82 protein-coding genes and 2 riboswitches (1 of these 84 only partly in view) are annotated in these 107,459 nt (G+C 38.7%); of the genes, 26 read left to right on the top strand and 56 right to left on the bottom strand.

What is annotated here, in order from left to right; translation table 11 throughout:
• Positions 1-503: 503 nt before the first annotated feature.
• Both ACFOUV_RS06630 and ACFOUV_RS06625 read right to left on the bottom strand, forming a co-directional pair.
• The gene (locus ACFOUV_RS06630; protein ID WP_379496003.1) at positions 504-818 is read right to left on the bottom strand and encodes a phasin family protein; all 315 of its coding nucleotides are present in this window, start codon (positions 816-818) and stop codon (positions 504-506) included.
• Between the two features lie 13 nt (positions 819-831).
• Complete coding sequence (locus ACFOUV_RS06625; protein ID WP_379496002.1) at positions 832-2,478, bottom strand: ABC1 kinase family protein; 1,647 nt, start codon at positions 2,476-2,478, stop codon at positions 832-834.
• Between the two features lie 226 nt (positions 2,479-2,704).
• On the opposite strand from ACFOUV_RS06625, the gene ACFOUV_RS06620 reads away from it, so the two are divergent.
• The gene (locus tag ACFOUV_RS06620; protein ID WP_379496001.1) at positions 2,705-4,048 is read left to right on the top strand and encodes a YjiH family protein; all 1,344 of its coding nucleotides are present in this window, start codon (positions 2,705-2,707) and stop codon (positions 4,046-4,048) included.
• Between the two features lie 135 nt (positions 4,049-4,183).
• On the opposite strand, the gene ACFOUV_RS06615 is transcribed toward ACFOUV_RS06620, so the two are convergent.
• Positions 4,184-5,191, bottom strand: coding sequence for an acyltransferase family protein (locus ACFOUV_RS06615; protein WP_379496000.1), 1,008 nt, complete (start codon positions 5,189-5,191; stop codon positions 4,184-4,186).
• 639 nt (positions 5,192-5,830) lie between these two features.
• The gene (ku, locus tag ACFOUV_RS06610) at positions 5,831-6,685 is read right to left on the bottom strand and encodes a non-homologous end joining protein Ku (protein WP_379495999.1); all 855 of its coding nucleotides are present in this window, start codon (positions 6,683-6,685) and stop codon (positions 5,831-5,833) included.
• Positions 6,686-6,797: 112 nt separating this feature from the next.
• Here ku and ACFOUV_RS06605 point away from each other — a divergent pair, with 112 nt between their 5' ends.
• Complete coding sequence (locus ACFOUV_RS06605) at positions 6,798-8,591, top strand: DNA ligase D (protein WP_379496008.1); 1,794 nt, start codon at positions 6,798-6,800, stop codon at positions 8,589-8,591.
• 230 nt (positions 8,592-8,821) lie between these two features.
• Here the strand turns inward: ACFOUV_RS06605 and ACFOUV_RS06600 are convergent, their stop codons facing one another.
• Positions 8,822-9,262, bottom strand: a complete 441-nt coding sequence (locus tag ACFOUV_RS06600) for an OsmC family protein (RefSeq protein ID WP_379495998.1) — start codon at positions 9,260-9,262, stop codon at positions 8,822-8,824.
• Positions 9,263-9,301: 39 nt separating this feature from the next.
• Positions 9,302-10,483: a chromate efflux transporter gene (gene chrA / locus ACFOUV_RS06595; RefSeq protein WP_379495997.1), complete on the bottom strand. Its 1,182-nt coding sequence runs from the start codon at positions 10,481-10,483 to the stop codon at positions 9,302-9,304.
• Between the two features lie 143 nt (positions 10,484-10,626).
• Between chrA and ACFOUV_RS06590 the strand changes: the two genes are divergently transcribed.
• Complete coding sequence (locus ACFOUV_RS06590; RefSeq protein ID WP_379495996.1) at positions 10,627-11,604, top strand: DUF4003 family protein; 978 nt, start codon at positions 10,627-10,629, stop codon at positions 11,602-11,604.
• A gap of 632 nt (positions 11,605-12,236) precedes the next feature.
• On the opposite strand, the gene ACFOUV_RS06585 is transcribed toward ACFOUV_RS06590, so the two are convergent.
• Positions 12,237-13,034, bottom strand: a complete 798-nt coding sequence (locus ACFOUV_RS06585; protein WP_379495995.1) for a TerC family protein — start codon at positions 13,032-13,034, stop codon at positions 12,237-12,239.
• 747 nt (positions 13,035-13,781) lie between these two features.
• Positions 13,782-15,524, bottom strand: a complete 1,743-nt coding sequence (locus ACFOUV_RS06580) for a phospho-sugar mutase (protein ID WP_379495994.1) — start codon at positions 15,522-15,524, stop codon at positions 13,782-13,784.
• Between the two features lie 284 nt (positions 15,525-15,808).
• Here ACFOUV_RS06580 and ACFOUV_RS06575 point away from each other — a divergent pair, with 284 nt between their 5' ends.
• Together ACFOUV_RS06575 and ACFOUV_RS06570 are read left to right on the top strand one after the other, a co-directional pair.
• Complete coding sequence (locus ACFOUV_RS06575) at positions 15,809-16,900, top strand: AI-2E family transporter (RefSeq protein WP_379496007.1); 1,092 nt, start codon at positions 15,809-15,811, stop codon at positions 16,898-16,900.
• Between the two features lie 32 nt (positions 16,901-16,932).
• Entirely contained in the window at positions 16,933-17,118 is a 186-nt protein-coding gene (locus ACFOUV_RS06570; RefSeq protein WP_379495993.1) for an SE1832 family protein, read from the top strand.
• A gap of 43 nt (positions 17,119-17,161) precedes the next feature.
• Here the strand turns inward: ACFOUV_RS06570 and ACFOUV_RS06565 are convergent, their stop codons facing one another.
• Positions 17,162-19,012, bottom strand: a complete 1,851-nt coding sequence (locus tag ACFOUV_RS06565; protein ID WP_379495992.1) for a cation:proton antiporter — start codon at positions 19,010-19,012, stop codon at positions 17,162-17,164.
• Positions 19,013-20,025: 1,013 nt separating this feature from the next.
• Between ACFOUV_RS06565 and recQ the strand changes: the two genes are divergently transcribed.
• Positions 20,026-22,173 carry a DNA helicase RecQ gene (recQ, locus tag ACFOUV_RS06560; RefSeq protein ID WP_379495991.1) on the top strand — a complete coding sequence of 716 codons (2,148 nt, stop codon included), beginning with the start codon at positions 20,026-20,028 and terminating at the stop codon, positions 22,171-22,173.
• A 579-nt stretch (positions 22,174-22,752) separates the two neighbouring features.
• On the opposite strand, the gene ACFOUV_RS06555 is transcribed toward recQ, so the two are convergent.
• On the bottom strand, positions 22,753-23,997 hold the full coding sequence (locus ACFOUV_RS06555; protein ID WP_379495990.1) for an aminopeptidase: 1,245 nt from the start codon (positions 23,995-23,997) through the stop codon (positions 22,753-22,755).
• Positions 23,998-24,301: 304 nt separating this feature from the next.
• Between ACFOUV_RS06555 and ACFOUV_RS06550 the strand changes: the two genes are divergently transcribed.
• Positions 24,302-24,631 carry a winged helix-turn-helix transcriptional regulator gene (locus ACFOUV_RS06550; RefSeq protein WP_379495989.1) on the top strand — a complete coding sequence of 110 codons (330 nt, stop codon included), beginning with the start codon at positions 24,302-24,304 and terminating at the stop codon, positions 24,629-24,631.
• A gap of 80 nt (positions 24,632-24,711) precedes the next feature.
• On the opposite strand, the gene ACFOUV_RS06545 is transcribed toward ACFOUV_RS06550, so the two are convergent.
• The 3 genes from ACFOUV_RS06545 to megL all read right to left on the bottom strand — a co-directional run bounded on the left by ACFOUV_RS06545 (position 24,712) and on the right by megL (position 28,092).
• Positions 24,712-25,224, bottom strand: coding sequence for an acyl-CoA thioesterase (locus tag ACFOUV_RS06545; RefSeq protein ID WP_379495988.1), 513 nt, complete (start codon positions 25,222-25,224; stop codon positions 24,712-24,714).
• Positions 25,225-25,258: 34 nt separating this feature from the next.
• Complete coding sequence (cls, locus tag ACFOUV_RS06540) at positions 25,259-26,698, bottom strand: cardiolipin synthase (RefSeq protein ID WP_379495987.1); 1,440 nt, start codon at positions 26,696-26,698, stop codon at positions 25,259-25,261.
• 209 nt (positions 26,699-26,907) lie between these two features.
• On the bottom strand, positions 26,908-28,092 hold the full coding sequence (megL, locus tag ACFOUV_RS06535; RefSeq protein ID WP_379495986.1) for a methionine gamma-lyase: 1,185 nt from the start codon (positions 28,090-28,092) through the stop codon (positions 26,908-26,910).
• A gap of 169 nt (positions 28,093-28,261) precedes the next feature.
• On the opposite strand from megL, the gene rarD reads away from it, so the two are divergent.
• The 4 genes from rarD to ACFOUV_RS06515 all read left to right on the top strand — a co-directional run bounded on the left by rarD (position 28,262) and on the right by ACFOUV_RS06515 (position 33,672).
• A complete protein-coding gene (gene rarD, locus ACFOUV_RS06530; RefSeq protein WP_379495985.1) occupies positions 28,262-29,167 on the top strand; it encodes an EamA family transporter RarD in 906 nt (301 codons plus the stop codon).
• A 709-nt stretch (positions 29,168-29,876) separates the two neighbouring features.
• Positions 29,877-29,995, top strand: a riboswitch (SAM riboswitch).
• Between the two features lie 102 nt (positions 29,996-30,097).
• The gene (locus ACFOUV_RS06525; protein WP_379495984.1) at positions 30,098-31,819 is read left to right on the top strand and encodes a PLP-dependent aspartate aminotransferase family protein; all 1,722 of its coding nucleotides are present in this window, start codon (positions 30,098-30,100) and stop codon (positions 31,817-31,819) included.
• A gap of 297 nt (positions 31,820-32,116) precedes the next feature.
• A complete protein-coding gene (locus ACFOUV_RS06520) occupies positions 32,117-33,025 on the top strand; it encodes an SGNH/GDSL hydrolase family protein (RefSeq protein WP_379495983.1) in 909 nt (302 codons plus the stop codon).
• An 11-nt stretch (positions 33,026-33,036) separates the two neighbouring features.
• Entirely contained in the window at positions 33,037-33,672 is a 636-nt protein-coding gene (locus ACFOUV_RS06515; RefSeq protein ID WP_379495982.1) for a YpmS family protein, read from the top strand.
• Between the two features lie 43 nt (positions 33,673-33,715).
• Here the strand turns inward: ACFOUV_RS06515 and ACFOUV_RS06510 are convergent, their stop codons facing one another.
• Complete coding sequence (locus ACFOUV_RS06510; protein WP_379495981.1) at positions 33,716-34,696, bottom strand: helix-turn-helix transcriptional regulator; 981 nt, start codon at positions 34,694-34,696, stop codon at positions 33,716-33,718.
• A gap of 597 nt (positions 34,697-35,293) precedes the next feature.
• Positions 35,294-35,905 carry a hypothetical protein gene (locus ACFOUV_RS06505; protein WP_379495980.1) on the bottom strand — a complete coding sequence of 204 codons (612 nt, stop codon included), beginning with the start codon at positions 35,903-35,905 and terminating at the stop codon, positions 35,294-35,296.
• A 281-nt stretch (positions 35,906-36,186) separates the two neighbouring features.
• Here ACFOUV_RS06505 and ACFOUV_RS06500 point away from each other — a divergent pair, with 281 nt between their 5' ends.
• Positions 36,187-37,806: an ABC-F family ATP-binding cassette domain-containing protein gene (locus ACFOUV_RS06500; RefSeq protein WP_379495979.1), complete on the top strand. Its 1,620-nt coding sequence runs from the start codon at positions 36,187-36,189 to the stop codon at positions 37,804-37,806.
• A 225-nt stretch (positions 37,807-38,031) separates the two neighbouring features.
• On the opposite strand, the gene ACFOUV_RS06495 is transcribed toward ACFOUV_RS06500, so the two are convergent.
• Together ACFOUV_RS06495 and ACFOUV_RS06490 are read right to left on the bottom strand one after the other, a co-directional pair.
• Positions 38,032-38,970 (bottom strand): L-threonine 3-dehydrogenase, encoded by a 939-nt coding sequence (locus ACFOUV_RS06495; RefSeq protein ID WP_379495978.1) that lies wholly within the window; start codon positions 38,968-38,970, stop codon positions 38,032-38,034.
• A gap of 39 nt (positions 38,971-39,009) precedes the next feature.
• Positions 39,010-40,200 (bottom strand): glycine C-acetyltransferase, encoded by a 1,191-nt coding sequence (locus ACFOUV_RS06490; RefSeq protein ID WP_379495977.1) that lies wholly within the window; start codon positions 40,198-40,200, stop codon positions 39,010-39,012.
• Positions 40,201-40,431: 231 nt separating this feature from the next.
• Here ACFOUV_RS06490 and ACFOUV_RS06485 point away from each other — a divergent pair, with 231 nt between their 5' ends.
• Complete coding sequence (locus ACFOUV_RS06485; protein ID WP_379495976.1) at positions 40,432-40,563, top strand: hypothetical protein; 132 nt, start codon at positions 40,432-40,434, stop codon at positions 40,561-40,563.
• 85 nt (positions 40,564-40,648) lie between these two features.
• Here the strand turns inward: ACFOUV_RS06485 and ACFOUV_RS06480 are convergent, their stop codons facing one another.
• From ACFOUV_RS06480 to ACFOUV_RS06455, 6 genes are all read right to left on the bottom strand, one after another.
• Complete coding sequence (locus ACFOUV_RS06480; protein WP_379495975.1) at positions 40,649-41,443, bottom strand: LysM peptidoglycan-binding domain-containing protein; 795 nt, start codon at positions 41,441-41,443, stop codon at positions 40,649-40,651.
• A 246-nt stretch (positions 41,444-41,689) separates the two neighbouring features.
• On the bottom strand, positions 41,690-42,619 hold the full coding sequence (locus tag ACFOUV_RS06475; protein WP_379495974.1) for an ABC transporter ATP-binding protein: 930 nt from the start codon (positions 42,617-42,619) through the stop codon (positions 41,690-41,692).
• On the bottom strand, positions 42,619-43,662 hold the full coding sequence (locus ACFOUV_RS06470; RefSeq protein WP_379495973.1) for an ABC transporter ATP-binding protein: 1,044 nt from the start codon (positions 43,660-43,662) through the stop codon (positions 42,619-42,621). The genes ACFOUV_RS06475 and ACFOUV_RS06470 overlap by 1 nt, the downstream gene beginning before the upstream one ends.
• 18 nt (positions 43,663-43,680) lie before the next feature.
• Positions 43,681-44,835 (bottom strand): oligopeptide ABC transporter permease, encoded by a 1,155-nt coding sequence (gene opp3C, locus ACFOUV_RS06465; RefSeq protein ID WP_379495972.1) that lies wholly within the window; start codon positions 44,833-44,835, stop codon positions 43,681-43,683.
• 1 nt (position 44,836) lies between these two features.
• Positions 44,837-45,766, bottom strand: a complete 930-nt coding sequence (opp3b, locus tag ACFOUV_RS06460; RefSeq protein WP_379495971.1) for an oligopeptide ABC transporter permease — start codon at positions 45,764-45,766, stop codon at positions 44,837-44,839.
• 156 nt (positions 45,767-45,922) lie between these two features.
• A complete protein-coding gene (locus ACFOUV_RS06455) occupies positions 45,923-47,638 on the bottom strand; it encodes a peptide ABC transporter substrate-binding protein (protein WP_379495970.1) in 1,716 nt (571 codons plus the stop codon).
• Positions 47,639-47,924: 286 nt separating this feature from the next.
• Between ACFOUV_RS06455 and ACFOUV_RS06450 the strand changes: the two genes are divergently transcribed.
• A complete protein-coding gene (locus ACFOUV_RS06450; RefSeq protein ID WP_379495969.1) occupies positions 47,925-48,299 on the top strand; it encodes a DUF3899 domain-containing protein in 375 nt (124 codons plus the stop codon).
• A gap of 13 nt (positions 48,300-48,312) precedes the next feature.
• On the opposite strand, the gene ACFOUV_RS06445 is transcribed toward ACFOUV_RS06450, so the two are convergent.
• Together ACFOUV_RS06445 and ACFOUV_RS06440 are read right to left on the bottom strand one after the other, a co-directional pair.
• Positions 48,313-49,830, bottom strand: a complete 1,518-nt coding sequence (locus tag ACFOUV_RS06445) for an MFS transporter (RefSeq protein WP_379495968.1) — start codon at positions 49,828-49,830, stop codon at positions 48,313-48,315.
• Between the two features lie 88 nt (positions 49,831-49,918).
• On the bottom strand, positions 49,919-50,806 hold the full coding sequence (locus ACFOUV_RS06440) for a DUF1002 domain-containing protein (protein WP_379495967.1): 888 nt from the start codon (positions 50,804-50,806) through the stop codon (positions 49,919-49,921).
• A gap of 284 nt (positions 50,807-51,090) precedes the next feature.
• On the opposite strand from ACFOUV_RS06440, the gene ACFOUV_RS06435 reads away from it, so the two are divergent.
• Together ACFOUV_RS06435 and ACFOUV_RS06430 are read left to right on the top strand one after the other, a co-directional pair.
• The gene (locus ACFOUV_RS06435; RefSeq protein ID WP_379495966.1) at positions 51,091-52,290 is read left to right on the top strand and encodes an MFS transporter; all 1,200 of its coding nucleotides are present in this window, start codon (positions 51,091-51,093) and stop codon (positions 52,288-52,290) included.
• Between the two features lie 652 nt (positions 52,291-52,942).
• A complete protein-coding gene (locus tag ACFOUV_RS06430; RefSeq protein WP_379495965.1) occupies positions 52,943-53,188 on the top strand; it encodes a DUF1450 domain-containing protein in 246 nt (81 codons plus the stop codon).
• An 82-nt stretch (positions 53,189-53,270) separates the two neighbouring features.
• On the opposite strand, the gene ACFOUV_RS06425 is transcribed toward ACFOUV_RS06430, so the two are convergent.
• The 8 genes from ACFOUV_RS06425 to ACFOUV_RS06390 all read right to left on the bottom strand — a co-directional run bounded on the left by ACFOUV_RS06425 (position 53,271) and on the right by ACFOUV_RS06390 (position 61,614).
• Positions 53,271-54,440 (bottom strand): iron-containing alcohol dehydrogenase, encoded by a 1,170-nt coding sequence (locus ACFOUV_RS06425; protein ID WP_379495964.1) that lies wholly within the window; start codon positions 54,438-54,440, stop codon positions 53,271-53,273.
• Positions 54,441-54,455: 15 nt separating this feature from the next.
• The gene (locus ACFOUV_RS06420; protein WP_379495963.1) at positions 54,456-54,833 is read right to left on the bottom strand and encodes a RidA family protein; all 378 of its coding nucleotides are present in this window, start codon (positions 54,831-54,833) and stop codon (positions 54,456-54,458) included.
• 596 nt (positions 54,834-55,429) lie between these two features.
• On the bottom strand, positions 55,430-56,053 hold the full coding sequence (locus ACFOUV_RS06415; protein ID WP_379495962.1) for a lysozyme family protein: 624 nt from the start codon (positions 56,051-56,053) through the stop codon (positions 55,430-55,432).
• Positions 56,031-56,489 (bottom strand): hypothetical protein, encoded by a 459-nt coding sequence (locus tag ACFOUV_RS06410; RefSeq protein WP_379495961.1) that lies wholly within the window; start codon positions 56,487-56,489, stop codon positions 56,031-56,033. The genes ACFOUV_RS06415 and ACFOUV_RS06410 overlap by 23 nt, the downstream gene beginning before the upstream one ends.
• 26 nt (positions 56,490-56,515) lie before the next feature.
• A complete protein-coding gene (locus ACFOUV_RS06405; protein WP_379495960.1) occupies positions 56,516-57,856 on the bottom strand; it encodes an MATE family efflux transporter in 1,341 nt (446 codons plus the stop codon).
• 102 nt (positions 57,857-57,958) lie between these two features.
• A complete protein-coding gene (locus tag ACFOUV_RS06400; protein ID WP_379495959.1) occupies positions 57,959-59,962 on the bottom strand; it encodes a TRAP transporter permease in 2,004 nt (667 codons plus the stop codon).
• Positions 59,955-60,506 carry a DUF1850 domain-containing protein gene (locus ACFOUV_RS06395; RefSeq protein ID WP_379495958.1) on the bottom strand — a complete coding sequence of 184 codons (552 nt, stop codon included), beginning with the start codon at positions 60,504-60,506 and terminating at the stop codon, positions 59,955-59,957. Before ACFOUV_RS06395 ends, ACFOUV_RS06400 begins: the two co-directional genes overlap by 8 nt.
• 106 nt (positions 60,507-60,612) lie before the next feature.
• Complete coding sequence (locus ACFOUV_RS06390) at positions 60,613-61,614, bottom strand: TAXI family TRAP transporter solute-binding subunit (protein ID WP_379495957.1); 1,002 nt, start codon at positions 61,612-61,614, stop codon at positions 60,613-60,615.
• 219 nt (positions 61,615-61,833) lie between these two features.
• Between ACFOUV_RS06390 and ACFOUV_RS06385 the strand changes: the two genes are divergently transcribed.
• Positions 61,834-62,622: a serine hydrolase gene (locus ACFOUV_RS06385; protein WP_379495956.1), complete on the top strand. Its 789-nt coding sequence runs from the start codon at positions 61,834-61,836 to the stop codon at positions 62,620-62,622.
• A gap of 24 nt (positions 62,623-62,646) precedes the next feature.
• A complete protein-coding gene (locus tag ACFOUV_RS06380) occupies positions 62,647-63,936 on the top strand; it encodes a hypothetical protein (protein ID WP_379495955.1) in 1,290 nt (429 codons plus the stop codon).
• A gap of 861 nt (positions 63,937-64,797) precedes the next feature.
• On the opposite strand, the gene ACFOUV_RS06375 is transcribed toward ACFOUV_RS06380, so the two are convergent.
• From ACFOUV_RS06375 to ACFOUV_RS06350, 6 genes are all read right to left on the bottom strand, one after another.
• Positions 64,798-65,124: a hypothetical protein gene (locus tag ACFOUV_RS06375; RefSeq protein ID WP_379495954.1), complete on the bottom strand. Its 327-nt coding sequence runs from the start codon at positions 65,122-65,124 to the stop codon at positions 64,798-64,800.
• Positions 65,125-65,428: 304 nt separating this feature from the next.
• Positions 65,429-68,605 (bottom strand): SNF2 helicase associated domain-containing protein, encoded by a 3,177-nt coding sequence (locus ACFOUV_RS06370; protein WP_379495953.1) that lies wholly within the window; start codon positions 68,603-68,605, stop codon positions 65,429-65,431.
• Positions 68,606-68,681: 76 nt separating this feature from the next.
• The gene (locus ACFOUV_RS06365; RefSeq protein ID WP_379495952.1) at positions 68,682-69,866 is read right to left on the bottom strand and encodes an MFS transporter; all 1,185 of its coding nucleotides are present in this window, start codon (positions 69,864-69,866) and stop codon (positions 68,682-68,684) included.
• Between the two features lie 227 nt (positions 69,867-70,093).
• On the bottom strand, positions 70,094-70,189 hold the full coding sequence (locus tag ACFOUV_RS06360; protein ID WP_157087709.1) for a putative holin-like toxin: 96 nt from the start codon (positions 70,187-70,189) through the stop codon (positions 70,094-70,096).
• 139 nt (positions 70,190-70,328) lie between these two features.
• Entirely contained in the window at positions 70,329-70,946 is a 618-nt protein-coding gene (locus tag ACFOUV_RS06355; RefSeq protein ID WP_379495951.1) for a superoxide dismutase family protein, read from the bottom strand.
• A 143-nt stretch (positions 70,947-71,089) separates the two neighbouring features.
• The gene (locus ACFOUV_RS06350; protein WP_379495950.1) at positions 71,090-71,605 is read right to left on the bottom strand and encodes a DoxX family protein; all 516 of its coding nucleotides are present in this window, start codon (positions 71,603-71,605) and stop codon (positions 71,090-71,092) included.
• Positions 71,606-72,001: 396 nt separating this feature from the next.
• Between ACFOUV_RS06350 and ACFOUV_RS06345 the strand changes: the two genes are divergently transcribed.
• The 5 genes from ACFOUV_RS06345 (at position 72,002) to ACFOUV_RS06325 (ending at position 77,993) form a co-directional block, all read left to right on the top strand.
• Positions 72,002-72,934 carry an ABC transporter ATP-binding protein gene (locus ACFOUV_RS06345; RefSeq protein ID WP_379495949.1) on the top strand — a complete coding sequence of 311 codons (933 nt, stop codon included), beginning with the start codon at positions 72,002-72,004 and terminating at the stop codon, positions 72,932-72,934.
• Positions 72,927-74,165: an ABC transporter permease gene (locus ACFOUV_RS06340; RefSeq protein ID WP_379495948.1), complete on the top strand. Its 1,239-nt coding sequence runs from the start codon at positions 72,927-72,929 to the stop codon at positions 74,163-74,165. Before ACFOUV_RS06345 ends, ACFOUV_RS06340 begins: the two co-directional genes overlap by 8 nt.
• Positions 74,166-74,658: 493 nt before the next feature.
• On the top strand, positions 74,659-75,189 hold the full coding sequence (locus ACFOUV_RS06335; RefSeq protein ID WP_379495947.1) for a flavodoxin family protein: 531 nt from the start codon (positions 74,659-74,661) through the stop codon (positions 75,187-75,189).
• Between the two features lie 332 nt (positions 75,190-75,521).
• On the top strand, positions 75,522-76,637 hold the full coding sequence (locus ACFOUV_RS06330) for an N-acetylmuramoyl-L-alanine amidase (protein WP_379495946.1): 1,116 nt from the start codon (positions 75,522-75,524) through the stop codon (positions 76,635-76,637).
• A gap of 90 nt (positions 76,638-76,727) precedes the next feature.
• A complete protein-coding gene (locus tag ACFOUV_RS06325; protein ID WP_379495945.1) occupies positions 76,728-77,993 on the top strand; it encodes a hypothetical protein in 1,266 nt (421 codons plus the stop codon).
• Between the two features lie 71 nt (positions 77,994-78,064).
• On the opposite strand, the gene ACFOUV_RS06320 is transcribed toward ACFOUV_RS06325, so the two are convergent.
• The 14 genes from ACFOUV_RS06320 to ACFOUV_RS06255 all read right to left on the bottom strand — a co-directional run bounded on the left by ACFOUV_RS06320 (position 78,065) and on the right by ACFOUV_RS06255 (position 94,923).
• Complete coding sequence (locus ACFOUV_RS06320) at positions 78,065-79,108, bottom strand: ribonucleotide-diphosphate reductase subunit beta (protein WP_379495944.1); 1,044 nt, start codon at positions 79,106-79,108, stop codon at positions 78,065-78,067.
• Complete coding sequence (locus ACFOUV_RS06315) at positions 79,089-79,535, bottom strand: flavodoxin (RefSeq protein WP_379495943.1); 447 nt, start codon at positions 79,533-79,535, stop codon at positions 79,089-79,091. The genes ACFOUV_RS06320 and ACFOUV_RS06315 overlap by 20 nt, the downstream gene beginning before the upstream one ends.
• Entirely contained in the window at positions 79,520-81,754 is a 2,235-nt protein-coding gene (locus tag ACFOUV_RS06310) for a ribonucleoside-diphosphate reductase subunit alpha (RefSeq protein ID WP_379496006.1), read from the bottom strand. The genes ACFOUV_RS06315 and ACFOUV_RS06310 overlap by 16 nt, the downstream gene beginning before the upstream one ends.
• A 125-nt stretch (positions 81,755-81,879) precedes the next feature.
• A riboswitch (cobalamin riboswitch) is annotated at positions 81,880-82,075 on the bottom strand.
• Positions 82,076-82,278: 203 nt separating this feature from the next.
• Entirely contained in the window at positions 82,279-83,073 is a 795-nt protein-coding gene (locus ACFOUV_RS06305; RefSeq protein WP_379495942.1) for an ABC transporter ATP-binding protein, read from the bottom strand.
• The gene (locus tag ACFOUV_RS06300) at positions 83,066-84,058 is read right to left on the bottom strand and encodes an ABC transporter permease (RefSeq protein ID WP_379495941.1); all 993 of its coding nucleotides are present in this window, start codon (positions 84,056-84,058) and stop codon (positions 83,066-83,068) included. The genes ACFOUV_RS06305 and ACFOUV_RS06300 overlap by 8 nt, the downstream gene beginning before the upstream one ends.
• Before the next feature lie 110 nt (positions 84,059-84,168).
• On the bottom strand, positions 84,169-85,155 hold the full coding sequence (locus ACFOUV_RS06295; RefSeq protein ID WP_379495940.1) for an ABC transporter substrate-binding protein: 987 nt from the start codon (positions 85,153-85,155) through the stop codon (positions 84,169-84,171).
• 192 nt (positions 85,156-85,347) lie between these two features.
• Positions 85,348-86,196: an MBL fold metallo-hydrolase gene (locus ACFOUV_RS06290; RefSeq protein WP_379495939.1), complete on the bottom strand. Its 849-nt coding sequence runs from the start codon at positions 86,194-86,196 to the stop codon at positions 85,348-85,350.
• Positions 86,197-86,273: 77 nt separating this feature from the next.
• Complete coding sequence (locus ACFOUV_RS06285; RefSeq protein WP_379495938.1) at positions 86,274-86,921, bottom strand: DUF421 domain-containing protein; 648 nt, start codon at positions 86,919-86,921, stop codon at positions 86,274-86,276.
• A 105-nt stretch (positions 86,922-87,026) separates the two neighbouring features.
• Positions 87,027-88,922 carry an asparagine synthase (glutamine-hydrolyzing) gene (gene asnB / locus ACFOUV_RS06280; RefSeq protein ID WP_379495937.1) on the bottom strand — a complete coding sequence of 632 codons (1,896 nt, stop codon included), beginning with the start codon at positions 88,920-88,922 and terminating at the stop codon, positions 87,027-87,029.
• A gap of 21 nt (positions 88,923-88,943) precedes the next feature.
• Complete coding sequence (locus ACFOUV_RS06275; protein ID WP_379495936.1) at positions 88,944-89,729, bottom strand: hypothetical protein; 786 nt, start codon at positions 89,727-89,729, stop codon at positions 88,944-88,946.
• Positions 89,722-90,255, bottom strand: coding sequence for an RNA polymerase sigma factor (locus ACFOUV_RS06270; RefSeq protein WP_379495935.1), 534 nt, complete (start codon positions 90,253-90,255; stop codon positions 89,722-89,724). The genes ACFOUV_RS06275 and ACFOUV_RS06270 overlap by 8 nt, the downstream gene beginning before the upstream one ends.
• A 604-nt stretch (positions 90,256-90,859) precedes the next feature.
• Positions 90,860-91,381 (bottom strand): hypothetical protein, encoded by a 522-nt coding sequence (locus ACFOUV_RS06265; RefSeq protein ID WP_379495934.1) that lies wholly within the window; start codon positions 91,379-91,381, stop codon positions 90,860-90,862.
• A gap of 13 nt (positions 91,382-91,394) precedes the next feature.
• Entirely contained in the window at positions 91,395-92,567 is a 1,173-nt protein-coding gene (locus ACFOUV_RS06260; protein WP_379495933.1) for an Alp7A family actin-like protein, read from the bottom strand.
• A gap of 307 nt (positions 92,568-92,874) precedes the next feature.
• Positions 92,875-94,923 carry a catalase gene (locus ACFOUV_RS06255; RefSeq protein ID WP_379495932.1) on the bottom strand — a complete coding sequence of 683 codons (2,049 nt, stop codon included), beginning with the start codon at positions 94,921-94,923 and terminating at the stop codon, positions 92,875-92,877.
• Between the two features lie 266 nt (positions 94,924-95,189).
• Between ACFOUV_RS06255 and ACFOUV_RS06250 the strand changes: the two genes are divergently transcribed.
• Positions 95,190-96,470 carry a GGDEF domain-containing protein gene (locus tag ACFOUV_RS06250; RefSeq protein WP_379495931.1) on the top strand — a complete coding sequence of 427 codons (1,281 nt, stop codon included), beginning with the start codon at positions 95,190-95,192 and terminating at the stop codon, positions 96,468-96,470.
• Between the two features lie 44 nt (positions 96,471-96,514).
• On the opposite strand, the gene rlmN is transcribed toward ACFOUV_RS06250, so the two are convergent.
• The 3 genes from rlmN to gltB all read right to left on the bottom strand — a co-directional run bounded on the left by rlmN (position 96,515) and on the right by gltB (position 103,914).
• On the bottom strand, positions 96,515-97,582 hold the full coding sequence (rlmN, locus tag ACFOUV_RS06245) for a 23S rRNA (adenine(2503)-C(2))-methyltransferase RlmN (RefSeq protein ID WP_379495930.1): 1,068 nt from the start codon (positions 97,580-97,582) through the stop codon (positions 96,515-96,517).
• 161 nt (positions 97,583-97,743) lie between these two features.
• The gene (locus ACFOUV_RS06240; protein ID WP_379495929.1) at positions 97,744-99,228 is read right to left on the bottom strand and encodes a glutamate synthase subunit beta; all 1,485 of its coding nucleotides are present in this window, start codon (positions 99,226-99,228) and stop codon (positions 97,744-97,746) included.
• Between the two features lie 84 nt (positions 99,229-99,312).
• Positions 99,313-103,914 (bottom strand): glutamate synthase large subunit, encoded by a 4,602-nt coding sequence (gltB, locus tag ACFOUV_RS06235; protein WP_379495928.1) that lies wholly within the window; start codon positions 103,912-103,914, stop codon positions 99,313-99,315.
• Between the two features lie 387 nt (positions 103,915-104,301).
• Between gltB and ACFOUV_RS06230 the strand changes: the two genes are divergently transcribed.
• A complete protein-coding gene (locus ACFOUV_RS06230) occupies positions 104,302-106,200 on the top strand; it encodes an SEC-C metal-binding domain-containing protein (protein ID WP_379495927.1) in 1,899 nt (632 codons plus the stop codon).
• A gap of 257 nt (positions 106,201-106,457) precedes the next feature.
• Positions 106,458-107,459, top strand: partial view of an LLM class flavin-dependent oxidoreductase gene (locus ACFOUV_RS06225; RefSeq protein ID WP_379495926.1) — the 5' portion only. 15 nt of this gene lie beyond the right edge of the window; the window shows 1,002 of its 1,017 coding nt (coding positions 1-1,002); its start codon is at positions 106,458-106,460; its stop codon lies off the right edge, out of view.

The following is a 107,459-nucleotide window of genomic DNA, read 5'->3' as shown; positions in this document are numbered from 1 at the left end:
TCTTACCGAGGGGCTCTATTTTTTTCAAACCTTAAATTTAGCGTTCTACAGGAATGCTACGAAGTAACTGCTATCCCGCCGCTCACCCGAACTGGTGAAACTGTATGATGTTATTTTAGCTACCTGCAAGTGTAGTAATTGCAGCAACCATCTAACCCAGCTCAGGGAAATATATGAAGACTCTAGCGGGAGGATAGGCATAGGTGAGACACTGAAATGCGTCAGCATGAAGGGGCTCACCAGCCGCCCGCGGAAAGCGAAGTATATTTTCCAGAGCGGCCGCTGGAAAGACATACCCTAGTTCGTAGTTTAACTCAACTCTGCGATGATAAAAAAGCAGTAAACATTTACGAGAATACCCTTATTTTTACCAGATTTAGTAAGGAGTTTAGTAGAGAAATTCAAAGTTACCAAGTTATCTATTTGAACCTATTTTATTGGTGCGAAGTTGAGTTGTTTAATAAACAAAAGGTGAACCCCGTAAAATGGAGGTTCACCTTCTATTAATTTGGCTGATTTAATTTTTCATCCAATTTTTCTTCCAGCTCCGTGAGACGAGCTCTTAGTTCATTTATATCCTCTTTCGTAGCAATTCCGTTATCTTTCGCCATTTTGCTCATTTGTTCGTAATTTTTGGAATTCCATTCATCCTTTTTCATGGCGCCTTTATCAACAAAATTCTGCATTACTGTTTTAGCCTGCTCTTGGGTTAGTTCATTTTTGTCGACGAGTTCTTTTAGTTTCAGACTTAATTTCTCTTTGCCGCTTACTGCAGCACCAAGACCAAGTAAAAATCCTTTTTTTAAATAATCACTCATTTTCAACACTCCCTTATTTTCTGGATCGAATCATCCTGTAATGATTTACGAAAATCAAGTTCAGTAAAAATAAAGATATCCCAGCAAGCACAAGTCCAATGGTGGCCATACGATTCAGTTGGATACTGAATCCCCATATCGCAATGGCAACTCCTGTTACTACCATCATAAAGGAAAGTACCTCAATTAGTAAATAAAATTGATGTTTCATTTGAACATGATGCTTTTCTTTATCCCACTCTCTATCCTTTTCCCCACTTTCGAGGAAATTTAACAATGCCTTTGGATAGGATCTTACTGGTTCGGTTAGATTTTTGGCATATTGCTTGGTTACCGATTCTACAATACTTTTTCTACCAAACCAATTTTTGATTTTCGGAATCGCCCATTTCTTCAAATCCATTTCAGGATAAATGGAAAATAATATCCCTATAACAATCGAAACTGCCCTTAACAAATAGGCATAATCGGCGGGCAATTGTATCGGCTGGTCTTTGACGATCAAACTGATATCTTCACTTAATTGATTCATTACCTTTGAATCAATATTTTTAAGTGATCCATCCGAGTACATATCAACCGTTTCTTTAATTACTTTTTTTAATTTCTTCTTATCGGCATTTGGAAGAATAAAGTTCATCTTATCAAGGGCAGAAAGCACAATATCATAATTGTCGATAATAAAGCCCTGCACAAGTAATTTGAATTGCTCGGTATCCTCTTTTTTAATTTCTCCAATCATTCCAAAGTCAATGATTGCAATTGTTCCGTCTCTTCGCACAATGATGTTCCCTGCATGTGGATCTGCATGAAATTTACCTGGATGGAGGAACTGATCAATATAATGATCAAACAAAATTTTTGTTGTTTTCTCTATATCTATATTCTGCTGTTGCATAAAGAATGTATCTGTTATTTTTGCTCCATTCACCCATTCCATCACAAGAACCTTTTCCGTACATAAAGCTTTAAAATAGTGGGGAATGTAGATATCCGGTTGGTCTTTATATCGTTCTCTGAAATATTCTCCGAACTCCAACTCCTGTTCATAATCCAGCTCACGGTTCATTACCATGACGAGCTCTTTATAAAGGGAATTTAAATCCGCCTTCTTGCCAAAGGAAGTGAAGACTCTTAGAATCCAGAATACAATTCTTAATGCAATAAAGTCTTTATGAAAAACTTCTTCAATTCGGTGACGACGAACCTTTATTGCAACTTCGGTACCATCTGTAAGAGCTCCTCTATATACGTCTCCAATTGAGGCAGAAGCGATCGCCTGATTCTCTAATTCAGAAAGGTGGTCGTCAAAAATATCTGTACCCCATTCTTGCTTTATCGAAGAAAGCGCCGTTTCGTATGGCATTGGTGGAACATGGTCGACTAATTCACTCAGCTCTTTAATAAATACATCCGGCATAAAATCAGTCCGTGTACTTAAAAACTGACCGAGCTTGATGAGGATGCCACCAAGTTTCTCCGCTTTTTCCCGATATTCAACTGCCATGCGGTATAGCATATCGTTCCATCTATGGACCGTCTTCTTATCCCAGAACTTGTTCTTAAAATGAAAGTAATAGATTTTTACAATGAATTTAATAGCCATCCATACGATTATGGTACTGCGATAAATAATATTATATTTGAATAGCTTCCCCACTTACAACACCTCATCATTGTTTACCCCAAATAGCCATCTTCTAATACATTTAACGATATCTGATAGTAATAGGTTTGTACAGAACGAAATAGATGTGAAATTGGATATCAACTAATGGGTAAAATTTCAAGCGGATATTCGCTTGAATATATTTACAGCGAGTTGTATAATCATACAGTTGGATTTATCCATGATTATTTTGGGTATTAGCATGTTGGAGGTTATTATGAAAAATTATAATAGGATAGATCATTTGAAATTTATTATCCCTTCGCTGATGGGTATCTTTGTATTTATGGTACCCATTAATACAGCGGAAGGCGTCACAATACCGATAGCCATTTTGGCAAATTGGATTCAGGAATTGCTTGCAGACCAATTATCTGCGATTATGATGGTAATTATCGTTATTACAGCAATTATGACGTTGTTTGCAAAAATTGCTGGGAAGAAGGCTTTGGCCAGAACACCATTTTTCCAAACATTATTTTATACGAGTAATTTTTGGACGATAACAAGAGTCGTTGCTGCTATTTTTGCAGTAATGGTTTACTTCCAGCTTGGTCCTGAAGCGGTTTACGGTGAAAATACAGGTGGCATGTTATTGGACAGTTTACTTCATGTGCTGTTTGCCGTTTTCCTGTTTGCTGGTTTATTTTTACCATTGCTCATGAACTTTGGGTTATTGGAACTGTTTGGAACCTTGATGACGAAAATCATGCGTCCTTTATTCCGCCTGCCAGGGAGATCTTCGGTAGATGCTCTGGCTTCCTGGGTTGGTGATGGTACGATAGGAGTACTGCTTACAAGCAAACAGTATGAAGAAGGATATTACACCAAACGCGAAGCAGCCGTAATTGGTACTACTTTTTCCGTCGTATCCATTACATTCTCTCTCGTTGTCCTGACAGAGGTGGGACTTGAACATATGTTTGTTCCATTTTATTTGACGGTAGCATTCGCAGGATTTATCGCAGCATTAATTATGCCGCGTATTCCACCGTTATCCAGAAAGACTGACACGTATGTTACTGACTCTTCTACAGGCATAGATGAAACAATACCTGCTGACGATAATGTTTTTACGTTTGGTTATAAAAAAGCATTGAATCGTGCCAAAAAGGAAACAAGTGTATATCAGTTCTTCAAAGAAGGAGCACAGAACATTCTCGACATGTGGATGGGGGTTGCACCTGTCGTAATGGCGTTCGGACTAGTTGCGCTCATTATCGCTGAATATACTCCTGTATTTCAATGGCTGGGAGCGCCTTTCATCCCATTACTCGAACTTATGCAAGTTCCATTCGCTGCTGAAGCATCCGAAACCATTTTAATTGGCTTTGCAGATATGTTCTTACCTGCAATCATCGGTTCAACCATTGAAGCAGAGATTACCCGGTTTATCATTGCTGCACTCTCTGTAACACAATTAATCTATATGTCCGAAGTTGGAGGATTACTATTGGGTTCCAAGGTACCCGTATCGTTTAAAGACCTACTCATTATCTTCCTCCTGCGTACAATCATCACATTACCAATCATTACGTTGATTGCGCACCTTATATTTTAGGATAAGTAAGTAACAAAAAAAGCAGGCGATCCTAACTTGAGGATCGCCTGCTTTATATATATTTAAAAAAGGGGGGTAACTGATTATACGTTTTAACTGCCATAATGTTTCATGTTTTATACTATAAATTTAAATTTAAGTCTGTACGGATTTCCTTTTCTTCATTACCTTTTTTATCATCGAAGCTTTACCCTCAATAAATGGCTGCCACAGACCAAGGACCGGCTTACTGGAGAGGATCATTACGATTAATGCTGAAATTGCTGCGAGTCCTAGAATATCGAACACATGATTGACCTCAAATAGATTATGTTGACGAATATACTGAACAAAAAACCCGTGTAGTAAATAGACATACAAAGTTCGTGTACCGAGCTTGGTAATCCATCCTAGATTCTTTTTCGGAACCCACGAAAGAATACCCACGACCATAATCGCTGCTGTCATATAAACTAGTAGTCTAGCAATTCCCCCATAACTTTCCATACCTAAATCACTATAGGACTTTGAAGCAAGTAACCATCCTGAATTAATTTTTGGCAAGTAATAAATAGCGAATGCCAATCCTGCCATCACAATAACAGAAGTGATTTTTACAGCTCTGTGTTTTACCCACATGACTTGTTTTTCTGTTAACCAAAAACCGATTAAGAAAAACGGGAAAAACACAAATGTACGTGACAGGCTAAATGTGTGACCAATCTCACCGAAATAACCTACAATCAATCCAATCATCACTGCTATCGAAATACTCATTGCAGCTGGTATTTTTTTAAACCAATATAATAGAATATGCCAGCTGAATAGACTGAGCAAGAACCATAATGACCAGTGTGGATAAAATATATCTGCTTGCCAGCCAGCCTTTCCAATAAAAAAGTAATAGATTGTATATAGGACTTGGAAAATAAGATATGGGATCAATAGCTTTTTAGCTAAATTCAACATGTAATCTTTATTTCCTGAGCCTTTCGCGAAGAATCCTGCAAGTAGAATAAAAGCTGGCATGTGAAAGGTGTAAATCCATGTGTATAATGTATTCATCTCCTTGGAACCATCTACAAACGGCTGAATAATATGGCCAAAAACGACTAGAAAAATCAGTAAAACTTTTGCATTATCAAAAAATGGATTTCTTTTCATACGTACTCATCCTCTAATATTGTCTGTTTACATGTAGTAAACACTTTACCCTAATTTTATGTAAAAAACATACAAGTTGAAGCAATTTCATCGTTTTGTCATTACTTTGTTAGCGGGTTGAAAAAATGAAGCAGGTTTGTAATCTGCTGAAGAATAGCTCAACATTGTGTATAAACTCCGAAGTAACTGCTGGTTGATGTAGAAGCTTCGGCGACCGCTATGGGAAATACACTTCGCTTTTCGCGGGCGGCTGGTGAGCCTCTTCATGCTGACGCATTTCAGAGTCTCACCTATGCCTTTCCTCCCGCAGAAGTCTACGTGTATTTCCCATAGCTGGAAGGTTGCTGACAATGACTTCACTTGCTAATAGATAAAATAACATCCTACAGCCTCACCAGTCCGGCATCGCTGTGGGCGGTGACTCCTGCGGGAAAAGCACGTGTCCGAAGACCCCGCAGAGTGGTCTTCTCGAGGAGGCTGAGGCCGTGCCCGCGGAAAGCATCCGCCCACAGCGATGCCGGACGGAGATAGAAGCACACGAATTTGGATATCAGCTAGTAGTTAGTTCGCATTCTATCTCAACTGTGAGGTTTATAGAGTAACAAACATTACGAAAAAAGCCTCCTTGATTGGAGACTTTTACGTTGCGGCCTTTTTCTTTGGTGCTGTTGTTTTTGCTTTGCGTTTGGGCTGTTTTGGTTGTTTTGGCTTCGGCTTTTCTGATTTGGCTCTTTCCAAGGATGCTTGCAGTGCATCCATTAGATTGGTGACATTGTCTGGAACCGGTTTGTCTGTTGCAGTTTCTGTTTGTTCCTTATTTTTCTTTTCCTCAATTAAGTCAAGTAAAGCAGTTCGGTAATCATCATTATACTTTTCCGGTTCAAATTCGGTTGTTAACTGTTCAATCAGCATTTTTGCTGTATCCAATTCTTTAGCTTCTATTTTTACCTCTTCTGGGATATTCGGTACATCCTGCACGCTACGTACTTCATCTGGATAATGGATTGTTTCGACAACGAGTGAATTTTCATATACCCGAATGACTGCCAGTTGTTCTTTGGAACGAATTATCATTTTTGCAATGCCAATCTTTCCAGTATCATTCAATGCACTGCGCAGCAAACTGTATGCTTTGCTGCCTCCTTCATTTGGGGAAAGGTAATAACTTTTTTCAAAATAGATTGGATCAATATCTTCCAGTTTGACAAAGTCTACAATTTCCACGGCTTTATCTTCCTGCTCTTTCTTTAATGCTTCAATATCTTCATCGTCCAAAACAACAAATTTATTTTTAGCATATTCGTACGCTTTTACAATATCTTCATTTTTAACTTCCTTTTCGCAAACTGGGCATACCTTTTCATATTTAACAGGTGACTTGCATTCTTTATGAAGCTGTCTGAGTTTTACATCCTTGTTTTCGGTTGCAGCATGCATTTTCACAGGAATATTAACTAAACCAAAGCTAATCGTTCCTTTCCACATCGTATGCATAGCGTAACCCCCTTTTTCGTTAGTTTGCTGTAATAGTAACTTTTTATTCCATTCCGGTTATTATCTCTGAAAAGAGCCATTTTAATAAAAGGAGGTGTTTTCATTGGAAATAATGAAGCCAGTTGCAAGCTCAGAAATTCCAAATGAGGATGCATGGATCTATGAGGTGAAATATGATGGTTTTCGTTGTATATTGTCGTGGGATATAGACGGCAATATTCAATTAACGAGTAAAAATAATAAAAGCCTTACTGAAAACTTCCCGGAAATTATTGATTTTTGTAAGGACAACTTTGCATCGATTAATCCATTTCTGCCCTTAACACTCGACGGGGAACTTGTTATTTTAAATCATACGTATCAATCCAGCTTCTCTAGTGTTCAAAAAAGGGGGAGATTGAAAAATAGAGAGTCAATCCAACAGGCAGCCCGTATGAGACCAGCAGTACTGATGGTCTTTGATTTACTGGAAATAAAAGGGAATCCGACGAGCGCACAAAATTTCTCAATGAGAAAGAAAAGTTTGGAGAGCTTATTTGCAAAATTAGAAGTAGGAGATCGCATGAAGTTGGTAAAAAGTTTTCCAACTTTATCTGAAATCAATAGCGCAGTGTTTGAATCGAAGGCTGAAGGCATCGTCGCTAAACGCAAGACGAGTAACTACATATCTGGAAAAAGCCATCGCGATTGGTTCAAAATAATAAACTGGCGTAAGATCCAAGTATTTCTGACAAAATACGATCTGGAAAACAGTTACTTTGAAGTGGCTGTTTTTAAGGATGGAGAAATAATGACAGTAGGTAAATGCAAGCACGGATTGGATTCTGAATCTTTCCAGACATTAAAGCAGCTCTTTTTGTCGAATGGGGAAAAATATGGCCAGGTCTATACACTTCCGCCTGCAATCTGCGCGGCGATCCATACACTTGATTTATATCAAGGTGAATTGCGTGAGCCCGAGTTTTCAAGTCTTTTGCCAAATCATAAACCAGAAGAATGTACATGGAATCAATTACAATTGGACATGGCGATGCTGCCGAAGAATATTAATTTGACAAATACAGAAAAATTATTATGGCCAGATGCATCCTACACCAAAGGCAATCTCCTCACCTTTATCCGTGAAATATCTCCGTACATGCTCCCATTCCTTCACCATAGAGCATTGACCGTTATTAGGTGTCCGGACGGAATTGACAAGGAGCATTTTTTTCAAAAGCATCTGCCGGATTACGCTCCTGATTTTATTACTGGTGTGCCTTCCGGGCATGACAAATTGATTGTATGTAACAACCTGGAATCTCTTGTATGGTTTGCCAATCATGGTTCTGTTGAATACCATATTCCATTTCAAAAGGTGCACAGTACGGTTCCGACAGAAATTGTATTCGATCTCGATCCACCGGACAGGGAGCATTTCCCCCTAGCCATACAAGCAGCCACTCTGATTAAGACGGTGCTAATTGATCTTGAACTTCAATCCTTTATTAAAACTTCCGGTAATAAGGGACTGCAGATTCATATTCCGATTCGGGAAGGGAGTATGACTTATGAAGAGACAGCAATATTTACGCAAGCGATCGCCTGGACAATTGAAAACACGTCTCCCGATTTATTTACGACGGAACGAATGAAGAAAAACAGAAACGGAAGATTGTATATCGATTATGTTCAACACGGAAAAGATAAAACATTGATCGCTCCTTATTCAACACGTATGACAAAGGAAGGTACGGTTGCTACTCCTTTATTTTGGGATGAGGTGAAAGAAGGATTACATCCGACACAGTTTACGATAGCTAATGTAGGGAAGCGTGTTCAGGAATTGGGATGTCCTTTCGCTGCTTATTTTAAGACAGCTGAGGTTCAGAAGATGGATAAGGTGTTGCGGTTAGTGAGAGGGTAAACGTTGGTTGGGGGTTGGGGTTGTTGCTCGACTTTGCGGTAGTATCGCGCAACTTCTGGGGGCTGTCGCTCAACTTTATGGTGTTATTGCACGACTTGTGGGACTGTTGCACAACTTTGCGGTTTTATCGCGCAACTTCTGGGGGCTGTTGCACAACTTTGCGGTTTTATCACGCAGTGTTGCTTATCCATCCATATTAAAAGGCCACTCCATCTGAAGCGACCTTTTCATTATTTAAGATTGGCTTGCAATTCAAGTTCTACATTTCCCTGAATTGCCCGTGAAATCATACAGCTTTTCTCTGCCTTTACGACAAGTTTCGCTAATTTTTCCCGCTGTTCATCTGTTGCCGTTTCTTTTAGAGAAACGGTTGGACGGTGAATAATCTTTTTGTATTTAAAAATACCTCGTCTTACCTCAACAATCCCCTCTGATTCCAGCGACATTTCATACAGTGGCAGTTCTGCTCGTTCAATCAAAGCTGCCAATGTAATGATGTAGCAGGTTGCGGCTGCACCTAATAACATCTCATCTGGATTAGTACCGATTCCAGGGCCATCCATTTCAGGTGGTATGGAAATTTTTGTTTTTAAATTGCCTGCTTCGATATAGCCTTCACTATTTCTTCCGCCTGGCCAGTCTGCTTTTAAATGAAAATGGTGTTCTGCCATTTCAATCACCTCTTATTTCCATCTTATCGCAGCTCGCTCCTAAACGAAAATAAAAGCAATTAGCTCCCCCATCAGGACACCGATGATTACAATCATCCATGCCGGCTTTTTCCAGAAATACAGTAACGCAAACAGAATCGCTGCCATCGCGAAGTCTGCACCACTTACAACAGAGCTTGTAAAGACAGGATCATAAAGGGCCGCCAATAATATCCCGACAACGGCTGCATTGACACCTGTCAGGATTCCTTGAAAGCTGGAACGATTCCTTAATTCATTTAAGAAAGGCAATGCTCCAATAACCAATAGGAAGGAAGGTAGGAACATTGCAACCGTCGCAACAATTCCTCCGGCAACCCCACTCATCATCGTGCCTAAATAACTGGCGAATGTAAATAATGGGCCTGGAACAGCCTGTGCCATCCCATATCCAGCGAGAAATTCCCCGCTGGTTACAAGTCCATTTGGAACCACTTCCTGTTCAAGGAGCGGCAACACTACATGGCCACCACCAAAAACAATGGAACCAACCCGAAAGAAGATATCAAAGATGGTAATGTAATGATTTGTCACCACCTGCGATACAATCGGCAGACCTATTAACAATACCGCGAGAATTGCTAGCGATATCACACCTTGGGTTTTCGTGACAGTTACTTGAAACGGATTGACCTTTGGCTGTACCTGTTTGGAAAACATAAAGTAACCGAAGAGTGCAGCGGCTATAATAATTAGAATTTGAATAAATGCTGATGGAAACAATAGCATTACTAGGGCGGCCGCCAGTGCCATTGCTATCCTTGGCCGATCAGGAGTGAGATTTTTACCCATTCCGATTAGTGCATGCGCAACAACAGCTACCGCAACAATCTTAAGGCTTGAAATCCATGTTGCGTCTCCTAATGAAAAGGACTGATACAGCAGTGCAAATACGATGAGAACAATAATAGAAGGAATGGTAAACCCGAACCAGGAAACAATTCCGCCCATTAATCCACCACGAAGCATTCCTATTGCAATGCCTACCTGGCTGCTTGCGGGTCCAGGCAGAAATTGGCAAAGTGCGATAATATCTGCGTACATTTTATCATCGAGCCATTTCTTTTTATCTACATATTCATCCTTAAAATAACCTAAATGAGCTACAGGCCCTCCAAAAGACGTGAGACCGAGTTTAAACGAAGTTATCAAAATTTCAAGCAACGATTTATTTTTCCCCATAAGTACCTCCCACTAAGATTCAATTCATAAATTACCATACTTTTACCTATTTTGCAGTAGCATTTACAAGAATTTAACAATGAAACCTTTTTAAGGCTTAAAACGTAATACGAAGTATCAGATCGGAAAGGCGGGAACCATTTATGTACGACAAGATGAATGCTTATACAAATTACTATTATCAATTAAATGATGCGATAAAATGGAAGGTTTCTGACAAAAAAATACTTATGACAATTGCCTCTATGTATGCTATGAATCATAAAACATTGAATATAGAAAAATTTCTTCAGATCGCTGATTGTATTAAAGAGCAGGCAGGTTTTTTCTCTGCTTTGAAATCTTACTCCAGATTTACAACTGCGGCTTCTCTTGATGTGAAGTTTGAAGATCCCGAAAGCCAAATTGACGCACTCTTTCATTTGTATGACGGGTTCAAAGAGGCGAAGTTTAAAAGTGGCGTTTACACGTATCTCGCCGCAACGATTGCTCTGACAAATCCCAATAATAATTTGAAACAAGAGGATATAATCGATCGAACAAAAGAAATTTATGATGGAATGAAGAAAGAACATCTCTTCCTGACAGGTGCCAGCGATTATCCCCTTGCCGTTTTGCTCGCCTACGAACAGCAGTCGGATATTATTCAACGGATGGAAAATTTTTATCATGAATTAAATAAAAATGGTTTTTGGAAAGGAAATGATTTACAATTTCTAAGTCATATTCTTACACTCGATTCGGAATCGAGTGATGGAGATTTAATTAATCGCTCCGTTTCCGTGATGGATACCTTAAAAAAAGCCGGAATCCGAACGAAGCAGATGTACTACCCTGTCATCGGCATGCTTGCTTTGCTTCCTCAAGATGAATTTGATATGACAGAGATTACAAAGATGTATGATTCACTTAATAAAAAGAAAGGTTTCAAATGGCAAAAAGACATGAATCTCATTATGGCCATTGCCTTGTATGTTAGTGGGAAACTTGATAATAACAGTGTTGCCCAAGCCAGCATCCACACAACTCTCGAAACGATCCTACAGGCACAGCAGGCTGTAATGGTCGCCACCCTAGCATCTACTACAGCTGCTAACAATTCAAATAATGGCAGCAACTAAGCTGAAACCATAATGGAAGTTGATTTCTATTATAAAGTTAAGTTACTAAGTTTTGTTTCTTTTGATTCGCTGTTGAGATAAAATGCGAACTAGGATAAGTAACTTCGGCGACCGCTCTGGGAAATATACTTCGCTTTCCGCGGGCGGCTGGTGAGCCCCTTCATGCTGACGCATTTCAGTGTCTCACCTATGCCTTTCCTCCCGCTGGAGTCTTCGTATATTTCCCAGAGCTAGTTAGAAGGTTGGTAACAATTACTACATTTGTGGGTAGCTAATATAGCATCATACAGCCTTCCCAGTCCGGGTGAGCGGAGGGCGGTGACTCCTGCGGGAACAAATGTTTTCGGTGGGGCGAGTAATATCGCAGTCCCAGCACGTGTCCGAAGACCCCGCAGAGTGGTCTTCTCGAGGAGGCTGAGGCCGTGCCCGCGGAAAGCATCCGCCCGCAGCGATCCCGGACGCGGGAAAAGCACATACTTATAGAAACCAACCAGCATTTACTCGGAGTTTATATATTATATGTCTTAAAGTGTTAAATTTTTAGATAAAAGCATAAAGTTGAGGAATCAAACGAACCCATTATAAAAAGCAATCTGCTCCTTTACAATAAGGAACGGATTGCTTTTTATTTGTTACGCTGTTTGTTCTTTTTTCCCTTTTGAACCGGAAGCAAACCAGCCAATTACAGCAATTAGCACTAATACAACATAGAAAATCGATTTCCATACTGTGGAGTGCGGGAATTCATGAGCGATCCACGCAATATCCGGATGTGCCATTACGATAACTGCTAGTTTCACACCAACCCAACCAACAATCAGGAATGCTGCTATTTCCAAACCTGGCCGATCATGAAGCAATCCAACAAATATATTGGCAGCAAAGCGCATGATAATTAGACCAATCATACCACCTGCAAAAATTACCGCGAATTGACCTGCATCCAAACTTCCGACTGTACCCAATCCTGTTGCGGGCAGTGCTACTGCTAACGCAACAGCAGCCAAGATAGAATCCACTGCAAACGCCAAGTCAGCAAATTCAACTTTAACTACCGTAAGCCAAAATTCCTTTTTAGAAGCCTCTGGTTCTTGGCCATTTCTAATCGGCTCCTCGAGTTTCTCTATGTCATCCTTAACTTTGGGTTTAAACTTTCTGTATAAGTTATTAATCGATATGAACAATAAATACGCCGCACCAAGTGCCTGAACCTGCCATACATCGACAAGGAATGAAATAATGAATAATGAACCGAAACGCAGAACAAATGCCCCTGCCAACCCATAAAATAAAGCCTTTTTCCGTTGTTTTTCAGGAAGATGACGTACCATAATTGCTAATACAAGCGCATTATCTGCTGCGAGAAGCCCTTCTAGTCCGATTAAAACAACTAAGACCCATAAATATTCCAATATTAATTCTGTTCCCATGTATACTCTCCTTAAAAATATAGTCTCATTAGCAGATAAAAGCACAAAAAGAGACCTTTACCTGCGAATGGGTAAAGGTCTCGCTAACAACGTGCGTTGCCAATTGAGCCGGAGATATAATCTCGTAATGACGACTTTAATTGTGCAGCTACTCCCCTTTAGGAAATATTAATCTATTAAACATTAAACCCTTTTTAGCCTTCATTGTCAAATTCCTACGCGGTTATTTCTTATAAACTGTTTTCCAGAAGATTGACTCTGAAGTTACTCGTTCCACCGAAAAGAATTGTTGTTTTTTACAATAATTCTATAAACTACGAAGTAACTGCTGGTTGTTGTAGAAGCTTCGGCGACCGCTCTGGGAAATACACTGCGCTTTCCGCGGGCGGCTGGTGAGCCTCTTCATGCTAACGCATTTCAGAGTCTCACCTATGCCTTTCCTCTCGCAGAAGTCTCCGTGTATTTCCCAGAGCTGGTTAGAAGGTTGACACTTTCGGGTAGCTAAAATAGCAATTCAGCATAACCAGTCCGGGTGAGCGGAGGACGGTGACTCCTGCGGGAACAGCACGTGTCCGAAGACCAGAAGAGTGGTTTTCTCTTCGGGGCTGAGGCCGTGCCCGCGGAAAGCATCCGCCCAGAGCGATTCCGGACGGCGAGATAGCAGTTACTTCGCAGTTTATCTCGACTTTGCAAAGATTAAAGAACAACAAATATTATAAAATGGCCTTTTTCATATCATAGTCTCTTCTATCTTGGTTGGTTAACCATTTCATCTAACATTTGATCCATCGTTTCCTTTAGTGATTGTAGGATTTGCTTACTATCTTGATGGCTGTTTCCCCGAACTCCATAGTAGCATTTAAGTTTTGGCTCTGTACCGGATGGACGCAAGCAGACCCAGCCATCTTGTTCAAGTATAAATTTCATCATGTTTTCTTTTGGAAGGTCTATGGTCTCTCTCGTATTATCAGCCACTATTATTCGCTCACTGCTTAAGTAGTTTTCTATTTTCTCAACATTAATTCCAGCAATTTCTGTTAATGGATTGGTCAGAATTTTATTCATAGTACTAGCAATCCGGTCAGATCCTTCTTTCCCTTTTAGCGTTAGTGAAGACATCCCCTCTAAATAGTACCCATGTTTTTCATACAATACATCCAATGCATCAAACAGTGTTTTTCCTTGCTGTTTCCAAAAATAAGCCATTTCTGTTGCCATCATCGCTGATTGAACTGCATCTTTATCACGGACAAAACTGCTAATCAGATAACCATAGCTTTCCTCAAATCCGAAAACAAATGTTTCACCTGTCGAATCGAACTGATTAATCTTATCACCGATGAATTTAAAACCTGTCAATGTATCTATTGTCTCCACTTGGTTTGCATCCGCTATTGCCCTTCCAAGTTCTGTCGTAACAACTGTTTTTATCATGCGGGAGTTTTGGTATATTTTTCGGTCACTGTGTGTCAAAATATAATCGAGAAGTAATGATCCCAGCTGATTCCCTGTCAAGACTTGATATTCCCCTGCTTTATTTTTGACCGCAACGCCTAATCTGTCTGCATCAGGGTCCGTACCTAGAAGGATATCTGCATTGGTATTGTCCCCTAGCTCAATAGCCATTTTGAAAGCCTGATGCTCTTCTGGATTTGGTGATTGAACCGTTGAAAATTCAGGATCCGGCTTTGCCTGCTCCTCTACAATTGACACATTCGTGAAATTCAGCTGTTCCAAGCCTTTCGTAACAAGGTGATAGGATGTTCCATGCAATGGTGTAAAAACAATTTGCAAGTCCTTTTCCTGTTCCTGCACTTCAGAACTCATTTTGGTAATTTGCTTCAGACGAGACAAGTATGCATTGTCTATTTCAATTCCGAGCCAACTAAGTAAATCCTTTTCTTCCAAATCTACTTTTTCCAAATATGGAACCGTCAGCTCATCTTCTGTCTGTTTTATCGTATTAATAATTTTATCTGCTTCATCTGGTGTAATTTGCCCACCATTTTCATTGTATACTTTAAAACCATTATATTCCGGTGGATTGTGACTTGCTGTAATCATAATTCCAGCAGCAGTGCTTAAATAACGAACTGCGAATGACAACAAGGGTGTTGGTCTTAGTGATTCAAATATATGTGCTTTTATTCCATAAGATCCAAGTACTTTTGCAGATTCTATAGCAAATTCCGGCGACATGTATCTGGAATCATAAGCAATAACAACGCCTCTGTCTTTCACATTTACACGGTTAGCCAAAAGGTAATTTGCCAAGCCATTAACTGCTTTTCTAACGGTATAAATATTCATCCGGTTGGTACCGGGACCAAGCAGACCTCTTATTCCACCTGTCCCGAAAGCCAATTCTTTATAAAAAGCATCTTCCAATGCAGCCTTATTATCCTTCTTGTTATGTAATTCTATTTTTAAAGATTCATCGAGATGTTTAAATGAACTCCATTTTTTATAAGTATTTTCCCAATTCTCCATACGATTGCCCCCCGTACCTCTATTTGCCAAAATTTTAGCACACTTTCGTACTTTATACTATAAGTACGTGTTCCAAAAGGAGGATAAAAAGACAGTTCAATTAGTCCTAGTGAGAAACATTGTTGTGTCATTCTTACCGGACCTTTTGAACATCCTCCATACATCTTGTTTAGTTACTGTCATTTATGGAAATAATCTAATAGATATATAGAAGCTTTCTATTATCTCTTTTTGCAGGTAATATAGAAGTATACGAAAAAGTTGAGAAAGTAGTGATTTTATTGGTGCATAAACGTTGGTTCCGAGTTTTTATATTCTTTATTCTTCTCTTTTTGCTGGTTTTATTAATTTCTAAAACAACCTTTATATTTATTCCAATTATACAAATTATAGGTGCAGTGGCGTTCCCTATCATTGGAGCTGGGATTTTTTATTACTTAACAAAGCCGATTATGCTCTTTTTTGAACGGCATAAAGTTCCACGTATCTTATCTATCATTCTCGTGTTCTTGCTGATTATTATTGTTTTAACGCTATTTGTACTATTTATCTGGCCAATTGTCAGGGATCAGGTTACGAATCTTGTAAAGAGCATACCTTCGATGATAACGATGGTAGAAGATTTTATCGATTATTGGCAAAGGAATTATACAGCTATTCCTGATCAAGTAATTACTGCAATTAACGATTTTACAAATAATCTTCCAACCATTATTGAGAGTACAATCGAATACTTATTTGGATTTATCAGTGGGTTTATTGGACATGTCATAAGCCTTGTTGCCGGTATTGTATTAATTCCTTTCTTCCTGTTTTTTATGCTAAAGGACGGGGAAAAACTCGTTCCATTTATCACTCATATTTTCAGTGAGAAAAAGGCAAATAATATCCGTAATCTGCTAGGTAAGGTAGATAATGTATTGTCTTCCTTTATACAGGGGCAGCTTATTGTCAGTTTTGTTGTCGGGGTATTATTATTAATTGGCTATTTAATTATTGGACTCGACTATGCTTTGGCACTTTCATTGTTCGGCATGTTAACAAACGTTATACCGTACCTTGGGCCTTTCATTGCAGTGACCCCCGCCTTAATTGTCGGTGTATTTCAGGATCCAATGAATCTACTATGGGTTTCTATTATCATGCTGGTGGCACAACAGATCGAAAGTAATTTGATTTCACCAAATGTAATGGGACAGGCCCTGGATTTACATCCACTTACCATTATTACAGTTATTCTGGCTGCGGGCAGTATTGCAGGATTTATCGGTATTCTGTTTGCAGTACCATTCTATGCTGTGTTACGTACGATTATTGTCCACTTTTATAATACCTATGTGGAATCGAAAAAAGATAAAGATGATGCATTAATTTAAGGATATATTAAAAACAAAAGGGGATTTTATTTATGACAAAAGAAGAATTACAAACTAAGTTGGTTGAATTAAAATCAGATTATGTCCGTATTCAAAGTGACTTGGATAAATTGGAATATGTAAAAGGAAGAGTGTCATCCGCAGAAGGGCAACTCATCCGTCTGGAAGGTGAAATTGCAGAAGTAAACCGACAGTTGGATGAACTGGCGGAAGCTTAAAAAAATAGGGAGCAAACCAAGTTTCTGGTTTGTTCCCTATTTTTTATTGATTCGAATTGCGGTTATTATCCAATTTAGCCTGAATCTTGGATTTCTCCTTACTCGGAGGTGTTAAACTTACGATCGTGTCTCCTGATACCGGTACGGTTCGCATTTCTTCAGAGAAGAATTTCAGTTGCCCAGAAGGTTTCACTAAATAAAGGAAAACGGTAGATGGATCCTTGTCTTTCTTATAAGACTCCAGGTTATATTGCTCTGTCAGCGTTGTCTGACGTACAACAAAACCACTTTCCACTTTTTCATTCAAATCTTCCAGTGAAAACTTTTTATCAAATAATATTCTTCCACCTACTTTAGACACAACACCACTCGAGTGTCCATTATCAAACTGTGTGTAAGGACTCACCTTAAATACGTTTGTTCTGCCGTATTCCGGTAAGAATGTTGTACAGACTAAAGAATTAAACGAACGCCCGCTTGTCAAGGCAAGCATGTAATCATAAGGGATTGTATCCAAGTGATGCTCTGTCTGTTCGGAAAGCATATCCCCATGAAAAGTTGGGACCCCAGCTTTTCTTGCCAAACCCAGGTGTTCCCATGAAGCGTCTACAATAATCGCTGGTATATTTGCTTTTGTTAGTGATTTTGCTAATTCTACGGTAAAAGGATTACTACCAATAATTAATGCTCCCGGATTTCCTTCCATAGAGAGATTTAACTTTTTCGCTAACCAGCCAATTGAAAAACCGTGTGCTAAAACAGTAAAGAAAACGAGTGCAAAGGTCAGTGTTGTCAAAATAGATGCACCTTCATATCCAGCATCAGCTAAAACCGTTGCAAAGTAACCAGAAACCGTTAGTGCAACGATTCCACGGGGAGCAATCCATCCCAGTAACGCTTTTTCATTGAAGGACAGTCCTGTACCGATTGTTGATAAAAAGATGGACAAAGGTCTTACTGCAAACATCATTAACAATACATAACCAATAATATTCGGACTGAATATATGGAGAATCGTTTCCATTTCTAAAGAGGCTGTCAGCATAATAAAGATGGTCGATGTAAGCAGAACAGAAATGTTTTCCTTAAAGTGACGCATATCTGATATAGAGCTAATTCCCATGTTCGCTAATGTAATCCCCATCGCTGTAACAGATAAAAGTCCGGTTTCATGCATAATTTCATCTGCAACAGTAAAACAAAGGATGACCACGACAACAACGGCCGAGGATTTTAGAAACTCTGGTACATGGCCTGTTTCAAACATCCATCCCAGTCCACGCCCAAGCGCCCAACCAAGGATTATTGCAAATAATGATGCAGCAAAGAACAATAAAAGCTGTGATGGATCGGGGTTGTCTGCAGTCATGAACGTGATAATTTCAAATGCAAAAACTGCCAGCAATGCTCCAATTGGATCAACGATAATTCCTTCCCATTTCAGCACTTTGGCAGGTCTTGCCTTTAATTTTGACTGCCTTAGCAGCGGCATGATTACAGTCGGTCCTGTCACGATGAATAAACCACCAATGACAAACGAAACTGCCCACGAAAGCCCAGCTATATAATGAGCTGTAAGAGAACCAAGAATCCAAGCGATAAATGCGCCAACCGTAGATATTCGAAAAACCGGTTTCCCAATTCCCCGCAATTCCCTAAAACTTAAATTCAAACTTCCCTCAAATAGAATGATTGCCACTGCTACCGAAATGAGTGGACTATATAAAGGGCCAAAATCCTGCTCAGGGTTTATTAGGCCAAAAATCGGACCAATGAGTAATCCTGTAACTGACATTACAACGATTGCCGGCAAACGATAACGCCATGCCACCCATTGTGAACCAATTCCAAGAAATACAATAATCATAATTTCAAATAACAAAGATGGTACCATGCCATACCCCCTTATTCAGATTTTCCTAACTAACGTACGGATCGTATAGTCAAATGAAAACCTACACGAATTAAAGCGTGATATTTATAATGATATTTTATAGATGAATAAGCAAAATGTAAATTAATTAAGCCGCATTGTTATTTGACTATAGAGAATTGTCACTAATATTTAATGAATTATTTACTAAACTTTCGCATCAATAAAATAAAAATAAATTCCAACAGTTAACTGGGTTGAACTTATTGAATGAATGTTTCTAATAAGACTGTTTTCTAAAGGCTATTTTCGTAATGTTTATTGCCTTTTAATTGCAGAGTTAAGATGAAATGCGAGCTAGAATAGGGAACTTCGGCGATCGCTCTGGGAAATACACTGCGCTTTTCGCGGGCGGCTGGTGAGCCTCTTCATGCTGACGCATTTCAGGGTCTCACCTATGCCTTTCCTCCCGCAGAAGTCTCCGTGTATTTCCCAGAGCTGGTTAGAAGGTTGCTAATAATTACTGTACTAGCGTAGCTAAAATGGCATTATAAAACTTCACCAGTTCGGGTGAGCGGCGGGCGGCGGGCGGTGACTCCTGCGGGAACAGCACGTGTCCGAAGACCCCGCAGAGTGGGTTTCTCGAGGAGGCTGAGGCCGTGCCCGCGGAAAGCATCCGCCCAGAGCGATCCCGGACGGCGGGAAGAGCAGTTACTTCGCACTTTATGTAAAAGGCGATGGTCAAAAATCAACAAAGTTAACGAAAAGAGCCTTGGAATCTCCATGTATCCAGACTGCTCAGTTTAAAGACTTAATCGAAATCAACTTGAGCAGTCTATCTCCAACCCTTCTAATTCCACCAAGGTATATATATATATCAATTTCAGAATTCGAAAATTTAGTTATTTATTGAGCATACATATTTTTTATTTTCAAGGGATGTGCGTATAAAATTCTATTTCCAACCAATTTCGTGCACAGTGGAAAAAATATGTTAGGATAAGTTTATACATTTTATAAGGAGGCTCTGCAGCATGTTAGTGAAAGAAGAAAAAATCCTGCAAACTTACTTTGGTTACGAATCCTTTCGCCCCGGACAGCAGGATACGATCGATCACATTTTACAGTTCAATAATACACTCGCTGTCATGCCAACCGGTGGCGGTAAATCACTATGTTACCAGATTCCCGGTTTATCCATGGATGGAACTGCAATTATCATATCCCCTTTAATCTCTCTTATGAAGGATCAAGTAGATGCACTACAGGCGTTGGGTATCCCCGCTACCTTCATCAACAGCTCACTTTCAACAGGTGAACAGCAAACCCGATTACGTGACGTGGAGAAGGGCCGGTATAAATTTGTCTATGTTGCACCTGAACGCTTTGAATCCGGTTCTTTTGTAAATGTAATCAAACGCATCCCCCTTGCACTCGTTGCGTTCGATGAAGCACATTGTATATCCCAATGGGGACATGATTTCAGACCAAGCTATCGTTCCATCGTCCCCAACTTAAAAAGACTGTCCAATATTCCTGTCTTTGTGGCATTAACCGCTACAGCAACAGAGGAAGTTATCTCTGATATTCAGGAACTATTAACTATTACGGACAACCATGTCGTCAATACTGGATTTGAACGAGCTAATTTATCATTCCATATTGTAAAAGGTAAAGATAAATCGTCTTACATACGATCATTTTTAGATGAACATCAAGAAGAGTCTGGAATTATTTATACCGCTACCAGAAAACAGGCAGACGCTTTGTATGACCAGCTTTCCAAACGCGGGATTACCGTTGCCAAGTATCATGCCGGATTATCGGAAGAAGAACGTAAGCAGGCACAGTCTGCATTCATCCATGATGAAAAATCGATTATGATAGCAACGAATGCATTCGGCATGGGAATCGATAAGTCTAATGTTCGATATGTCATTCACTATGCAATGCCTATGAATATCGAATCCTATTATCAGGAAGCAGGAAGAGCCGGGCGTGACGGTGAACCAAGTGATTGTATCCTCCTCTTCTCCCCACAGGATGTGCAACTGCAGAAGTTCTTAATCGAGCAATCCCAGATGGACGATGCTTCCAAGCAAAATGAATACCGTAAATTACAAGCGATGATCAATTACTGTCATACACACGGTTGCCTGACATCATTTATTTTGGATTATTTTGATGATACCGTAATAAAGACAACATGTGGTCGGTGCAGTAACTGCGTGGAGCGCCAAGAAAAAGTTGATATTACAGAAGAAGCGCAAATGATCTTATCTTGTGTGAAACGAATGGGAGAACGGTTCGGTGTTGGAATGACTGCCAAAGTTCTGAAAGGGTCAAAAGATAAAAAAATAAAAGATTTCCGTCTCGATAAAATTTCCACGTATGGAATATTGTCTGCCTATACAGAGAAAGAGCTCACCGAACGAGTTCACTTTCTTATTGCAGAGCAACTACTCGGAACCGAAGAGGGACAATATCCGACATTACGGTTGAACAAAAACTCCGTAGACGTGTTGAAAGGGAATCGACATGTTGAGATGTATACAGCTCCAATTCCAACGAGTGATGACGCTGATTACCATGAGGACTTATTTACAGAACTTCGTGTACTACGGAAGCAAATTGCAGATGAGAAAAATGTACCGCCGTATGTACTGTTCTCCGATGCAACTTTGAAGGAACTAAGTCGTTATTTCCCCACTTCTAAAGAAGACATGTTGGAAATCAAGGGGGTCGGCGAAAGGAAATACGAACAGTATGGTGACGACTTCTTGACCGTTATCAAGGAATGGCGAGCAGCACACCAGGATGTGAAACAAAAAATAAGGATTAGTGATTCTGCAACGAGCCGACCAAAGACAAAGAAAACAGACGATGACCGGCCGAGTCATTTGATTAGCTATCAAATGTTTCAATCAGGGAAAACTATTAAAGATATTGCAGCAATACGTGACTTTTCAAAAATGACTATCGAGAATCATATCTTTAAAGCATTTCAGGATGGCTACCCGCTCGCATGGGGAATCTTTTTTGATGAGACGGAAGAAGCTACTGTGATTGCTGCACATAGTCAACTTGAGGAGAAGAAGTTAAAGCCACTGAAGGAAGCATTACCAGAAGAATACGACTATACGAAGATTAAAGCAGTTTTGATTAAAAATGAATTGATGTAAAAGAAACCGCCCGTAAGTATATAACGATGGGCGGTTATTTATTAGCCTAAACACGGAATAAAAATAGCGATGCACCTCGCAAGAGATGCATCGCCATTTTTTATCTAGGTAATTTTTGTAATGTCTGTCGCTTTATAAACCTCGCAGTTGAGATAAAGCGAACTAACCTCTACCTTTATTAGATCCTATCCACAAAGTGACGTAACTTCTGGGTGGTATTCTAAGATGTGTGCTATTGCTGTCGTCCGGAATCGCTACGGGCGGATGCCGGACTGGTGAAGCTGTAGGATGTTATTTTATCTATTAGCAAGTGAAGTCATTGTCAGCAACCTTCCAGCTATGGGAAATACACGTAGACTTCTGCGGGAGGAAAGGCATAGGTGAGACTCTGAAATGCGTCAGCATGAAGAGGCTCACCAGCCGCCCGCGAAAAGCGAAGTGTATTTCCCATAGCGGTCGCCGAAGCTTCTACATCAACCAGCAGTTACTTCGGAGTTTATATATTTTATGAAATAATAACAATTTCTTTCGGGTAGGACGAGTAAAAGCAGTCCCACTGCCCTAGACTGCCTTTATTTATTACTCACCTTTTACATTCAGTGCCCATGTTCCATTACGGAATACAGCTTCGGTTGTACCGTCTGCTAGTACACCATCAATGTCCATTTTTTCCGAGCCAATCATGAAGTCCACATGGATGAGACTATCGTTTACACCATGCTTATCTAGCTCTTCACCACTCATCGCCGATCCACCTTCCAGATTAGTTGGATAAGCTTTTCCTAAAGCAATATGACAAGAAGCGTTCTCATCAAATAATGTATTATAAAAAATCAGTCCGGATTGGGATACAGGTGATTCATGTGGTACTAATGCAATTTCACCAAGTCTCTTTGCACCTTCATCAGAGTCGAGCAGATGCTTTAGTACAGCTTCCCCTTGCTCTGCTTTGAAATCAACTACTTGTCCATCCTTAAAGGTAAGACTGAAGTTATCAATCAGACTGCCACCATAGTTAAGCGGCTTCGTGCTGGCAACTGTTCCATTGACACCATATTTGTGTGGCATTGAAAATACTTCTTCTGTTGGAATATTTGGATTGAATGTAACACCGCCTTCTGAAACAGCCGATCCACCTTTCCATATATGTCCTTCAGGTAGTTCCAATTCCAAATCTGTTCCAGGTGCTTTAAAAATAAGCTTCTTGTAATTTCTATCATTCAATACTTCACGTGCTGTTTTTAATGTCTCATTGTGTGCATCCCAGGCTGCAATTGGATCTTCCTGATCAACACGGACAATTTTCAAGATGGCATTCCATAGGCTATCGATTGCATCTTCTTTTGATTGTTCCGGAAAGATTTTTTGTGCCCAGTCGCCTGATGGAATGGAAATAATGGACCAAGTAATTTTGTCATTCATTGTATATTTACGGAAATTTACCATTGCTTCTGCTGCTGCTTTATTTGCTTTTGCTACACGGGAAGGATCTATGTCTTTTAATAAATCCGGATTTGTTGAACGAATGTTTAATACTGCTCCACCATCTTCTGCAAGCGCATCATGAAGTTTTACTCTCCATTCCGGATAGTCGGCAATCACTTCATCGGGAGCGTTCTCATATCTCAACAACGTCAATTCGTCATCAGTCCAGTTAATATGTACGTCTTTCGCACCTAGTTTATAAGCTTTGCGAACAACAATTTTTGTGAAGTCTGCTCCTTCAATTGGGGCATTAATCATCAAAGTTTGTCCTTTTTGTAAGTTAACTCCTGTTTGTAACGCTAACTCCGCATATTTTTCCTGAGTCTGTTGGCTCACCATAATTTAACCTCCACAAGATATTTCGTATTATATATTACTAAAAAAGCGTATCGTAACCAGTATACCTTATCACTATCTCCCTACACACACTATATACCTATTATTTCATATTACCCGAAAAATTACCAAAATTCATTTCCCTCTAAGAAGTATCTTCGCCTGTATGATCCTAAAATTTTTCAATTCTATTTACGTTATAAAGGTATTATGTTAAAATGTAGAATAAGTTACTTTTTGTAATTCATGTAGAAATAATGACAATAACTAATATAAAGGCGATTTATAAAAGAGTGAGGTGATCTTCATGGAGATCTTATGTCCAAGGTTTGAAAAGGCTATGGGGCTTCTTAGTACACGTTGGGTTGGTTTAATACTGTTTGAACTATTAAAGGGCACGAAGCGCTTTTCAGAGATGGAAACAGATTTGCCCATAAGCGGAAGACTACTCTCTGACCGATTAAAGTTACTCGAAAAAGAAGGTATCGTTGAACGCAACATCTATTCCGAGTTTCCTGTTCGTATCGAATATTCCTTATCGGACAAAGGAAAAAGTCTGGAACCAGTCATAAAAGAAATTCAAAACTGGGCCAATAACAACGTTACACCAGAAGAACTGGAAGACCAAAACGCTTAATATTATAAAGGACTGCATTGGCAGTCCTTTTTGTTTTTTATTTAAATTAGTTAATAACCGTGCACTTCCGCTTTTGTACATTATTCCATTACATATTTCGTTCCGAATGTTTTGGCTAGTTCTTTGGAGTTCTTTCTTCTTTCTTCGCGACGTTTCGCCCTGAGTGGGGCGCTCTCATGGAGCATTTTTTCGTGATCTGATTCGGGATAAACTGGCGAGACCGGGACTGGTTTGCCATCTGAATCAACTGCTACAAATGTCATAAATGCTGTCGTACATACTTGTCTTTCTCCTGTTACAATATCTTCAGTTATTGCCTTTGAGAAAACTTCCATCGACGTGTGGTGTGTCCATGTCACAAATGCCTCTATGGAGATGTAATGCCCAACTTTTACTGGTGCAAGGAAATCAACTGAGTCTGTTGATGCTGTAACTACGGGGTTTTTGGCATGTTTTACTGCAGCAATTCCAGCAATATCATCTAAATGCGCCATTAACTTGCCACCAAAAAGTGTTCCATAAGCGTTTGTATCAGGTGGAAGGACGTGTGTTGTTTTTAATGCAATTGATTTTGAACAAGGCTTTGCTTCCATGTGAATTCCTCCTAACAATTTCTGGTTGTAAGAACTATAGGACCGGGGAGATCAATCTTGAAATGGACTCCTTGAAACGTATCCCTACCGATCTCTTTTCATAAAGTTTTTTCGTCATCTGTGTGGATAACTCAATATCTTCGTTAAATTTCTGAACCAATTTTTCGGCGATAACTGGATTATATAAGAATGCATTTACTTCAAAGTTCAGTCGGAAGCTACGAACATCAATATTTGCGGTACCTACCGATGCAATTTTTCCATCTACGATAATTGTTTTCGCATGGAGAAATCCATTTTGATAAATAAATATTTCTGCTCCAGCATTTAAAAGATCGCCACTATTGGAAAGTGTTGCCCAATAGACAAAGGGGTGATCGGGTTTATTCGGGATCATAATTTTTACATCTACACCCGATAATACTGCTATCCGTAATGCATCACGAAGACTCTCATCAGGGATGAAATAGGGAGTTTGAATATACACATATTCCTTTGCGGCCATAATCATTTTAATATAGCCATTCTTGATTTGTTCCCATTCCGAATCAGGACCGCTGGAAACAATTTGTACACCAATATCACCACTGGGACTTGTATTATAAAAATGCTCATCATATTGAACTTTCTCGTGGGAAGCCTGATTCCAATCAAGAATAAAACGCGTCTGCATATTCTGCACAGCATCTCCTGTCAGACGTAAATGCGTGTCCCGCCAGTAGCCAAACTTTTTGTTTTTACCAAGATATTCGTCACCCACATTGAAACCACCGATATAACCGACCTTTCCATCGACAATCGTCAATTTCCTGTGATTTCTATAATTAATTTTAAGATTGAATATAAACTTTGAAGGGAAAAAAGCTTCCACCATGACACCAGCATTTTTCAATCGTTTTATATAGCTTTTTTTTAATGAGCGTGAACCCATAGCATCATACAATAAACGAACATCTACACCTTCGTTTGCCTTTTTGATTAGCACTTCAGCCAGGCGCCCGCCAAGCCCATCACTACGCATAATATAATATTGCATATGAATATGATTGGTCGCCTTCTGCAAATCCAGAATTAATGCATTAAACTTTTCTTCTCCATCGGTAAGAATATCGACATGATTATTTTGCGAAAAAATGGAATCATCATTCCGTAAATGAAGATATACCAAATCTGCGTATGGGGCTAATTTCTGGTTATTAAAGATATGTTCCTTTTCTTCAATTAATCTTAGTTGTGCTTGAACAGCTGTTTTGACACCCATTCTACTTCTTTTATCCCATGTGAAAATCCGTCGTTTGCTTATTGGTTTGCCAAAGATCAAATAAAGGAAAAATCCTGCAATTGGTATAAATAGAAGGACCATTAGCCAAGCCCATGAAGAAGTGGGATCTTTTCTTTCCAAGAATACAATGGAAGCCCCTAATGCTATATTTAAAAAAATGATAAATCCTAATAAAAAAGATAGTATTTCCATGACTGACAGCCCCCTCCTCTTTAGAGTGTGTATGTAATCTTCTACTTTATAATATAGCATAGAAATTTATTCCAAGATAATTAAGACAAATTGACAACGTTAATGTCTTCCATTTCCGCAACTTTTCCCGACTTATAATCGATACAAAACAAAAACACGTCTGCTCCAGCTTTTACTGGTTCAGACGTGTATAAGTGAAGTATACCCTTTTATATTTTGTTTAAAGCCTGATCCAAGTCAGACCAAATATCCTGCCATGCTTCTAGACCGACTGAGAGTCGAATCAATTGATCAGTTATTCCCATTCCTTGACGGGTTTCAGCTGGAATTACTGCATGGGTCATTGTGGCAGGGTGCTCGATCAATGATTCTGCATCTCCAAGACTCACTGCAATTTTTAAGAAAGTTAAATGGTTCAGTACTTGCTGCGCCACTTTCTTATCTCCTTTGATTTCAAAGGAGATAACCCCTCCCCCACGTTTCATTTGCTTTTCTGTGATAGAAATATCAGGGTTCTTTTCGTCATCTGGATAATAAACATATGCTACCTTTTGATGATCCTTTAGTTTTTCTACGATTTTTTCTGCATTATCACAATGACGATCAAGTCTAACAGGCAATGTTTTGAGCCCTCGAATCAAAAGCCAGGCATCGAATGGGGATAGCACACCACCAATATCCTTTTGTGTTGTGCGTGCAACTAAATCGATAAATGATTCTTTCCCTACCGCCAAACCAGCAATAACGTCCCCGTGTCCTCCGATATATTTCGTTGCACTATGAATAACGACATCACAACCGAGGTCTAGTGGGCGTTGTAAATATGGGGTAGAAAACGTATTATCAACGACTACAGGTATATGATATTCTCTTGCAACTTCAGCTACCATCTGTAAATCGATGAGCCTCATTGTCGGATTGATTGGTGTCTCCACATAAATGACAACAGTTTCAGGTTTTATGGCCGCTCGGAGTTCAGCTTTTGTTTTCATATCCGTGTAATTCGTAATGATATTGTATTTTTCTTCCATCATCGTCAATAGTCCAAATGTGCAACCGTACAATCCAGAAGAACAGACAATGTGATCATTTGCCTTGGTCAATGCAATTAAGACAGCTGAGACTGCCGCCATGCCTGACCCAAAAGCAAGACCTTTTTCACCGTTTTCCAATGCTGCCATCCGATCTTCAAGGACACGAACAGTCGGGTTACCAAGTCGGGAGTAAATATACCCCTCTTCTTCACCAGCGAAGCGACGTTCTCCTTGTTCTGCATTTTCAAAAGTGTAAGTAGAAGTTTGAAAAATTGGTGGAGTGAGACTTCCAAGCATATTTTTTGAATCATAGCCCTGATGGATGACAGCAGTTTCAAAATGGTCCTGTTTCTTTTTCATGAAATGACTCCCTTCACATACATTTACAATTTATAATCTTTACTACTATCATAAAGGAAATCGCACTTACTTGAAAGCGTTTTCTTCAATGGTTTCCAAGCCCATTTATTGCTTTATTCATTTTTTCAATCTACTATTATCATAGTCTCATTTGAAAAGGAGTAAAAAGATGGATAGTCGTCAGACAAAGCTAGGGATTCTATATACATTCAGTGCATATCTCCTATGGGGTTTTCTTACAATGTACTGGAAACAGCTCGAATATGTTCCTGCTGGCCAAATTCTAGCGTATCGCATTGTATGGTCATGTGCTTTTATGCTTCTGCTTGTTATTTCATTAGGAAAATGGCGGCCATTCATTCGCGAATGCCATGCAATTATTAAGGATAGAAAAAAGTTATTTGGTATTACTGCAGCTTCTATCGTCATCAGTTTGAATTGGTTTTTATTTATTTGGGCAGTTGTCAGTGGCCATGTACTACAGGCAAGTCTGGGCTATTATATTAATCCTTTAATCAGTATTTTACTTGGGATAATAATCTTAAAGGAGTCCGTCTCAAAAGGACAGGTCATTTCTTTTATCCTTGCTGCAGCTGGTGTGCTTTACCTTACTTTCAGCTATGGTGTTTTCCCATGGGTATCTCTGCTGCTGGCCACATCGTTCGCATTGTATGGCTTGTTGAAAAAAACGGTTGATATTGGTGCTTTATATGGTTTAACGATTGAAACAATGATTGTTGCTCCAGTTGCCCTTATTTATTTATGGGTAATTCCAGTAAATTCCTTTACGATTCAGCCATTTATTACCGCTACAAATCTATATTTAATTGGAGCTGGAATCGCAACAGCTGTTCCTTTATTACTCTTTTCAAGTGGAGCCAAACAGATCCCTTTAGCAATGGTAGGTTTCCTGCAGTACATCACACCAACCATGATGCTTATTTTAGGTGTATTTCTTTACAATGAAACGTTCACCACGGCCCATTTAATTACATTTATCCTTATATGGACTGCATTGTTCATCTATATGTTCTCTGTCTACAAAAGACCAAAGAGACAGACCAAATCGGAATAGCTTGTATAGGTTCCAACAGTTAACTGGGGTAAACTAGAATATCTTTAATAACCACTTTGGTAACCTTGGTAAAAAAAGGATGTTTTCGTACTGTTTATAGCCGTTTAATCATCACAGAGTTGAGATAAACTAAGAACTAGAATAGGGAACTTCGGCGATCGCTCTGGGAAATACACTGCGCTTTTCGCGGGCGGCTGGTGAGCCTCTTCATGCTGACGCATTTCAGAGTCTCACCTATGCCTTCCTCCCGCAGAAGTCTCCGTGTATTTCCCATAGCTAGTTAGAAGGTTGCTGACAATTACTTCTTGCGAATAGCTGAAATAGCATCACATTATACAGCTTCACCAGTCCGGGTGAGCGGCGGGCGGTGACTCCTGCGGCAATAGCACGTGTCCGAAGACCCCGGAGAGTGGGTTTCTCGAGGAGGCTGAGGCCGTGCCCGCGGAAAGCATCCGCCCAGAGCGATCACGGACGGCAGCAGAAGTACTTATCTCCCAGGATAAACCTAGGTTACGTCGCAATTTATAGAAAAGGTAATTAAAGTAATCGTAAATAGCTTTGGCGTATAAATATATCCAACCCTCCTAATCTACCAAGACTTATATGTCCATTTCACTCTGCGAAAGTTGAGTTAAATATTAATTTTTCAGAAACCTTATTGACAATTATTCGAAAACATTATATACTCACACTAATATAATAAAGCAATCTCTTATTGAGAGTGGTGGAGGGAATAGGCCCTGCGAAACCCGGCAACCATAGAGCAGACTCGTCTGTTGTTAAAGGTGCTAAATCCTACAGATCATCGATTGATCTGGAAGATAAGAGGAGGACTGATTCGTACATACGCCCTCTTCTTAGGAAGAGGGCTTTTTGCTTATCCTCTTCCTCCAGATATGAAGAAAACTAATTAAATGGGAGGAATTACTTATGACAAAATTTCATGTTCAAAATTCAGAAACCGTATTACTTCACGGAGGCCAGCAGCCAGATCCAACAACAGGTTCACGGGCAGTTCCAATCTATCAAACTACTTCTTATGTATTCCGGGACACAGAACACGCACAAAATTTGTTTGGATTAGCTGAGCCGGGAAATATTTATTCAAGAATAATGAATCCGACAGTGGATGCATTTGAACAACGAGTAGCTCAACTCGAAGACGGCATAGGGGCTGTAGCTACTTCATCAGGGATGGCCGCAATTACCCTGGCAATCTTGAATATTGCAGGCTCTGGTGATGAAATTATTGCAGATAGTAATCTATATGGCGGTACATACAATCTATTTGCTACGACACTTCCTCGTTATGGAATAAACGTCAAATTTGTTGATGGAACCAATCCAGATGAAATTGAAGCAGCAATAACTGATAAAACAAAAGCTGTTTTTGGAGAAATTATAACGAATCCAAGTCTTTATGTATTTGATGTAGAAAAGGTTGCCGATATTGCCCATGCACACGGAATTCCTTTAATTATCGATAATACCTTTGCCACACCATATATTGCAAAACCAATTACGTGGGGCGCTGATATTGTTGTTCATTCTGCAACAAAGTGGATTGGAGGACATGGGACAACGATTGGTGGCATTGTGGTAGACGGCGGAAGATTCAATTGGGATAACGGACGTTTCCCGGGATTCACAGAGCCTGATGAGAGCTACAATGGATTGAAATACAAAGATCTTGGCCCAGCTGCTTTTATTACAAAATTACGTGTTCAATTATTACGTGATATTGGAGCTTGCCTAAGTCCACAAAACGCATTTCTACTTTTACAAGGTCTCGAAACACTTCACTTGCGTATTGAAAGACACACAGAAAATGCACAAAAGGTTGCACAATATTTACAGAAGCATCCTGCTGTGGAATGGATTAGTTTCCCTGGACTGGCAGAACATCCTTCTCATAAGCTTGCCCAGAAATATTTCAAACTCGGCTATGGTTCCATTATAACTTTCGGTATTAAAGGTGGTCGTGATGCCGGCAGAAAGTTGATTGACAGTGTAAAGCTATGGTCACATGTTGCCAATGTTGGAGATGCAAAATCATTAATTATTCACCCTGCCTCAACAACACATCAACAATTAAGTGCTGAGGAATTGAAAAAAAGCGGTGTGACGGAAGAACTTGTTCGTCTATCCATTGGACTCGAAGCTGTTGAGGACATACTTGCAGATTTGGATCAGGCAATCGGCAATGCAACGGGACAAACAGGTTTAACAAACGTGTCAGAAGAAGCAGAGGCAATCAAATGGCTCCTTTCATCACCATTTGACCGTAGTAACGGATTACGTCCAAAGGTAATTGCAAGCATCGATATTGATCATGCTTCCAGACTCACTTTGGAAAAACAAGGATTCAAGGTTATCCAGATTGGAGAAGGTTCGGAGGAAGCGTACGAGAAATTAACAGCGTACCCGTCCCCCATTGATGCATTATGGGTAAACAGCAAGGAACTCCCTTCCACTATTATTGAGCAACTAATTAATAAAGAAGGGAAAATTATCTTTGCCGAGCATACAAACAATCAGGAATTATTAGAACATGCCGAAGCTGCGGGAATAATCCTTATTAAAGGTAAAAATCCTGCTGAAGAAGCTCTTGCCATCCGTAGTAATTCATTGAGGGAGACGATAAACGTTTGATGAAAACTGGTTTACAAATCCATAACTTAGGGAATGTTCTTTAATACCATAACAAAAATCGCCTTCTTCAATGAAGGTGATTTTTTTAGTTCAAAAGTTTAACTTCTTATTTTATTGATAACACTATTAAAAGGATGTTTATAAAGGTAATATAAGAGTTGGAAAACCTATCGAAAATTGAAAACTTTCATAGATTGGTATTTGCTTCAATAGGGTATATGATTAGAATAGATTTAGATGGACAAATAGACATTCCTTTACATAAAATATAACAGCTAACTGCTTAGGTGTGATGACATGAAGAAAAAAAGTATATTTATTATTTTAGTAATCGTAATTATTAGTAGTACGGCAATTATTTATTTTATGAATCAAACAGATTCGAAAACCTCCGAGCCTTTTATGAAATCCGAGGAAGCGGAAAAAGAGTCACAATTGGAAGAACAGATAGAATTCGAAGAAGAAGAGGAAACGAATGAGGCTGAATCGGAAGAAACAGAACAACGGACATTTCCACAGATTATAGCTGAAACAGTACAAAGCACAGTGGACTTCTTTACAAACCAGGAGACTCATATTGTCGCTATTGGCGATTCCCTTACACAAGGTGTTGGTGACGAAACAGAACAAAACGGGTACGTAGGGATTTTGGATCGGACGATAAATGGCAACAAGCAAATTGCTCAAATTGATAACTTCGGAAAGCGTGGAAACCGGACAGATCACCTATTAATGCGTTTAGAAGATGAGGAAATTGCGAGTTCTATTAAGGATGCCGATATCGTATTGATTACCATTGGTGCCAATGATATTATGCAAGTAGCTAAAGAAAACTTCACCAATCTGGTAATGGAGGATTTTGTTTTTGAACTGGATAATTACGAGAAAAGACTCCGTGAAATATTTGAAGAAATTCGCAGACTGAACCCGGATACTAAAATCTACCTGCTTGGGTTTTATAACCCATTTAAACAATATTTTCAGGATATAAAAGAACTGGATTTAATCGTCGAAACTTGGAACACTACCGGAAATAATGTTGTGAGCGACTATGAAAATACAACTTTTATACCTACGGAAGATTTATTTACAGATACGGATACAGACCCAGAGACAACTCTATTTGCTGATGATAATTTCCACCCGAACTATGAAGGATATTATCGGATTGCCAAACGGGTACTTGAATATATTACGATTAGATAAGGATGAACGCTATGAAAGAAAGAATACAGCGTTTGAAGATGAAGAATAAATGGAAAAAGCTTTTTTATAGCTTACTTGCCTTTAATATATTTATCATTATACTGTTGCTTTCACTCATTTTTTGGCCTGTATCAGAAAACGAAATACCAGTTACGGAAGAACAAATGGAACAGGATAGTTCTGAATTTGTTATACGGACATCGAAACAAAATTTGAACAGTCTAGTCAATGCCTATATTGAAAAGTTACTGGGAGATACAAGACATCATTACAGAATCTCCTTGGAAGATGATGTACATCTGATTGGTGAGCTTCCTGTATTTTCAACAACTGTTCCGCTATCCGTTCATTTTGAACCCTTAGTCCAGGAGAATGGGGACCTGATTTTACAACAACGATCCATATCCGTAGGGCTACTTGAGCTCCCAAATCAAAAAATCATGGAATATATGGATAAATATCTTCCTATGCCTGAATGGGTTACCGTTAATCCAAAAGAACAGGAAATATATGTTGCCGTTACAGATATGGATATTCAAAGTAACTTTCAAGTTGCCGTTCAAACAATTGATTTAGAGGCCAACAATCTTGCCTTTAAATTAAAAATCCCTTATGAAACATTAGGGATCGAAATGCTAAGAGATTAATTAGAAGGAGCTGCATGAAAAAATGCATCTCCTTCTCTGTATACTATTCATATACTTCCATCATCTTTTGAATTTGACGTTTCATCCGTTCTTTCAGATGTTCAGGCTCAAGCACTTTTGCCTTATTCCCCCAGGTCAAAATCCAATTAATTAATCCATCCGATAGCTTTGCCTTTGTTTTTAAAACGAAATAATTTTCATCGAGCTCTTTCATATCTGCTTCTTGTCCAAAACGATCGAGCACTACATTCACAAGATCTTTATGAAATCGAATTTTGATCCATATTTCCTCTCCTGCAAACATATGGAAGCTTTGATTGACATAGTCTTGTAGATTAAAATTTTTACGGACAAATTTAGTTTCATTTATTTTAATATGACGTATTCGATCAAGGCGATAATGTCGCATTTGATCATTTTGTTGAAAACGGCCGATCAGATAATAGTAATCATTTTGCCAAATTAACGCATAGGGTTCCACGAAGTATTGATCACCATCTCTGTTGTATTCAAATTCCTTATGTATGTTGTATTTCCCATATTGATAGGTAAGCACCCTCTTCTCCGATATAGCTCTATGTACAAAATCAATATTGAGTTTTACCATCTCATAATCCATACTCGATGTTTGACTGAATAGGATAGGTTCCGGCAATGTATTTGCTATTCGTTTGCTTGTCAGCTTTTTCACTTTATCAATCAAATTATTCTTTTCCTTTTCTGTAATAAAGCGCGCCGATAATACCGCATCAATAATTAATCGTAACTCGTATGTTTCAAACAAACGTGCCTGGTGACTATATAGAATCTTCCCAAACTTTCCTGTATTGCGTACTATTTCGAAATCTGTCTCATCCAGTATTTCCAGGTCCCGTTTGATTGTCCGTTTGTCAAAACTCGTATCTGTCATCTCCAACTGCAAACGTTCAATCATTTCCTGAATTCCCAATTCATTCTGTTCATCGGTTTTTTCAAATAACAACTTTCTTAAATTTAATAACCGATAATTACTCTCACGTTCCATAACCTCATCTCCTAATAAATAGCTTAACAGATTTACGCATCCTTAATAAAGGCTCTTGCATAAGTGTTTTTCTTTTTAATCGTCTCAGTTGAGGTAAACTTTGAAGTAACTTATCTCGCCGTCCGGGATCGCTCTGGGCGGATGCGCATCCTTAGGGCACGGCCTCAGGCCCGAAGAGAAAACCACTCTTCAGGTCTTCGGACACGTCTGTTCTAAGCAGGAGTCACCGCCCGCCGCTCACCCGGACTGGTGAAGCTGTAGGAGGTTATTTTATCTATTAGCAAGTGTAGTCATAGTCAGCAACCTTCCAGCTCTGGGAAATATACGAAGACTCCAGCGGGAGGAAAGGCATAGGTGAGACTCTGAAATGCGTTAGCATGAAGAGGCTCACCAGCCGCCCGCGGAAAGCGAAGTATATTTCCCAGAGCTGTCGCCGAAGCTTCTGCATACTATAGAAAAATCAGCAGTTACTTCGGAGTTAATAGATTTTATGAAATAACAACATCTCTTTCCGGCGGGACGAGGAGTGTGCAGTGCCTATCTTCTAAAAAAAAGCTTAATAAATGAAAAAAGAACCATTTACAGAGTATATGGTTCTTACTTTATGACCAAGCGCTTAAATCGATTGGATAATAGAAAAATAAATGATTGCTTTGGCAAAGTCTCTTCGATAGTAATTTCTCGTTGATCTTGATAGTCTTCAAGTACTCCTTGATACACCAATTGCATACCAGGGTAATTGCGAATATCTGTAGGAGTAATAAAACAGGCTGGCTTTTCAAACTTAAACTTATCCAGATCTCTTAAAACGGTCGCAACGAATTGAGAACAAAATAGAGCAGATTTACGATTAATTTCAATATCCAGCATCACACCAAACAATCCAATAAAATTATATTTATAGTATTCTTTCCTTGTTTCGATCTCTTTAATATTTTCAATAACAGCGGAATAATCTTCGTCCGAAACTGAAAAACTGTATATTTCACAGGACGCTTTTTTTAGAAACTCACTTTCAATATCTTCTTTTATAAACCCACCGATAAACGGATTTCTTGGTTGCTTTCTTCCAAAACTGTATAATTCATTAAGCTGTGGATCAAAACCGATGGATACATGGTTCAGTGACTTCTTTGTATAATAATTTATCGCTTTCGATAAATAGCTTCCCGTATCCGTAAAAAGAAAATAAATCAGCTTTTCACCCATTTACTTTCCCCCTTTCAAAGGTTGGGCGATCTTTTTATTCTTCTTTTAAAACAACTGCCTTTTGTACTACTATTACAAAAAATCAGGAAATATACAAGACTTTTTTTTACACTCTATAAAATAACTTCCTATTTATATAGCATATGAAACTTTTAAGTATTTGGAAACTGTGAATAACTATAGATATATCTAAAACATTTTACTACGATATCTTGCAATCTTACGCTAAATAACGTAAGCTTACGATGATTACTATTTATTTATTGGAGGAAAAACCAAGAATGATAACTGTTAATAATGTAAGTTTACGATATGGCGATAAAAAGTTGTTTGAAGATGTAAATCTTAAATTTACACCTGGAAACTGCTATGGGGTTATTGGTGCAAATGGTGCAGGAAAATCAACTTTCCTAAAAGTGTTATCGGGCGATGTTGAGCCGCAAACAGGCAACGTTTCGATGTCTCCTGGCGAGCGCCTCACTGTTTTGAAGCAGGACCATTATGCTTTTGAAGATCATGATGTCATTGACACTGTATTAATCGGTCATGAGAAATTATATAAAGTGAAACAGGAAAAAGATGCCATCTATATGAAGGCTGATTTTTCTGAGGAAGACGGCATGCGTGCAGCAGAACTTGAAGGCGAATTTGCTGAAATGAATGGTTGGGAAGCAGAATCTGACGCAGCTGTATTACTGAAAGGTCTAGGAATTGAGGAGTCACTTCATAGCATGAAAATGGCCGAACTTCCCGCGGATCAAAAAGTAAAAGTATTGCTTGCTCAAGCTTTATTCGGCACCCCGGATATCCTACTTCTTGATGAGCCGACAAACGGACTTGATATTCAGGCTATTCAATGGTTGGAAGAATTCCTGATTAACTTTAAAAATACCGTCATTGTTGTCTCGCATGATAGACACTTTTTAAATAAAGTGTGTACCCATATTGCCGATGTTGACTTTGGAAAAATCCAGGTATATATCGGGAACTACGATTTCTGGTATGAATCAAGTCAGCTTGCAACACAAATGGCACAAGATGCCAACAAGAAAAAGGAAGAAAAGATTAAAGAACTACAAGCTTTCGTTGCAAGGTTTAGTGCAAATGCATCTAAATCAAAACAGGCTACTTCACGTAAGAAAATGCTTGATAATATTTCCTTAGATGACATTAAACCGTCTTCTCGTAAATATCCATATATCGCATTCACTCCTGAACGTGAGATTGGGAATGATTTACTGCGGGTCGAAGGATTAACGAAAACGATTGGGGATGTGAAAGTTCTCGATAATGTCAGCTTTATCGTGAATAAGGATGATAAAATTGCATTCGTTGGTAAAGATGATGTCGCGAAAACAACTTTATTGAAAATTTTAGCTGGTGAAATCGAGCCTGATGCTGGAACATATAAATGGGGAGTTACAACGTCACAGTCCTATCTTCCAAAAGATAACGCGAAATACTTCGAAAACGGAGAACTTACATTGGTCGACTGGCTTCGTCAATATTCCCCAGAGGATGAGACAGAAACATTTTTACGTGGATTCTTGGGAAGAATGCTGTTCTCTGGCGAAGAAGCCATGAAAAAAGCGAATGTACTATCCGGAGGAGAAAAAGTACGTTGTATGCTATCTAAGATGATGCTATCCCACTCTAATGTACTTATGCTTGATGAGCCAACAAACCATTTGGATTTGGAATCGATTCAATCATTAAACAACGGATTAATTAAATTTAAAGGGTCTATTCTGTTCACATCACATGACCATCAGTTTATTAATAGTATTGCAAACCGCCTGATTGAAATTACTCCAGCAGGCCTTGTTGATAAAGAAATGAGCTATGATGAATATGTTTCAGACCGCAAGTTGCAAAAACAAATAAAAGAAATGTATGCTTAATATAGATTCGGTGGCGACCGAATGGAGAAAAACCGACTAAATCCTGCACATGATGCAGACTTAGTCGGTTTTTCTTTTCATTTCAGAGAATGATAGCCAGATAAATGGAAGCAACTATTAACTTATCAGCGATATTAGTGGGTTTATCGGCGGACTCTCGGGTTTATCGGCGAATTTTTTGTTTTATCGGCGTTTTTCGAATTTTATCGGCGAATGCCTCCTCCACTATTTCCCCCTAATCTTATCCAGCATGTCTGCTGTCATGCGATCGATATCATATTCCGCCTTAAATCCCCATTCATTCTTTGCCGCTTGTGAGTCTATCGAATTCGGCCAGCTTTCGGCAATTTTTTGTCTGATTGGATCTACATTATAGGAAAGTTTAAAATCAGGTATTTGCTTTTGAATTGCATTTGCAAAATCCTCCGGTTCCGCTGACATTGCAGAGATATTAAATGCATTTCGATGTACTAGTTTTTCTGAATCCGCTTCCATAAGTTGGACGATTGCATTCAGCGCATCCGGCATATACATCATATCCATATAGGTTCCTTTTGCAATATAGGAAGTGTAAGCATTGTTTTTTACTGCTTCATAATAGATTTCGACTGCATAATCGGTTGTTCCCCCACCTGGTGGCGCGACATAGGAAATCAAACCAGGGAAACGTACCCCACGAGTGTCCACACCAAAGCGGTTATAATAATAGTCACATAATAGTTCACCAGCTACTTTATTTACGCCGTACATCGTTGTAGGACGCTGCAAAGTATCCTGTGGTGTTTGGTCCCTTGGTGTAGTCGGGCCAAATGCACCAATAGAACTCGGTGTAAAAAATTTTAAATCAAGTTCTCTAGCTGTTTCCAATGCATAAATCAAGCCACCCATATTAATGTCCCATGCTACTTTTGGGAATGCTTCCGCCTTTGCAGATAAAAGGGCAGCAAGGTGCATCATTGTATCTACCTTATACTTTTTCGCAACTTCAACTAATTGGTTTGCTTTTGTAACATCGACGACTTCAAATGGACCTTTATCTTCTATTCCATCTACTCTCCGTATATCTGTACCGATTACATTATCAAGTCCATATGTTTCACGCAATTTCTCCGTCAGTTCTGAACCAATTTGGCCAAGAGCACCCGTCACTAAAATTTTTTTCATTTTATAAATCCCCCACTGAACCGATTCTCTTCAACCCAGTTAGATGAAGCCCATTTCTTTGCCGACTTTTTCATAGATTGCTATTGCTTCATCAAGCATTTCCTTTGTGTGTGCTGCAGTTGGCATATTACGAACGCGACCTGTTCCACGCGGCACCGTTGGGAAAACAATGGCCTTCGCATATACACCCGCCTTAAAAAGCCTTTTACTGAATTCCTGGGCATTTTTTTCATCACCAATAATACATGGCGTAATTGGTGTTTCACTATTACCTATATTAAAGCCTAATTTTTTTAGACCATCTTTAAGATGATTTCCATTTTCCCACAGCTTTTCATTTAATTCCGTACTTTCCATTAATAGCTCAATTGCTCGTGTACTTGCAATTGCATCTGCTGGAGAAACTGCTGTAGAAAATAGAAATGGACGCGAACGAGCTTTCAGCCAATCGATGAGATTTTGCTTACCAGCTATATATCCGCCAACAACACCGATAGCTTTTGACAAGGTACCCATTTGAAAGTCCACTTGATCCTGGAGTCCGAACTGTTTAACGGTCCCTGCACCTTTGCCTGTAACACCAGATCCATGTGCATCGTCCACATACGTAATCAAGTCAAGTTCCTCAGCAATTTCAACGATTTCCGGAAGTTTAGCAATATCTCCATCCATAGAAAATACACCATCGGTAATGATCATGATTTTATTGTAACGTCCCGAATCAACCGCTTCTTTTGCTTTTTGACGTAAATTATTCATATCCGAATGCTCAAATGGAATAATTTTAGCCTTTGATAGGCGGCATCCATCAATAATTGATGCATGATTCAATGCATCTGATAGAATGGCATCGTTTTTATCCATTACCGCCGAAATAGCGGCCATATTACAATTAAACCCTGATTGGTACGAAATAGCTGCTTCTGTTCCTTTAAATTTGGCGATTGTCTCCTCCAAATTGATATGAAGGTCAAGCGTACCGTTTATCGTACGAACTGCTCCAGCACCGACACCGTGAGAATCGATAGCTTCTTTTGCCAGTTTTTTCAAGCGTTCATCGGTAGCTAAGCCGAGATAATTATTGGATGAAAGATTGATATGTTCTTTCCCCTTCACTTTAATAACCGGGCCATTTGCACCTTGAACAGTATCAATCTCATTGTAAAGGCCTCTATCTTTCAAATCGGCAATATTGTTATTTAAAAAACTGTTCAACATATTATTACTCATATGTTAAATCCTCCTTACGTAAGTAGGCTCTGTTTTTCCTAAAATTTAATTGCTAATTGTTAATCAACATACGTTTACCATAACAGTTATTCGTGTTTTATGACTGTAGTTCCTAAGAATAAAATAAAACTTTTGGTACTATTTATATATTTATTGTATTTTCCTATGGTGATTTGTATGCCTATCTACTATACTAACAATATAGATATAAAATGCTGGAGGAAATGCTAAATGAGAAAGGTTTTGCTTGCTTTATTTGCAACGATTATTGTAGTAATTGGCTTTGTTGGATATAATGATTTAACTGAAACACCAGATGAAGTAATTGAGGAGAAAGATTATTCTACGGAAATTAAACTATAAATACTCTATATACGTTTAAAAATAAACACAAAAAGGAAAGCACCTAATATAAGTGCTTTCCTTTTATTATTACTGACAATAATTATTAATTTACAATTGTTACATCAACTGTTTGAACACCCCATGCAACAGCTTCATCTTTTGTTGGGACATGTAGATCGATTTTATTTCCTTGAATAGCGCTACCGATATCAGCTGCAGTTGCATAGCCATAACCTTCAACATATACTTCTGAACCTAATGGGATTACATTAGGGTCTACAGCGATAACTTTGGCATTTGGATTTTTATTTAAATCCATACCAGTATACGTAACCCCAGAACAGCCATCACATTTTGCAGTATATGCAGTTGCTGACACTGAAATGGTTTTTCCTTCAGGAGTTTGCTCTGATGTGTTATCTACTTTTTCAGATTTAACTTCTGCCGTATTTTCTGTACCTTGTTTGCTAGATTTCTCTTCTTTTTTTACAGGTGCTTCTTCAGCTACTGCTTCTATTTCAGCAGGCTTTGTATCTTCCTGATCTATGTTAACACCTTTAATATATAAATCTTGGCCGATTACGATTAAATCCGTTTTTAAGTCATTCCACTCTCTTAACTCATCTACAGATATATCATAATCTTCACCTACACTGATCAATGTATCACCTTGTTTTACTGAATATGTGTCGTTAATAAACAATAATTCTTTCGGGTGGATTACAGTAGATTTTAGATCGTTTATATTTATCAACTCTTCAACAGTTGTGTTGTATTCATTTGCTATCTTCCAAAGACTCTCTCCATTTTGTACCTGATGTTCTTCAGCTGAAACAGATGTTGCAGCTGTGCCAGTAATAATAATACCTGCAGCAATTGCTGCTAATAGTTTTTTCATCTGATGTACCTCCTTGAATTTCTGACAGTCTTAATACTATCACACGAAATACCGGAATACAGTTACAGGTGGTTTAAGAGTCTATTACAAGAATTACTAAATAGCGAGTTTATATTACAATTTTTATAGACTTGTAATATAAAGCGCTTTATGTTGCATATTCTTGGGTTTTGTCACATTACTAGACTAGTTCTATATAAAAACGCTTGCTATCAAATGACAGCAAGCGTTTTTTATTAGATTAGATTACTTTAATTCATTTTTATATTGCTCTAATTCCTTTGTGGTACAACGAACCCAGTGTCTTAGTTTAACTTCCCTGAATTCAGGTGCTTCACTTAAATCATGTGCTGAAGGGTCATATTCAACACGTGTTCTGGAACGTTCATACCTTGGATCTGGCAGTGGGATAGCAGATAATAAAGATTTTGTGTATGGATGTATTGGGTTTTTGTATAATTCATCACTGTCAGCCAGTTCTACCATATTTCCCATATACATAACACCGATTCGATCACTTATATACTTAACCATTGAAAGATCATGTGCAATAAACAAATAGGTTAACCCTTTATCTCTTTGCAACTTCTTAAGTAGATTTACAACTTGCGCTTGGATGGATACATCAAGGGCGGATATCGGTTCATCTGCAATAATGAGTTCGGGTTTTACAGCCAAGGCACGGGCAATACCTATACGTTGTCTTTGTCCACCACTAAACTCATGTGGAAAGCGGGTTGCATGTTCTTTCGTTAAACCTACTTCCTCCAGAAGCTCTTCCACTCTTTCTTTTCTCTCATTTTCATTTTCAGCAAGATTGTGGACATCTATTCCTTCTGCAATAATATCCATAACTGTCATCCTCGGGTTAAGGGAAGAAGACGGATCTTGAAATATCATTTGCATTTTCCGGTTAAATTTAAGAAGATCTTTTTTCGACTTTTTCCCATGAACATCTTCATCATTAAATTTAACTTGTCCATTTGTCGCTTCATATAAACGGATAATTGTTCTGCCTGTAGTTGATTTCCCACATCCGGATTCACCAACTAATCCAAATGTTTCGCCTTTATATACATCGAAGGAGATACCATCAACAGCTTTGTTAACATGATTACGTCCTACTTTAAAATGTTTTTTTAAGTCTATTACTTCTAATAATTTCTCCTGCTCCATTATGCATCACCGCCTGTACTAGAAAATCCTTGCATTCTGCGCTTCACTGCTTCAGGAGGTTCGATCTTCGGAGCATCTTCATGCAATAACCATGTTGCAGCATAATGTGTATCAGATACTTTAAACATCGGAGGTTCCATTACAGTGTCAATCTCCATTGCAAATTTATTCCTTGGAGCAAACGCATCTCCCTTAGGCGGATTCAACATATTAGGAGGACTTCCAGGTATCGCGAATAAATCTTCTCCATCGTTTTCTAACGTAGGCATTGATCCTAGGAGACCCCACGTATATGGATGCTTTGCATTGTAAAAAATATCATCTGTCGTTCCTATTTCCACAATCTTCCCAGCATACATAACCGCTACCCTATCCGCGACGTTTGCTACAACGCCAAGATCATGTGTAATGAAAATAATCGCACTTTCTGTTTGTTTCTGGATATCTTTCATTAACTCAAGAATTTGTGCTTGGATTGTAACATCAAGTGCAGTTGTTGGTTCGTCCGCGATTAGAATCTTCGGATTACACGCCAGTGCGATTGCCACTACAACTCGCTGACGCATTCCTCCAGAGAATTGATGCGGATATTGACTCATTTTAGATTCGGCTTTAGGAATGCCTACTAACTCTAATAGTTCCAATGCTTTTTTCTTAGCATTAGAGCGGTTCATACCCTGATGTTTAATCAAACCTTCCATAATCTGATTTCCAATTTTCATTGTAGGGTTAAGGGCAGACATCGGGTCCTGAAATACCATGGAAATATCTTTTCCTCGTATTTTTTGCATAGCTGAACTAGATTTAGTAACTATATCTTCACCTTCAAAAAGAATTTGACCAGATTTCACATAACCATGTGGTTTTGGAAGAAGTTGCATTAATGACAAGGATGTCACGGACTTTCCTGATCCTGACTCCCCAACAATTGCTAATGTTTCCCCTTTGTTTAAGTCAAAGTTCACACCTCGAACAGCTTGTACTTCACCGTTGTAGGTGTTAAATGAAACATTTAAATCTTTGACTTCCAATAATTTACTCATTTAGTAACACCCACCTTTTTATTTGTGCATTTTAGGGTCAAATGCATCTCTTAATCCATCAGCTATTAAGTTAAATGCAATCATAATTACAGAAATTAAAACTGCCGGAAATACTAATAGATATGGATAGAGTCTAAGATTATCAAACCCTGTATTTATTAATGTACCGAGTGAAGCATCTGGTGGAACTAGACCTAGACCGATAAAGCTTAGAAATGCTTCAAAGAAAATGGCACTAGGAATCGTAAACATCGTGTTAATTATAATAATACCGCTAATGTTCGGTAATAGGTGCTTGGAGATTATTTTTCCATTTGAAGTACCTAAGGTTCGTGCTGCCAAAACAAATTCCTGGTTTTTCAGTTTCAATACTTCTCCCCTAACAATTCGGGCCATACCTATCCAACCCGTTATGGAAAGGGCTATGATAATGGACAAAATGCCCGGCTGTAGTACTAGAATCATCAGGAGTATAACTACCAGGTTCGGTATACCGACCAGTACTTCTAATATTCGTTGCATGACATTATCTACTTTTCCACCATAATAAGCAGATATACCACCATAGGCAACTCCGACAACAAGATCAATTGCAGCGGCAACTAACGCAATAATTAAAGAGACTCTCGTTCCGAGCCATAGTCTTGTCCATTGATCACGACCGAGTGTATCTGTTCCTAGCCAATAGTATTGATCAGACATATCTTTTGCATCGTAGACATGATAAGTAGCTTCTACTTCAGCAGAATTTTTAGTCCCATCGCCCTCCGTTTTTACTTCTATATCAATAAAATCTTCCTGGTTATCATAACGTGCGATTGCATTCTCTGCAGCATGTTCTGCTGTATCTCCCCTATACTCACCCGTGAGAGTTCCATCAAAACCTAACCATGATATATTTTCTAACACTGGTATATGTGGTGGCATTTTTGCTCTAGATAAGTCCTGATCATCCAGTTCATATTCATTCATGCCTGGACCGACAATACTCATTATGACAATGACAATCAAGATTAGCGAACATAAAATTGCCAGCTTATTTTTAAAGAATGTTCTCCTTGCATCTTGCATAAATGTTCTGCTTGGACCCGATAATTTCTCACTCGTATCTTCTTTACGTTTAAGAGGGACAAGCAAATCCTTTGGAATATTGTTTTTGTTATCTTTTTCCATACTAATTCTCTCCCCCTGTAAGCCTAATTCTAGGGTCGATTAATACATATAGGAGGTCAATTATTAAAATTATCACAACAAACAAAAATGCAAACATTAGTGTTGTTCCCATAATAGTAGGGTAATCATTAACCATAACCGACTTCACAAATTGCTCCCCTATTCCAGGTACAGCAAATATTTCTTCTATAACCAATGTCCCGGTCATCAAACTAACTGCCATTGGTCCGATTACGGTTACTAATGGAATCAATGCATTACGTAAACCATGCTTGAATATAATTCCATATTCACTTAAACCTTTAGCACGTGCAGTAGTTATATAATTAGAGCCCATTACTTCTATCATTTCTGTTCTAGTAAAACGAGCTGCTGTTGCCATTGGGAAAATCATCAGGGCTATTGTAGGCAATACCGTATGTTCAAATGTCCCCCATAATGCGACTGGGAATAGCTCTAACTCAACTGCTAAATACCATTGCAGCAGACCTGCTAGTACAAATGAAGGTATGGATGTACCTAATACAGCAAGTATGGTAGAGGAATAGTCCAAGAATCCATTGTGGGAAATCGCGGCGATTAGTCCTAAGAGGATACCTAAAAATGTTCCTATTAATAATGCTTGAGCACCTAATTGTGCAGAAGGACCAATTCGATCCATTAGAATTTTAGTAACTGGTGTATTATCAAAGGCAAATGATAAACCCAGATCTCCTTGGACAAGTCCACCAAGATAGTTAACGTATTGCACTGGGACGGGGTCATTTAATCCGTACTTTTCCAAAACGATTGTTTGCTGTTCTTCGCTTAGCTTGTTTTCGGCACTTAACGGGCTACCTGGCAGCATCTTCATTAGAAAGAATGATACAGTAGCGATAATGAATAGTGTAATTGCCATATAAAAAATTCGTCGTAATATGTAGCGAACCATTTTCTGCACCTCCTAATAGTTAATTTTATTGATATTTTAGAAATGTTCATTATTATAAGTTTTTTTCATTAAAAGGGAATAAGAGAGTATAACCTGATGGCCATATACTCTCTTATTCTTTAGATTGTTAGCTCTATTTAGTTAATAAATAATGTATTATCCTTCTGAGCCAACCGTTGCCCACTTGTACTCATACGTTGCACCGAATGGATTCACGAATACGCCTTCCACTTTCGGAGAAATTAATTGAGCTTTAGCTCTTTGATAAATTGGAGCTATAGCTGCTTCTTCAAATAGGATTTTTTCAGCTTCCAAGAAGTTTTCATAACGAGCAACATTATCCGTTGCAAGTTCAGTTGTTGTTTCTTCTAATAATGCATCATATTCAGCGTTAGAAAAGCCCATCTTATTATTTCCACCGTCTGTAATCCATAGGCTTAAGAAAGTGTATGGGTCAAGATAGTCTGGTCCCCAACCAGCGGTCTGAATATCATAGTCCATATTAGTATCTAAATCTAGACGTTGTTCAAATGGTACTTGTTTTAATGTAATTGATAGACCTGGTAGATTTGTTTCTAATTGATTAGCAAGATATTCATCCATTACTTTAGCTGTCTCACTATCCCCGCCAAGTAATTCCAATTCAACGGTATCTGTACCAAGTTCTTCTAAGCCAGCTTCCCAAGCTTCTAGAGCTGCTTCTTTATCATATGTTACAAGGTCTCCACTTACTTCACGGAAATCGTCACCAGATTCCGGCATCGGAGTAAATTCAGCTGGAACAAGACCATTAGCAACAATCGAACCATTGTTAAGAATTACATCAACAGCAGATTGCTTGTCAAATGCTTTACTAATCGCAGTACGAATGTTCGTGTTTGCAAGTGCATCATTTCTTGTTTGATTCAATTTCAAGTAAAATACTGAAGTTTCTGGTGTAACTACATAATCCTCATGTGTCGAGTATTGATCTACAAGATCCGAAGAAATGGTTGCACGATCAACTGTTCCTTCTTCATATAAATCGACTTGAGTTTGTGCATCTTTTACTACTTCGTAAGTCATTTTGTCTAATTGTACTGTTTCTGCATCCCAGTAATCTTCATTCTTTACTGCATCCCATGAACTGCTTGTGCTATCCCAGTTAGATAACATGTACGGCCCATTTGATAATAAAGTATCTGAGCTTGTTGCAAAGCTATCGCCTTGTTCTTCAACAAACTTTTGGTTTAATGGTAGGAATGTTCCAAAAGTTGTAAGCGATTCAAAATATGGTGTTGGGTTTTCTAATTCAACAACCAATGTATAATCATCTTCAGCTGTAACACCTAAATCTTCAACAGCTGCTTCACCTGTACTTACAGCAGTAGCGTTTTTAATTACTCCGCTCATCATGTATGGGCCATACTCAGATCCAGTATCAGGATTTACAGCACGTTGCCATGCATAAACAAAGTCATGTGCAGTTACAGGGTCACCATTTGACCAGACTGCGTCTTCACGTAAATTAAATGTCCATGTAAGACCATCATCACTTGTTTCGTGTGTTGTTGCAATACCTTCAGTTGGTTCTGCGTTTTCATCTAAACGGTAAAGACCTTCCATTGTAGCACCAAGGAACTGAAATCCATATTCATCGGTTGCCATCGATGGATCCATTGATGGAATAGCGTCTCCGTTAATAAAATTAAGTACATTTTCGCCTTCAGTTTCTTCAGTCGCTTCTTCTGTTGTTTCTTCTTCCGTTGCTTCTTCCTCTGTTGACTCTTCTGCAGTTTCTTCTGATGATTCTTCATTTCCACCAGCACATGCGACTAGAAATACACTTAGCAATAAGCCAAGTACAACTAACAATGACAATTTAAATTTCATTGTTAAAAGACCTCCCCTTGTTTTCTATTATTCTGACAATTTAAGCTATTTCTAGCAAACTGCCAATTGGAATCTATTATAAAGTATACAATTAATCTGAGAAGTCTGTAAAGCATTTTTTTAATTAAATTGTAAACTTTATGTAATATAAGGTTTAGAAAATCGCTTCAAACCGCTACTTTAGACTCCTTTTTAGCATCAAAAAAACTTTAGAAATATTTTACATCGGACCTTAGTAATAAATTATGATATAATTTTTAGTACTACATTTTAAAGGTGACTACGAATGATAATGAATCTATTAAAAAATAATTGGTTTTTATTCATGCTCAACTTTCTATTGATTGGGGTATTATTTTTTTTATTTCCCACCACTTATGATCTGGAAAATTATATTAACATTGTTTTTTATGTATGCTTTTTCTATGTTTTATCCGTTTTACTAGTATATACAATTAAAGGTGGATTTTACGATGGGATTACATTTGGTTTCAGACGATTTCGAGGCATGATGTCTAAAAGGGATTATATGGATGAATGGAAAAGTAAACCACTTCCATCAAAAAACGTAAATACTGGTCTTTACGCAATTCTTAAATTTCAAAGCATAGGTATGATTTTATTTCTCGTCCTTCTACTTGTTATTTACTACACCACTTAAAAAGCCTATCAAATTAGATGGGCTTTTTAAATTTGTTCAGATATATACCAAAAATCATCACAAGAATGGATAGAACAGCGGCTGTTATAAACATGTTTGAAAAACCTGTGTTTATTACGCTCGTTGCTGTATCCAGAATATCTATATGCAATTCAGGGTCTGCAATAGCATCGACACTGGTTATTAAACCACCATAATTATCTGATTCTACTAAAGTGTGTCCGAATTTTTGTTGAATAGCAGGTTCAATTTTTGTAAATGCTCCTGTCATAAAACCGGCGTACACAATCGGGAATAAGATTAGACCTATTTGTCTTACTAAAGATAACGTTCCTAACGCCATTCCTTTTCCCCCATTGTGTGCACTCTCTCCTGCCAACATATTCAGTGGGGCACCCAGCAAAATACCCAACCCTACACCAGCTAGAATACTTGCCAATACAAAGGAGAAAAACCCTTCTACCCAAAAGGCAAATAAAAGAAATCCAAAGAGTCCCAGTACACCCGAGAGAGATATTGCATTTGACGCTCCGTACTTATCTGTCAGCACACCTCCAAGACCTGCTCCTATTCCGGAAGCTATAGCTAGAGGAGTTAGCCAATAGCCTGCATGTTCTACAGGAACCTGCAACACTTGTTGAACAAAAGCAGGAATAAATATGATACCTGCCAAAAACCCACCAGAAATTAATCCTAATAGTAACGTAACCTTAAACAAACGATTATTCAGTAACGAAAAAGCAATAATCGGGTCTCCGCCTTTTTGTTCAAGTTGACGTTCGTGGAAAATAAATAAAACAAACAATACAATTCCAATGATTAAAAGTATTACTACCTGAGGTATGAAAATACTTATTATGACAGACCCACTATCAAATTGGGTAATTCCATACATAAATGTTAGTATTCCGACTGTTAAAAGTATACTTCCTTTGAAATCTAACGGTTTTGCAGTTCCAGCCTTTGTTTCTTCCATTTTCAGAAAGCCAAATATAATCAGGAACGCAGCTATAGGGAGATTAATAAGAAACATCCAATGCCAGGATCCCGTTAAACTTAAAATAACAGCTCCAAGGTTAGGTCCGATAACTGCTGATAATCCATGCATTCCTCCTAACATCCCTAACGCTTTCCCTTGTTTTCCCTTTGGAAGAGTAGATAAGATATGGGAACTCCCTATAATGAAGATTCCGCCTCCGCCAATCGCCTGTAACAGTCTCGCCATTAAAAGAAATATAAAGTTCGGACTTAATGCAACGAGTAAGGAACCAATCCCAAATAACAGTATTTCCACTATAAATAATCGTTTCCTGCCGAATCGATCCGATAATTTACCAACAATTGGGACACTAATCGCCATTCCCAGAGTGTAGATTGTAATACTCCATGTTCCCCAAGATGGAGAAACCTCAAAGGAGTCATTGATCGTGGTTAATGCAGTACTGATAATTCCATTATCCAAACCCGCCATAAACACGCCTATCGTAAATAGCGTAATCGTCCATTTTTGTGATGCCTTGTTTTGCTCCACCGTTATCAGCTCCAAGAGAAAAGCATAACAAAAGGACCCAAGTTTTAATGGAGTCCTTTTGCTGCATATAAATTTATTGTATCAATCGTTAGTTAAACAATCCTTTGAGAAAATTACTTAATGATTGGAATATTTCACTGAAAAAATTAGCAACCTTTTCCCAGAATCCCGCATCAAGCCCTAGTTCATCTGCTTTATCGGCAATTGTATTGGCGATATCCTCCAACTGGCTTTTAACTGCACCAAAATCAATGTTCAGATTACGCATTTTATCAAATAAGTCAATCAGCATTTGACGGTCTTCCTCACTTAAGCTAATTTCAAGTTTATCCAATTGCTCACTGACGATTTGCTCCACATCTTCTTTTGTAGCCGGATTTTGATCAGCAATCATTTGTTTAATTTCACTTAATAATGTACTAACCTCTTCCTGAGAAACATCTTCATTTTCAGCCAGATCTGTTGCCACATTTAACTCTTCATTGGCAATTTCCATTCGTTCCTTGTCGAGTTCTTCGCCTTCTTCATTGTAGGCTTTGTAAATACCTGTTAAGGCGGAATGACCACTCACTTGGACTGGGGAAACAACATCAACGGTAGCATTTTCTGCTCCAGCAGTCAGCAATGCATTCTCATACATGGCACCCGTAACTTCGGTAATATTTTCTGGTGTAACAATATTTACTGTTAGCCCTGCTCCATCATTTTCCAAAATAATCCTTGCAGAGGAGTACATGTTGGAATTTGGGTTTCCATTGATAAAATCTGCGTAATCCTGACCCGTTACATCATATTCTACAACAGGATCCGAATCGGATATATCCAGAAGTTCACGAACGTCTGTACGCTGCGTATCCGTTAGCTTTTCCCCATATATAAGTATTGTGTTTGATGTTGCTGCTGCAGGTGTAGTAAATCCAATGGCAAGTGCAAAGACGATCAGACATAATCCAATTGCTTTTAATGTATATTTCATGGTTTCAATTTCCCCTTTTCCATCATCGTTAATTTATATGCTTACATGAAACAAAAATAATACTATTTTGTTCCTCTATTATAACGTTTTCGAATTCATAATAACATATTTTGTTATATTTTTATTTTTGTGCAGTAATTGTTTTCTAAATAAGTTCAAATGAAGCTAATAACTTCAAATATATTTCGTGTTCCTGTATATTTAGGGTAACGAAATACATTTTAAGAAAGAAGGTCTTTGGAATCCAAGATACAAACCAAGCAGTAAACCGTAATCTAGCTATCATGTGGTTTGCTAACTTCTTTGTTAGCGGAAGTATGACAATGGTAATTCCATTCATATCCTTATATATTGAATCGATGGGGAACTTTTCCGACTCCTATGTCCAACTATGGTCAGGATTAACTTTTGCAGTTACTTTCATCGCTGCGTTTATTTTCTCTCCGATATGGGGAAGAATTGGTGATAAATATGGCAGAAAAAATATATTGATTATATCTGCATTCGGTATTGGAATATCTGTTTTTTTAATGGGGTTTGCCACAACGATATGGCAACTTTTTTTATTACGTCTCTTTATGGGTATCGTGACAGGATTTATTCCGATGTCACAGGCATTCATTTCAACACAGACGCCAAAAGAAGTTGCGGGCAAGGTGCTCGGTACACTTCAAACAGGCAGTATCACTGGTGCTTTAATGGGCCCAATGCTTGGTGGGGCTCTAGCAGATACATTTGGATATTCAAGCACATTTAAATGGGTATCCATTACAATCTTTATTTCTGGACTACTTGTCATGTACGGTGTTAAAGAAGTAAAACTAAAATTATCCGATGATAAAAATGATTATAAATCATATAGCAGTAAAGAAGTACTTCAACATATTATTCAGAGACCCGTTCTCCTTGTTGTCATGCTGTTATCTACACTGGTGCAGATTGCCCATTTCAGCATTCAGCCTATCCTTTCATTATTTGTTGAGGATATTCATGGACCGGTAAATATTGCCTTTTTCTCCGGGATGGCCTTCTCTGCTGCCGGCTTAGGGAATCTTATGATGTCACGAAGATGGGGGAAATTAGGGGATCAAATTGGATATATCAAGATATTGATAGTTCTCCTATTCTTCGCAGGGATTGTATATTTACCTGGTGCTTTTGTGACGAACATATGGCAACTTATTGTTCTAAGGTTCCTCCTCGGGGTATCTATTGGCGGAATTGTGCCATTAAGAATAGCCTATATTCGCCAAGAAGCTCCTTTGTCCATGCAGGGAGAAGTACTTGGTTATAATACGAGTCTTCGTTTCCTTGGTAATATAATCGGACCAGCCCTTGGAGGATTGGTTGCAGCTTTATGGGGATTTCCTTCTGTGTTCTTTATAACAAGTATGCTACTTGTATTAAGTGGCGTTATTATGCTTATCATCTGGTATAAATATGAATATTCACCAAAGCATTCACAATCCTTTTCATCACGATAAACCGGAAAGCAACTCCGCCCACCGTTTTTACAGAGGGCACTATTCGTAATGTTTGTTGCTTTTTAATCATTGCAGAGTTGAGATAAACTACGAACTAACTGCTAGCTGATATCCAAAATCCTGTGCTTCTATCGCCGTCCGGGATCGCTGCGGGCGGATGCTTTCCGCGGGCACGGCCTCAGCCTCCTCGAGAAACCCACTCTGCGGGGTCTTCGGACACGTGCTTTTCCCGCAGGAGTCACCGCCCTCCGCTCACCCGGACTGGTGAAGCTGTATTATGCTATTTTAGCTACCCGAAAGTGTAGTTATTGTCAACAACCTTCTAACCAGCTCTGGGAAATACACGGAGACTCCAGTGGGAGGAAAGGCATCGGTGAGACCCCGAAGTGCGTTAGCGCGAGGAGGCTCACCAGCCGCCCACGGAAAGCGCAGTGTATTTCCCAGAGCGGTCGCCGAAGTTTATCTTACTTCGCAGTTTATAGATTTTATGAAATAACTACAAGCAGTCCCTATCATTTAGAAAACACTTATATAAAAGGATTTGAAAAACCCTTCTCCTGTGATTTAATACGGAATGATTGATTTGTATAAGTAAATATGCTAAAACTAACAGAGCTATATTAAAACCTCTCAAAGAAAGAAAGTGATAGCAATGGGTATAGTCGTTGTAGAAGTCTGTGACGGTAATGCAATCACTACATTAGATATAGAAGGTATCATCGAAGCAGAGTTTCCCGAAGTGGCAGTATTAATGAATGAGTGCTTATCGTTTTGCGGCCTATGTGCGTTACGGCCTTATGCACTCGTTAATAATAAGCGTGTCTCTGGTAAAACTCCAGAAGAGTGTCTGGGGAAAATAAGAGAACAAATAAAAAAAGAACTCGCTGTATATCAATAAACAGCGAGTTCTTTTTTTATTTATTTCGACAGTATTTCCCAGGAAATAGGGAGATACTGTCGATATCCGTTCTGATTGATATTTATAAACTTGCTTTAAATATTTCAACGGAATCCTGTTTGTTGAGTCTCTTATAAACACCGAATTCCGGTCTTGCTATAACTGTTTTTTCTGCCATAACATCTATAGAACTTTCATCGATATTATAATCAGCCAATGTTGACGGTGCACCTATACTACTCCAGAAATCGCTTAGTCTGTCAATCCCCTCAAGAGCAACTTCCTTGTCGGATTTACCTGTAGCATCCACTCCGAATACTCGAATAGCAAGTTGTTTAAATCGAGGTGCATTTTCTTCATCCAATACATGTTTCATCCAATTTGGAAACAAAATTGCTAATCCTCCACCATGCGGAATGTCATGTACGGCGGATACTGCATGTTCCAAATTATGTGTCGCCCAATCACCCTGATACCCCATGTTCAGCATGTTATTCAGTGCTAATGTTCCACCAAGCATGACTGTTGACCGGTAATCATAATTGTCTGGTTGCCCTAGCAGTTTTGGAGCCGTTTCGATAATCGTTAATAATATCCCCTCACACCAGCGATCCTGAATAGCTGTATTCGGCGTTTGATGAAAATAATGTTCCAATACATGGGACATCATATCCACGATACCATATATGGTCTGGTCACGTGGTACGGAAAATGTATGAACAGGGTCTAGAATAGAGAACCTCGGAAATGAAAAAGGTGATCCCCAACCATGTTTTTCATTTGTTTCCCAATTTGTAATAACCGAGCCTGCATTCATTTCCGAGCCAGTAGCTGCAAGCGTTAAAACCGTACCAAACGGCAATGCTGATTCAGCCTTTACTTTCTTGGTAACGACATCCCACATATCCGCCTCCGTTGTAGCACCAACTGCAATTGCCTTTGTACAGTCAATGGTGCTTCCACCGCCAACTGCCAACAGGAATTCAATTGCTTCATTTTTACAAATTTCCACACCTTTACGGACGGTTGTAATGCGCGGATTGGGTTCGACACCAGACAATTCGAATACTTCTGCTCCAATCTTGCCCAATTCATTGATGACATTATCGTAAACGCCATTACGTTTAATACTGCCACCACCATAAACGATGAGTACTCGTTTTCCGTATGGTTTTATTTCATCAGACAGTTTATCGAGTTGTCCTTTACCAAAAATTAATTTAGTCGGATTTTGATATACAAAATTTTCCATGAAAATTACCTCCTGCTATTTGGTATACGCTATAACATCCATTTCAATTAATACATCTTTAGGTAAACGGCTCACTTCAACCGTTGCTCTTGCAGGATATGGTTCTGTTAGAAAACGACCATAAATCTCGTTGACTTCTGCAAAATTTTCCATCGAGGATAAATAAATGGTAAACTTAACGACTTGATTAAAATCAGTCCCTGCTTCATCCAAAATTGCTTTTAAATTTTCCAATACTTGTTTCGTTTGGTTTGCAATTCCATCAACTACTTCGCCTGATTGAGGGTTGATTGGTATTTGTCCGGAAACATATAAAAAGTCCCCCGCCTGTATTGCTTGTGAATATGGACCAATAGCCGCTGGTGCTTTTTCTGTCTGAATTGCTTTTACCATTTGAATTCCTCCCATTTCCTTTTTTGTCTCGTATCACATTTGAATAATGGCTGTTTTCTGGCTGCGGTTACTCGTCCCAACGAAAAGAATTGTTGTTACTTCACAAAATATGTAAACTGCGAAGTAACTGCTGGTTTTCTATCCGTATGCAGAAACTTCGGCGACCGCTCTGAGAAATATACTTCGCTTTCCGCGGGCGGCTGGTGAGCCTCTTCATGCTAACGCATTTCAGAGTCTCACCTATGCCTTTCCTCCCGCAGAAGTCTTCGTATATTTCCCAGAGCTGGTGTTAAGCCTACAAAAGATTAACAGCTTAGTGATATTATATAAAAATCGTATCACAACTTCACCAGTCCGGGTGAGCGGCGGGCGGTGACTCCTGCGGGAACAGCACGTGTCCGAAGACCTGAAGAGTGGTTTTCTCTTCGGGGCTGAGGCCGTGCCCTAAGGATGCGCATCCGCCCAGAGCGGTCCCGGACGGCGGGAAAAGCAGTTACTTCACACTTAATCTCAACTCTGCGTTGTTTAAAAAGCAACAAACATTACGAAAAGAGCCTAATTAATTCACAATACTTTATTTTATTTTACCAGTTTCTTTATTCCAATGCTAATACGTCCCTATACTGCATAACAGATTGCACATAATATATATCTCCATAACAGGCATCGTATTGTTTAGCTTCTTTACGCAGACAAGTATATATCGATTTGTCGGGAGCATTTTCATACATATGCTGGGAGAAATCAATTGCAGTCTCTACAGAATATGTACCCATTTGTTCATGAACATAATCAATAAATCCTCGTCCGAAATTATAGGATTGAATAGCTAATTCCAAGTCACCGTTGGCATCCTCTAATGTTTTAGAAAAATAATAGACTCCCTGTTTAATAGATAGCTCAGGATCCTCAATACAGCCCACCTGCCCACAATAGCTCTCAGATGATTGCATAGGATCAGTGCCTCTTCCTCCTGATTCCTGCATCATCATGCTTAGAATAACATCCACGTATTCAGTTACATCATATTCTTTCGCATATTTATCGACCAACGGTTCATAACTTCGCACTTCCTCACTAATTAATGCAGAGGTTTTCTTTGGTAAATGATCCGGCCTTTCGTAGGTCACGAATGAAAGAATCAGAAAAACACCAATTAACGATAGTGCTATCACTAAAACTTGATTTATAGCTTGTTTAAATTTTCTGTTGATTGACATTTCTATCTTTCCTTTTATCTATCAAAATGATTACTAAAAACCAAACTACTATGCCATATATAATATGGCCGCCAAACCAGTAAATAAAAGCTGAAAGATCATTAATAGCCGGCGTTCGTTCTGATAAAGCAGTTGTACTATACAGCATACCACCGACTAAACCATTTACTAGAATATAAGGTGTCAATCGGGTAGTTATATTCCACTTTCTGAACAAAAAATAAATAACATTTACAAGCAGAATAGAAATGATTACATGTAACCCAAATTCTACTGTCGCACTTATTTCCTGAGTACCAATTATAGGGAAATAATCTATATTCATTAAAAGCACATAGACTTTTTTCCCTGTTAATTGTTCTACAAGATTTAAAAATCCACCGAGTATAAATCCAGATATAACTCCTATAATAATAAGCTTAAGTAATCGTTTCATTGTAATAGCTCCAATAGTTATAAGGATCACTTCTCTCTAAACAAATCCTTCTCACGCCATTTACCAAACCGGTAATACAGGACAGCAACCAAACTGCTTACAATGAAGCTTGCACCCATCCCAATTGCAATACCCGTCTCACCAAAGAAGGTAGCAAACAACGCAGTGAGCGGATAACGCAAGACCCAAAACGAAATAATATTTAAGACTAATACCTGATACATTGCCCCTGCAGCTCTTACGATTCCATTCAATATAAAATTGATTCCTAGAAATGGATAGCATAGTGCGATAATCTGTAAATATCTAGTTCCGAATTCAACCGCTTCTTCTTCACGGATAAATAATTTTACTCCATATTCTGCAAAGAAAGCTACTAGTATACCTATAATAAGCATAACAGAAAAATTATATAGTACGCCATACTTAGCGATGTCTTTGACCCGGTTCCAATACCTAACACCAATATTTTGACCCGCCATACTACTAACAGCTGTACTCAGCGCATGGGCAGGGAGCATAAGAACACTATCCAATCGTTGCGCAGCACTAAATCCTGCAACAACCCCTCCACCAAAAGTAGTGACAACAGTCATGATTGCTGCAGATCCTGCAGAGATAACAGACATCTGTAAACCAGAAGGGATTCCCAAGTTTAATATTAAACCGACCTCTGTTCTTGAAGGCAACTTTGGAATACTAAATGGCACCAGTTTTTTATACAATACATGAAATAGTCCATACAAAAAGGCAATACTTTGTGACAATACGGTTGCATACGCTGCACCTTCCACTCCCCAGTTTAACCCACTTATAAAGAGTGGGTCCAAAACAATATTTAATAAAACTGCAATCGTAACAAAGCGAATCGGTGTTTTACTGTCACCGATAGAACGGAGTACCGTACTTATAAAGTTATAGCCAAATAAAAACAAAATTCCGAGGAAATTTATCTTAAGATAAGCATTTGCTTGATCCATCATTACTTCCGGTGTTCCCAGAAGTAATAAAAATTGTTCTGAAAACAGATATCCAACAAGACCTAGAGCAAAAGAGATTGTCGTTAATAATACGACAAATGCATTCAAATAACGTTTTAGTCCATCTTCACTGTCTTTCCCCTTTTGCTGAGACAAAATCGTCAATGCTGCATTATTTAATCCGATAATAAATGAAAGTACAATAAAAATAATCGTACTTGATAGGGCTATTGCACCCAATGCGTTTGCCCCTAAGAGATTACCTACCCAAAGACTATCAATAAACTGATACGATGTTTGCAGTAAGTTCGTGAGCATGATGGGACCAGAGAAGATGATTAGCTGCTTTACGATATTACCTTTTGTAAAATCATGTTGCTTTTTCATAAAATGACCAGCTTTCTTTGAATCTTATTTCGTTTTCTACAAAATAACCAACGAATAAAGGTGATCGGATACGCACCCGATCACCTCTATTATCATTTACTTCTATGCTTCACTACCTGATTGTTGCGGTTGCCCCTTTTTATCTTCTCGGTTAATGATTTGTATAATTAGAAGAACGATGAATATCCCTAGACCAAAGATATCTGTATTTCCCTCTGGGTACAATAACATTAAACCTGTAATAAGTGTAATAATTCTTTCAAACCAGTTAAGTGGTTTATACCAGTAGCCAATCATACAGGCACCGATAGCCATCATTCCAACAAGTGCCGTTAGGAGTGCCCAGGCTATATCCATAAATGTCGCATCAATCATTAAAAGCGTAGGATTTAACACAAACATATATGGAATAATAAATGCTGCAATGGCAAGTTTTGCTGCATTAAATCCTGTACGTATTGGTTCTCCTCCAGATATACCCGTGGCAGCAAAGGCAGCTAGAGCAACAGGCGGTGTAATATCGGCGACAATACCAAAATAGAAAACAAACATATGCGCTGCAAGCACTGGAATAGCCACTTCAAGATTATCATTCAATGCTAGAATTGCCGGTAATGCTATGGTTGACGTAATAATATAGTTGGCTGTTGTAGGTGATCCCATTCCTAAAATAATGGAAGTAATCATCGTAAAGAATAAAGTTAGTAGCAATTGCGCTTCCACTGAATTAGCTAGTGTACCCGCAATACTTACTAGACTATTCCCAAGTTTCAGACCCAAACCCGTTTTCGTTACAACACCGACAATAATACCCGCACAAGCAGTTGCTGCGGCTACACCCAAAGCAGTTCTGGCACCTGATTGCAATGCAACGATGAACTTACTTGGTGTAATTCGAGTATCCTTTCTAAACATGCTGACGATAATGGTTGTTAAAATACCATAAAGTGCAGCTCTTTCTACACTCATTCCGACAAATAAGAAGTACACAATCGCTAAAATTGGTAATAGTAAATGTACTTTTTTAAGTACAGAAAGTTTACTTGGAATATCTTTGTCAGGCAGACCGAGCAGACCAATCCTTTTCGCCTCTAGATGGGTCATAATCCAGATTCCCGCAAAATATAATATAGCCGGAATCGTTGCTGCTTTAGCAATATTCCAGTAGCTTTCCCCAGCAAATTCAATCATAAGGAATGCTGCTGCTCCCATAATCGGCGGCATAATTTGCCCACCAGTCGATGCTGCCGCTTCTACTGCTCCAGCAAAGTTTTTATGATATCCAAGTTTTTTCATCATTGGAATGGTATACGAACCTGTAGTAACCGTATTTGCTACAGAACTTCCTGAAATTGTACCATTCAATGCACTGGAAAAAATGGCAACCTTCGCTGGTCCACCAGTACGTTTACCAGCAATTGCTATCGCCAAGTCATTAAAATATTGACCGACACCAGTTTGAACAAGAAATGCTCCAAACAATAAGAATAAGAAGATAAATGTTGATGATACTTGTAATGGAGTACCTAAAATACCTTCTGTTGTAAAGAACATCGAGTCAATCAATTGTTCTAAACTGAGTCCACGGTGTGCCAGCATTCCGGGCATATTTGGACCGAATAAAGCATAAATGAGAAAAAATACAGCGATAATCGTAATTGGAAGGCCGACCGCTCGTCTAGCAGCTTCTAAAACTAGTAATATTGCTAATCCCCCAATAATTACTTGTGCACCTTCAATACCCCCAATTTGCTGTACGAGTGTATCGTAAAACAACGGCCAATAAGCAGATACAATAATCGACAGCACGACAAGCACATAGTCATACCATGGGATGGAATTTTTCTTTGTTTTTCTTCTTGCCGGATACAAAAGGAATATCAGTGATAATGCAAACCCTAAGTGAACTGTTCGTTGTATGTAAGCTGTATACTGTCCGAATATCCCAGTGTAAATCTGAAATAAAGAAAATGCGATTAATGTCAAAAAGATTACTTTACCAATAATCCCACCGACATCGCGCGTGCTTGATTCGGTATCATATTTCTCTAATAACTCCTGTTGTTCTTCTGCGGTTAATTCATATTGATCTTTTTTATCACTCATGAATTTTCACTCCTTTCAAATATTCCCATAAGGTTAATTTTTCTATTTTAACTGTATACCAGGCACCAGGCTCAAAATAATCATTAAACCATACTTCGTGCTTCTCTGGGGAGGTGTTTAAGTTGGATGAGGTAGTTTCCCATGCTAGGCGATTTTCGGAAACTGTTTTACCATTTCTGACTTTCATCGTGGAAAAATAATTATCCAGATCTTTTATGTGATATTTTCCATCTTCATATGTGAAAGTCTCACCTTCCTGGGCGTTTGAGGGCATACCAATACCGAATTCTTCATACACAATTTCATATTGTTTCATATGATATTTATCAGTCACTTCATATTTCTCAACTACATCTGTTAAGTGAATCGAATGTGTGAATATTAATTGGAATGTATCTCCGATTGAAATTGGTAGAAATGCCTCTAGATGATCAGTGTTTTTTTCATAAAATACTAACGAAGTACGAAATGGAACGAGTAGCGTAAGTCCAATTACATTAAGTAATGCCATAAGTATTAAAATATTTCTTATTCTATGTCGCATTTTTAATCCACCTAAAAAATAAAATCTGGATTAGGTTCAAATGAAAATCAAAAAATAGCCGACAGCCAAAGATGGACAGTCGGCCATTCCTGTTATTTGATTATACCTATTCTGCAGTAATTCCTTCTTCATCAAAATACTTCTGTGCACCAGGATGTACATCAATGCCAATGCCGTCTAATGCTGAATCAAGTGTAATAAATTCAGCTTTTGCATGAGCCATGCTGGATGCATTTTCATAAATTGCTTTTGTAAGTTCATATACAGTATCTTCTGGAACACTGTCTGCAACAGCAAGCATAGCAAGTACTGCTACTGTAGTTACATCTTCTTCAAGTCCATAAGTTCCTGCCGCGATTGTATCTTCAGCATAATATGGATATTTTTCAACCATTTCATCAATTTTGTCCTGTTCGATTGAAACAATTGAAACATCAACTGTAGCAGATAGACCTTCTACAGCACCAGTTGGCGTACCTGCTGTAATGAATGCTGCATCAATATTTCCATCTTGAATACCACCCGTTGATTCACCAAAGTCAAGGTTTTGAGCATCAATATCATCCATCGTCATTCCATGGACTTCGAGAATCTGTTCTGCATTAATATAAGTTCCTGAACCAGGAGCACCTACAGAAACGGTTTTACCAGCTAAGTCTTCAACAGTAGCAATACCTGAATCAGCTGAAGTAACAATTTGAATCGTTTCAGGGTATAGTGATCCAACTGCAAGCACATTGTCAACCGGATTACCATCAAAAGCATTAATACCTTCCACAGCATTTGCTACAACGTCGGTTTGTACAAAGGCAAGTTCTGCATCGCCTTCTTGTAAGGCAATTACATTATCAGCAGAAGCGTTTGAGGAAACCGCGTCCGTTTGAATACCTGTTGCTTCTGTAATATTTGTAGCCATCTCTCCACCAAGCGGGTAATATGTACCACTCGTTCCACCTGTTAGCATTTGTAAGAATTCTAGTTTATCTTCCCCATCTGAAGACGCTCCATCGTCTGTATTGTTATCGCTATCATCTCCGCCACACGCAGCCAAGAATAAAATCATTGCCAATAACAAAGCAGCTGTCGAAAACAAATTCTTCTTTTTCATTTAAACTCCCCCTATTGTATATAGTGTAATAAAATTATCTTACCCTGATTTTTGTGATATTGTCAAATTAATTTTTGTATACCTGTTAGGGATGATGGTTCAGAAGCCCATAAAACTGGTATCTCCCCCCAAAGGTTTCTTGACAATATTATGAAAATTCAATATGATAGTCGTTAATAGGAATATATTTATTTATCTCTGAAATGAAAGGGGAATTAAATGCTTCTTAAACAATTGGAAATTGCGTTACTTTCATTAACAAAAGATGTTGTTGATAAATTCTCCATCGCAATACATACAGATGAAGGTACTATAAGTATTAACTCCGCCACACCACGAAAAGCCGCCAGCCTTGCCAAGTTATTTATTATGGCTGAAGCATACCAGCAAGTTGAAAAAGGGTCTCTTTCATTGGAAAAACTTGTGTATATTAACTCGGACAAGATGGTAGAAGGGTCTGGGGTTATCAAGTATTTGACGAACTCTCACGTTTATAGCTATCAAAATTTGTTGGAGCTAATGATAATCGTTTCAGATAACACTGCATCAAACATCTTACTTGATGCGGTAGGAATTGATCGCACGAATAGATTTGCAAAAAGGATAGGTTGTAATCATACATTTATTAAAAGGAAATTCATGGACGATCAAGCGCAGTTGGAAGGAAATGAAAACGCTACCACTGCGGGTGATATTGTAAGTCTTCTGAAACTTTTCTCCAGAGAAAACGACTACTTTTCCATGGACAGTCGTGGCGAAATTCTAGAAATATTTAGTAATCAACAATTTAATAGTAAATTATCTGCTTTTCAACAAACAAGTTCCCGAATAAAAATCTATCACAAGACCGGTGAATTACACGGGGTGGAGCATGATGCAGCAATAATGATAGCAGACGGAAAAATAGTAGAGGCAGCCATTCTCACTGAAGGTTGGGATAACAACGGTGATGCTCAAAACTACATTACCGCAATTGGAAAACTGTTAATGGCTTACTTGGTTGATTAATACATAACATTGGAGTGAAATGAAGTGAAAACGAAAATAGCAGTATTTGGCAGAGCAGAAACAATCGAACGTGTCCATACTTTCATAGAAGAATACGAGAATATAGAAATACTCCCTTTTACCTATTCACATTCAAAAGTAGTCACGGAAATGATTGAAAATGCTTTTATGTGTGACGTATATTTATTTACAGAACCTTTATCTTACTCCTATGCACATCAAAAGATAAAAAGAAAAAAACTGCCAGCTGTAGTAGTCGCAAACAACGAATATATGATTCTCAGTTCGCTCTACAAACTTAGACAGAAGCACAGTCAGGAACTTAACAGGATTTCCCTTGATATTTTGAATGAAAAGCATATAGAAGAGGTACGAAAAGAGTTAGATTTTAATGAGAAACAGATCTATTCGTACAGTTACGGAAAAGATGAGTCACCTGATATCGAGAAAATTGCTTCCTTTCATAAGAAATTGTGGGATGACGGAAAAATAGACTATGTTCTTTCATCCAGTAAAGAAGTCGAATCCCATATGAAAAATTATGGAATACCTGTCAGCGCGATGATTATTCCTGACGTCAATCTCAAAGAGGCAATTCAACAAGCCAATTCCCTTACTGTATTAAATCAAAGCAAAGGCGCACAGCTTGTGACCGGGTATATACGGATTAAGGACACCGAAGCAGTCCACGCTGAGAAACAGGAAATTTATGAAGAGAATATCTATAAATTGAAGCAGATTCTAATAAATTTTGGAAAGCAGTCAGATGCCCTTCTTTCTCATAATAGAAATGATCATTTTGTTATTGTGGGAACAAAGAAACTACTCGATCATTTGCAGAATCATTATCGTAACTTCCCGCTTCTCAGTGAAATTCAATCTACTTTAAGTATGCCGATTGATATGGGATATGGACTTGGACTTCATGCAAAAGAATCCGAAGAGAATGCACTTCTTGCCCTGGATAAGTCCAGTAAAGATAGTCGAAGTCTTTGTTATATTGTAAATGAACGTCAGGACACCATAGGACCGATTGGTATAAAACGGGATATCGATACATCAAACTTGTTCCATGCACTCATCCATAAAGCTAGATTGAATAATGAACTATCTTATAATTTCATTGACTTTATTACCGATAGAAATAATGAGCCATTTTCTTCAAATGACATCGCAACCTTTTACAAAGTTACTAAACGGAGCGCAGAGCGAACGGTTAATAAACTCTTAACAGGAGATGTAATCAGAGTATCCGGTGAAGAACGACCATATTTAAAAGGTAGACCAAGAAAGTTATTCACACTGAATCAATAATAGAACAAAAACGGAAGCACCCGCTAGCGATGGGGCTGCACGTGGCTATTAATGTACGTGAATGAATTATTTTCTTACCTCATAACTCAACTTTCGCACCATTAAAATAAGTTCGAACCGTTAACTGGGTTAAACTTAGAATGTTGCTAATAATCCCCTTGCTAAACTTGATTAAAACAAGGCTGTTTTTCGTACTGTTTATAGCCTTTTAATCATCGCAGAGTTGAGATAAACTACGACGTAACTACTAGCTGATATCCAAAATCGTGTGCTTCTATCGCCGTCCGGGATCGCTCTGGGCGGATGCTTTCCGCGGGCACGGCCTTAGCCCCGAAGAGAAAACCACTCTTCTGGTCTTCGGACACGTGCTGTTCCCGCAGGAGTCACCGCCCTTCGCTCACCCGGACTGGTGAAGCTGTAGGATGTTATTTTATCTATTAGGAAGTGTAGTCATTGTCAGCAACCTTTCAGCTATGGGAAATACACGTAGACTTCTGCGGGAGGAAAGGCATAGGTGAGACTCTGAAATGCGTCAGCATGAAGAGGCTCACTAGCCGCCCGCGAAAAGCGCAGTGTATTTCCCAGAGCGGTCGCCGAAGCTTCTACATACTGTTAGAAACAACCAGCAGTTACTTCGGAGTTTATGTAAAGTCCGATGATAAAAGAGGGAAATTAACGAAAAGATCCTTGAGTATAGATGTATCCAGACTGCTCAGCGCAAACAGTTAATCCAAAGTCAACTTAAACAGTGTAGCTCCAGTCCTCCTAATTCTATCAAGGCTTATTTATCCATTTCATTCTGCGAAAGTTGAATCTTAAGAAATACGGAAGTAGGTAACTAACACCTATCTTCCGTATTTCTTATTTTTCTATTTCAAATCCATTGTTCTCCATTAATATTTTCATTGCTTCCTCAACTTCTTCGTCCTCGATTTGCCCCTCTAGCATATAAGTTATATGGTTGTCCCCGCCATGTGAAGCTTCATCTTCTATCAGATTACTAAAGCCGACGATACCTTTACCACCCCATGTAGGACCTAATGGAGCAATTGGTATATACGCAGTACCCTCATTTGCTTCAGGAAGACTGTCTATGATTAGATTCGATACTTTCAGTGTTTGCAGTGCCGAACGTGCAGATTCTGCATCGTTTTCCGTTTTGAAATATGCAAGAATATTTTTTGTCATTCAATACCCACATCCTTCATTGTTTGTCATTTTTTATAATTCCCTTTTTAAAGAAATGCAAACAACAAAAGAGCCTGGGACATAACTAAAGTGTTTAACTCAAAGCCGAACATTTCGCCATAATAGCGAAGGAAATACACGGAGACTCCTGCGGGATGAAAAGCCTAGGTGAGACTACGTAGAGCGATAGCTCGGAGTAGGCTCAGCAGCGCCCGCGGAAAGCGTAGTGTATTTCCGTAGCGGTATATATGCACCAACTATGTTCGGATTTTACTTTGGTTAAAACACTTTTGTCCCAGTTTCTCTATAAACTCAACAATTCCTTTACATCATCTTCACTCAAACTGGAAAGCATCGTTTCACCCGGTTGAATAACCTGATCAATCAGTTCACGCTTTTTTTGCTGTAAGTCATATATTTTTTCCTCTATGGTTCCTTCTGTTACAAGACGAATTACCTGAACAACATTCTTTTGACCGAACCTATGTGCACGACCTGTAGCCTGGTCCTCGACTGCCGGGTTCCACCACAAATCATATAGAATAACTGTATCTGCACCCGTAAGATTCAAACCGGTTCCACCTGCTTTTAGAGAAATAAGAAAAATATTATTTTCTCCGTTATTAAACCGTTCACTCATTTCTACACGATCCTTCGATGGGGTTTGCCCATGAAGATAGAAGTAACCATATCCTTCTTTCTCCAAACGTCCTTTAATAATTTCATGCATGCTTGTGAATTGAGAAAAAATTAGCATACGTTTCCCATTTTCCATCGCAGTTTTGATCGTGTCCATCAATTGTTCTAGCTTTCCGGAATACCCTTCATAGTTTTCAATAAACAATGCTGGGTGACAGCAAATCTGACGCAGACGAGTTAACCCTGCGAGTATTTTCATCCGATTCTGGTTGAAACCACTATCTTGAATGGATTGTGTAGCTTCCTGTTGTACCTGCCGCAAATAGCCAACATATAAATCTTTCTGTTCCTTTGTTAGTTCAGAAACATGTACCGATTCAATCTTATCAGGAAGTTCTTTTAAAACATCTTTTTTCAATCGTCTTAAAATAAATGGCCGTGTAATCATAGCTATTTTTTCATTTGATAATTGTTTAAAGCTCCTGTGATTTGGCATAAGTCCTGGTAAGACAACCTGAAAAATGGCCCATAATTCATCAATCGAATTTTCTATCGGAGTCCCACTCAGTGCAAATCGGCGTGTAGCTGTTATTTCACGAATTGCCCGGGATGTTTTGGTTGCATAGTTTTTAATATACTGTGCTTCATCCAGAATCATCGTTTGGAAAATCATTTCACGGTAAATTTCAATATCCTGTCTTAATGTGGCATAGGATGTAATCCAAACATCGGTATCAGCCGAGTTTTCAATCAACTCATGTCTTTCATCAGGAATTCCTGTGAGTACAACGGCAGTAAGGTTTGGTGAGAACTTCTCAAATTCATTTTTCCAATTATAAACAACAGATGAAGGAGCTACGATTAGATGCGGGCCACTTGTCTCGCCCTCTGATTCAGAAGCAAGATATGCAATAGCTTGCAAGGTTTTCCCAAGTCCCATGTCATCTGCCAAAATACCTCCAAGATGGTAATTACTCAATGACTTAAACCATTGAAAGCCTGTTAACTGATAATTCCGTAAAGAAGCTGTGAGTGATTCTGGTAGTTCATATACTTGGTCTTCCGGTGATTTTAACTGATTCAGCAAATGGCGGAAGGAAGGATCGTAATTCTTTTTCGTATCAATCAGCTCATCTAACTGTGCTCCTCGATAAACCGGCATATGCACATTCCCACCCTGCAGATCATCTTTTTGAATGTCCATATCCTCAAAGAAGCGTTTCATGGAAGAGAATTCTTCCCCTTCCAACGACAGCAATTCCCCGCTGCCTAAGCGATAGTAACGTTTTTTTTCGATGACTGCATTTAGGATTTCATTGATTTCCGAATCGTTTACACCGTTTATATCAAATCCAATTTCCAATAGATTTGAAGAAGATTCCAAGCGAACACTCGTACTTGGTAACGGACTGTTCTCCACAATCATTCCGCGGATTTCTTGTGTTAAGAACAACTCAACATAGTCATCTAGCAGTGGCAGAACATAATACAGGAAATCATAAAGTTCATCTTCCTCCGCCTCAATGTATAAATCCTTGCCGTTGTAGTGAAAATTTGCATGTTCAATTAACTGCATAATTTGCTGTTCTTTTTCTACATCACGAATAATAATGACATCATCGTTCTCTTTCCGGCCAGTAAATGGATTAATCAATTGGTCACCGTAATGGTACTCCAATTTTCCTGTAATCCAATCTGCTTTCACTTCAAGATAAAGTTTCGCCCGTAATGGCAATTGAACAATTTCTTCAGTAATTGTTTCCGAAACCTCTACATTTCCAATTTTTTTCAAGGAAGGCATGACTTCTGATAGGAACGTATCTGCCTGTGCTTTTTGAATAGGAAGCTCAAGATCATTCATACCGAAACGAGATATTTCTTCAAGAATCTGCACTTGTTCCTTGGCAGGATAATAAAAAATTCCCTGATGAAACATCATTTCATATAACTGAAAATAGGTTGCCCCGTCAGCATCTCCCATTTTCAGCATTAAATCATTCTGATCATTTTTCGTAACGGAAAAGTTAAATGGTAATTTGTCCTTCTCAATCGCTACATTGCGAAAGCTTTTTCCTTTTGCTTCAACCGTAAAGTCTCTTTCTGAAAGTTTTTCAAGCAACATCTTTGCTGCTAGAGGTGGAATCGTTAAATACCGTTTATCACCACCACTCCCCTCCATGTAATAGGAGCTTTGATATATTTCTTCATTTCGCTTAATGGAAAAAAGTGTCTCAAATATTTCATAATCCTTTTGTAAAAAATAATGCGTATCCGGATTATAGGCAAATTTCTTAGTAAAATAGTGATCACGCCCTTGAAGTACATCGCGCAGGAATTCAAAAGCATCCTTTACAACATAGCAATGCTTTTCACCGGTACGTATTTCAAGTTTTAGGTTTTTGTCAAATGTCCAGTTGCAATAATATTCCACATGCATTGGAATTTTATCAGTCAAAATCTCGGTCGTTTTATTTTGTAGTGGGACCTGGCTTATTGCTTGTATAAAGCTGTTGGTCAATTGGTAATTGGGTTTGACAGGTACATTTGATATATCTGCCTCCTTGTTAACAATACTAATCAAAGTTGCTGCTATATGTTTGCAAGATCCAAACGTATCAAAGGCAGGGCAGTCACAATACGTATCGATGGATCCCTTGCCGAAGTCCTTCATGTTAATTTCCACAAAGTAATCTTCTGATCCATGAACGGTCGCAGTCCAAACCTGGTAATTTATATCATATAAAAGATCGCTCACCTTATTTTGTTTATAATAATCCATTCCTCGTCTGTAAATCACAGCTGGGAATAATTTCTGGATGTTAATTTCACTTATGTTTTTCAAAATACAAGGAACCCACCTTCTAGTATCTGATTCTTTTATTGTATACGATATAATCGTCTTTTAGAAATAATCGAACTTATTTCTCCTTCATTTTCAAGACCAGAAATACATAAATTATCATGGATGCAACTATTGACACTGCTGATGCTATGTATATGGTGGAATAGCTGAAAAATGAAGCAACCTGGCCAAATCCAATTGCACCGATTCCCACTCCGAGGTCAAAAGAGGAAAAAAAGGTCGCGTTGGCCATGCCTTTACGATTGTTGGGCGCCCGATCGACGGCCCATGCTTGTAGTGCCGGCTGTACACCACCAAATCCTAGTCCAAATAATCCTGCCGCAACCAACATTGAGGTTGTATTCGGTAACCAGGATAGAAGGAGCATAGATATAAAAATAAGCAATGCTCCTGGGAGAAAAATATACCGATGCCCTTTCCGATCATAAAGTTTCCCGGCAAACGTTCTGGATACCATAATAAATATAGCAAAAACAAGAAAGTATAATTGTATGCCAGAAACATTTTGCTCCATTGCATGCAATGGAAGGAATGTTGCAATACCCCCAAAGGCTACTGTTATAAAAAATAGAAGAATCGATGGCTGTAATGCTGTTTTTTCAAAAATATCAAATCTCATCGACTTTGTTTTATGTGGTGATTGTTCTACCGCTACATAATGAATTTTTGCAGAAAATAGTAGTGCGATAAATCCAAAAGCAGCACAGATGAGAAAAAGCCAGGAAAATGGAAGGATACCTGCAAGAGTTAGACCTAGAGCCGGACCGAAAGCAAGTGCAATATTACCGGAAAGACCAAAGTAGCCCATACCCTCTCCCCGCCTTTTCGGTGGAATGAGATCCGTTGCAATTGTGCCTCCTGCTGTTGTGGAAAACCCCCAACCAATTCCTTGCACCATACGTATGATGATTAAAAGAAACATACTTGCTGTAAATGCATAGGCGCCGACGGCAATTACAAATATCCCGAGACCTACCATGTAAACAAATCCTCGGCCTTTTGATTCCAAGGCGTGACCAGCATACGGTCGAATAAGCAGTGCCGAAAATGTAAAAATCCCTACAATCATCCCTACCATCTGGTCACTTCCACCAAGTTCCTTAACGAATAACGGAATGGTTGGTAAGGTCATTTGAAACCCGAGAAAAACAAAAAAGTTAGCAATCCAAATAAACAAAAAATCACGTGTCCAAATTTTGTTCTGTACCGGTATAACTTGCCCCTTTGCCTGCTGATCCATAGAAAACTCCCTCTGCCCGTCATTAATAGAATATTATACAGGAGACTGAACGCAAAAGAAATGAATCAATTGTCAGGCGATTAAAATATGGTATACTTTAATTAGATATTAAATATAATAAAAAGGCCCAGCTGTCACTGGGCCATCAGATAAGCGGTTCCCAAGTGGAATCGGCTGCTGACTGCAAAGGCCTCTCCTTACTAACTTTAGAAGGCTAATAGGGAGGCCTATTTTTTATTGATCAAAGTAGTGACCAATGCGAGCAATGCAATCAGAAATGTACCAAAACTCCCCAAAACCATCATCACTTCATACATGCTCATAGGCATTCCCCCCTTCTTAAAAAGGGTTAGCCATATACAACATGAGAACATTATCTTCGTCTATTATAGCATAATCATCACTTAAAACAGAACATATATTCTATTTAGGCGGAAATTGATTCTATTGGACTACTTTCGTTTATTCTCCAATTACACCACAAGCAATTCTATCTCCAGCATCACCTGAGGGTTGAGAAATATAATCGTCTGCACCGGAATGGATGATTAAAGCTGTTCCATCTTCCGTATACAATGTATTCTCAGCTCCCTGTTCCAGGGTTACCATATCGGCAATCACTTCCACATTTACCGTACCATCATCAGAGACAACAATATTTTCAAGGTCTCCTGCGTGTGGTCCTTCCGGATGTTCGAAACCGTGTTTTGCGTCAGTAGGATTATAGTGACCACCTGCCGATTCAAAATCGGGTGGCTCACATACTCCCGCTTCGTGGATATGAAATCCGTGAGTTCCGGGCGGAAGATTTTCACCTTCCAAATGAATGCTAACTCCAGAATCGTCTTCCGTTAATGTTGCTGTACCAACTACCACGTCTTCTGCATTTTTCAACGAAACTAAAACTTCTTCCTCTGCAGTAGCATTTGTCTCCTGTGCCTGTTCTTCATTAGTTGGATCACTTTCTGATGATGTACCCTCTTGATTCTGTGTATTCGTTTCTTCCTCATTGTCAGTCCCACATGCACTTAAAAATATAGCAACTAACAATACGATTATAATTGTCATCCCACGTTTCATTTTACGCAATCTCCTTTCATCGATTATATATTACGTATGTTTCACAATCTGATAGGAAAATAAACATTTATGAATGAATATTGTTATCCATTACATAGCAAAAGAGCCAATCCTGTCTCAGAATTAGCTCTTTTAAAATATATTTATGCAACGACTACTTCTTTTTTTACTTTATCTTTAATGATTGGAGTGTGGTCTTTCAAGAAAGGTAATACCCATCTGTCCAACCCATATCTACCTGCATTAAATCCAGCTACAATCAGGAAGACTGTAATAACTACCATTTGTGCATTTGTGCTAACTGTTCCACTGAATAGGAAGGCAAAGTTCATTGTAATCCCCATCAGTGCAGCGAAGTTTGTGAAGATACCTAGAATTAGTGCTGCACCTACTAATACTTCGCCCCACATTACCACAAAGCTGAACAATCCTGCGTTTGGCACTGCAACAGTGTTGAGGAATGTTCCCCACCAAGCTTGCACGGTAGCACCTTCTCCTGCAGAGTTTGCAACGGCTCCTTGAATGAAACCACTTGCATCAAATCCACCACTAGTAACTTTTCCAAGACCACCCATTAACCATGTATACCCAATATAAACTCTGAGGATCGTCAATATTCCTGCTACCACTTTGTTGTTACGAATGAAATCCATAAACATAACATCCATCTCCTTTAATATAATATAATTTCATTATGACCTTGTTCACTGTTTCACAATATATTGTAAGTGTGTTCCTTGGTACATTCATAATATAACAGGATTTCAACCATTTGAAAATAGTATTGTGAAGTATTTCACATTTTGGAAACAAATTTGTGTCTTTTTTATGAACGAAATGACTTTAAGGACATGAAAAGACGGATGTTATACTTATATAAAGGCTGCTTACTAAACGTTTGGCTATGCGAAGACTATAAGAACTTAAGATGAGAACCTAAAAAAGTTGCATATATTAAGAAACTTTCTGATGTCTTATTCGTACTAAGTAATAGTGATAATGCTTATCTTTACTAACAGTAGGAATCTCAGAAAATAAAAAGGTGGGAATTACGAATGGAAACGATGTTAACGGTTAATGGACTCGAGAAATCCTTCAAAGACAAAAAAGCACTAAAAGACATTTCATTTGACGTACGCAAGGGAGAGATCATGGCTATCCTTGGTCCGAATGGCGCTGGTAAATCAACGACAATACGAAATATCATGGGAATTATGTATCCCGATTCAGGCAGCATTACGTTTCATAATTATAGCGGAAAAGATATCCCAAGAAATAAAATTGGCTATTTGCCGGAAGAAAGAGGATTGTACAAAAACGTCAAAGTAATGGATATATTGCTTTATCTCGCAGACTTGAAAGATTATCCTCTTGATCAAGCGAAAGAACGAATACTTATGTATTTAAAAAAATTCGATTTAGAAGGCAAAGAAAATGTTTCTGTCGAAGAACTTTCCAAAGGGATGGGGCAAAAGGTACAATTTATTGGATCTATTATCCACGAACCCGAACTGCTTATTTTAGATGAACCATTCTCCGGTCTTGATCCGGTTAGTCAGGAAGTATTCAAAGAAGAAATTCGCAGTCTCGCCAATAATGGAACCGCCATTTTACTATCATCCCATCAAATGAATTTGGTGGAAGAGATGTGTGATCGCCTGTTTATGATTCAACGGGGAGAAAAAGTCATTTACGGTACGTTGGATGATGTTAAAAAACAATATGCAAATTTCAAATGTACGATTCATGGAAGAAACAAAATTGGAGATTTAGAAAATCTTCCCGAAGTGCTCCGTGTAGAACAAAAGGATGACACAACCATCCTACATCTGGATAAAGATGTGGAACCATCGATTTGGTTGAAAAATCTCCCTGATCACCTTGTCATCCATGAGTTAAAAATAAATCGAATCTCTTTACACGAAATATTTATCGATATTGCAACAGATAAGAATTTACTGAAGGAAGATGGTGTCGTACATGCGTAACTCGATGAAAGTTGCCAAATGGGAAATTAAACGAAATATGAAAAACAAAACCTTCCTTATTGGGTTATTTATCTCACCGATTCTTTTCCTGGTCTTTATGTTTATTGGAAGTCTGTTTGGTGATTCAGATAGTGATGAGGCAGAAACTACCACTGTTTTTGTAAATGACCAATTGGGAGTATATCCTGCACTAGAGGAAACCGTCGAACAAGGTGAATTTAACTGGGAAATGGAAACGACAGAATTAACCGAATCAGAAGTTCCGGATTTGGCTGAAAGTGAAAATACAGCATATATTTTTATCTCTGATGAGACATTGGAAAGTGGCGCTGTTCCTGTCTATATGAGCGAGGACATGGATCCTTTTTTCATAAACCAAGTACAGGTATTAGGTACCCCCCTTCAAGCGATGAAGATTGCTGAGCTTGGATTCTCAGAAGAGGAAGCCGCAACCGTCCTGCAAGGGGTAGCCTTTGTTGAAACAACTGTCGATAAGGGTACATCCGAGGAACCATCAGCAGAAGTGGATGGGCTTGGTGATGGCTCGATGGAACGAATCGTACCAGGAATTTTTGCTGGTGTCATTATGTTATCCATTGTGTTCACCGGAATGGCCATCTTTCAAAGTGCTTCACAGGAGAAAAAAGACAAAATTGCCGAAATTATATTATCATCTTTAACCCCTTCTGAGCTAATGCAAGGGAAAATCATTGGATATTTTGTGTTAGGACTTATTCAAGTTGTTGTCTTTATCGGGCTTCTCTTTCCTTTTGTCCTGTGGAAAACCGATATTCCAGTTATTGAATACTTACTCGTACCAGAAACTGCATTATTAGTTGGAATTGCTATTCTTAGTTATTTAATGTTCGCGTCTATATTCGTTGGAATTGGTGCAACAATGGCTGACGTGTCAACAGCAGGAAACTTCCAAGGGATGGTAATGATGCTTCCATTCTTACCATTTATTATGATCGGACCTGTGCTCAGTGATCCGAATGGCCTCGTTGCACAAGTCGGGACCTATATTCCATTTACAGCTCCTGGGGTTCTGATTATGCGTCTAACAATGCTTGAAGAATGGCCATGGATAGAAATTATTATTTCACTTGTCATTATAATCGTAAGTATACTGATTTTCATGAAACTCGCTGGTAAGATATTTAAAGTAGGCATTTTAATGTATGGGAAAAATGCAACGCCAGGTGAAATATGGAAGTGGATTCGAGCTTAAATTATTAATTAGAGAGGTACTACGGGGCATTAAACATCTATAAATTTCTAATATAAATTATAACCATTCCTTTTCAAGGTCGTGTATACTATAATTAATAGTATAGTATATTAGGATTTGCTTACGTAGTAGGAGGGAATTGTTCATGCTTATCGCTGTGATTGCTGTTTGTGTTAGTCTGTCTATTAGTCTTATCATTGCAAGTGAGGTATGGGACTGATTTTTTGTACTTTACTCCAGAAATCGAGAATAATTTTATTGTTTATTTCTAACGAATCATGAATTATAAAAAATGGCAAGTACCTCCATGGTGCCTGCCATTTTGCATTCTAAACCTTTAGTTTGCCACCATCCGATGTGGTTTTTTCAATAAATCATTGAAAAAACCTTTCATTTTTACATGTTATTGGTTTTCGTTTCATATACTTCTATGAACGGATTAAAATATATAGTCTTATGTACTTTTTAGCTTTTACCTTCAAGGAGGATGAATATGAAGATAATCGTCTTTCACGGTTCAACCCGTGTTAATGGAAATACAGAATTTTTAACTTATCAGGCTGTTCCAAAAGAAAAAGGAACGCATATTTATTTACGTGATTATAATGTCCTTCCAATTATTGATCAGCGGCATGATGAAGGTGGTTTTAATGAAGTTGAAGATCATCACAAAGGACTTATAGACCAGATGCTTTCCCACGATATAATTGTATTTTCCACACCCATTTATTGGTACAGTATGTCCGGTCCAATGAAACTATTCATTGATCGTTGGTCCCAAATATTAAGAGATCCTGCTTATGTAGATTTTCGAAAAGAATTATCAAAAAAGCACGTTTATCTGATTGCAGTCGGAGGAGACACTCCGATGGTTAAAGGTCTTCCACTTGTCCAGCAATTCAATTATATATGCCAGTTTTATAATATGAGTTTCGAAGGGTATGTTATTGGCAAGGCAAGCAAACCTGGAGAAATCACGAAGGATACAGCCGCATTAAAAGCTGCTTCCATGCTGATTAAATGATGAACGGCATCCACAGCAGTTATCTCCGTTATTCAATCGAGAAAAGCATCCTATAAAATGCGTGGTGAGTAATGCTATCAGCACGCTTTTATGATGCAAAAATCACCTTCCATTCTCCTCCTTCTGTTCTATCAACCTCTCCCCATCTATTTTACCTATATGAGCTATTCTCTATCTTTACCCTTCTCTTTTATAGTTAATTTTAATTATACCTCTTGGATTGCTAGTCCATTATAATGGTTTTTGTTGAAAATTGTTTGAATTCCTCTTGTGCGGGCAATGGTAAACTACTATTATTAATTTAATAGATTTAATTTTAAGAGGAGGAACAAATGAAATACTTTCGAAACTTAATAGCAGTCATAGGGATTCTTGTCTTATTATCTACTTTTTTACCGAATTTTGCATATGCTAATGAAGGACAAACCTATGAAGTTCATTCAACCATTTTGAATGTACGTAGTGAACCTGCTGCAGGTTCACAAATAGTCGGATTGCTCCAAAAGGGAAATCATGTGATGGCATTCGAGGAACAACATGGATGGGTACAAACCTATTACGGGGGAAAAGAAGCTTGGGTGGCTATGCACCACTTAATTCCAATTGGGAACACACATCAAAATAATTCAACCGTTTCCCAAACATCCTCTGAGATGATTACTATCACAGCAACCAGTGTCAATGTTCGTTCAGGACCTGGAATGGATTATTCCATTATCGATTCAACAAGATCAGGTGATACATACAACATAGTAGAAACTTCAGGAGACTGGCATAAAGTTAATTTGGGAAATGGCTCTACTGGATGGATTGCAGCATGGTTAACAGATTCTAATCATACCTCTGAGACACAAGTTGCATCTTTAACTACCGATACAAGTAGCAGTGATAGCAAACCTGCCTCCAATCGTTCATTGGAAGGCTTTACGATCGTACTTGATCCCGGTCATGGAGGAAATGATCCCGGTGCGATTGGCCTTGGAGGAATATTTGAAAAAGATTTAGTATCCTCCACTGCAACTAAAGTAGAAGATCAATTACGAGATGCAGGAGCAAATGTGATAACCACTCGTTCTGGTGATTATTATGTTTCTCTAAATGAGCGCGTAAATATTAGTAACACCAATCATACGGATGCATTTATAAGTCTTCATTTTGATTCTTACCCTGTTCTATCGGTGAAAGGAGTAAGTACATATTATGCCGACAGCACCGATCGCAAACTGGCACAAAATATCCAATCAACCTTAGCTTCATCCGTAAATCTGAACAACCGTGGCCTTATGCAGGGAAATTATCGTGTTCTACGTAATACAACTGCTCCATCTGTTTTGGTAGAATTAGGATTCATTTCCAATCCTAATGACCTCGCTATTATCCAAGCAGCAGAATATCAAAATCAAGTCGCCAAAGCAATCACTAACGGCCTAATCCAATACTTTCACTAGGTGCCTGTCACTCCCCGAATTTTGTCGAATTTGAGGAGTGACAGTGCTATGTTATACTATAGGCATTAATTTTATAAGCGAGGTTTGGACATGAATGAAAAATTGCAGGAAATTATTGACTTAACAGCTGAAAAGTTTCACCTTGATCATTATTTTTTGAAAAGGCATCATATCTTTCAGGAACAATCGAACATGGAGGAAACATCCTATATTTTGAATATGGAGTGGTTTCCGAAAGATGCCGATGAAACCGATGAAGATTACAATCCTTCCGGTACTGCCAGCATTGATGTGGACCTTCACTCTAAATTGGTAAAACGAATTATCTTTGTTAATGGTGAAAATAAAACCGATGCTGATTTCCCTCTAGCGGCAAGTACGGAACTTGCTATCGAATGGATCGAAAAAGAGACGGGACTGGAGTTTGGCAGACAATTTAAACTGATTCATGAAGAAGAAAAAGAACTCCTCTTCCAGGCAGCAGTTGATAATGTAGCCGTATTTCCCTCCGGGTCCATTGAAATGGAACATAATGAGGAAGGAAAGCTGTCCTTGTTTTCCGTCGATGGAATCTTTCCAAATGAAGATCAGCTGAACTGGGAGCCATTTGCATTAACAGCAGAACAAATTGACCCAATCGTAAAGTCACAAAGCAAATTGCTCGAAATTCCACTTGAAAACGAAGAAAAATGGGAGGCAATTTTCGGGACCGCAACGGTTTTTGTAACGAATGATGGAAAGCGCACGATTTCTTTTGAAGAAGTAGAGAGCCCAAAATCCTATAAACAAAAAGATGTTCTTCTGGAATGGGTGGAGCCAATTCAAGAAAGATTTTCAAAACGAGAAATTGATCTTTCATTAGAAGCAACTCCTGAAGAAGTTTTTAATGTTGAACAGGCTCCAACCAATGAGGAATTAACAATGGATGATCAGCAACATGCTGAGAAAGCAAGCAGAGATTTCCTCCGAAGTGAATTCCCTGATGATAGCGGAAAATGGAAGTTAACAGGCTTATGGCGCGAAAAGGGGTATATTTTTGCTCAACTAAAACCAGCTGCACCCGATGCACGCGTGATCGATCGGAAAATTAAACTCATCATTGATGAAAAAAATTACCAGCCTGTTAACTATACAGATAATAGCATCATCTTAGATATGTTTGAGCATTTCGAAAAAGCCGAAGATCCAAAGCTTACCAAAGAGGAAGCATTTGAAAAATTACGTAAGCATATTGAAATTACCCCCGTATATGTGTTTGATAAAAAGCAAAATCGCTATATTTTATGCGGAAAAATCGATTGTGAATATGGTGTAGATGCTGTTACAGGTGACGTTGTATTACTGAATGAAATTTAGAAATGAAAGAGGCATGAGGCTTAGCGTAAACCCCTAAGCTTCATGCCTCCTATTATTTTAGTCACATTAGACTACAGGTCATCAAATCCATTTAAATCACTCGTCTTTGTATATTGCCGTGATTTCTGTTCGAAGAAATCGGTCTTTGTACCATCGAAATTATCCACATAGGCTCGAATCCATTTCATCGGGTTATCCACATGTTCTGGATAAACCTCACTTAATCCCATCATTCGCAGCATCTTATTGGCACGATATTTAATATAACCGGCCATTTCATCCAAATCAATACCCTCTACGTCTTCTAAAACATAATTGGACCACTCTATTTCCAAAACAACTGATTCTTGAAAATGAGTATATACCCAATCGGTAAAATCCTCGGTATTGTATTCCGGGTTTTCTGCGAGTGTAGCTCGAAACAATTCCGCGATAAAGCGTCCATGTTCCAGTTCATCACGATTAATATAACTGATCATTGTCGATGTACCGACCATTTTATTTTGCCGTGCCAGATTATAGAAAAAAGCAAACCCTGAATAAAAAAACATTCCTTCCAATAAGGATGTGTATACCAATGTTTTTAAAATATTTTCCATTGTTGGGTTATCCACAAAGTTATTATATTGCTCCACCAGGTTGGCATTTCGCTTAAGCAACACTGCATCTGTTCTCCCAAGTTGGAATGCTTTATTTTGTTCGTCCAGTGAAACAACGGAGGATAACACATAGGAATAACTTTCATTATGCACAGCTTCCTGTTGCGCGATGACTGCCATAATTGATTGGACAGCAGGATCTGTGGCATATAAAGATATCAACAATGCAGTTCTCGTTTGTGGTGCATCCAATGTGGATAACAGGCCAATTATTTTGAGATATGCTTCGCGTTCTTCAGTAGTCAAGGATGAAAATTGCTTTACATCACTGGACATATTCACCTCATCCGCCTGCCAATAATTTCCGACTAATCGCTTATACATTTTATGCCAATGTGGATAAGCAATATCATTCCAGTTGAGAATTCCACTCGATTTCCCACCAAATAGGGCGGTTGACTTGTTTGGATTTAATGGTTCCAATGTTTTCGCCTTTTCAAGCAAAGCTCTTGGCATGGCACAACACTCCTTCTACCCATAATTTAACTTTTTGTTCCTGACTTCCCCTTGGCGACTGCTCAATTTTCAAACCGCTCCACTTACTTTCATAAAATTTCCACAACTTATCCACAGCTCTGCAAAACAACTCGTCTCCACCGAATTGAGTGTCCCCAGTCCCAAATATCGCAATATTGTTTGGTTTATACCCAATTTCAAGGACAAAATCCTTTATTTCAACTGGTGTTTTTCCCATTTCCCATGTAAATGTGCCGATAAAAATATAATCGTAACGTTCAGGATTTATTGGTGCATCGATTCCAATACGATGGTTATCCACAGTGATACCTTCATCTTTTAATTTCCCTTCCACGATCTCGGCGACCTCTTTGGTGTTCCCACTATAGGATATATATGCTATAAGTGCCCTCAACTTTGACACCACTCACATTCTTCGACATCGTTGGATGTTGATCGTACATAATACGTGGTCTTCAGCCCTTCCCGCCATGCCTGGAGATGAAGATCGAGTAAAACAGATGCCCGAATGGTATTTGGAACATAAAAGTTAAATGATATACTTTGGTCAATATGTTTCTGTCTGACAGCATTCTGCTTAATCGACCAGCGCTGATCGACAATATAAGCGGAACGGCGGTAAATATCGTACGTATGATGATTTAAGTCTGGTGCTGTTACCGGAATCTTAAAGTCCTTTTTCTCCTCATTGTAAAATACATTAAAAATCGGATCGATGCTTGCGGTGGAACCTGCAATCATTGCGGTCGTTGAGTTAGGAGCCACAGCCATTAAATAGCCGTTACGCATGCCATGCATGGTAACCTCTGCCCAAAGAGCGACCCATGCTTCACTTCGATAACCCTTTTCCGTAAAATAAGCACCCGTACTCCACTTACTACCTTCAAATGCTGGATAACTCCCTTTTTCCTTACTCAGTTCCATACTATTTTTTATCGTTAGAAAGGCAACCTTTTCATACAGTTCATCAGCATAACTAACTGCTTCTTCTGTTTCCCATTTTATATTTTCAAGGGCAAGAAGATGGTGCCAACCGAATGTACCAAGTCCGATTGCACGGTATTTTTTATTCGTCAGTTCTGCTTGCTTTATCGGCAATGTGTTGATATCAATCACATTATCAAGCATGCGTACTTGAATTTTTATCAGACGATCCAGCACATTATCCGGAACTGCTTTTCCGAGATTTATCGAGCTTAAATTACAAACAACATAATCACCTGCTTGATACTTTTTAATAATGGTATTTTCGTTTTCAAGAAATTCCTCTACAAATTGAGTTGGGGACTGATTCTGGGTAATTTCAGTACATAAATTGGAACAATAAATCATTCCGTTATGTGAATTGCTGTTCTGCCTATTAACTTCATCCCGATAAAACATAAACGGAGTTCCTGACTCAAGCTGTGATTTCATAATCCGCTTCATAATATCTATGGCAGCTATCTTCTTCCTGGAGAGCGTATCCGATTGTATACAAGCTTCATACTTCCTCCGCCATTCGCCATTTCCTTTTTCCTCATCATAAAAATCCTCGAGCGAAAAGCCCATCACTTGGCGTACTTCATGAGGATCGAATAAATACCAGTCTTCCCGTTTATCGACCTTTTCCATAAAATAATCCGGTAAACTGACGCCTGTGAAAATATCATGGGCGCGCATGCGATCGTCCCCATTATTCAGCTTCAAGTCCAGAAATGATTCGATATCTTTGTGCCAAACATCTAGATAGATGGCAATTGCACCTTTTCTCGTACCAAGTTGGTCAACACTTACCGCTGTATTATTTAATTGCTTAATCCACGGAACTACGCCACTGGACATGCCTTTAAATCCTTTAATAGAGCTCCCTCTGGCACGTATTTTCCCCATATAGACACCTATGCCCCCACCGTTTTTGGAGAGCTTGGCGATATCTGTATTGCTGTCATAGATGGATTGCAGGCTGTCATCCACCGTATCAATAAAACAGCTGGATAGCTGTCCATGTGTCTTTCCTGCATTTGTGAGTGTCGGCGTTGCCACTGTCATATAAAGATTACTCAAAGCCCAATAAGCTTCCTCCACCAGCTTGGAGCGCTTTGATAAGTCTTCATCCTGCATTAAATACATCGCTATAATCATCCAGCGCTCCTGGGGAAGTTCATAAATCTGCTTGTTATGATCTGTTGCCAGATAACGCGTTGCAATTGTATAAATACCTAAGTAGTTAAATAGATAATCTCGATCTGGTTGAATTAGCCTCTCAAAAAAATCCATTTCTGTTTTCGAGTATTTGGAATAAAGGTTTGGTGCATATATCCCTTTATCGGTTAACATTTGTATCAAATGATACAGCGATCCATAGCGTGAATCCTCGCTATAGTTTCGATTGGCCGCTGCCTTACGATAAAGCTCCTTCAAATAAATTCTTGCTGCCGCAAACGTCCAGTCTGGGTTCGACTCATCGATGTTTTCCAAGGCTATTTTTATAAGGATATCCATAGCTTTTTCTTCCGGTGTATCCTGATTGATTGTTTTCATTGCCTTATCCATCAATTGGTTTGCTTCTACGGATAGTCCTTTCGTAGATTCGTTAATCGTCTGCAAAACTTTTTCCTGTTGGTTAATGGTTCCTGTAATCATCATATCTACCTCCTAATATCTATATGTACAATGAAAAAGCCGTTCTTCCCCAATGGATGAACGGCTATAAAACGACAGAAATAGTTTGTATTTCTATCCTTTCATAATCTCTCATCCCGGAGAAGTGAAACTCAAAGTTAAAGGCAGGTCTCCTGACTTGTGCATCGTTTTACTAGAGTCCTTCCCATATTGCTGCCGTTAAACAAACAATATAGTGGTATTCTCGTTCATCCACACTTACAGTTGCGGGGACAGTCCCGGAATTTAACCGAGTTCCCTTTTAAGACATGATGTCATGTCACCTTTACTTTATATACAATATATAGTATTTTAAAATCCAAATAAGTCAATATCTAGTGTTAAGAGTAGCATAATGAAATTACTTATGCAATCTTTTTCTATCGTTCATTTCTAGATTGATAGATTTCTTAAGGTTCCGTCTAATAGAAACTGTAACATAAAAAATACACACGCACATTCAACAAACGGCGTGTGTATTTCGTTTAAAATTATTTATCATCTTTTTACCCCAAAACTACCCGATCGTCTTCAAATTGCTCCCCACGTATACGCTGGAACTCATTCAATAGATCTTTTACGGTAAGTTCCTGTTTGGCTTCTCCTTTTGCTTCAAATATAATTTGACCTTTATCCATCATAATTAATCTGTTTCCAAGGTCCAAGGCCTGTTGCATATTATGCGTCACCATTAACGTCGTTAGGCCAGATTCGCGGACTACTTTTTCAGTTAGTGATGTTATCAATTCCGCACGGGATGGATCCAATGCTGCCGTATGCTCATCAAGCAGGAGAATATTCGGTTGGGTAAATGTTGCCATTAATAACGAGAGTGCCTGTCTTTCACCACCCGACAGCAAACCGACCTTGGCGGATAGACGGTCTTCCAATCCAAGGTTCAATGTTTTTAACTGTTCCCGAAATAAATCTTTTCTTTTCTTCGTTACTCCAGATTTTAATTTTCTTTTTTTGTCACGTGAGTAAGCCATCGCCAGATTTTCTTCAATTGTCATGGATGGTGCTGTCCCTGCCATTGGGTCCTGGAAAACCCTTCCGATAAATGCAGATCTTTTGTATTCAGGCAGATGAACCACCTGTTTTCCGTCAATGATAACATCTCCAACATCAGGCTGAATGTTACCGGAAATCACGTTCATCAATGTTGATTTACCTGCACCATTACTACCGATTACCGTTACAAAGTCTCCTTGTTGCAATTCCAAATTTATACCGTTTAATGCTTTTTTCTCATCCAGCGTACCTTCGTTAAAAGTTACGGAAATATTAGCGATATTAAGCATGATTTTCCCCTCCTGACTGAGCACTAAGCTGTTGACGTTTTAGAAGTCTTCGTTTCTTTTCTTTTCTCGCGTGGAATATTCTTGGGCCAACTAATGCAATAATAACAATAATTGCCGTGATCAATTTCATATCGCCTGTCTCTAGAAAGTCTACTCGAAGTGCAAGCGTAACAATCATACGATAGATAATCGCTCCGCCGATGACTGCCAGTGTTGCTCTAGCAATTGTTTTTGTACCAAAGAGCGCTTCACCGATAATAACGGATGCAAGACCAATGACGATCATTCCGATACCCATATTTACGTCGGCAAATCCCCCGAGCTGACCGATTAACGCACCAGAAAGTGCCACAAGTCCATTCGACAATCCAACACCGACAATCGTTAGGTTATCTGTATTAGCTGAGAGACTTCGGATCATCTTTTTATTGTCCCCAATCGCTCTTAACGCCAATCCTACTTCCGTTTTCAAATAAAAGTCTGTAATCAGCTTAATGGCAATGGTAACAATGAGCATAATCAATACAATTCCCCAAGTATTCGGGAACCGATCTAATCCGAAAGCGGCAAGAAGCCCATTTAACGCATTATCTATTCCAGTCATCGTCCAAATGGAATTCAACTGTTTAAATACTGTCGTTTCATTAAGCATGGATAATGTAGGCTGACCCAAAATTCTGAGGTTAATTGAATAGAGGGCAGTCATCATCAAAATCCCTGCAAGCAGTGCATTTACTTTACCTTTTGTATGTAATAAACCAGTTATACATCCCGCAATAAATCCAGCAAGCAATGCAAACAATGTTGCAAGCACTGGAGGGACGCCATTTACAATGGATAGAGCTGCTACTGCTGCTCCTGTAACAAAGCTTCCATCAACTGTCAGATCAGGAAAATCTAATACACGGAAGGTTAAGTAAACGCCTAAAGCCATAATGGCATAAATAACTCCTGATTCCACAGCACCGAACATTGATATAAACATAATTCTTTCCTCCCGCTACGTCTAAGTAAAAGTATTTATAAAAAATATTGATTAGTTCAGATAATATTAAAGGAGCCAGATAAGATAAATATCCGGCCCCAACAAGATTATTACTCTACGAATTGTGCCTGATCGTCCCATTCAGAATTCCACTCAATACCTTGTTCTTCAGCAGCTTGCTTATTCATAAATAATTGTATTTCCGGTGGATATTCAGCAGGGAAATCACTTGGTGACTTCTCACCTGTCAAGATTTCTACAGCCATTTCTCCAGTACGGTAACCAATTGTATGGTAATCAATACCGAATGTGGCAAAACCACCACCAGCTAGTGAATCAGGCTCACCTACAATTAGTGGAATATCCTGGTCATTTGCAACTCCAACTACACTATCCAAAGCAGATACTACCGTATTATCCGTAATGATGTAAAATACATCTGCCTCACCGACAAGTGTTGTTGCTGCCTGTTGTACTTCCGCAGAATTGGCTACTGTACGCTCAACGACTTCCAATCCTTGTTCCTCAGCTGCTGCTTTTACGGATTCAACTTGGGAAACAGAGTTTTGTTCACCAGCATTGTAGACCATACCAATCGTTGCACCTTCGAAATAAGTATTAATAAATTCCACGGTTGCATCAATTTGTTCTGGATGGAGGTCAACGACACCAGTAATATTTTCCCCAGCTTCATCCATTGATGGTACAAGACCTGCATCTACAGCATCTGTAACAGATGTGAAAACAATTGGAATATCACTTGTTGCCTGCAGTGCACCAAGCGCACTTGGCGTTGAGTTCGCAAATATTAAGTCAACATCATCTGCTGCAAATCCATCAGAAATCGGTTTTACATTGTTCTGATCATTCTGGGCACTTTGAAAATCATATTCCACCTCAAGACCAGCATCCGCCAAAGCATCTTTAAATCCTTCGTAGGCAGCATCAAGAGAAGGATGTTCCACAATCTGTGTCGCACCGACTTTATATGTATCTCCACCTTCTGAAGATCCGCTGTCCGCTTCATCATCAGAGCCACAAGCTGCCAATGTGATTATAGCAACAGCTACTACCATTAACATTAATAATTTTTTCACGGTTATTTCCCCCTATTCGACGATAATCGTTTTCTAAATATTTAAACGTGATTATATCATACTATTTATTCATTTGCGATAACTTTTTATAGTCCAGAAATATTGTTTAAAACAATCTTCCAAAAAGTTCCACTAATACTATGTACCTATGTATAAAAAAAGAGATGGTTTATGAAGCACCATCCCTGAAAATTATTCGTCTTTTGCCTGATTTTCTACATATTTTCCATAATCCGGGACTGCGATCGTCTTAAAATTTCTAACGAGTTTCTGAAGCCCTGCTGTTAATTCATCGCCAAAAATCGGTATACCATGGCCAGTCCCTGCAGCTGTAGGATGCAAAGCAGCAAGTTTTTGAACAGAAATCTCTGAAGCATCCCAGTCAGGTGTATAATACCTGGGTGGACCATTCACTTCTTTTGTTTGCATCACTACCTTTAGTAATTCGTCCTGCTTCACTGTTATAAAAGCATCTCCAGCTAGTAGGGCTTTGTCTGATTCACGGAAAAAAGATACGTGCCCCGGCGTATGACCAGGTGTATGCAGCCATTTCCATCCCGCCATCCCAGGCACTGTCCCATCTTCAGGTAATGGTGAAATATTCCTACCTAAATGGATTGGTTCCTCCGGGAAAAGGTCGGAAATCTTAGCAACCATTCCACCTTCAACACTTGAATCCGGATACGAATAGCTTTCTTCTCCTGTCAGAAAAGGAAGCTCCAGCGGATGAGCAAATACAGGAATATTCCATTTTTCCACAAGTTCTTCTGCTGCGCCAACATGGTCAAAATGCCCATGTGTTAAGATTAACGCTTTTGGTGTGGCATTTTCTCCGAAGAGTGTTTCCGCCTGCTCCATAATTTTATGGTAGGATTTTGGCATTCCAGCATCAACAAGTACCCAATTTTCTGTATGACCTACAAAGTACAAGTTTACAATCTGGTTGGTAAAGCAATGGACATCCTCTGCTACTTGTGTGAGCTTTCCACTTTTTATTGACGTCATTGGCATATACGTATCCTGTTTATTATTTTGTTCCATATAAATACCTCCCTAATAGCATTATGTACTCCGTTTTCCCACTTAATGACTGTATTTAACCTACTATTTTGTCGCTGCTAACGTAAATGCTTCGGGGGATTATTTTTATGATGCGTCCGCTTCACCTCAGCAAATAGATTCTCCTGTTGACTCGCAAGTACCGGTTGGCTGTTTAATTTTTGCAGGATTTCGCTGGCTCTGGCCTTATCTGGGTGAAATTCTCCAATAACTTCCGCCATTAATTGGGTAAGTGCTTGAAATTCCTTTTTCGTCACAGGCTGTGCCTCTTGTTTTAATATAAATCCGATTTTTCCGTTTGGTTCAAGTGTTGCCCATTCCACATCACTGATTTTCGAAATATTCTGCTGTCTGAGGTTCATTTCCAGTTGATCGACCGTAAGTCTAAGTTTTTTCAGGTTTTTTTCTTGTAATATCCCCTTTTCAATCAGAACTTTTGCATTTCCGGTAAGGATTCTTTCAAAAATATTACCTTTAATTTGAATATATTCCATAAAAATCAAGGTCAAAATTAAGATAAACCCTACCCCTATGGTTGTCCACACACTTTTACCTGCTAATGGTTGTATTAATAAGGAACCAATCCCAATCATGATGACGGTTTGTGCCAGTGTCATTTGAGATATAGACTTCCTACCTGCCAATCGCAACAGGAATGTACCTGCCAAAACAATAAGGATTGCTTTCCATACCCAATCAAAATCCATTATTCACATCCCCTTTCTATATGTTAGTTTTGCAAAATAATACATTTTTATCCGCTTACTAACATAAAAAAGTGCCATCCGTATTTAGATCGCACTTTTTAAACCTTAAGATGTTTTGAAATGAATTTCTGAAGATACTTCTTCGAATACATAAACCTTCTCTACATAAACCTGATGCCAAACCATGAACATTAGTACGGTCCATATCTTTCTTGAATAATCTCTTTTCCCGGCTAGATGGCTGTTAAGCAGGTCAAGTACAACCGATTTATCAATAACATAATCTGTTGCACTTTCTAGAATAAGTTCTTTCGCCCACGTATACATACTTCCCCTTAGCCAATGCTTTATCGGTACAGGAAAACCAAGCTTCTTCCGGTTCAGAACATGACCTGGTACAAATCCTTCTGCCGCTTTTCGTAAAACTGATTTTGTTGTACCATCTGCTATCTTATAATCAACGGGAATTCTGCTTGCAACTTCAAATACCTCTTTATCCAAAAAAGGGACACGAAGCTCCAATGAGTTGGCCATCGTCATTTTATCGGCTTTCAGCAGTATATCGCCAGTCAACCATGTATGCATATCAATATATTGCATCTGTTCGACAGGATGTCTGTTTTTAACTTGATTATAGAGCGCAGCAGTACGGGACTGATACGTAAAACGAGGGTCATAGTTTCTTAATAATTCCGATTTCTGTTTCTCCTCAAACATCTTTGCATTACCGATATACCTTTCCCGTAATGGGGTTGTGCCTCTCTCCAAGAAACTTTTTCCTTTCATTCCTTCCGGCAGCATTGCTGCAACACGATGAATCGCCTGAAGTAACCCTATTGGCATGTAGTTAAAATACTTTAATGATTCGGGTTCGCGATAAATATTGTATCCACCAAATAATTCATCCGCACCCTCACCAGAAAGCACTACTTTCACATGCTTTCTTGCTTCTCTTGCTACGAAATAGAGCGGGACACATGCCGGGTCAGCTAAAGGATCATCCATATGCCACATGATTTCAGGTAGACTCTCCAAAAACTCTTCTGGGGATATTATATAAGAGATATTTTCCACATTAAGATCTTCGGCACTTCTTTTGGCAAGATCTACTTCCGAGTAGCCCTGGTCTTCAAATCCTACGGAAAATGTTTTGATATCCGGTTGAAATTGCTTTGCCATCCCTACTATCAACGTGGAATCGATACCCCCAGATAGAAAAGACCCTACCGGAACATCACTTTGCAAATGTAATTTCACTGAATCGAGCATGACTTCTTTTACTCGATTCACAATCTGACATTCATTACCATAAACAGCATGGAATTGCGCTTGAAAATATGACCTAATTGTAACCGGCTCTCCCCAGTTCTTCACAAAATAATGTCCTGCAGGTAATTTCTTTACATGTTCCGTTATCGTTAGTGGGTCAGGGACATATTGAAAAGACATATAGTGCTGGAGAGCGTTTGTATCGACTGTCTCTGCTTGCGTTAAATGAGAAATGCTTTTCTTTTCTGATGCAAAAATCAGTTCATTTTCATTTTCTAAATAATAAAATGGTTTTATGCCAAATGAATCACGCGCTCCATACAGTTTTCTCTCCTTCTTATCCCAAATTACAATGGCAAACATTCCTCTGAGGGTTGAAAAAGCGCCTACTCCTTCATCTAAGAACAAGTTCGCTGCAACTTCCGTGTCCGAATCTGTATAAAAAGTATGGCCTTTATTCATTAACTGCTCTCTAATCTGTACATAGTTATAAATCTCCCCATTGAAAACCATCTTATAGCGATCTTCCCCAAAGTGAAAAGGCTGATGACCACCATCAATATCGATAATACTCAATCTTCGGAAAGCGAGTGCTATGTGTGAATCATGGTAGAAACCAACATCATCCGGCCCCCGATGTTTAATTAAATCGTTCGCTACTTTAATATCGTTTAAATGGTCCTCATTAAATTGGACCTGTTCCTTTAGTAATACTCCTAAAAAACCACACATAGCATTTTCACCTTCCATATTTTATTTAACTACTTGAAAGCTCTCCAACATATAATGAAATCTTGCTCCATGCCCTTCTGCTGCCTCTAGGAAGTATACTTGCTTAATAACAAATACTTGACCCTCATCTTCATCTGTTACGTAATATCTATGAATGGGTGTATCCCATTGATGACCCGTTTTTCCGAATTCATTTGTATACTCAAGTCCCATACCTTGAATCATTTCGGCTTCAATTGGCTCCGTTACCGATTCTTCTCTACGGAATTCCATGTCCTTATCGTTATTAATCTCTTGTTTAATCGCTTCAACTACTTCTTCTGTTGTTGCATCCTCCACACGTGTAATTTCCATATATACCTCTGGAAATTGCTCTGGTAGCGGATCTAAGGTTTCGATTCGATCGCTCGTTTCTCCCTCAATCATTTTATAGCGGTCCTCATCGATATAGATGACATAGCGCAACTCCTCATTGGTTTCGAGTTGCACATTCGTGTCTTCTTTTTCACCTTCCAATTCGATTTCTTCCTGTTTTTCTTCAATAAACATATCCTTCAAACCGTGAAACATAGCCTGCCCAGGTTCTGTATTCATTCCGAAAACCAAGATAGCTATAATTGCCGCAATGCTCATCCCTGCAATCGCAAATCCCTTTCTTTTACGCTTTCTTTTTTTTTCTATGTCGGGTGTGGATGAGAATAATTCGATATCGATCCTATTCCAAGTTTCATTCTTGAGATTGACCGCATCTTTTGTCTGCCTTTTTAATAATTGTTCCATTCTTTTATCCAGTTTGTCTCTACTCATCAGCAACACCCCCAATAACCGCTTTTAGTTGTTGTCTTGCTTTGTAAAGCCTTGATTTCACTGTATTCACATTTAATTCAAGGACTTCAGCAATGTCTTTCTCTGAAAATCCGTTTAAATACTTTAAAATCAGGACAGTGCGGTGATGTTCTTCAAGCTGTTCCATTGCTGTTTCAAGCTGTTCGAAGTCTCTTTCTTCTTCTGTCTGATGATTCAGGTGGTCCAACAGTCGTTCAGTTTCAATACTTATATCTTCCTTGGACTTTTTTTTCATATATCTTCTGCTTTCATTAACTAAGATCTGGTAAAACCATGGTCGGAAAGGTTTTCTAATATCAAAGGAATCAATATTTCGATAAACCTTGATAAATGTTTCCTGTACAATATCGGATGCGTCACTATTATTATTTGTAATTGCATATGCAGTTCGAAGTGAATAATCAGCATAACTGTCATACAGCTTTTTAAAGGCCTGCTGATTCCCCTTTTTTATCTTTTTGATGAGTCTTATTTCCTGATCAACCAAAAGCAATACCCCCCCTTTATAAATCGTTCTATACTATATATACCTTTCTCAAGTTGAAAAAGTTTTCGTTTTTTGAAATTTTGTTATTTCATAAAATGTATAGACTCTGAAGTAACTGCTGGTTGATTTGGTTTCTATAAGTAAGTGCTTTTCCCGCCGTCCGGGATCGCTCTGGGCGGATGCTTTCCGCGGGCACGGCCTCAGCCCCGAAGAGAAACCCACTCTTCTGGTCTTCGGACACGTGCTTTTCCCGCAGGAGTCACCGCCCGCCGCTCACCCGGACTGGTGAAGTTTTATAATGCTATTTTAGCTACGCTAGTATAGTAATTATTAGCAACCTTCTAACCAGCTCTGGGAAATACACGGAGACTTCTGCGGGAGGAAAGGCATAGGTGAGACTCTGAAATGCGTCAGCATGAAGAGGCTCACCAGCCGCCCGCGAAAAGCGCAGTGTATTTCCCAGAGCAATCGCCGAAGTTCCCTATTCTAGTTCGCAGCTTATCTCGATTCTGCGGTAATTTAGAAGCAACAAACATAACGAAAATAGCTTTTTGAACAAAAAAATACCGGGTAAGATTTTTCATCCTATCCGGTATATACTATGTTATTTATTCATACTGGAGAAAAAGTCGCCTAAAGGATCTTCATCCTCTTCCTCTTCAACGACTTCTTCTTCGTTTAGATCCAAGCCATCAAGACTGAAATCATCCAGATTCATTTCCTGTGTCGGTTGTTTTTCTAATTTTTCCACAGGTTCTTCTTGAAGATATAATGCTTCATCAATATTACTGGAGTTACTGTTCAATGCTGCCAGCAGGGTGGTTGCCCGCATTGGATCACTTAATAAATGATAAAGGATACTGCCGATAAGCGCTTCTGAATGTTCATGCTTCAGCCAGCTCCTTTGTTCCTTTGTAAGCTGCTTTGGTAACGGGATAGTCACCGTTTCCTTTTCTTTTACAAAGGTTTCATTGACCCCCTTAAGTACAAATCCGGCAACTTTACTGGAAAAATTCCTGCGTTCGGTTTCCTTCAAATTCTGCAATTGTTTTAATAGATAATCAGGTGTATCAGAGGGGACACGAAAGGTTATCGATTGTCCACGCTCTATACTATTTTTCGACATGATCTCACCCTATTTATTTTGCCTTAGAAGTAACTTTTTCTTCTTCTTTCTTACCTTTTTCAGCTTTTTGAATAAAATCACTAATCAATTTATAATAGGCATTTGCCATCATCCAAATGCTTTCATTTTCATCTTCAAAGAATTCAATATTATAACCATCCAATTTATTGTTTAACGCTTTAATATAGTCTTTAAGTACTGCAGAGCCACCACCGACAAAATAGCAGATTTCTGATTGTGAGTTCTTCGCCCATACATTCCTTAAGAAACGGTATTCTTTCTTAGCCAGTTCCAATAGAATATGATCGGTAATATCGTGTACGTTTGTTCTACTTCCTTTTACCATTATATGGTTGCGATCCTTTTTCCTTGTGATGATGTCCACGACATCACTCCGGCTGTCCAGTTCGACACCGTGTTTGGACCGGATTTCTTCTCGTATAGATTCTAATGATTCAGAAACTCCCAAGTTAAATCCTTGTGCTTTATCATCATCCACATTGCGATTTCTTATTACCGCGATATCTGTTGATAATCCACCAATATCCTGGATTAAGATCTGTTTATCAATTAGTTCCTTATTAATTACTTTTAAATCATTATCCATTATCAGGTTCACATACGCTGCAAAACCTTCTGGATATACTTTTACTTCTTCAAATTTAATATTCACTTTTTTACCTTGGTGTTTTGGTGTCACAAGAAATTCGACTTGATGCACTGATCCAAGAAGTTGAGAACGATACCCAACATCTTTACCTTCTTTTACTTCTCTTAATGGAAGTCCAGTACCCAATGTATAGGTTGCATCGGTAATACCATTTTTTTCATTAAAATTATCCGTGTTCACCGCATCCAATGCCAGTGCAGTGAATAACATAATTAAGGTTTGATCTTCTTCTGATTTACTGCTGCCAGGGTCAAGTTCCTGTGCATTACCAGTTTTGGTTGCTAGATTACCAACACGATAAATAATATTGTTTTCATCTAAGGCAGGGGAGTGTACTCTAATATGGATATTATCCAATACGTCTTTTTGATCCAATTCCTCAATCCCGATTACAGGGCGATCTTCTAAATCAGGTGCAATCACGTTAGGGATATACAATTCATTTTCAAGCTTTCCAAAGTTTCCTTTTAAAGCATCATTTCCGACATCTACTGCCGCGACTCTCGATTTTATCATTTAGTGATACTCCTCTCATTTTTCCATATACTACTAGAATAATTGTTTTCCATAAAATATACAACAATACTTTGTATGTATTCTTTTCCGTATACATGTACACATTTTGTATTCGTTGCTACAACAAGATGCACACTAGTTTGTACACATGTTTACTTTATTGCAAACAACTTTACTTTTAAAGTATACATGTATACTTTTTTGTAATCAACTAATATCTTCCTTTTGAATTGGTTTTTTATTCCTCCCCTATTTGTAAGAGCAAAAAAAGGATGATGTACAATCATCCTTCTCATCCCAAAATCTATTAAATTACATCTCTATCCCAATGTCTGTGGTCAGAAATAGCTTCTATAAATTCATTTAAGAAGATTTCTGGTGTATCTCCTGACACGACTCCTAAACGATTCAACAAGTTGTTTTCCTGAAGTATTTTGACACCATCATGTGTTGCACCAATTGGTTTAAAATGAGAAAAAGCTTCTTGTACAAAGTATGAGGCTTTCTCGAAGAACTTCTGATTAGAAGCATCCCCAGTAGCTACATACACGGCATCAAATAGTACGGAATCTGCTGTCAGGAAAGTGTGTTGTGCTTCTACCTGTATCCCCTCCGTACCTGTCACCATTCCCAATTTATCTGAAACAATTTCCGGTTGCAGCCCTTTGGAATCTAGATCAGTTAAAATGGAGTGGACTTCTTTCCCACTATACCCATCAGTTATTAGCACTGCTACCTTCCTTGTATCCGGATTTTTCCTCGTGTTTTCTTGACTTAGAGCCGGAGAAGACTTCGTAACGGACGAACCACCATGTTCAGGGGCTGTTATACCTAAATTAGCCGCAACCTGCTGAGCCATCTCTAAATTAACATTTGCAAACATGTCGACTACTTGCTGTTGAATACTCTTTTCTTTACACTTACCAAGTTCGAAGCTGAACGCATCAATAATATGCTCTTTTTCAGAGGTACTCATACTATTCCAGAAAAGAGTAGCTTGCGAGAAATGGTCAAGGAAACTATCACTTCTTGCTCGAACTTTGCGGCCCTCCACCTTTTCCTGATAATGAACATAACCACCTTCATCTTCTCGGGAGGTTTCGGGTGTGTTACTGGCTAGAGAGTTATTATGATAGCTCACTGGGCCTTTGTTAATCGTTTGTCTACTATAACCGTCCCGTTGATTATTATGAAACGGGCATACTGGACGGTTAATTGGCAATTCGTGAAAATTGGGGCCACCGAGACGAATTAGCTGTGTATCCGTATAGGAGAATAATCGTCCCTGCAACAATGGATCGTTAGTAAAATCAATACCTGGTACAACACTTCCTGGATGAAATGCAACTTGCTCTGTCTCTGCGAATACATTATCAACATTACGGTTAAGTGTCATTTTACCGATGATTTTTACTGGCACATCCTCTTCCGGCCAAATTTTAGTAGGATCAAGTATATCAAAGTCGAATTTAAACTCATCTTCCTCATCAATAATCTGAACACCAAATTCAAATTCTGGATAGTCTCCATTTTCGATAGCTTTGTATAAATCCTTTCGATGAAAATCTGGATCTTTCCCATTAATTTTCTGCGCTTCATCCCAAACTAAGGAATGAACACCAAGCTTCGGTTTCCAGTGGAATTTAACAAAGTGACCGTTACCATTCTCATTCACGAAGCGGAAAGTATGCACACCAAATCCCTCCATCATACGAAAACTTCTAGGTATCGTACGGTCAGATAAATGCCACATAATCATATGTGCCGTCTCCTGATTATTAGCTACAAAATCCCAGAATGTATCATGGGCGGACGCAGCCTGTGGGATCTCATTATGTGGTTCCGGCTTCACTGCATGGATGAGGTCCGGAAATTTCATTGCATCTTGAATGAAAAAAACAGGAATGTTGTTACCAACAAGATCATAATTCCCCTCTTCCGTATAAAATTTTGTAGCAAATCCTCTTACATCACGCACAGTTTCCGCTGATCCCTTGGAGCCGGCAACCGTTGAATACCTTACAAATACAGGAGTTTTTGATCCTGGTTTCTGTAAAAATTTCGCTTTTGTATATTTTTCCATAGATTCATAGAGCTCAAACTCTCCATGCGCTCCATATCCCCTTGCATGAACAATTCGTTCCGGAATCCGTTCATGATCAAAATGAGTCATCTTTTCACGAAAATGAAAGTCTTCCATCAATGTGGGACCACGTACGCCCGATTTAAGCGAAAATTCATCCTCAGAGATCTTTAACCCCTGATTCGTCGTCATTTTCTTTCCTCGATCATCTACTCGAAACTGCTCAAGTTGTTTATTCTTACTATTACCGTCTACTTTTCTATCTTTACTCATATTAATTAATCCTCCCACTTTTAGAGATTAATGAAACAACTAACTAATGATTTCCCTATTGATTAAAGAATTAAACAGATAATAGAATCTCATATAAATTAAAAAATAGCTTAACCAAAATAAAATGAAAAATTCAGAAATAATTATAAAATTAATATACTTTCTGCCTATTATTTTAAAAATTATGCTATTATTGAATAGATAATAGGAAATAATACCCATTTGTAATAATAATTTCTAAATATCTATGAAAGGACTACCTTATTATGTACAAATTAAAGTTATTTATAATTGGTATTTTCATAACTGGATTAATTGTTGCCATTACATCTGGGCCGATAGAAATAGAGATAGCCCTTTATTTTAAGGTCTTCTTTGTGTATCTCTTTTTTACTACACTTTATTCGCATTTAAAAACAGTTGTCAAAACAGGGAACGTAAATATTGATTACAGCATTTCTTATGGACTGTCTTTTGTATTGTTCACTGGTCCATTAGGGTTGTTTTTATTTGAGATTGTTAATCGCTTTTATGTATATTTTTATCGCAAAAAAACAGGAACAGCCGATGAAGATGAATTTTTACATACATTTTATAATATTGGAGGGCCTGGATTACTCCATTCATTAGGATATTTTATTTTCTATGGGCTATATCCTTATGTTGAAGAAATACCTTTTGGCTATTGGGGTCTGTTGATTGCAATCGTTGCCCTTACAGACTTTTTGTCATCCATACTACTGCTGACGATCTTCCATATTTCCGGTAGTATTAATACTGGACAAGATGCGTGGGATTTTATTAAAGGTAGGAGCATTTTGGATACGATGAAAAAAGCAGTCTCGAATGGCTTGTTATTCATTTTTCTTTTGGAACAGCAATGGGAAATCCTTATTGCTTTATTTATTTTGAATTATCTTGTCAGTCGATCTGCTGTACTTCAATCCAGAAGCATCCAGCATAAAATAGAGCGTGATCGTTTTGAACAGATGGCTTATACCGATTTTCTGACAAAGGTTCATAACCGGACGTATATGAATAAAGTTATGAATGAATTAAATGAATCCGAAGAACACATTGGGATTATTGTAACAGATATAGACACGTTTAAACGGATTAATGATGCTTATAATCATACGGTTGGGGATAGTGTCATCCAACACTTTGCAACAACATTAAAGAACTTTCTAAAAGATGAAGACTATCTTTTTCGAAGTGGTGGAGAGGAATTCACCATAATTTTAAGGAATAGAGGCTATCAAGAATGTAGACAATTGGTTGAGCAACTGCAGAAAAGCATTCAAGATACGCCTGCAGTTTCAGAATTTAAATCAAGACAGATAACCATTTCCTACACTGCTTCATTTGGTTTATATTTTTATCAATCCAATTTGGAAACAAATATTAAACATGCATATATACATGCAGATGATCTTCTTTATAAAGCGAAGAATCAAGGGAAGAACCAAGTTTCGTCTAAAAATGGGATTATCGATCTACCCTTGTCCGCCAGATATGCTGCTGCTATAGAAAAAATGGAAATATAACGCAGAAACCCCCAATCTGACGTTCAGACGGGGGTTTTGTGTGTTTATACAGCTTTTGATTTCTTGATTTGCTTACTCCTTAACTGACCACAGGCAGCATCGATATCTGCTCCATTTTCCCAACGAACGCCACAGTTAATACCTCTTTCTTTAAGCGTTTCATAGAAAGCCTGGATGGACTCCGATTGACTTCGTTGATAATCAATATGCTCATCAACGGTATTATAAGGAATCAGATTCACATAGGCCAAATGACGATGATTTTTAATTAAATTCGCCAATTGAATTGCTTCTTCCCTATGATCGTTCACATCTCTCAGCATAATATACTCATAAGTAATACGCCTGTTTTTCTTCTCCAGATAGTATTCTACAGATTTCATAAGTTTTTCTATCGGGAATGCTTTATTGATCTTCATAATCTTCGTACGAAGTTCATTATTCGGTGCATGAAGGGAAATGGCCAAGTTTACTTGAATATCCTTGTCTGCAAATTCATAAATTTTGTGGGCGAGTCCACTAGTTGAAACAGTAATATGTCTTGCGCCAATATTAAGACCACGATCGTCATTTACTACATACAGGAAGTCCATCAGGTTAGTGAAATTATCAAATGGTTCTCCTATGCCCATGACTACGATATGGCTGACACGTTCGTCATCCCCTCTTGTATCTAAGTGCTTTTGTACATTCATAATCTGTTCTACAATTTCACCACTGGATAAATCACGACTTTTTCTTAATAGACCACTTGCACAAAACGTACAACCGATATTACAGCCTACCTGTGTTGTTACACAAACAGATAACCCGTATGAAAAACGCATAAGAACCGTTTCAATTAAATTTCCATCTTCTAATTTGAAAAGGAACTTAATGGTACCATCTTTCGATTCCTGTCTGATTTCTTCCCCCAACGTATGCAGGACAAAATTTTCCTCTAAAAGTTCGATTGTCTCTGTATTCACATTTCTCATCTCGGTAAAATTGGAAACACGTTTTTTATATAACCAGTTCCATACTTGATCGGCACGAAAACGCTTTTCACCATACTCGATAAGCCATTCTGTTAGTTGTTCATATGTTAGTCCATAAATGGATGTCTTACTCATTGTATACCCTCATTTCGATTCATTGCTATTTCTATACTACATATTACTCCATCTTACACACAGTAGCAAATGGTTTTTGCTTGGGATACTCGTTAACCGCGCACCTTTAAATCAAAAAAATGTGCTACGGAAAATAATCCACAGCACATTTATAACGCTTATTAAGGCAGCATTGTTTCACCCATTAAGTATAGGTCACATTCTCTCGCTGCTGCTCTTCCTTCATTAATAGCCCAGACAATCAGACTTTGACCACGGCGCATGTCTCCAGCGGCAAATACCCCTTCGACATTCGTATTGAATTCACCGTATGTTGCTTTAACAGTCGAGCTTCTAGTCGTTTCAACATTCAGCTCATTTATTAGGTCTTGGTCTGGTCCTTTAAAACCAATAGCAATCAACACAAGATCAGCAGGCCATACTTCCTCAGAACCCGGTATTTCTTCACGAATTTTTTTACCATGCTCATAGCGGGTTTTAACTTTAATAGTATGCACTTCTTTTACATGCCCATTTTCATCACCAACAAATCTAGTTGTTTGTACAGCATATGCACGCGGGTCTTCTCCCTGATGTGCCTCGGCTTCAGCATGTCCATATTCCACACGGTGAATCTTCGGATATTGGGGCCACGGATTACTTTCTTCATCACGAAGCAGATTCTTTTTCTCATAAATATCAAATTGTGTTAAACTCTTGCAATTGTGTCTAATAGAAGTAGCAAGGCAATCTGTACCCGTATCTCCACCACCTATTACAATAACATCTTTATCTGCTGCAGAAATATAGTTACCATCCTCTAAATTGGAATCAAGCAGGCTTTCCACATTTGCATGAAGAAAATCCATTGCAGGGTGGATTCCTTTCAGATTACTACCCTCCACTTCCATTTCACGATGAAGTGTTGCTCCACCACAAAGGATTGTTGCATCAAACTCCAGTTTAAGTGCTTCAATTGTAATATCTTTTCCAACTTCCGTATTCGTTACAAATTCAATGCCTTCCTGTTCTAATATAGATACCCGTCTCATAACGATGTCATAAGAAAGCTTCATCTCCGGTATACCATACGTTAAAAGTCCGCCAACACGCTTATCGCGTTCAAATACAGTAACAGAGTGACCCGCTTTATTCAACTGGTCTGCTGTCGCTAGTCCGGCGGGTCCTGACCCCACCACTGCAACTCTTTTACCGGTGCGCATTTGGGGAGGATTCGGTACGACCCAACCTTCTTCAAAACCTCTTTCTATAATCGAACGTTCCACTGTTCTAATCGCAACAGCCGGTTCGTTTATTCCTAGCACACATGCACTTTCACATGGTGCAGGACATGCGATTCCGGTAAATTCCGGGAAATTATTCATTAGATGTTCTCGAGCTAGCGCCTCTTTCCACTTACCCTCGTATACAAGATCATTCCATTCGGGTATTAGGTGATTAACCGGGCACCCTGATGTGACACCCTCTATTTCGATGCCAGTATGACATGTAGGTACTCCACAATCCATACAACGCGCGCCCTGCTCTTTAACATCTTCCTCTGTTAAAGGAGCCGTGTAATCGTTCCAGTCTTGAATTCGCTCTTGCGGATTTCTTCCCGGACGGGTTTGTCGATCATACTCCATAAATCCAGTTTGTTTACCCATCAAAAGCCCCCTCTTCTGTATAAGTGCATTCTAATTATTTAAAGGAGGGAACCAGGTCTGTCCTGTGTCCCCTTTTATTGTAGATTATATTAATTCAACTTCGCTTTTTTTCTCTATAAAACCATTATTGCTTTCATCAAAAGCTTGCATTTCTGCATCAAATTTATTTAGTCCACTATCCCTAAGGAAATTAATCCGGTCTCTCATTTTCACATATGCTTTCGGTATTACCCGTATAAATTGTTTCGAGTATTTTTCCCAGTAAGAAAGGATTCGTTCTGCGTGTCCGCTGTCTGTGTATTTAATATGGTCTTGAATTAAGTTATAAACGGTTTCTAATTCAAACGGATCCTCAACCGCTCCAACATGTACCATTGCAGGATTTACCATTTCTGAGAAGCTATTGTCCTCATCAAATACATAAGCCACACCACCGGACATACCCGCAGCGAAGTTTCTGCCCGTAGATCCCAGGACAACAACGGTTCCGCCTGTCATATATTCACAACCATGGTCACCAATACCTTCTGTAACAATGGTTGCGCCACTGTTTCTAACAGCAAAACGTTCTCCAGCAATGCCACGAATATAAGCTTCCCCACCGGATGCACCATAAAAGGCGACATTTCCGATAATCGTATTTTTCTCAGGCAGGAAAGTAACTGCTTTTGCTGTTTTAACTATAATCTTCCCACCGGATAATCCTTTTCCAACAAAATCATTGGCATCACCAGTAAGTTTTAATGTCATCCCTTTAGGAATAAATGCACCAAAGCTTTGACCTGCAGACCCATTAAAGTTCAATTTGATTGTATCTTCCGGTAAACCTTCTTCCCCATATTTTTTTGTGATTTCGCTGCCGAGAAGTGTTCCAGTCACACGATTAATATTACGGATTGCTACCGTAAATTCAACCGGTGTTCCGTCCACAATTGCACTTTCACAAATTGGGATAAGCTCCTGGTAATCCAATGTTTTTTCAATCTCATGATCTTGTTTTTTCGTAGCATATTGGTCGATTTTAAAGTCCAATTCAGGACGATACAACAATGCTGATAAATCAAGTTCGTTCGCCTTCCAGTGATTGATTTTTTTCGATTCCAATATATCTGAGCGTCCAATCATTTCATTAATCGTTCTGAATCCAAGTTCAGCCATAAGCTCTCTTGTTTCCTCAGCGATAAAACGCATAAAATTAACAACATGCTCAGGGTCACCCGTGAATTTCTTTCTTAATTCCGGATTTTGTGTAGCTATACCAACTGGACATGTGTCCAAATGGCAGACACGCATCATCACACAGCCTAAAGCCACAAGCGGTGCAGTAGAAAAGCCATATTCTTCTGCTCCAAGCAATGCAGATACGACTACATCTCGACCAGTCATCATTTTTCCATCTGTTTCAACCGTAATACGGTCACGCAACCCATTTAATAGAAGGGTTTGATGTGTCTCAGCAAGTCCGATTTCCCAAGGAAGACCGGTATGCTTCAAGCTTGTCCTAGGAGCTGCACCCGTACCGCCATCATAGCCACTGATAACGACATGATCGGCACGACCTTTTGCAACACCAGCAGCTATGGTTCCAACACCAACTGCGGACACCAATTTCACACTGACACGTGCATTTGGATTTGCATTTTTCAAGTTATAAATAAGCTCTGCTAGATCCTCAATCGAATAAATATCATGATGAGGAGGCGGGGAAATTAATTCTACACCTGGAGTTGAGCCACGAACTTCTGCAACCCATGGGTAAACTTTCTTACCAGGAAGCTGTCCACCTTCTCCCGGTTTTGCCCCTTGAGCAACTTTGATTTGGATTTCATCTGCGTTAACAAGATAATTGCTCGTAACACCAAAACGGCCGGAAGCCACCTGTTTTACTGCACTTCTTCTTGAATCACCATTTTCATCACGTGTAAACCGATCTGAAGACTCTCCACCTTCTCCGGTATTGCTGCGACCACCAAGACGGTTCATTGCAATTGCCAAAGCTTCGTGTGCCTCTTTACTGATCGATCCAAAAGACATGGCTCCTGTTTTAAACCTGCTTACAATCGCCTCAACAGATTCAACTTCTTCCATTGGCACCGCATGGCGTGTCTTAAATTGAATCAATCCACGGAGTGACTGCAGATTACCGGTATCATCCGTCAGCATTTTCGAATACTTTTTGAAAAGATCATAATTATTCGTACGTACAGAATGCTGCAATGTTTGAATCGTTCTTGGATTATACTGATGGTCTTCTCCATCTTCACGGTATTGAAATTCATCCCCTGGAGACAGATCGTAATTGCCACCACGATTTTCGACAAAGGCAATTTCATGACGCATTAATGTTTCTTTTTCTATCATATCAAGTCCAATTCCACCGATCCGTGTTGCAGTTCCAGTGAAGTATTTTTCGATGACTGTATCATTAATTCCGAGCGCTTCAAATATCTGTGCACCACGGTAACTTTGGATTGTGGAGATTCCCATTTTCGATAGTATTTTAATGATGCCTTCTGTAACCGCGGTTACGTATCTTTCCTGTGCATGGCTGTTGGTAATGACACTCAACTCACCTTTTTCCAATAAATCAGTAAAGGTATCAAAGGCCAAGTATGGATTTATACCTTCAGCACCATAACCAATCAATGCTGCAAAATGGTGTACTTCTCTCGGTTCACCCGACTCTAGTAAGATGCTTACCTTTGTACGGATACCTTTACGTATTAAATGATGATGCAATCCGGATACGGCCAATAGTGCTGGAATAGCAGCCTTATCTTTTGATACACCTCGATCAGAAAGAATCAATAATGTTACACCTGCATCAATTGCAGCATCTGCTTTTTTAAACAACGCTTCCAGTGCGGCTTCCATTTTCCCTGCGCCTTCTTCAGCATCGAATAATGTCGACAATGTTGTTGCTCGAAAATCATCCAATTGCTGCGCATGAATTTTCTCCAGTTGATCGTTTAATAGAATTGGTGTTTCCAAACGTATATGTCTACAGTTCTCTGCATTAGGATTGACAAGGTTTCCCTCTGCACCAATCGTTGTTTCCACCATCGTAATAATTTTTTCCCGAATGGCATCAAGTGGTGGATTTGTTACCTGAGCGAATAGCTGCTTAAAGTAGTTATATAATAGCTGTGGCTGCTTTGACAGCACCGCAATCGGTGAATCATAACCCATAGAACCAATAGGATCTTTCCCATCTGATACGAGTGGTTTCATGATTTTATTAAGTTCTTCCCGTGTATAACCGAACGCTAGTTGTTGCTGCAGAAGGGACTCTTCACGATAAGCCGGCTGACTGCTATTAGCTTCTGGAAGATCTTCCAATTCAATTTTATTTTCAAGCCACTGTTTGTATGGTTTTTGAGAGGCAATCTGCATTTTAATTGTTTCATCAGGAATGATAACTCCCTTTTCCAAATCAATAAGCAGCATTTTACCTGGAGTCAATCGGTCTTTATACAGAATGTCATCCGCAAAAATATCTAATGCTCCTACTTCCGATCCCATCACTACCATGCCGTCTTTTGTAACATAATATCTGGCTGGACGAAGACCATTTCTGTCGAGGGTTGCTCCAATCTGCTTCCCATCTGTGAAAGCAAGTGCAGCGGGACCGTCCCAAGGTTCCATCAATGTACTATGATATTCATAAAAATCACGTTTTTCATCTTTAATCTTATCATCATTTGACCACGGCTCAGGTACCATCATCATTGCTGTATGTGCCAGCGATCTCCCTGAAAGATGCAAGAATTCAAATGTATTATCGAATATAGATGAATCACTACCATCTGTATCCATAACCGGCAGAATTTTGTTCAATTCTCTATCATCTAAATTTTCAGAAATACAAAGGTTTTCACGAGCCTGCATCCAATTGACATTACCTCGTAATGTATTAAATTCACCATTGTGTATGGTATACCGATTCGGGTGAGATCTTTTCCAGCTTGGGAATGTATTTGTAGAGAAACGTGAATGCACAAGTGCCAGTGCAGATTTAAAATCCGGGTGGTTTAAATCAATATAAAACGCATCCAATTGTTCAGGAACTAACATCCCTTTATAAACAATCGTACGAGTGGACAAGCTGCAAATGTATACATCTTCGTATTCGGCTTGATCAGCTACCACTTTTTCAATGCATTTACGAATCACAAATAGTTTTCTTTCGAAGGCATCTTGGTCTTTTATTTCGTCCGATTTTTGAATGAAAAATTGGCGAATTGCAGGTGCGCTCTTAGCGGCAACCTTACCAATGAAGGATTCATTTGTAGGAACAGGACGCCAACCGAGGAAGGTTTGTCCTTCTTGTTCAATTAATGTTTCAATAATTTTCCTGCAAGTCATGCGAAGCTGTCTATCACGGGGTAAAAATATCATACCAACCCCATAGTCACCTTCACGTGGAAGAGAAATATTTTCCTTCCCACATTGTTTCTGAAAAAAGCGATCTGGCACCTGAGTCAAAATCCCTGCCCCATCACCAGTACTTGTATCTGCTGACTGGCCGCCACGATGCTCTAAATTACATAATATATTAATCGCGTTTTGTACAATATTATGTGTTTTCTTCCCGTTAATATTTGCTATCATTCCGATTCCACAAGCTTCATGCTCATAATCGGGACGATATAGTCCCTGTTGTATAGGATATCCGTTTCTTGTCATCACAACAGCTCCTCTCCCGTATTCTAAAAAGAGTGAAAACTACCAAATGTAGGAATACTCTATTTATGTTAGAATATTATATCATGAAATACCGTTAGCATAAAATTTAGATTAGTTAAATCGGTTAAGTTTTTAGTAAATTCAGTAAATGAAAACGTTACCATTTTCAATGTATTCACTTTTTTTGATAGCTTTAACACGCGGTATAAAAGGGATTTTAAAAATGTCAATCGAAAATTTGAAGTTTTTGTGATAATTTTTTATTTTTTTATTAAATATCTAGAGACACAGAAATTTGTAAAATCTAGACTATCATAATAGAAGCTTGAATGAATTATCCCCTTCCTTCATAATAAAAGTGAATACATAACGAAGGGGTTGTTGATCTTGAGCAGACCAAAAAGAAATGATCCATGTCCATGTGGAAGTGGAAAGAAATATAAAAAATGCTGTGGTGCATCCGATGTTATTGCGATAAGCCCCGAGATCTATAACATGGAATTAGAACAATTACATGCCGAGATCATATCGTTCGCGTTACATGAACACGCAGATAAAATGGAAGAAGTAGTAGCTGAATTTCCTCCGGCTTTTTTAGTAGAGGATGAGGAACAATCAGAAACCTACATGACATCTGTTAAACTATGGGCAATCATGAATGTCCCTTTATTTGATAATAACCAAACTATCTTTGATATATTTTATAATAGGCATCTATCGAAAATAAAGCATACACGTACAAAAAATACATTTGCTGAGTGGTCTAAAGCGAAGCCAGGTGTATTTGACATTCAATCTATTGACGAAGATGCACAAAAGGCAACTGTTTGTAACATTATTACAGATGATATCTATGAAATTCCCTATAGGGAAGATGATGATTTTGAAGAAAATAACATCGCTATAGGGATACTTATCCCATATGTACAACACCATAAATTTTTCTTTACGATGCTTGAAGTATTCGAGGATATGAAGGAAGAAATCGTGTACCTTTCCCAAGTATATACAAATAAAGACGGCGGTTTAGAAAAGAATTTCCCACCATTTTTAGCTGATGTACTTATGCTTGAATCTGACGTTTTAGAATGGGATAATCAAGCACAAGAAATGGTCGCTGAACTATTCACAAGAAATATGAAGACAAAGGGCGCAGATGATGAACTTATTTCTGTAGGTGTTTTACTTTGGAACATCTATTGTAAAAAGGCACACCCATTATTTAAAAAATTAGGCTCCTATGCTGCAGCCGTAGATTACTTCCTACAAGTTAACTTCACGGATGACCCTATGACACAAAATCAGATTGCGATAGAATACGGAACAACTGCAGCAACTGTCTCAACCAATTATCGCCGGTTAGAAAAAGTCTTGGATGAAGAGATGGCAAATATGATGGAAAAAGATATTGATGGTGACACCGTCCATACACCAGTAAGTTCAAATATGGAACATGAAATGCGGGATATTCAGAAACACTTGGAAGGAATGGATTTTTCCTCAGAAGAAGAATTAAAGGCTTATCTCAATGATTTGCTGGCAAATGGTGGAATACCCTCTACGCCTTCCACTTCTTCTCGTGACCGTGCACTGGACAAATTATTTCAAGCAGCGCAAGCACATGGTTATAAACGAACACAATTAATTAATGAAGCATTAAGCATTTATCCAAATAGTCCTGACGCTTATATACTCCTGGCAGATGATGCAAAAACAATCAATGAACAACGACAACTTATCCACCAAGCGATGATTGTTGGAAAGAAAGACTTAGGGGAGAATTACTTCAAAGAAAATAGAGGCCATTTCTGGTCATTAATTGAAACACGTCCCTATATGCGGGCAAAAGAAACCTACGCTACTCTCATGTATCATTTATCCGATGTACAAGAAGCAATGCTGCATTACGAAGAATTAATCGAGCTGAACCCGAATGATAATCAAGGAATCCGCTATCGTTTATTGCCCATTTACATCGAAGAAGAGATGTATACAGTAGCACAAAGCTTGATGAAGGTTTTTGAAGAGGATGATACTGCGAACTTCTGCTTTAATAAAGCTTTAGTGCATTATTACATCAAAGGAATAACTTCTGAAACAAAATCATTGTTGAAAGATGCCAATAAGCAAAATCCATTTGTAAGAGACTATTTGTTAGGGAAAAAGCCTATTCCAAACCAGGGTTACAACCATACTGGATTTGGTGATGAAACAGAAGCAATCGTTTATGCTCAGGAACATATACACCTATGGAGTGGAAAGCATAAATTGTTGAAAGAATTATAAGATTGAAAGGCTAGTTTTGAGCAAAGGCTGCTTCAACTAGCCTTTCTAATCTCTTTTAAGTCTTAGCAAATTTATTTCAGGCGTGTTAAACAATCGAAACTTTATAAAAGAAAGCGCATCACTACTCCCCCAATCCTGTACTGACATATTGATTTGCTCTCATAAAGATTCATAAGTAATCATACCAACAAAAGCTAATAATTGGACTCATCACCCTAAAACCAGTATCATTTCTTACTAATATAAGGAGTGATAAAATGACATCTAATCATATAAATACGTTCAATAATATCCCATTATCTGTACTGGATTTAGCACCTATCACAGAAGGCAGTAATGCAACACAGTCTTTTAAAGAAAGCGTTGAATTAGCTCAACATGTTGAAAAGTGGGGGTTTAACCGTTATTGGCTGGCGGAACATCATAATATGCCTGGAATCGCAAGTTCAGCAACCTCTGTACTTATTGGACATATTGCTGCGAAAACAAATCATATGCGCGTTGGTTCCGGTGGGGTGATGCTTCCGAATCACGCTACACTCGTTATCGCTGAACAATTTGGTACGCTGGAATCCCTTTTCCCAGGTCGGATTGATCTTGGTTTAGGTCGTGCTCCAGGAAGTGACCAGGCTGCAGCCTATGCTTTAAGACGAACATTGAATATGGGACCGAATGATTTCCCTATGCAAGTGAATGAATTGCAGGATTATTTCTCAGATGAACCTGTATCTCGCGTAAGAGCCGTTCCTGGGCAGGGTCTTGATATTCCTCTTTGGTTACTCGGTTCCAGCGATTTCAGCGCACGACTTGCAGCACAAAAAGGATTGTATTTCTCCTTTGCCAGTCATTTTGCACCGGCATACACAATTCCTGCACTAAAACTGTATCGAGATAGTTTTCAGCCTTCAGGTACGCTTGAAAAGCCATATGCAATGGTCGGCGTGAATGTAATTGCTGCTGAGACAGATGAAAAGGCACAGTATTTAGCAAGCTCACATCGTTTACAGTTTTTAAATCTACGTAGAGGTGAACCAACAAAGCTGTTAGCACCAATCGATAATATCGATGAAGTTTGGTCACCGATGGAAAAAGCAGCTGTGGAAGAATCACTTGATCCACGCACTACGATTGTAGGTAGTCCGGAAACGGTAAGAAAAGGTCTTGCTGCTTTCCAGGAATCCACACAAGCCGACGAAATGATCATTAGCTCCCAGATTTATCACCTGGAAGATCGTTTACGTTCCTATGAAATTGTTTCA

It is taken from the genome of Oceanobacillus longus (assembly GCF_042650085.1).
GTDB classification, from domain to species: domain Bacteria; phylum Bacillota; class Bacilli; order Bacillales; family Amphibacillaceae; genus Oceanobacillus; species Oceanobacillus longus.
This window is presented reverse-complemented; position numbering and strand designations above follow the sequence as displayed.

Excerpts from the sequence above, each read along its gene's own strand:
- ACFOUV_RS06480 (WP_379495975.1), bottom strand. The coding sequence starts at position 41,443 with ATGAAAAAACTATTAGCAGCAATTGCTGCAGGTATTATTATTACTGGC.
- ACFOUV_RS06240 (WP_379495929.1), bottom strand. The coding sequence starts at position 99,228 with ATGGGTAAACAAACTGGATTTATGGAGTATGATCGACAAACCCGTCCG.
- ACFOUV_RS06325 (WP_379495945.1), top strand. The coding sequence starts at position 76,728 with ATGAATGAAAAATTGCAGGAAATTATTGACTTAACAGCTGAAAAGTTT.
- ACFOUV_RS06420 (WP_379495963.1), bottom strand. The coding sequence starts at position 54,833 with ATGGTAAAAGCAATTCAGACAGAAAAAGCACCAGCGGCTATTGGTCCA.
- ACFOUV_RS06340 (WP_379495948.1), top strand. The coding sequence starts at position 72,927 with ATGCGTAACTCGATGAAAGTTGCCAAATGGGAAATTAAACGAAATATG.
- ACFOUV_RS06365 (WP_379495952.1), bottom strand. The coding sequence starts at position 69,866 with ATGGATCAGCAGGCAAAGGGGCAAGTTATACCGGTACAGAACAAAATT.
- ACFOUV_RS06375 (WP_379495954.1), bottom strand. The coding sequence starts at position 65,124 with ATGACAAAAAATATTCTTGCATATTTCAAAACGGAAAACGATGCAGAA.
- ACFOUV_RS06515 (WP_379495982.1), top strand. The coding sequence starts at position 33,037 with ATGAAAGAAAGAATACAGCGTTTGAAGATGAAGAATAAATGGAAAAAG.
- ACFOUV_RS06360 (WP_157087709.1), bottom strand. The coding sequence starts at position 70,189 with ATGAGCATGTATGAAGTGATGATGGTTTTGGGGAGTTTTGGTACATTT.
- ACFOUV_RS06330 (WP_379495946.1), top strand. The coding sequence starts at position 75,522 with ATGAAATACTTTCGAAACTTAATAGCAGTCATAGGGATTCTTGTCTTA.
- ACFOUV_RS06545 (WP_379495988.1), bottom strand. The coding sequence starts at position 25,224 with ATGGAAGCAAAGCCTTGTTCAAAATCAATTGCATTAAAAACAACACAC.
- ACFOUV_RS06550 (WP_379495989.1), top strand. The coding sequence starts at position 24,302 with ATGGAGATCTTATGTCCAAGGTTTGAAAAGGCTATGGGGCTTCTTAGT.
- ACFOUV_RS06430 (WP_379495965.1), top strand. The coding sequence starts at position 52,943 with ATGGGTATAGTCGTTGTAGAAGTCTGTGACGGTAATGCAATCACTACA.
- ACFOUV_RS06455 (WP_379495970.1), bottom strand. The coding sequence starts at position 47,638 with ATGAAATTTAAATTGTCATTGTTAGTTGTACTTGGCTTATTGCTAAGT.
- ACFOUV_RS06510 (WP_379495981.1), bottom strand. The coding sequence starts at position 34,696 with ATGGAACGTGAGAGTAATTATCGGTTATTAAATTTAAGAAAGTTGTTA.
- ACFOUV_RS06320 (WP_379495944.1), bottom strand. The coding sequence starts at position 79,108 with ATGCCAAGAGCTTTGCTTGAAAAGGCGAAAACATTGGAACCATTAAAT.
- ACFOUV_RS06605 (WP_379496008.1), top strand. The coding sequence starts at position 6,798 with ATGAAGCCAGTTGCAAGCTCAGAAATTCCAAATGAGGATGCATGGATC.
- ACFOUV_RS06290 (WP_379495939.1), bottom strand. The coding sequence starts at position 86,196 with ATGGAACAAAATAATAAACAGGATACGTATATGCCAATGACGTCAATA.
- ACFOUV_RS06350 (WP_379495950.1), bottom strand. The coding sequence starts at position 71,605 with ATGTTTATGGATTTCATTCGTAACAACAAAGTGGTAGCAGGAATATTG.
- ACFOUV_RS06630 (WP_379496003.1), bottom strand. The coding sequence starts at position 818 with ATGAGTGATTATTTAAAAAAAGGATTTTTACTTGGTCTTGGTGCTGCA.
- ACFOUV_RS06390 (WP_379495957.1), bottom strand. The coding sequence starts at position 61,614 with ATGAAAAAGAAGAATTTGTTTTCGACAGCTGCTTTGTTATTGGCAATG.
- ACFOUV_RS06475 (WP_379495974.1), bottom strand. The coding sequence starts at position 42,619 with ATGGAGCAGGAGAAATTATTAGAAGTAATAGACTTAAAAAAACATTTT.
- ACFOUV_RS06305 (WP_379495942.1), bottom strand. The coding sequence starts at position 83,073 with ATGCTTAATATCGCTAATATTTCCGTAACTTTTAACGAAGGTACGCTG.
- ACFOUV_RS06410 (WP_379495961.1), bottom strand. The coding sequence starts at position 56,489 with ATGAAACGATTACTTAAGCTTATTATTATAGGAGTTATATCTGGATTT.
- ACFOUV_RS06440 (WP_379495967.1), bottom strand. The coding sequence starts at position 50,806 with ATGAAATATACATTAAAAGCAATTGGATTATGTCTGATCGTCTTTGCA.
- chrA (WP_379495997.1), bottom strand. The coding sequence starts at position 10,483 with ATGGGGAAAAATAAATCGTTGCTTGAAATTTTGATAACTTCGTTTAAA.
- ACFOUV_RS06260 (WP_379495933.1), bottom strand. The coding sequence starts at position 92,567 with ATGATAAAATCGAGAGTCGCGGCAGTAGATGTCGGAAATGATGCTTTA.
- ACFOUV_RS06385 (WP_379495956.1), top strand. The coding sequence starts at position 61,834 with ATGCTTCTTAAACAATTGGAAATTGCGTTACTTTCATTAACAAAAGAT.
- opp3C (WP_379495972.1), bottom strand. The coding sequence starts at position 44,835 with ATGGAAAAAGATAACAAAAACAATATTCCAAAGGATTTGCTTGTCCCT.
- ACFOUV_RS06620 (WP_379496001.1), top strand. The coding sequence starts at position 2,705 with ATGAAAAATTATAATAGGATAGATCATTTGAAATTTATTATCCCTTCG.
- ACFOUV_RS06490 (WP_379495977.1), bottom strand. The coding sequence starts at position 40,200 with ATGAGTAATAATATGTTGAACAGTTTTTTAAATAACAATATTGCCGAT.
- ACFOUV_RS06600 (WP_379495998.1), bottom strand. The coding sequence starts at position 9,262 with ATGGCAGAACACCATTTTCATTTAAAAGCAGACTGGCCAGGCGGAAGA.
- ACFOUV_RS06425 (WP_379495964.1), bottom strand. The coding sequence starts at position 54,440 with ATGGAAAATTTTGTATATCAAAATCCGACTAAATTAATTTTTGGTAAA.
- ACFOUV_RS06265 (WP_379495934.1), bottom strand. The coding sequence starts at position 91,381 with ATGTCGAAAAATAGTATAGAGCGTGGACAATCGATAACCTTTCGTGTC.
- recQ (WP_379495991.1), top strand. The coding sequence starts at position 20,026 with ATGTTAGTGAAAGAAGAAAAAATCCTGCAAACTTACTTTGGTTACGAA.
- ACFOUV_RS06565 (WP_379495992.1), bottom strand. The coding sequence starts at position 19,012 with ATGGTACCATCTTTGTTATTTGAAATTATGATTATTGTATTTCTTGGA.
- ACFOUV_RS06250 (WP_379495931.1), top strand. The coding sequence starts at position 95,190 with ATGTACAAATTAAAGTTATTTATAATTGGTATTTTCATAACTGGATTA.
- rarD (WP_379495985.1), top strand. The coding sequence starts at position 28,262 with ATGGATAGTCGTCAGACAAAGCTAGGGATTCTATATACATTCAGTGCA.
- rlmN (WP_379495930.1), bottom strand. The coding sequence starts at position 97,582 with ATGAGTAAGACATCCATTTATGGACTAACATATGAACAACTAACAGAA.
- ACFOUV_RS06590 (WP_379495996.1), top strand. The coding sequence starts at position 10,627 with ATGTACGACAAGATGAATGCTTATACAAATTACTATTATCAATTAAAT.
- ACFOUV_RS06485 (WP_379495976.1), top strand. The coding sequence starts at position 40,432 with ATGAGAAAGGTTTTGCTTGCTTTATTTGCAACGATTATTGTAGTAATT.
- ACFOUV_RS06435 (WP_379495966.1), top strand. The coding sequence starts at position 51,091 with ATGTGGTTTGCTAACTTCTTTGTTAGCGGAAGTATGACAATGGTAATT.
- ACFOUV_RS06580 (WP_379495994.1), bottom strand. The coding sequence starts at position 15,524 with ATGGAGAATTGGGAAAATACTTATAAAAAATGGAGTTCATTTAAACAT.
- ACFOUV_RS06555 (WP_379495990.1), bottom strand. The coding sequence starts at position 23,997 with ATGGTGAGCCAACAGACTCAGGAAAAATATGCGGAGTTAGCGTTACAA.
- ACFOUV_RS06355 (WP_379495951.1), bottom strand. The coding sequence starts at position 70,946 with ATGAAACGTGGGATGACAATTATAATCGTATTGTTAGTTGCTATATTT.
- ACFOUV_RS06500 (WP_379495979.1), top strand. The coding sequence starts at position 36,187 with ATGATAACTGTTAATAATGTAAGTTTACGATATGGCGATAAAAAGTTG.
- asnB (WP_379495937.1), bottom strand. The coding sequence starts at position 88,922 with ATGTGTGGTTTTTTAGGAGTATTACTAAAGGAACAGGTCCAATTTAAT.
- ACFOUV_RS06300 (WP_379495941.1), bottom strand. The coding sequence starts at position 84,058 with ATGTTTATATCAATGTTCGGTGCTGTGGAATCAGGAGTTATTTATGCC.
- ACFOUV_RS06520 (WP_379495983.1), top strand. The coding sequence starts at position 32,117 with ATGAAGAAAAAAAGTATATTTATTATTTTAGTAATCGTAATTATTAGT.
- ACFOUV_RS06400 (WP_379495959.1), bottom strand. The coding sequence starts at position 59,962 with ATGAGTGATAAAAAAGATCAATATGAATTAACCGCAGAAGAACAACAG.
- ACFOUV_RS06450 (WP_379495969.1), top strand. The coding sequence starts at position 47,925 with ATGATAATGAATCTATTAAAAAATAATTGGTTTTTATTCATGCTCAAC.
- ACFOUV_RS06275 (WP_379495936.1), bottom strand. The coding sequence starts at position 89,729 with ATGAGTAGAGACAAACTGGATAAAAGAATGGAACAATTATTAAAAAGG.
- opp3b (WP_379495971.1), bottom strand. The coding sequence starts at position 45,766 with ATGGTTCGCTACATATTACGACGAATTTTTTATATGGCAATTACACTA.
- ACFOUV_RS06310 (WP_379496006.1), bottom strand. The coding sequence starts at position 81,754 with ATGATTACAGGAACCATTAACCAACAGGAAAAAGTTTTGCAGACGATT.
- ACFOUV_RS06415 (WP_379495962.1), bottom strand. The coding sequence starts at position 56,053 with ATGTCAATCAACAGAAAATTTAAACAAGCTATAAATCAAGTTTTAGTG.
- ACFOUV_RS06570 (WP_379495993.1), top strand. The coding sequence starts at position 16,933 with ATGACAAAAGAAGAATTACAAACTAAGTTGGTTGAATTAAAATCAGAT.
- ACFOUV_RS06615 (WP_379496000.1), bottom strand. The coding sequence starts at position 5,191 with ATGAAAAGAAATCCATTTTTTGATAATGCAAAAGTTTTACTGATTTTT.
- ACFOUV_RS06255 (WP_379495932.1), bottom strand. The coding sequence starts at position 94,923 with ATGAGTAAAGATAGAAAAGTAGACGGTAATAGTAAGAATAAACAACTT.
- ACFOUV_RS06495 (WP_379495978.1), bottom strand. The coding sequence starts at position 38,970 with ATGAAAAAAATTTTAGTGACGGGTGCTCTTGGCCAAATTGGTTCAGAA.
- ACFOUV_RS06470 (WP_379495973.1), bottom strand. The coding sequence starts at position 43,662 with ATGAGTAAATTATTGGAAGTCAAAGATTTAAATGTTTCATTTAACACC.
- cls (WP_379495987.1), bottom strand. The coding sequence starts at position 26,698 with ATGGAAATACTATCTTTTTTATTAGGATTTATCATTTTTTTAAATATA.
- ku (WP_379495999.1), bottom strand. The coding sequence starts at position 6,685 with ATGCATACGATGTGGAAAGGAACGATTAGCTTTGGTTTAGTTAATATT.
- ACFOUV_RS06335 (WP_379495947.1), top strand. The coding sequence starts at position 74,659 with ATGAAGATAATCGTCTTTCACGGTTCAACCCGTGTTAATGGAAATACA.
- megL (WP_379495986.1), bottom strand. The coding sequence starts at position 28,092 with ATGAAAAAGAAACAGGACCATTTTGAAACTGCTGTCATCCATCAGGGC.
- ACFOUV_RS06405 (WP_379495960.1), bottom strand. The coding sequence starts at position 57,856 with ATGAAAAAGCAACATGATTTTACAAAAGGTAATATCGTAAAGCAGCTA.
- ACFOUV_RS06525 (WP_379495984.1), top strand. The coding sequence starts at position 30,098 with ATGACAAAATTTCATGTTCAAAATTCAGAAACCGTATTACTTCACGGA.
- ACFOUV_RS06285 (WP_379495938.1), bottom strand. The coding sequence starts at position 86,921 with ATGGATTTTGATTGGGTATGGAAAGCAATCCTTATTGTTTTGGCAGGT.
- ACFOUV_RS06585 (WP_379495995.1), bottom strand. The coding sequence starts at position 13,034 with ATGGGAACAGAATTAATATTGGAATATTTATGGGTCTTAGTTGTTTTA.
- ACFOUV_RS06395 (WP_379495958.1), bottom strand. The coding sequence starts at position 60,506 with ATGCGACATAGAATAAGAAATATTTTAATACTTATGGCATTACTTAAT.
- gltB (WP_379495928.1), bottom strand. The coding sequence starts at position 103,914 with ATGACAAGAAACGGATATCCTATACAACAGGGACTATATCGTCCCGAT.
- ACFOUV_RS06345 (WP_379495949.1), top strand. The coding sequence starts at position 72,002 with ATGGAAACGATGTTAACGGTTAATGGACTCGAGAAATCCTTCAAAGAC.
- ACFOUV_RS06505 (WP_379495980.1), bottom strand. The coding sequence starts at position 35,905 with ATGGGTGAAAAGCTGATTTATTTTCTTTTTACGGATACGGGAAGCTAT.